This window comes from Arthrobacter sp. T572, from assembly GCF_056780115.1.
In genome coordinates this window covers 1305847-1421189 of record NZ_JBRAZQ010000002.1, presented here as the reverse complement: position 1 = coordinate 1421189, position 115343 = coordinate 1305847, and the positions used below count along the sequence as shown (strand labels likewise).

99 protein-coding genes, 1 tRNA gene and 1 pseudogene (2 of these 101 only partly in view) are annotated in these 115343 nt (G+C 65.2%); 47 read left to right on the top strand and 54 right to left on the bottom strand.

Annotated elements, in window-relative coordinates; translation table 11 throughout:
- The 3 genes in view from nirB to ACUYMZ_RS07745 are tightly spaced (at most 10 nt apart) and all read left to right on the top strand, a layout consistent with a single transcriptional unit that may run on beyond the window.
- Window positions 1-1773, top strand: partial view of a nitrite reductase large subunit NirB gene (nirB, locus tag ACUYMZ_RS07755; RefSeq protein ID WP_481602648.1) — the 3' portion only. The gene continues 855 nt to the left of window position 1, outside the view; 1773 of the gene's 2628 nt are visible here — the last part of the coding sequence; its start codon lies beyond the left edge, outside the window; its stop codon occupies window positions 1771-1773.
- Window positions 1774-1782: 9 nt separating this feature from the next.
- The gene (cobA, locus tag ACUYMZ_RS07750) at window positions 1783-2817 is read left to right on the top strand and encodes a uroporphyrinogen-III C-methyltransferase (protein ID WP_481602647.1); all 1035 of its coding nucleotides are present in this window, start codon (window positions 1783-1785) and stop codon (window positions 2815-2817) included.
- Between the two features lie 10 nt (window positions 2818-2827).
- Entirely contained in the window at window positions 2828-3985 is a 1158-nt protein-coding gene (locus tag ACUYMZ_RS07745) for a uroporphyrinogen-III synthase (RefSeq protein ID WP_481602646.1), read from the top strand.
- Between the two features lie 16 nt (window positions 3986-4001).
- Here ACUYMZ_RS07745 and ACUYMZ_RS07740 read toward each other — a convergent pair whose 3' ends face one another.
- The 5 genes from ACUYMZ_RS07740 to ACUYMZ_RS07720 all read right to left on the bottom strand — a co-directional run bounded on the left by ACUYMZ_RS07740 (window position 4002) and on the right by ACUYMZ_RS07720 (window position 7953).
- Entirely contained in the window at window positions 4002-5282 is a 1281-nt protein-coding gene (locus tag ACUYMZ_RS07740) for a Y-family DNA polymerase (RefSeq protein ID WP_481605836.1), read from the bottom strand.
- Between the two features lie 173 nt (window positions 5283-5455).
- Window positions 5456-6079 (bottom strand): DUF305 domain-containing protein, encoded by a 624-nt coding sequence (locus ACUYMZ_RS07735; protein ID WP_481602645.1) that lies wholly within the window; start codon window positions 6077-6079, stop codon window positions 5456-5458.
- Window positions 6080-6235: 156 nt separating this feature from the next.
- Complete coding sequence (locus ACUYMZ_RS07730) at window positions 6236-6703, bottom strand: hypothetical protein (protein WP_481602644.1); 468 nt, start codon at window positions 6701-6703, stop codon at window positions 6236-6238.
- A gap of 76 nt (window positions 6704-6779) precedes the next feature.
- Complete coding sequence (locus tag ACUYMZ_RS07725; protein ID WP_481602643.1) at window positions 6780-7130, bottom strand: ArsR/SmtB family transcription factor; 351 nt, start codon at window positions 7128-7130, stop codon at window positions 6780-6782.
- Window positions 7131-7212: 82 nt separating this feature from the next.
- The gene (locus ACUYMZ_RS07720) at window positions 7213-7953 is read right to left on the bottom strand and encodes an aquaporin (protein WP_481602642.1); all 741 of its coding nucleotides are present in this window, start codon (window positions 7951-7953) and stop codon (window positions 7213-7215) included.
- Window positions 7954-7999: 46 nt separating this feature from the next.
- On the opposite strand from ACUYMZ_RS07720, the gene ACUYMZ_RS07715 reads away from it, so the two are divergent.
- From ACUYMZ_RS07715 to ACUYMZ_RS07705, 3 genes are all read left to right on the top strand, one after another.
- A complete protein-coding gene (locus ACUYMZ_RS07715; RefSeq protein ID WP_481602641.1) occupies window positions 8000-8674 on the top strand; it encodes a metalloregulator ArsR/SmtB family transcription factor in 675 nt (224 codons plus the stop codon).
- 158 nt (window positions 8675-8832) lie between these two features.
- Window positions 8833-9255, top strand: coding sequence for an arsenate reductase ArsC (locus ACUYMZ_RS07710; RefSeq protein ID WP_442423462.1), 423 nt, complete (start codon window positions 8833-8835; stop codon window positions 9253-9255).
- A 44-nt stretch (window positions 9256-9299) separates the two neighbouring features.
- Window positions 9300-10697 (top strand): FAD-dependent oxidoreductase, encoded by a 1398-nt coding sequence (locus ACUYMZ_RS07705; RefSeq protein WP_481602640.1) that lies wholly within the window; start codon window positions 9300-9302, stop codon window positions 10695-10697.
- Between the two features lie 65 nt (window positions 10698-10762).
- Here ACUYMZ_RS07705 and ACUYMZ_RS07700 read toward each other — a convergent pair whose 3' ends face one another.
- A complete protein-coding gene (locus ACUYMZ_RS07700) occupies window positions 10763-12226 on the bottom strand; it encodes a sugar porter family MFS transporter (protein WP_481602639.1) in 1464 nt (487 codons plus the stop codon).
- A gap of 135 nt (window positions 12227-12361) precedes the next feature.
- Between ACUYMZ_RS07700 and ACUYMZ_RS07695 the strand changes: the two genes are divergently transcribed.
- A complete protein-coding gene (locus ACUYMZ_RS07695; RefSeq protein ID WP_481602638.1) occupies window positions 12362-13372 on the top strand; it encodes a LacI family DNA-binding transcriptional regulator in 1011 nt (336 codons plus the stop codon).
- Here the strand turns inward: ACUYMZ_RS07695 and ACUYMZ_RS07690 are convergent.
- Window positions 13369-13800: a LexA family protein gene (locus ACUYMZ_RS07690; protein ID WP_426006608.1), complete on the bottom strand. Its 432-nt coding sequence runs from the start codon at window positions 13798-13800 to the stop codon at window positions 13369-13371. The genes ACUYMZ_RS07695 and ACUYMZ_RS07690 overlap by 4 nt on opposite strands.
- A 71-nt stretch (window positions 13801-13871) precedes the next feature.
- Window positions 13872-14465 (bottom strand): dihydrofolate reductase family protein, encoded by a 594-nt coding sequence (locus ACUYMZ_RS07685; protein ID WP_481602637.1) that lies wholly within the window; start codon window positions 14463-14465, stop codon window positions 13872-13874.
- Window positions 14466-14588: 123 nt separating this feature from the next.
- Here ACUYMZ_RS07685 and ACUYMZ_RS07680 point away from each other — a divergent pair, with 123 nt between their 5' ends.
- The 11 genes from ACUYMZ_RS07680 (at window position 14589) to ACUYMZ_RS07630 (ending at window position 26312) form a co-directional block, all read left to right on the top strand.
- Window positions 14589-15056 carry a hypothetical protein gene (locus ACUYMZ_RS07680; protein ID WP_481602636.1) on the top strand — a complete coding sequence of 156 codons (468 nt, stop codon included), beginning with the start codon at window positions 14589-14591 and terminating at the stop codon, window positions 15054-15056.
- Between the two features lie 78 nt (window positions 15057-15134).
- Entirely contained in the window at window positions 15135-17894 is a 2760-nt protein-coding gene (locus ACUYMZ_RS07675) for a GMC oxidoreductase (RefSeq protein WP_481602635.1), read from the top strand.
- 6 nt (window positions 17895-17900) lie between these two features.
- Window positions 17901-19922, top strand: coding sequence for a hypothetical protein (locus tag ACUYMZ_RS07670; RefSeq protein WP_481602634.1), 2022 nt, complete (start codon window positions 17901-17903; stop codon window positions 19920-19922).
- On the top strand, window positions 19919-20956 hold the full coding sequence (locus ACUYMZ_RS07665; RefSeq protein WP_426006603.1) for an alpha/beta hydrolase: 1038 nt from the start codon (window positions 19919-19921) through the stop codon (window positions 20954-20956). Before ACUYMZ_RS07670 ends, ACUYMZ_RS07665 begins: the two co-directional genes overlap by 4 nt.
- On the top strand, window positions 20953-21924 hold the full coding sequence (locus tag ACUYMZ_RS07660) for an acetoacetate decarboxylase family protein (protein ID WP_481602633.1): 972 nt from the start codon (window positions 20953-20955) through the stop codon (window positions 21922-21924). Before ACUYMZ_RS07665 ends, ACUYMZ_RS07660 begins: the two co-directional genes overlap by 4 nt.
- A complete protein-coding gene (locus ACUYMZ_RS07655; RefSeq protein ID WP_481602632.1) occupies window positions 21921-22403 on the top strand; it encodes a hypothetical protein in 483 nt (160 codons plus the stop codon). Before ACUYMZ_RS07660 ends, ACUYMZ_RS07655 begins: the two co-directional genes overlap by 4 nt.
- Window positions 22400-22861, top strand: a complete 462-nt coding sequence (locus ACUYMZ_RS07650) for a hypothetical protein (protein WP_481602631.1) — start codon at window positions 22400-22402, stop codon at window positions 22859-22861. The genes ACUYMZ_RS07655 and ACUYMZ_RS07650 overlap by 4 nt, the downstream gene beginning before the upstream one ends.
- Complete coding sequence (locus ACUYMZ_RS07645) at window positions 22858-24204, top strand: patatin-like phospholipase family protein (protein ID WP_481602630.1); 1347 nt, start codon at window positions 22858-22860, stop codon at window positions 24202-24204. Before ACUYMZ_RS07650 ends, ACUYMZ_RS07645 begins: the two co-directional genes overlap by 4 nt.
- 166 nt (window positions 24205-24370) lie before the next feature.
- Window positions 24371-25246: an FAD-dependent oxidoreductase gene (locus ACUYMZ_RS07640; protein WP_426006597.1), complete on the top strand. Its 876-nt coding sequence runs from the start codon at window positions 24371-24373 to the stop codon at window positions 25244-25246.
- Window positions 25247-25350: 104 nt separating this feature from the next.
- Window positions 25351-26031 (top strand): deoxyribose-phosphate aldolase, encoded by a 681-nt coding sequence (gene deoC / locus ACUYMZ_RS07635; RefSeq protein WP_426006596.1) that lies wholly within the window; start codon window positions 25351-25353, stop codon window positions 26029-26031.
- A gap of 53 nt (window positions 26032-26084) precedes the next feature.
- Window positions 26085-26312, top strand: a complete 228-nt coding sequence (locus tag ACUYMZ_RS07630) for a hypothetical protein (protein ID WP_426006595.1) — start codon at window positions 26085-26087, stop codon at window positions 26310-26312.
- Window positions 26313-26611: 299 nt separating this feature from the next.
- Here ACUYMZ_RS07630 and ACUYMZ_RS07625 read toward each other — a convergent pair.
- The 8 genes and pseudogenes from ACUYMZ_RS07625 to mfd all read right to left on the bottom strand — a co-directional run.
- A pseudogene (locus ACUYMZ_RS07625) lies at window positions 26612-27178 on the bottom strand (PIG-L family deacetylase); the annotation flags it as partial.
- A 1-nt stretch (window position 27179) separates the two neighbouring features.
- The gene (locus tag ACUYMZ_RS07620; protein WP_481602629.1) at window positions 27180-28274 is read right to left on the bottom strand and encodes a glycosyltransferase family 4 protein; all 1095 of its coding nucleotides are present in this window, start codon (window positions 28272-28274) and stop codon (window positions 27180-27182) included.
- A gap of 4 nt (window positions 28275-28278) precedes the next feature.
- Window positions 28279-29571, bottom strand: coding sequence for a hypothetical protein (locus ACUYMZ_RS07615; RefSeq protein ID WP_481602628.1), 1293 nt, complete (start codon window positions 29569-29571; stop codon window positions 28279-28281).
- On the bottom strand, window positions 29568-31010 hold the full coding sequence (locus ACUYMZ_RS07610) for a lipopolysaccharide biosynthesis protein (RefSeq protein ID WP_481602627.1): 1443 nt from the start codon (window positions 31008-31010) through the stop codon (window positions 29568-29570). Before ACUYMZ_RS07610 ends, ACUYMZ_RS07615 begins: the two co-directional genes overlap by 4 nt.
- Window positions 31000-32430: a glycosyltransferase family 4 protein gene (locus ACUYMZ_RS07605; RefSeq protein WP_481602626.1), complete on the bottom strand. Its 1431-nt coding sequence runs from the start codon at window positions 32428-32430 to the stop codon at window positions 31000-31002. Before ACUYMZ_RS07605 ends, ACUYMZ_RS07610 begins: the two co-directional genes overlap by 11 nt.
- Window positions 32427-33224 carry a glycosyltransferase gene (locus tag ACUYMZ_RS07600; protein ID WP_481602625.1) on the bottom strand — a complete coding sequence of 266 codons (798 nt, stop codon included), beginning with the start codon at window positions 33222-33224 and terminating at the stop codon, window positions 32427-32429. The genes ACUYMZ_RS07605 and ACUYMZ_RS07600 overlap by 4 nt, the downstream gene beginning before the upstream one ends.
- Before the next feature lie 113 nt (window positions 33225-33337).
- Window positions 33338-34144, bottom strand: coding sequence for a metal-dependent hydrolase (locus ACUYMZ_RS07595; protein WP_481602624.1), 807 nt, complete (start codon window positions 34142-34144; stop codon window positions 33338-33340).
- A 5-nt stretch (window positions 34145-34149) separates the two neighbouring features.
- Window positions 34150-37782: a transcription-repair coupling factor gene (gene mfd, locus ACUYMZ_RS07590; protein ID WP_481602623.1), complete on the bottom strand. Its 3633-nt coding sequence runs from the start codon at window positions 37780-37782 to the stop codon at window positions 34150-34152.
- A 41-nt stretch (window positions 37783-37823) separates the two neighbouring features.
- Between mfd and ACUYMZ_RS07585 the strand changes: the two genes are divergently transcribed.
- The 4 genes from ACUYMZ_RS07585 (at window position 37824) to nhaA (ending at window position 41639) form a co-directional block, all read left to right on the top strand.
- Window positions 37824-39422, top strand: coding sequence for an SDR family oxidoreductase (locus tag ACUYMZ_RS07585; protein WP_481602622.1), 1599 nt, complete (start codon window positions 37824-37826; stop codon window positions 39420-39422).
- 48 nt (window positions 39423-39470) lie between these two features.
- Window positions 39471-39968: a DUF2505 domain-containing protein gene (locus ACUYMZ_RS07580; protein WP_426006586.1), complete on the top strand. Its 498-nt coding sequence runs from the start codon at window positions 39471-39473 to the stop codon at window positions 39966-39968.
- A gap of 1 nt (window position 39969) precedes the next feature.
- On the top strand, window positions 39970-40191 hold the full coding sequence (locus tag ACUYMZ_RS07575; RefSeq protein ID WP_481602621.1) for an SCO4848 family membrane protein: 222 nt from the start codon (window positions 39970-39972) through the stop codon (window positions 40189-40191).
- 149 nt (window positions 40192-40340) lie between these two features.
- Entirely contained in the window at window positions 40341-41639 is a 1299-nt protein-coding gene (gene nhaA / locus ACUYMZ_RS07570) for a Na+/H+ antiporter NhaA (RefSeq protein ID WP_481602620.1), read from the top strand.
- Between the two features lie 20 nt (window positions 41640-41659).
- Here the strand turns inward: nhaA and sufU are convergent, their stop codons facing one another.
- From sufU to ACUYMZ_RS07520, 10 genes are all read right to left on the bottom strand, one after another.
- Complete coding sequence (gene sufU, locus ACUYMZ_RS07565) at window positions 41660-42112, bottom strand: Fe-S cluster assembly sulfur transfer protein SufU (protein WP_481602619.1); 453 nt, start codon at window positions 42110-42112, stop codon at window positions 41660-41662.
- A gap of 13 nt (window positions 42113-42125) precedes the next feature.
- On the bottom strand, window positions 42126-43451 hold the full coding sequence (locus ACUYMZ_RS07560; RefSeq protein WP_426006579.1) for a cysteine desulfurase: 1326 nt from the start codon (window positions 43449-43451) through the stop codon (window positions 42126-42128).
- 79 nt (window positions 43452-43530) lie between these two features.
- The gene (locus ACUYMZ_RS07555) at window positions 43531-46074 is read right to left on the bottom strand and encodes an AAA family ATPase (protein WP_481602618.1); all 2544 of its coding nucleotides are present in this window, start codon (window positions 46072-46074) and stop codon (window positions 43531-43533) included.
- A 451-nt stretch (window positions 46075-46525) separates the two neighbouring features.
- Complete coding sequence (locus ACUYMZ_RS07550) at window positions 46526-49186, bottom strand: helix-turn-helix transcriptional regulator (protein ID WP_481602617.1); 2661 nt, start codon at window positions 49184-49186, stop codon at window positions 46526-46528.
- Window positions 49187-49227: 41 nt separating this feature from the next.
- Window positions 49228-51978 (bottom strand): helix-turn-helix transcriptional regulator, encoded by a 2751-nt coding sequence (locus ACUYMZ_RS07545; RefSeq protein WP_481602616.1) that lies wholly within the window; start codon window positions 51976-51978, stop codon window positions 49228-49230.
- Between the two features lie 156 nt (window positions 51979-52134).
- Window positions 52135-52719: an aminoacyl-tRNA hydrolase gene (pth, locus tag ACUYMZ_RS07540; RefSeq protein WP_426006571.1), complete on the bottom strand. Its 585-nt coding sequence runs from the start codon at window positions 52717-52719 to the stop codon at window positions 52135-52137.
- A 105-nt stretch (window positions 52720-52824) separates the two neighbouring features.
- Window positions 52825-53424, bottom strand: a complete 600-nt coding sequence (locus ACUYMZ_RS07535) for a 50S ribosomal protein L25/general stress protein Ctc (protein WP_426006569.1) — start codon at window positions 53422-53424, stop codon at window positions 52825-52827.
- A 303-nt stretch (window positions 53425-53727) separates the two neighbouring features.
- Window positions 53728-54708 carry a ribose-phosphate diphosphokinase gene (locus ACUYMZ_RS07530; protein ID WP_426006567.1) on the bottom strand — a complete coding sequence of 327 codons (981 nt, stop codon included), beginning with the start codon at window positions 54706-54708 and terminating at the stop codon, window positions 53728-53730.
- Window positions 54705-56210: a bifunctional UDP-N-acetylglucosamine diphosphorylase/glucosamine-1-phosphate N-acetyltransferase GlmU gene (glmU, locus tag ACUYMZ_RS07525; RefSeq protein WP_481602615.1), complete on the bottom strand. Its 1506-nt coding sequence runs from the start codon at window positions 56208-56210 to the stop codon at window positions 54705-54707. Before glmU ends, ACUYMZ_RS07530 begins: the two co-directional genes overlap by 4 nt.
- 123 nt (window positions 56211-56333) lie before the next feature.
- Window positions 56334-56405 (bottom strand) — tRNA-Gln (locus ACUYMZ_RS07520).
- Window positions 56406-56595: 190 nt separating this feature from the next.
- On the opposite strand from ACUYMZ_RS07520, the gene ACUYMZ_RS07515 reads away from it, so the two are divergent.
- Both ACUYMZ_RS07515 and ACUYMZ_RS07510 read left to right on the top strand, forming a co-directional pair.
- Window positions 56596-57282 (top strand): TetR/AcrR family transcriptional regulator, encoded by a 687-nt coding sequence (locus tag ACUYMZ_RS07515; RefSeq protein ID WP_481602614.1) that lies wholly within the window; start codon window positions 56596-56598, stop codon window positions 57280-57282.
- Between the two features lie 114 nt (window positions 57283-57396).
- Complete coding sequence (locus ACUYMZ_RS07510) at window positions 57397-57792, top strand: VOC family protein (protein WP_481602613.1); 396 nt, start codon at window positions 57397-57399, stop codon at window positions 57790-57792.
- A 178-nt stretch (window positions 57793-57970) separates the two neighbouring features.
- Here ACUYMZ_RS07510 and ACUYMZ_RS07505 read toward each other — a convergent pair whose 3' ends face one another.
- The 5 genes from ACUYMZ_RS07505 to ACUYMZ_RS07485 form a co-directional block, all read right to left on the bottom strand.
- Window positions 57971-59797 carry an ABC-F family ATP-binding cassette domain-containing protein gene (locus ACUYMZ_RS07505; protein ID WP_481602612.1) on the bottom strand — a complete coding sequence of 609 codons (1827 nt, stop codon included), beginning with the start codon at window positions 59795-59797 and terminating at the stop codon, window positions 57971-57973.
- A gap of 31 nt (window positions 59798-59828) precedes the next feature.
- A complete protein-coding gene (locus ACUYMZ_RS07500) occupies window positions 59829-60821 on the bottom strand; it encodes a 4-(cytidine 5'-diphospho)-2-C-methyl-D-erythritol kinase (protein WP_426006558.1) in 993 nt (330 codons plus the stop codon).
- Window positions 60818-61699, bottom strand: coding sequence for a 16S rRNA (adenine(1518)-N(6)/adenine(1519)-N(6))-dimethyltransferase RsmA (gene rsmA, locus ACUYMZ_RS07495; RefSeq protein ID WP_481602611.1), 882 nt, complete (start codon window positions 61697-61699; stop codon window positions 60818-60820). The genes ACUYMZ_RS07500 and rsmA overlap by 4 nt, the downstream gene beginning before the upstream one ends.
- 26 nt (window positions 61700-61725) lie before the next feature.
- Window positions 61726-62871 carry a transglycosylase family protein gene (locus tag ACUYMZ_RS07490; protein WP_442423478.1) on the bottom strand — a complete coding sequence of 382 codons (1146 nt, stop codon included), beginning with the start codon at window positions 62869-62871 and terminating at the stop codon, window positions 61726-61728.
- Window positions 62872-63153: 282 nt separating this feature from the next.
- Window positions 63154-64050, bottom strand: a complete 897-nt coding sequence (locus ACUYMZ_RS07485; protein WP_426006552.1) for a TatD family hydrolase — start codon at window positions 64048-64050, stop codon at window positions 63154-63156.
- Between the two features lie 170 nt (window positions 64051-64220).
- Here ACUYMZ_RS07485 and ACUYMZ_RS07480 point away from each other — a divergent pair, with 170 nt between their 5' ends.
- From ACUYMZ_RS07480 to ACUYMZ_RS07470, 3 genes are read left to right on the top strand one after another with little or no spacing between them, the layout of a single operon-like run.
- On the top strand, window positions 64221-65309 hold the full coding sequence (locus ACUYMZ_RS07480) for an AAA family ATPase (protein WP_426006550.1): 1089 nt from the start codon (window positions 64221-64223) through the stop codon (window positions 65307-65309).
- Between the two features lie 12 nt (window positions 65310-65321).
- Complete coding sequence (locus ACUYMZ_RS07475) at window positions 65322-66749, top strand: DUF58 domain-containing protein (protein ID WP_426006548.1); 1428 nt, start codon at window positions 65322-65324, stop codon at window positions 66747-66749.
- Window positions 66746-69241, top strand: a complete 2496-nt coding sequence (locus tag ACUYMZ_RS07470) for a transglutaminase TgpA family protein (protein WP_481602610.1) — start codon at window positions 66746-66748, stop codon at window positions 69239-69241. The genes ACUYMZ_RS07475 and ACUYMZ_RS07470 overlap by 4 nt, the downstream gene beginning before the upstream one ends.
- Window positions 69242-69361: 120 nt before the next feature.
- On the opposite strand, the gene ACUYMZ_RS07465 is transcribed toward ACUYMZ_RS07470, so the two are convergent.
- Window positions 69362-70843, bottom strand: coding sequence for an NAD-dependent succinate-semialdehyde dehydrogenase (locus ACUYMZ_RS07465; RefSeq protein WP_426006544.1), 1482 nt, complete (start codon window positions 70841-70843; stop codon window positions 69362-69364).
- 160 nt (window positions 70844-71003) lie between these two features.
- Window positions 71004-71867, bottom strand: a complete 864-nt coding sequence (gene rsmI, locus ACUYMZ_RS07460; protein ID WP_426007505.1) for a 16S rRNA (cytidine(1402)-2'-O)-methyltransferase — start codon at window positions 71865-71867, stop codon at window positions 71004-71006.
- Between the two features lie 255 nt (window positions 71868-72122).
- Here rsmI and ACUYMZ_RS07455 point away from each other — a divergent pair, with 255 nt between their 5' ends.
- Window positions 72123-73805: a dolichyl-phosphate-mannose--protein mannosyltransferase gene (locus ACUYMZ_RS07455; RefSeq protein ID WP_481602609.1), complete on the top strand. Its 1683-nt coding sequence runs from the start codon at window positions 72123-72125 to the stop codon at window positions 73803-73805.
- Window positions 73806-73875: 70 nt separating this feature from the next.
- Window positions 73876-75708, top strand: a complete 1833-nt coding sequence (locus tag ACUYMZ_RS07450) for an AMP-dependent synthetase/ligase (protein ID WP_481602608.1) — start codon at window positions 73876-73878, stop codon at window positions 75706-75708.
- 204 nt (window positions 75709-75912) lie between these two features.
- Here ACUYMZ_RS07450 and ACUYMZ_RS07445 read toward each other — a convergent pair whose 3' ends face one another.
- Entirely contained in the window at window positions 75913-77055 is a 1143-nt protein-coding gene (locus ACUYMZ_RS07445; protein WP_481602607.1) for a TIGR01906 family membrane protein, read from the bottom strand.
- Between the two features lie 140 nt (window positions 77056-77195).
- Window positions 77196-78188, bottom strand: a complete 993-nt coding sequence (locus tag ACUYMZ_RS07440; protein ID WP_426006536.1) for a stage II sporulation protein M — start codon at window positions 78186-78188, stop codon at window positions 77196-77198.
- Window positions 78189-78303: 115 nt separating this feature from the next.
- Between ACUYMZ_RS07440 and ACUYMZ_RS07435 the strand changes: the two genes are divergently transcribed.
- Entirely contained in the window at window positions 78304-79107 is an 804-nt protein-coding gene (locus ACUYMZ_RS07435) for an RDD family protein (RefSeq protein WP_426006534.1), read from the top strand.
- Window positions 79108-79115: 8 nt separating this feature from the next.
- Here the strand turns inward: ACUYMZ_RS07435 and ACUYMZ_RS07430 are convergent, their stop codons facing one another.
- The 4 genes from ACUYMZ_RS07430 to ACUYMZ_RS07415 form a co-directional block, all read right to left on the bottom strand.
- Entirely contained in the window at window positions 79116-80336 is a 1221-nt protein-coding gene (locus ACUYMZ_RS07430) for a L,D-transpeptidase (RefSeq protein ID WP_481602606.1), read from the bottom strand.
- 107 nt (window positions 80337-80443) lie between these two features.
- Window positions 80444-81922, bottom strand: coding sequence for an adenosylhomocysteinase (gene ahcY, locus ACUYMZ_RS07425; RefSeq protein WP_481602605.1), 1479 nt, complete (start codon window positions 81920-81922; stop codon window positions 80444-80446).
- A 42-nt stretch (window positions 81923-81964) separates the two neighbouring features.
- Window positions 81965-82171 (bottom strand): Trm112 family protein, encoded by a 207-nt coding sequence (locus ACUYMZ_RS07420; protein ID WP_426006529.1) that lies wholly within the window; start codon window positions 82169-82171, stop codon window positions 81965-81967.
- A 112-nt stretch (window positions 82172-82283) separates the two neighbouring features.
- On the bottom strand, window positions 82284-82679 hold the full coding sequence (locus ACUYMZ_RS07415; protein ID WP_481602604.1) for a DUF3499 domain-containing protein: 396 nt from the start codon (window positions 82677-82679) through the stop codon (window positions 82284-82286).
- Between the two features lie 121 nt (window positions 82680-82800).
- Here ACUYMZ_RS07415 and ACUYMZ_RS07410 point away from each other — a divergent pair, with 121 nt between their 5' ends.
- On the top strand, window positions 82801-83319 hold the full coding sequence (locus tag ACUYMZ_RS07410) for a metallopeptidase family protein (protein WP_481602603.1): 519 nt from the start codon (window positions 82801-82803) through the stop codon (window positions 83317-83319).
- A gap of 27 nt (window positions 83320-83346) precedes the next feature.
- Here the strand turns inward: ACUYMZ_RS07410 and ACUYMZ_RS07405 are convergent, their stop codons facing one another.
- Genes ACUYMZ_RS07405 through ACUYMZ_RS07395 form a run of 3 tightly spaced genes read right to left on the bottom strand, consistent with a single transcriptional unit; the run spans window position 83347 to window position 88998 of the window.
- Window positions 83347-85104 (bottom strand): DUF5719 family protein, encoded by a 1758-nt coding sequence (locus ACUYMZ_RS07405; protein ID WP_481602602.1) that lies wholly within the window; start codon window positions 85102-85104, stop codon window positions 83347-83349.
- Window positions 85067-88423, bottom strand: coding sequence for a glycosyltransferase family 2 protein (locus ACUYMZ_RS07400; protein WP_481602601.1), 3357 nt, complete (start codon window positions 88421-88423; stop codon window positions 85067-85069). Before ACUYMZ_RS07400 ends, ACUYMZ_RS07405 begins: the two co-directional genes overlap by 38 nt.
- A gap of 29 nt (window positions 88424-88452) precedes the next feature.
- Window positions 88453-88998, bottom strand: coding sequence for a WhiB family transcriptional regulator (locus ACUYMZ_RS07395; protein ID WP_426006520.1), 546 nt, complete (start codon window positions 88996-88998; stop codon window positions 88453-88455).
- A gap of 368 nt (window positions 88999-89366) precedes the next feature.
- Between ACUYMZ_RS07395 and ACUYMZ_RS07390 the strand changes: the two genes are divergently transcribed.
- The gene (locus tag ACUYMZ_RS07390) at window positions 89367-90062 is read left to right on the top strand and encodes a TIGR03089 family protein (RefSeq protein ID WP_481602600.1); all 696 of its coding nucleotides are present in this window, start codon (window positions 89367-89369) and stop codon (window positions 90060-90062) included.
- On the opposite strand, the gene ACUYMZ_RS07385 is transcribed toward ACUYMZ_RS07390, so the two are convergent.
- A complete protein-coding gene (locus ACUYMZ_RS07385) occupies window positions 90049-90621 on the bottom strand; it encodes a GtrA family protein (RefSeq protein WP_442423489.1) in 573 nt (190 codons plus the stop codon). The two genes, ACUYMZ_RS07390 and ACUYMZ_RS07385, sit on opposite strands and share 14 nt — an antisense overlap.
- 240 nt (window positions 90622-90861) lie before the next feature.
- Between ACUYMZ_RS07385 and ACUYMZ_RS07380 the strand changes: the two genes are divergently transcribed.
- The 5 genes from ACUYMZ_RS07380 to ACUYMZ_RS07360 are packed head-to-tail and all read left to right on the top strand — an operon-like array spanning window position 90862 to window position 96442.
- Window positions 90862-92001, top strand: coding sequence for a 5-(carboxyamino)imidazole ribonucleotide synthase (locus ACUYMZ_RS07380; protein WP_426007504.1), 1140 nt, complete (start codon window positions 90862-90864; stop codon window positions 91999-92001).
- Entirely contained in the window at window positions 91998-92561 is a 564-nt protein-coding gene (gene purE, locus ACUYMZ_RS07375) for a 5-(carboxyamino)imidazole ribonucleotide mutase (protein ID WP_426006514.1), read from the top strand. Before ACUYMZ_RS07380 ends, purE begins: the two co-directional genes overlap by 4 nt.
- 11 nt (window positions 92562-92572) lie before the next feature.
- A complete protein-coding gene (locus ACUYMZ_RS07370) occupies window positions 92573-94201 on the top strand; it encodes an LCP family protein (RefSeq protein ID WP_481602599.1) in 1629 nt (542 codons plus the stop codon).
- Window positions 94202-94253: 52 nt separating this feature from the next.
- Window positions 94254-95504 (top strand): mannose-6-phosphate isomerase, class I, encoded by a 1251-nt coding sequence (manA, locus tag ACUYMZ_RS07365; RefSeq protein WP_481602598.1) that lies wholly within the window; start codon window positions 94254-94256, stop codon window positions 95502-95504.
- Between the two features lie 2 nt (window positions 95505-95506).
- On the top strand, window positions 95507-96442 hold the full coding sequence (locus ACUYMZ_RS07360) for a lipid II:glycine glycyltransferase FemX (RefSeq protein ID WP_481602597.1): 936 nt from the start codon (window positions 95507-95509) through the stop codon (window positions 96440-96442).
- 53 nt (window positions 96443-96495) lie between these two features.
- On the opposite strand, the gene glpX is transcribed toward ACUYMZ_RS07360, so the two are convergent.
- The gene (gene glpX, locus ACUYMZ_RS07355; RefSeq protein WP_426006508.1) at window positions 96496-97515 is read right to left on the bottom strand and encodes a class II fructose-bisphosphatase; all 1020 of its coding nucleotides are present in this window, start codon (window positions 97513-97515) and stop codon (window positions 96496-96498) included.
- Between the two features lie 200 nt (window positions 97516-97715).
- On the opposite strand from glpX, the gene ACUYMZ_RS07350 reads away from it, so the two are divergent.
- From ACUYMZ_RS07350 to ACUYMZ_RS07330, 5 genes are all read left to right on the top strand, one after another.
- Window positions 97716-98393: a DUF4245 domain-containing protein gene (locus ACUYMZ_RS07350; protein ID WP_442423493.1), complete on the top strand. Its 678-nt coding sequence runs from the start codon at window positions 97716-97718 to the stop codon at window positions 98391-98393.
- 53 nt (window positions 98394-98446) lie between these two features.
- Window positions 98447-99061: a carbonic anhydrase gene (locus ACUYMZ_RS07345; protein WP_426006506.1), complete on the top strand. Its 615-nt coding sequence runs from the start codon at window positions 98447-98449 to the stop codon at window positions 99059-99061.
- Between the two features lie 87 nt (window positions 99062-99148).
- The gene (locus ACUYMZ_RS07340; protein ID WP_426006505.1) at window positions 99149-100576 is read left to right on the top strand and encodes a class II fumarate hydratase; all 1428 of its coding nucleotides are present in this window, start codon (window positions 99149-99151) and stop codon (window positions 100574-100576) included.
- 143 nt (window positions 100577-100719) lie between these two features.
- A complete protein-coding gene (locus tag ACUYMZ_RS07335; protein ID WP_481602596.1) occupies window positions 100720-101385 on the top strand; it encodes a TetR/AcrR family transcriptional regulator in 666 nt (221 codons plus the stop codon).
- Window positions 101382-103055, top strand: coding sequence for an MDR family MFS transporter (locus ACUYMZ_RS07330; protein WP_481602595.1), 1674 nt, complete (start codon window positions 101382-101384; stop codon window positions 103053-103055). The genes ACUYMZ_RS07335 and ACUYMZ_RS07330 overlap by 4 nt, the downstream gene beginning before the upstream one ends.
- Before the next feature lie 3 nt (window positions 103056-103058).
- Here the strand turns inward: ACUYMZ_RS07330 and ACUYMZ_RS07325 are convergent, their stop codons facing one another.
- Both ACUYMZ_RS07325 and ACUYMZ_RS07320 read right to left on the bottom strand, forming a co-directional pair.
- Window positions 103059-103535: an NUDIX hydrolase gene (locus ACUYMZ_RS07325; protein ID WP_426006500.1), complete on the bottom strand. Its 477-nt coding sequence runs from the start codon at window positions 103533-103535 to the stop codon at window positions 103059-103061.
- Window positions 103536-103552: 17 nt separating this feature from the next.
- Window positions 103553-104101: a prepilin peptidase gene (locus ACUYMZ_RS07320; RefSeq protein WP_426006498.1), complete on the bottom strand. Its 549-nt coding sequence runs from the start codon at window positions 104099-104101 to the stop codon at window positions 103553-103555.
- 61 nt (window positions 104102-104162) lie between these two features.
- Between ACUYMZ_RS07320 and ACUYMZ_RS07315 the strand changes: the two genes are divergently transcribed.
- Window positions 104163-104957 carry a hypothetical protein gene (locus ACUYMZ_RS07315; RefSeq protein WP_481602594.1) on the top strand — a complete coding sequence of 265 codons (795 nt, stop codon included), beginning with the start codon at window positions 104163-104165 and terminating at the stop codon, window positions 104955-104957.
- A gap of 53 nt (window positions 104958-105010) precedes the next feature.
- A complete protein-coding gene (locus ACUYMZ_RS07310; protein ID WP_442423498.1) occupies window positions 105011-105655 on the top strand; it encodes a GNAT family N-acetyltransferase in 645 nt (214 codons plus the stop codon).
- A 62-nt stretch (window positions 105656-105717) separates the two neighbouring features.
- On the opposite strand, the gene ACUYMZ_RS07305 is transcribed toward ACUYMZ_RS07310, so the two are convergent.
- Together ACUYMZ_RS07305 and ACUYMZ_RS07300 are read right to left on the bottom strand one after the other, a co-directional pair.
- Window positions 105718-107109: a PhoH family protein gene (locus ACUYMZ_RS07305; RefSeq protein WP_426006493.1), complete on the bottom strand. Its 1392-nt coding sequence runs from the start codon at window positions 107107-107109 to the stop codon at window positions 105718-105720.
- 255 nt (window positions 107110-107364) lie between these two features.
- Window positions 107365-108126 carry an isoprenyl transferase gene (locus ACUYMZ_RS07300; RefSeq protein ID WP_481602593.1) on the bottom strand — a complete coding sequence of 254 codons (762 nt, stop codon included), beginning with the start codon at window positions 108124-108126 and terminating at the stop codon, window positions 107365-107367.
- Between the two features lie 153 nt (window positions 108127-108279).
- On the opposite strand from ACUYMZ_RS07300, the gene trhA reads away from it, so the two are divergent.
- Window positions 108280-108933, top strand: coding sequence for a PAQR family membrane homeostasis protein TrhA (trhA, locus tag ACUYMZ_RS07295; protein ID WP_481602592.1), 654 nt, complete (start codon window positions 108280-108282; stop codon window positions 108931-108933).
- Between the two features lie 156 nt (window positions 108934-109089).
- Here the strand turns inward: trhA and ACUYMZ_RS07290 are convergent, their stop codons facing one another.
- Window positions 109090-109368 (bottom strand): hypothetical protein, encoded by a 279-nt coding sequence (locus tag ACUYMZ_RS07290; protein ID WP_442423500.1) that lies wholly within the window; start codon window positions 109366-109368, stop codon window positions 109090-109092.
- A 104-nt stretch (window positions 109369-109472) separates the two neighbouring features.
- Window positions 109473-110378 (bottom strand): mycothiol conjugate amidase Mca, encoded by a 906-nt coding sequence (gene mca, locus ACUYMZ_RS07285; RefSeq protein WP_442423501.1) that lies wholly within the window; start codon window positions 110376-110378, stop codon window positions 109473-109475.
- A gap of 75 nt (window positions 110379-110453) precedes the next feature.
- Between mca and ACUYMZ_RS07280 the strand changes: the two genes are divergently transcribed.
- Entirely contained in the window at window positions 110454-110912 is a 459-nt protein-coding gene (locus ACUYMZ_RS07280; RefSeq protein WP_481602591.1) for a DUF4307 domain-containing protein, read from the top strand.
- Between the two features lie 151 nt (window positions 110913-111063).
- Window positions 111064-111558: a transcription elongation factor GreA gene (gene greA / locus ACUYMZ_RS07275; RefSeq protein WP_426006482.1), complete on the top strand. Its 495-nt coding sequence runs from the start codon at window positions 111064-111066 to the stop codon at window positions 111556-111558.
- 120 nt (window positions 111559-111678) lie between these two features.
- On the opposite strand, the gene ACUYMZ_RS07270 is transcribed toward greA, so the two are convergent.
- From ACUYMZ_RS07270 to ACUYMZ_RS07255, 4 genes are all read right to left on the bottom strand, one after another.
- On the bottom strand, window positions 111679-112317 hold the full coding sequence (locus tag ACUYMZ_RS07270; RefSeq protein WP_442423503.1) for a rhomboid family intramembrane serine protease: 639 nt from the start codon (window positions 112315-112317) through the stop codon (window positions 111679-111681).
- 51 nt (window positions 112318-112368) lie between these two features.
- Entirely contained in the window at window positions 112369-113607 is a 1239-nt protein-coding gene (gene ilvA, locus ACUYMZ_RS07265; protein ID WP_481602590.1) for a threonine ammonia-lyase, read from the bottom strand.
- Between the two features lie 3 nt (window positions 113608-113610).
- A complete protein-coding gene (locus ACUYMZ_RS07260) occupies window positions 113611-114891 on the bottom strand; it encodes an AI-2E family transporter (RefSeq protein ID WP_426006478.1) in 1281 nt (426 codons plus the stop codon).
- 64 nt (window positions 114892-114955) lie between these two features.
- Window positions 114956-115343: the 3' portion of an aldose 1-epimerase family protein gene (locus ACUYMZ_RS07255; protein ID WP_481602589.1), read on the bottom strand. It continues 563 nt past the right edge of the window; only the last 388 of its 951 coding nucleotides appear in the window; its start codon lies off the right edge, out of view; the stop codon is at window positions 114956-114958.

Below are 115343 nucleotides of genomic sequence, written 5' to 3'. Positions count from 1 at the left end.
GCCACCGAAGTGGAGAGCATCTGGGCGATCGGCGAGGTAGCGAACTTCGGGGGCATGTGCCTGGGCCTCGTGGCCCCGGCCAACACGATGGCAGAGATCGTGGCTGACCGGCTGCACGGCGGCCAGGCAACGTTCCCTGGTTTCGATACCGCCACCAAACTGAAGCTCTCGGGTGTGGACGTTGCCAGCTTCGGCGACGCTTTCGCCCGCACGGAACATTCCCTGGAAATCGTCTACGCCGACCCTGCCCGCGGTGTCTACCAGAAGATTGTCACCACCGATGATGCCAAGACGCTTCTGGGTGGCATCTTCGTGGGCGACGCTTCCCCTTACATGAGCCTCCGCCCGTTGCTGGGCCGTGAACTTCCGGCTGAACCGGGTGCCTTCCTGAGCGCTGCCGGTGGTGGCGAGGCTCCGGAAACCGAACTTCCGGACGACGCGATCCTCTGCTCGTGCAACAACGTGGCGGCCGGTTCGATCCGCGACGCCATCAACGGCTGCGGCACCTGCGAAGGAAACGCTCCGGTGCAGGAACTCGGTGGCCTCAAGGGCTGCACCCGGGCCGGCACCCAGTGTGGATCGTGTGTTCCCATGCTCAAGAAGCTCCTTGAAGGCGAACTCAAGAAGTCCGGGATCGAGGTTTCCAAGGCTCTCTGTGAGCACATCAGCCTCTCCCGCCAGGAACTCTTCGACGCCATCCGGGTCCTGGAGCTCACGTCCTTCGAAGACATCATGGCCAAGTACGGTACCGGCGCCGGCTGCGACATCTGCAAGCCGACCATCGCCTCCATCCTCGCCAGCCAGCACTCCGCCTACGTCCTTGATGCCGGCCGTGGCACCCTGCAGGACACCAACGACCGGGCTTTGGCGAACATGCAGAAGGACGGCACCTACTCGGTTGTCCCCCGGATTGCCGGCGGTGAGATCACGCCCAAGGGCCTCGGTGTCATTGCCGCCGTGGCCGAAAAGTACGGCCTCTACACAAAGATCACAGGTGGGCAGCGCATTGACATGTTCGGGGCACGCCTTGAGCAATTGCCCGAGATCTGGAAGGAACTGGTGGACGCGGGCTTCGAGTCGGGCCAGGCCTACGGCAAGAGCCTGCGCACCGTGAAGTCCTGTGTCGGTTCCACCTGGTGCCGCTTCGGTGTCCAGGATTCCGTACAGATGGCCATCGCCCTCGAACTGCGCTACCGCGGCCTGCGCAGCCCGCACAAGCTGAAGATGGGTGTTTCCGGTTGCGCCCGGGAATGCGCAGAGGCCCGCGGCAAGGACGTGGGAGTCATCGCCACGGCCGACGGCTGGAACCTCTATGTGGGTGGTAATGGCGGCGCCACTCCGGCCCACGCCCAGTTGCTTGCCAAGGACCTGGATGACGAAACCCTCATCAAGTACATCGACCGTTACCTCATGTACTACATCCGCACGGCAGACCGCCTGCAGCGCACCGCCCGGTGGCAGGAAGAACTCGACGGCGGGCTGAAGCACGTTGAGGACGTGGTGGTGAACGACTCCCTGGGTATTGCCGAGGAACTGGAAACCGCCATGGCCAAGCACATCGACACCTACGAGGACGAGTGGGCCGAGACCCTGAAGGACCCGGAACGCCTCCGCCGTTTCCGTTCGTTCGTCAACGCTCCCAACCAGAAGGACGACTCCATCGCGTTCGTTCCCGAGCGTGGCCAGATCCGACCCGCCACCAACGAGGAAAAGGGCAGCGTGCTCATCGCTTCCAGCATCCCCGTCCGCAGCACCGCCGGCGCAGAAAATTAGGGGTAACCAATGCAGCTCACCATCGACCTGACCGACCGGGACGTCCTTGTTGCCGGTTCCGACACCATGGCCCGCCAGGCCGTCCGCCGCTACCGGAACGCCGGCGCCGTGGTGCACAGGATCAGTGTCCCCTCCGCCGCCGCCTGTGACGGTCTGCTCGCCCGCCGTCCGTTCCTGGTTGCCGTGGTGGACGACGGCGATGCCGGCTGGCTGCCGCTGGTGGAAGGCTGCAAGGAAGCCGGCATTCCCGTGGCCTTTGAACCGGCAGCCGGCGAAGAAGGGCACGTGACCCTGGTGGGCGGAGGCCCCGGCGCACTGGACCTCCTGACGGTGGGGGCGCTGGATGCCCTGCGGGATGCCGACGTGGTGTTCTATGACCGGCTGGCGCCCTATCAGGAACTGGCCGGCCTCACCTCCGCAGATCTGGTAGACGTCGGCAAGCAGCCAGGCCACCACAAGGTGACTCAGCGTGACATCGAAAAGCTGATGGTCGAGGCCGCGCTTCTGGGCAAGAACGTGGTGCGACTCAAGGGCGGCGATCCCTACGTCTTCGGGCGCGGCGGCGAGGAAGTGGCAGCCTGCGTTGCCGCCGGCGTCCCCGTGCGGGTGGTCTCCGGCGTTACCAGTGCGATCTCCGTTCCGGCGGCGGCCGGGATCCCCGTGACGCACCGCGAGGTCAGCCACATGTTCACCGTGGTCTCCGGCCACGCACCACTCACTGACAAGGAGCACCTCCACTTGGCAGGCCTTGGCGGGACCATCGTGGTCCTGATGGGCATCGGAACCCTCCCCCAACTGGCCGCCGGGCTCCGCCGGGCCGGTATGAATGCCGATATGCCCATGGCTGTGGTGGAGCGCGGATACCGCCCCGGCCAGCGCACCACAATCGCGGACCTGGGTACCATCGAGACGGCTGCAACCGGCTGCAGCAACCCGGCCGTGCTGGTTATTGGCGAGGTGGTCAGGGTGGCTGAAGCCAACCGCAATCATGCCCAAGCCTCTGCCGAACTGAGCCGACTCGCCGCTTCCCTCCTTGAAGCCTGAAGGTAAACCCATGACTGTTACCCGTGCCCCTGAAGCCCAGGATGCCGTAGCTTCACCTGATGCTGCCGAATCAGCCGAAGCTCCCTTGGACGGTTTCCGCATCGGCGTCACCTCGCACCGCCGTTCCCGGGACCTTATCGAGGCCCTCGAACGCCGCGGTGCGAGCGTGCTGCATGCCCCGGCCCTGAAGATCGCTCCAGTCCAGGAGGACCTGGTGTTGATCGAGGACACCCGGACCATCATTGAGGCCAGACCGGACATCTGCATCGCCACCACCGCCTACGGCATGCGCCGCTGGTGTGAAGCCGCCGACTCGTTCGGCATCGGCGAACAACTGCTGGAGGCACTTTCCGCCTGCCGCATGTTTGTCCGGGGACCCAAAGCCCGCGGTGCCGTGCGCGCGGCCGGGCTTGCCGACGTCGGAATCAGCAGCGACGAAACCACGGCTACCCTGGTGGATATGCTGCTTGCTGAAGGCGTCCGCGGCAAGACTGTTGCGGTGCAGCTGCACGGCTACACCGACGTCCGGCAGCTGGAACGACTGCGCATGTCCGGAGCCAACGTCCTGACCGTGACGCCGTACCGCTGGGTCAAACCGGACGGGGAAGACAAACTCCCGCGCTTGATCGAGGCCGTGGTCAGCGGAAACCTGGATGTGCTGACCTTCACCAGCGCACCGGCTGTGGATGCCCTGTGGAGCACCGCCCATGAGATGGGCCTGTACAGGCAGGTCATCGAGGCCCTGAAAGGACCGGTGACCGTAGCCGCCGTCGGGCCTGTGACCGCGCAGCCGCTGGTCGATGCGGGCCTGACGCCCCTGATCCCGGACCGGTTCCGCATGGGAGCCTTGATCCGGCTGGTCACCGAGCACTTGTCCCTGAACCATGTGCGCCGCGTGGAAACGCCCTCGGCCACCATCGAGCTGCGCGGACGGTGCCTGCGGATCAACGGCGATGTGGTGGACCTGGCTCCTGCTCCCCTGCTTCTCCTGCGGGCTTTGCTGGGGGCCGGCGGCGCTGTGCTCTCCCGTGAGGCGTTGTCCGACCTTCTTGATCTTCGCGGTTCCGTCCACGCTTTGGACATGACGGTCAGCCGGCTGCGGTCCTCGCTGCCGGACGGGAAGCTGGTGGAAACCGTGGTGAAGCGCGGGTACCGGCTCCGCATCTAACTGGTGGTGCACCCCGCTACGCCGCCTTCACCAGGGGAAGCTCATCCCAGTTGGTGGTGTAGCGGGGGCTCAGCATGCCCCGTTTCATGGACCAGTCCGGCCCGCCCCTGATGCCGGCATGGCCCAGGCCAATGGAGCCGCGCCCGTAGCGCTTGCTGACAGTTTCCAGCAGCGTTCCGATTCCACGTTCCTCGTGGCGGTTCTCGAAGACCTCCAGCGGCTTTTGGTTGCCGCTGGGACGGAGGTCCGTGACCATGATGCCCGCCTTCGCGTAGCGGACGCCGTCCTGGATCCTGGGCAGCAAGGCGTGCGCGGCCTTGGTCAGGAGTACCGGGTCCGCGGTGGGCATGGGCAGCCGCACATTGACGCTGGGGAACGATGTGTCCCGGGGGTTGTACACGGATGTGGCAGCAAAAGCGGTGAGGAGTTTGGCTTGCAGATCGTGTTTGGCAAGCCGGGCACTGGCCATTTGGCCATAAACGCTCAGCACCTGCCGCAACTCCGCCGCACTGGTGATGGGCGTTGAAAACGAGCGAGAGAAAATCAGTTGGTCGCGTCCTATCCGTTCCTCCTCCATGGGGATGCACGGGGTGCCCTGCAGTTCCAGGACGGTCCGCATCATGACGATCGAGAACTTGTCCCTGAGGGCAACCGGATCCGCCCTGACCAAATCCAGGATCGAGAAGATGCCCATCGCATTCAACCGCTTGGTCAGCCGGGTAGCCACACCCCAGATTTCAATCACGGACAGCCGCGCCATCAGGGCTTCCCGCTGCTCTGCGGGTACCGATTCCCAACGGCACACGCCGTCGAACGCCGGGTTGTGCTTGGCCCACTTGTTGGCGAGCTTGGCGAGCGTCTTAGTGGGAGCAATCCCCACGCACACAGGGACTCCCACGTGCCTGCGGCAGGCGTCCTTGATGGTCCGGCCGAGTTCCAGGAGTTGGTTTGGGCCACCCTTGACCCCGAGGAAGGCCTCGTCAATGGAATAGATCTCCTGCCATGCCGAGTACCGGGCCAGCAACTCCATCACCCGCGAGCTGATGTCCCCATACAGCTCGTAATTGCTGGACAGTGCAACGAGTCCCCACTCCCTGGCCCTGGGTGCCAGCTTGAACCACGGGTCCCCGAGCCCGATCCCCAGCTTCTTGGCTTCCGGGGACCGGGTGACGGCGCATCCGTCGTTATTGGAGAGCACAATGACGGGTTTGCCTTCCAGCGCCGGGTTGAACGCGCGTTCGGCAGAGGCATAAAAGCAGTTGATATCCACATGGGCGATCTCCTGCATCCGGTGCATGATGGTTGGCTTGGACACTTTCCCTCCCGGCTCTACCAGATGAACGTTCGCGCGGTGAAGCGCGACACGGCTCAATTCGAACAAATATTCGAATACTTCCACTGTAGATCGGGGCACCGACAAAAAGGGAGCACCCGGCTGCCGGCGATGGTCGGACGGCAGCCGGGTACGGCCTAGAGGTTGGCCAGCAGCTGCTGCATTTCCTTGATTTCAGCTTCCTGGGCGGCCACGATGTCCCTGGCCAGTTGCACCGCCTCGGCGTTCTTGCCATCGGCGGTTTCGGCCTTGGCCATCGTCACGGCCCCCTCATGGTGGGCGACCATCTGGCTCAGGAACAGCTTCGCGGCCTCCACACCCTGGGCCGCTTTGAGCCTGGACAGGTCTTCTTCACTCATCATGCCGTCCATGCCGTGGTCGCCGGTCATCATGGTGGGCTCGTTCCAGCTCTTCAACCAGCCGGTCATTCTCTCGATTTCAGGTCCCTGGGCGTCCTTGATCCGGGTCGCCAAGGCGCTGACGTCGGCAGGGATTCCCTGCTTGGCGAGGATCATCCCGCTCATCTCCACCGCCTGGGCATGGTGCGGGATCATCATCCGGGCGAACATCGCATCAGCGGCGTTATGGTCACCCGCCGCCGTGGCGGAGGACGAGGGCATCATGGATGAGCCCATGCTGCCATGGTCCATGCCCGGCATGGAGGTTCCGGACGATCCCGGGGTATTGGTGGAACATCCAGCCAGCGTTATGGCTGCGGCGACGGCAGCGGCAGAGAGGGACAAGAACTTCTTAGTGTTCATCAAAAGATCCTTCACGAACGGTCACGGCGGCACGGCCCCCATGACAGGTATCAGCGGAGCTCTGCCCGAGGGGTAAACCCGTCCAGGGCAGACAGGAGTGACTGCCAAAGGCAGCAGACAAAAGACGAGCACCGGGCATGGGCCGGCCCGGGGTGTCTATGTTCTGCTGATCGACAAATCACCCGGTGAAGGACTACCGGGCTGGTACGACCACATCGATCCCGCATGGCTGGACACGGCACGGTGCGCCGGGGAAAGGAACGATGCGCGTTCGGGTAACGGAGCTGCGAGACTGGCTGTTTTGGGGGACGGGATGCAGGAGCTCCCCATGGCGTGCTCTGTAGAGCAGTTTCCCTGGCACATGCACTGTGCCGGGGCGGCCGTGCCGGCCCCGGTATCAGCGGAGGTGGCGTGGCCGGCATGCCCGGCTGCTGCGTGCCCTGCCGCGGTGGCATGGTTCACGACGGCGGTGCTGGCCGCCGTGCCGACGGTCGCGGCTTGATGGGTGGAGTGGGCTCCGCCGATGAGGATGTGCATGCCGAGTATTCCGGCGATCAACGCCAGCACGGCCGTCAGGAGCCCGCCGCCCAGGAGGTACTTCGTCCATCCCGGCTGTGCTGCCATGACGGTCCCCTTCCCGCTGCGCGGCTGTTTTTTCCCGTTCCAGACTACCGGCCCGCGAACTGGTCCCGGCGGCCGTTCACAGCCGGGCCAGGATCCCGGCGACATCATCCAGCGCACCGGGGACCAGGGAGAAGTACGCCCAGGTGCCGCGTTTTTCCCGATGCAGCAAGCCGGCATCAACCAGGATCTTCAAGTGGTGCGACACAGTGGGCTGGCCAAGGTCCAACGGTTCGATCAGGTCACACACGCATGTCTCGCCGGTGGAGGAATTCTTGATGATGGACAGCAGGCGGAGCCGGTTGGGATCCGCCAGGGCCTTGAAAACCGCCGCCTTCTGCCTGGCCGCCCCCTCGCCCAGCACCGTCTCCCCTGCAGGGCCGCAGCAGGGATCGGAGGTGGCCGGTTGGAGGACAGGCAGCGTGGTCATCCATCCATTATGCCCGAACATTGACTGCTATCAATATAGTCGGCGCCCCCCTCCTGGCCTGGAGCCACGTCATCACCCGCGGTCAGGAGCCCGGCTTCTCCAGCGGGTGCGGGATGACGACATCGTCCGCGCCCTGTGGCGCAGCAGGGAAAAGGACAGCCAGGACCCCGACGCCGATGGCCGCGCCAGCCAGTTGCGCGACGATGAAGCCGGGCACGGAGCCTGGAGCGATACCGGCAAAAGTGTCACTGAAGATCCGACCGACCGTCACGGCGGGATTGGCGAACGCCGTCGAGGAAGTAAACCAGTAGGCCGCGCCGATGTAGGCGCCCACGGCGGGCGCGGCCAGGTTGCCGCGGTTTGTTGCGGCGAGGGCGAAGATCAGCAGGAGCAGGCCGGCGGTGGCCACCACCTCGCCGAGTACATGCCCGCCGGTCAACCGCTCCTTGGTGGAGATGGCCGTTCCAACGTCGAACATGGCGTTGGCCAGGACGCTGCCGCCGATTGCCCCGGCGGTCTGCACCACCACATAAACACCAAGTTCGGGCAGTGAAAGGCCGGCGTGGAGCCTGCGCCCAAGGAACCAATCGGCAAGCGAGACGACGGGGTTGAAGTGCGCGCCGCTGACAGGCCCGAACACCAGGATCAGGACGGTGAGACCAAGCACGGTCGCTGTGCTGTTCTGCAGCAACTGCAGCCCCACGTCGTTCGGAGACAGTTGCGCGGCGGCGATCCCGGAACCCACGACGACGCAAACAAGCAGGGCGGTACCGAGGAATTCGGCGACGGCGCGGCGCCACAACGGCGGCTGGGGAGAAGTCATGCCACCTAGCTTGATCCAGTAATTTATCTCAGTCAAAATTGAATCAATGGATACTGAGCGAATGAACGAGTTTGAGGCGCGGCTCGCCAAGCATGCGGCCCTCGCGGACCCTGCACGCCTGAGGATCATCGACCTGCTCACCCTGGGCGATTATTCGCCCACGGAACTACAGGCCGAACTCGGCATTCCCTCCAACCTGCTCTCCCACCACCTCCGGACCCTGGAAGGTGCCGGTCTGGTCACCCGCCACCGCTCGGAAGCCGATAAGCGGCGCAGCTACGTCCGGCTCGCCGCTGCAGCGTTGGACGGCTTGGCGCCCGGGCGTGAACACGGCGCGACGCGTGTGTTGTTTGTCTGCACGCGCAACAGTGCCCGCTCCCAGCTCGCGACCGCGCTCTGGCAGCGCGCCAGCGACATCCCCTCCGTCTCAGCCGGCACGCACCCCGCCGACCGCGTCGCCCAGGGCGCGATCGACGTCGCGCACCGCCATGGCATCAACCTCGGCACCCCCACTCCGCGGCAGCTCGGCGACGTCGCCGAGGACGCGGACTTCATCATCACCGTCTGCGACCACGCCCACGAAGAACTCCCCGGCCTGGGCGGAATCCACTGGTCCGTCCCCGACCCCATCCGCGCCAATACGACCGAGGCCTTCGACTCCGCCTTCGAAGACATCAACCGCCGCATCAACGACCTCGCACCCCGCCTCCAGGCCGCCTGACCACCGTGCAGCACCAGCCCCGCCACTTACGACTCCCGGTTAGATATTGACAATCATCAATGCATTATTCGATACTCCTTACATCGACGAACATCAATATCTATCCGGTGCCAGCCCAACCAAACCCAAGCTTCAAACCGATTCCAGGAGAAACCACCATGAGCACCGAAACCAGCAAAAAGCCTTCCGTTCTGTTCGTCTGCGTCCACAACGCCGGCCGGTCACAGATGGCAGCAGCGTTCCTGACCACCCTCGGCAAGGGGGAAATCGAGGTCCGCTCCGCCGGGTCGCAGCCTGCGGACAAGGTCAACCCTGCCGCCGTGGAGGCCATGGCCGAGTTGGGCATCGACATGTCCGCCGAGATCCCCAAGGTCCTCACCACCGAGGCTGTCCAGGACTCTGACGTGGTCATCACCATGGGCTGCGGCGATGAATGCCCGTATTTCCCCGGCAAGCGCTACGAGGACTGGGTCCTGGAAGACCCTGCCGGGCAGGGCGTCGACGCCGTCCGCCCCATCCGCGATGAGATCAAGACCCGTATTGAGGGCCTGATCGCGTCGTTGATCCCGGCCGCAACGTAGTCATACACCCGGTAACGTCGCAGGAGAGAACAGCAGAGGACAGCATGGATTCAACGAAGAACCTTCCCGTCGCCGTGATCGGGGCAGGGCCCATCGGTCTTGCCACGGCCGCCCACCTCCTGGAACGCGGGCTGGAACCGGTCATCTTCGAAGCAGGCCCGACCGCCGGTGCGGCCATCGAACAATGGCGGCACATCCGGCTGTTCTCTCCGTGGCGCTTCAACCTCGACGCCGCTGCCGTCCGCCTGCTCCAGACGACGGGTTGGGAGCAACTCCGTCCCATGGCCCTGCCTTATGGCGGCGAACTCATCGACAACTACCTCACCCCCTTGGCCGCCACCACGCCGATCGCCACCCGCCTCCAAACCAGCGCGAAAGTCGTCGCTGTGACCCGCCAGGGCCTGGACAAAACCCACGGACGCAACCGGGACACCACCCCGTTCGTCGTCCGCGTTGAACACGATGGCGGCGTGATCCGCGACCACGTGGCCGCTGCCGTGATCGACGCCTCGGGCACCTGGTCCACCCGCAACCCCCTCGGCACCTCCGGACTGCCCGCAATTGGCGAAGAAGAAGCCACCGGGCGGATCTCCTTGCCCCTGCCTGACGTTGCAGGCCGGGACCGTGCCACGTTCGCCGGTCGCCGTGTCCTCGTCGTCGGCGCCGGCCACTCAGCAGCGAACACCCTGATCAACCTCGCAGACCTCGCCAAGGACGCACCGGACACCACTATCCTGTGGGCCGTCCGTGGCGCGTCGGCTGAGAAGGTTTACGGTGGTGGTGACGCCGACGGGCTGCCCGCCCGCGGCCAACTCGGGTCCCGGCTCCGCCGCCTGGTGGAGACCGGAACCATCGAACTCCACACCGGGTTCGGCATCGCCGCCTTGAAATCCCTCGGCACGCGCGTCACGGTTGAAGCGGTCGACGGACGCACTATCGACGCCGACGTCATTGTGCCCTGCACCGGGTTCCGGCCGGACCTGGACATCCTGCGCGAACTGCGTCTGAACCTGGACCCGGCAGTGGAAGCACCCACCGGGCTGGGGCCGCTGATCGATCCTGAGTTCCATTCGTGCGGCACCGTTCCACCCCATGGAGCGGCATTGCTCGCCCACCCGGAAAAGGACTTCTACATCGCCGGCATGAAGTCCTACGGTCGCGCCCCGACGTTCCTGCTCGCCACTGGCTACGAGCAAGTCCGTTCTGTTGCCGCAGCCCTCGCGGGTGACCACGCAGCAGCCAGCACCGTTCACCTGGAACTGCCCGAAACCGGGGTCTGCTCCACTGACGCCGGCACCAGCTGTGACGTCCCCGCAGCGGGCGCCACCACGGCATCCCAAAACGCCGGATCCCAGGGCGGATGCTGTGTGACTCCGGAACCCGCATTTGCCGGCTTCCCGACCGGGCTCGCCCACGGCCGTTCCGGCGGGCAGACACTCTAGACCAGCACAGAGCAGCGCAGCACGTCCGGACGTGCTGCGCTGCTCTGTTCCCGGGCCTTCAGGGGTCAGGAGTTCACGGATTCTTTCCGGTGCACCAGGTAGATGGCGCCGGTGGTCACGTCTTCCTCAAGCGCCTCCAGGGTACGGCCGCGGGTTTCCGGAACCTGCGTGTAGATGAAGACCAGGGCAAGGATGCCTACCACCCCAAACAGGAAGAACGTTCCGGTGATACCGACGCCCGCTACCAGGGTCGGGAAGAAGAGGCCCAGGAGCGCATTGGCGATCCACAGGCAGAAGACCGACAACCCGATAGCGAAGCCACGCACGTGCAGCGGGAAGATTTCGGACAGCATGACCCATACGGCGATGTTCAGGAAAGTCTGCATGGATCCAACGAAGGCCACCACCAGGAAGAGGATCACGAACGGACGCGCCCCGTTGCCCTCGGGGAGCAGGATGGAGGCGATACCGATCAGGAAGTGGCAGACCGTGGTCAAGGTGAACCCAAGGAGCAGGGTGGTGCGGCGGTTCATGCGCTGCATCAGGGCCAGGGCTATCACGCCGCCCACCACCGCGATAACGCCGGGGGCAATGTTGGCGATGAGGGCCGCACTGGAGTCGAATCCCGCTTCAACGAGCACGGACTGGCCGTAGTACATGATCGAGTTGATGCCTGTCAGCTGCTGGGCAACACCCAAGCCGATGCCCACCAGGATGATGCGCAGGATCCACTTGTCCTTCAGCGCACCCCAGGAGGTCGCCTTCGAAGCCCTCTCCTCGTCGGCCAGATGCTTGACATCCGCCATTTCCGCTTCTGCGCGTTCCTCGGAGCGGATGGTCTTGAGGACGGCAAGCGCCTCCTGGCTGCGGCCCTTGGAGATGAGCCAGCGCGGTGATTCCGGCATCCGGAGCATCCCGAAGAACAGAGCGACGGCCGGCACCGCGGCCACGGCGAGCATGATGCGCCAGACTCCGCCGAATTCGCCCCAGAGGTTGCCGATGATGGCATTAACCACGAATGCGGCCAACTGACCGATAACGATCATGAGTTCGTTGCGCCCTGCCAGGGAGCCACGGATTTCATAGGGTGCCAGCTCCGCCAGGAAAACAGGAACCACGGTGGATGCACCGCCCACTGCGAGGCCGAGGATGATCCGCCCCAGAACCATGACTTCAAAACCCGGAGCGAAGACGCAGGCCAGGGTTCCGGCGAAGAACAAGGTGGCAAGCAGGATGATGGTCTTCCGCCGCCCCCATCCGTCGGAGAGCCTGCCGCCGGCGACTGCCCCGGCGGCCGCCCCGAACAGCAGCGAGCTGGTGACAATCCCTTCCGTGAGCGGGGTGAGGGAAAGTTCGGCCGTCATTGGCCGGAGGGCGCCATTGATCACGCCCGTGTCATAACCGAACAGCAGGCCACCGAAGGTGGCGACCAGGGCGACGAGACCGAGGCGCTTGCGGTGCGGTCCCCCGGTGAGGGGAGGAAGTGATATGCCGGGCGCGCCATCCCGCTGCATTTGCGTAGCAGACATCAGGACTCCTTTGTCAGTGTGGTGCGGGTCATAACCACCCGCTCTGAAACAAGACTAACGCGCGAAAGGTTTAAATGTAAGGTCAAACTAACAAATGACGAACAAGTGACGTCGCGGGCGTGGGAGGATGGGTCCATGGCACCCGACCATCAGCGACGCCCGGCCACGCAGAACGATGTGGCGCGGGAAGTTGGAGTGTCCCGGACCTTGGTTTCCTTCGCCTTCCGGGGAGCCCCGGGGGTCAGCGGCGAAACCCGGCAGGCAATCCTGGACGCCGCAAAGCGTCTGGGTTACCGACCCAACGCGGTAGCCGCCGACCTGGCACGCAAGCATCGCTCCGCCGTCGGGCTTTACCTCATGGATATCCGCAACGATGTCTACGCAGACATCCTCAACGGCGTCCGCAGTGCATTGCCCCATGAGCGCAACCGGCTGATCCTCAGCGTTTCGCGGACCCTCGACGGCGTGGACCAGGGTGCGGTGGATTCGTTGATCGAGGCGCGGATGGGCATCATCATCGCCGCTACCCTGCTGGACACCGACCAGCAAGTGCATGAGCTTGCACAGGTGGTACCCCTGGTCAGCGTGGCGCGCAGGGTGGAGGGCGTGGACAGCATCTACTCCGACGACGACGCCGGCGCCCGCGCGGCCACCGAACACTTGCTTGCACTGGGCCACCGGCGCATCGCCCACGTCGCCGGACCGGAGCACCACGGCCATACCGTCCGCCGCACAAGCTATGAACGGACCATGACCGGCGCCGGGCTGGTACCGCACGTGGTGACCGCAGCGGACTACACCCAGGAAGCCGGCGAACGGGCCGCTTACACCCTTCTCGACACGCCGGATCGACCCACGGCGATCTTCACCCACAACGACCAATTCGCGCTCGGTGTCCGGGAGGCCGCGTTCGCACGCGGCCTGAAGGTTCCCGGCGACCTGTCCCTGGTGGGTTACGACAATTCGCGGACAGCCCGCCTGCACGGCATCGACCTGACGTCCATTGACCTTCACGCCCTGGACTTGGGCCGACTGGCTGGAGAGACCGCACTGGAGCGGCTCAACAACCCCGATGCCCCGGTCACGGACAGGCGCCTGATGCCACAACTAATACTGCGGAACTCCACAGCCGCCCCCGCCCCCTAAACGTGGTGCAGACACGTGGTGGCCACACCCCAAATGGTCAACTCGGACAGTGCGGGCACCCGGATATCCGGATACTTGGGGTTGTCCGCCTGGAGCACCACGCCGGACGGCGTAATGCGAAGCCTTTTGATGGTCAGCTCGCCATCCAGAACGGCCACCACCACGGACCCATCCTTGGGTTCGAGCGCCCGGTTGACGATCAACTCATCTCCGTCACTGATACCGGCGCCCTCCATGGACTGGCCGGTCACCCGCACCACGTAGGTACTGGTGACGTCCTTGATCAAGTGCTCGTTCAGGTCTATGCGCCCGTCAAAGTAGTCCTGGGCCGGCGATGGATAACCGGCCGGAACGGCCACGGGAGCCAACAGCACCGACACAATGGATAAGCCCGCATCTATCACGCGGGGGCCGACTATCACGCCCACAACACACCTTTATTCGAATATATGTTCGATACTTGAGTGTACAGCGGATGCCGGACATTACGGTCAGCTGGTCAGCCCACCTTGTAGCGAAGGTGGGACACCAGGCGTGTCCCACGGACTTCCAGGGGCTCAAGCTTCAGGTCTCCCACACCATCGAGCAGACGCTCGCCACCGCCCAGGATGATCGGTGCGACGTGGAGCCGGAGTTCGTCGATGAACCCGGCAGAAAGGAACTGCCTGGCCGTCGACGCCCCACCCGCAACAGCGACGTCCTTGCCGCCTGCTGCCTCACGGGCCTTGGAAAGAACGGCTTCAATACCCTCCGTGACAAAGTGGAACGTGGTTCCGCCCTGCATCTCCAAGGACTTTCGGGGGTGACGGGTCAGGACGAATACGGGCGCGTGGTACGGCGGTTCCTCACCCCACCAGCCGCGCCAGTCCGCCGACCACGGCCCGTTTCCAGGCCCTGCGAACATGTTCCGCCCCATGATGTACGCCCCGGCGTCGAGAATGCCCGCCACCTCCGCTGCATTGGCCTCGCGTTCCTCGAACTGCCACCGGTGCAACGTTTCGCCGCCCGCACCCAGCGGTTCTTCCAGGCTCTGGCGTGGTCCGGCAACGTAGCCGTCAAGGGACACTGTGAGATCGCAGGTGACTCGGCTCATGCGCATATCCTGCCACCGCTTCCGGGCGTGGTCACGGCCTTGTGGAAACGGAGCAACAAAACCCTATGCAGTGCAGCGCCCGGGTCCTAGCCTGAACCTGTTCGCACGCGAGAGAGGACAGTGATGGCACGGGAAGCACAACCCACACTTGATCAACTGGACATCCTGGTCGGCGAATGGGAAACCACCATTCCCAGCGCCGAAACGAGTGGTCGGACGAGCTTCGAATGGCTGGAGGGCGGGGGCTTTCTGATCCAGCGTTCCACGGTCCAACGGCCCGAATACCCCAACGCGGTCAGCATTATCGGGGCTACCGGCTCCGACGGAGCATTCCAGCAGCATTACTACGACTCGCGGGGCGTCGCCCGGATTTACGACATGACCCTCAAGGACAACGAGTGGATCCTTTTCAGGGACGGCCCGGATTGGCCCCAGCGCTTTATCGGCCGCATCAGCAACGACGGCAACACCATCACCGCCCGCCTGGAACGTGGCACGTACCCGGGCGGGCCACTGGAGCATGACTTCGACATGGTGTACACGCGGATTACTCCACCTCATGGACAGAACCGGGGCCCGGTGGGAACATAAGGGCCAATAGTCCGCGGAGGCATCGCCCGGCCACGCACGGCATGTCTTCAGGTCAGTTCTCCTGCGAGAGGAACGGCCATGGGTCGTCTGGGGACCGGGAACACTGGGGATGCGGGATACCGAACCGCCGATGATGTTCCACGCCGCAGCAACGGAACGCCGGAAAAAGTGGACGCCGTGGTGGTGGGCTCCGGGTTCGGCGGATCCGTGGTTGCCCTTCGACTGGCAGAGGCGGGCCAGTCGGTGGTGCTCATGGAGCGCGGCAAACCGTACCCGCCGGGGAGCTTCGCGCGTTCCCCCTCAGAGATGGGCCGCAACTTCTGGGACCCGGACCGCGGGTTGTACGGGCTGTTCGACGCCTGGACATTCCGGGGCACGGAGGGGCTGGTGTCCAGCGGGCTGGGCGGCGGCTCGCTCATCTACGCCAACGTGTTGCTCCGCAAGGATGAAAAGTGGTTCGTCAAGGAGTCACCGGTCCCGGGCGGTGGCTACGAGAACTGGCCCTTCACGCGAGCCGACCTCGACCCCTACTACCAGGCCGCGGAGGAGATGCTCCGTCCGGTCCCCTATCCTTACCGGGACACGGCCAAAACGCTCGCCATGGAGAAAACAGCCGCCAACCTCGGACTGAACATCTCCCGGCCGCCCATCGCCGTCACCTTCGCCGCCGAACGGGACGGTGAGCCCCGGACCAACCAACCCCTCAGGCTGCCGGACTATGGCAGTATCCACGGTCCCGGCACGGTGCGGACCACCTGCACGCTCAGCGGCGAGTGCGACATCGGCTGCAACGCCGGCGCCAAGAACACCCTGGACCACAACTACCTTTCCGCGGCCGCTGCCCTGGGCGCGGACATCCGCACCTTCCATGATGTCCGCGGCATCAGGCCACTGGACGGCGGCGGCTACGAGGTACGGTTCGTGGTCCACCGGCCGGATAACCGGGGCGGTCTGCTCACCGAACAGATCATCCACTGCAAGCGGCTCTTCCTGGGCGCGGGGACGTTCGGCACCAACTTCCTCCTGCTGCGGAACCGGGGTTCCCTGCCCGCGCTCAGCGACGCCCTGGGGACCCGGTTCAGTGGGAACGGAGACCTCCTGACGTTCGTGATGGGCGCCAGGACACCGGCGCAGAACGGTTCACCGCCCGGTGTGCGGACACTCACCGGCAGCCGCGGCCCGGTGATCACCACAGCCATCAGGGTGCCGGATGTCAATGACGACGACGGCGACGGCCGGGGCTACTACGTGGAGGACGCCGGGTATCCGGCCTTCATCAATTGGCTCATGGAAACGGCCCAGCTGGGAACCACGGTCAAGAGAACGGCAAAGGTGGCAGCCCGTTTGCTCAAGGACAGGCTCTTCGACGCGGGCCGTTCCAACGTTTCGGCGGACCTGGCGGCTGCGCTGGGAGACGGCCGGTTGTCCTCGAGTTCCGTGCCGCTGCTGGGCATGGGCCGGGACATTCCCGACGGCGTCTTGACCCTCCGTGACGGACGGCTCGCGATCTCTTGGACCATGGCTACCTCCAAGGAGTACTTCACCCGGGTCCGGGCAACCATGGAAGCGATCGCACAGGATCTGGACGGCGACTTCATCGACAATCCACTGTGGTGGGCCAAGCGCGTCATCACAGTCCACCCGATCGGCGGAGCACCCTCCGGACGCCACCCAGGCGAGGCCGTCTGCGACTCCTACGGTGAGGTCTTCGGGTACCCGGGCCTGTTCGTGGTGGACGGTGCGGCCATGCCCGGCCCTGTAGGCGCCAACCCTTCCCTGACCATCTCGGCGTTCGCGGAACGCACCTGTGCCCACGTCCTCGACGTCCCGGACACCCCGCGGCACCGCGGCATCACTCCGGCAGACGCCGTCGGACCGGACGCTAACGGCTGGACAAGCGGCGCAGGCGACCCCGGCGGAAGGGTGACCGTTCAGCGGGAAGCTGCGGGCGCCGTCGTCTACGCCGGTGCGCTGGCTCCGCGGGCCTTGGCACCGGACGCTACCAAAGGGAAAGCGGCCCCCGAGGAAAAGCCGGCAGCCCGGACGGAACCCGAACCCCGTGTCCGGAGCCGGAGCCTCGGCCCCGCAATGGCCGGAAATCCGCAGGAAGCGACATCGGTACGCTTCACAGAACAGATGCACGGATGGTTCAGCCCCGGCGTGACCGACCCCGAACGGGGCCGCAGCCTGGGACGGGACCGCAGCCGCAAAATCATGTTCGAGCTGACGATTACGGCCCGGGACATCGACGCCTTCGTGGCCGATCCGCGCCATCCCGCCCACGCCGAAGGCTACGTGTTGGCCGACTACTTCGGCGGCCGCATGCCGGTGGAACGCGGCTGGTTCAACCTGTTCGTCGAGGACGCCTCGCCCGACGGCCGCCCCGCCCGACGCATGCTGTACCGGCTGTGGCTTCGGGACCCCGGCGGCACACCCTTCACGTTCACCGGTCACAAACTCATCCACAACGAGGCCGGATTCGACCTGTGGCCGGACACCACGGTCCTGTACGCCACCATCCTCCGCGGCCACGTCCCGGAAGAGGCTGCCAGCGAACCAGCCGCGTCCACCGCCACGGAACGGGAGGGCGTGGTGGGAGCCGGCATCCTCTACATCCGGCCGCTGGACTTCGCGAGGCAACTGACCACATTCCGGGCCGAAGGGCCCGCACCGGCAGCGGGCCTGGCGGCGTTCATGAAGCTGTTCGGCGGGGAACTCCTGCAGGTGTACGGCAACAGCGTCCCACGTGTTCCCTTCCCGCTCCGGGGCGGTCCCCGCGGGACAGCCGGGACATCCGGTAGAGCCGGGACGCAGCCCCGGCCCCGGCGAGGACGCTGACCACGAATGAAAAGCCGGGAGCTCACCCACCACCGTGCCGCACTCGGATTCACCCCGCAGCCGGCGGTCCGCTGGCTCTCACCCGCATCGCTGGCAAGGACAGCCCTCAAAGTGGCGGCAGCTACGGTTTTCGCCGACTTCGGTGACAAACGCGAGCTCGAAGGAAGCTTTCCCGCCGACCACCTCAGCCTGCACACGCTCCCGACACCGGGCCAGCCCGCGCAGCCACCCGTCGGAAGCCGCGGCCTGCCCAACCCCCGCGAACTTCAAAGTCGCGGCAACAACCCGGACACCGGACCTGAAGAGCTCTGGCTAGACTTTACGGCGGACCTGGGCGACGGCTTCGACGCCACCTACACCGTTGCGTGGCTCCTGGCCCAGGAAGCGCTCGCAGTCAACGGACGTGAACTGTCCAAGGGCCAGGTCCTGGTACTCGGCGGCGACGAGGTCTACCCGGTCGCTTCCCCCGCCGCCTACGAGAACCGGATGGCCGGGCCGTACAGGACGGCCTTCCCTGCCCGACCGTTGCCGGGCCCGCAGAACGGCACAAACCCGCCGGAAAACGCGCAGAGCGGACCCAACAACAAGCCACCCATCATGCTGGCCCTGCCGGGGAACCATGACTGGTACGACGGCCTGACGTCCTTCATCCGCGTGTTTACCCGCCAGCGGGCCATTGGCGGCTGGCGGACGATCCAAACCCGAAGCTACTTCGCCGTGCGCCTCACGGGCCGGCCCCCAACACCCGATCTCCCCGGCACCCCGGGCTGGTGGCTCCTTGGCCTGGACAGCCAACTGGGCCAATACATCGACGAACCACAGCTGGACTACTTCTACCAAAACGTCACCCGGCAACTGCAGCCCGGGGACGCCATCATCCTCTGCGTCGCCGCTCCCTTCTGGGTTGACGCACCCGCCACGAGCCCGGACGCCGCCGGAGACCATCACAACGAATTCAGGCAGGTGCACTTCTTCGAACAGGACTACCTTCGGCGACGCTTCAACCCGGAGACCGGCCTGTTCGAACCCACCGGAGCGGAAGTCCGGCTCTGGCTGACCGGCGACCTGCACCACTACTCCCGGTACGCCGAAGACCTGACCGGAGGCCCCCAGCCCACGGCGACGCAGCTGATCACCTGCGGCCTGGGCGGCGCCTACCTCTCCGATGCCCGGGGACTACCAGGCCAGCTGGCCCTGCCGCCCCACGCAGCAACCGCCCACCACTCCGCCGCACCGCAGACCGAAACGGCGCCAGGCAGCCGCCTGTACACCAAGGCCCCCGCCGGCTACCCGCGCCCGGAGGACTCCCACGTACTGGGCGCCCGGCTCGCCAACCCCCTGTCGTCCTCGTGGCTACCCCTCCGCAATCCAGGCTTCGGCGCCTCGCTCGGAGTCCTGCACGTCGTCGCCGCGCTCACCCTCTGGACAGTCCTCAGCGCCTTCCACGGCGCATCCTACGTGGACACGCTCCGGGACATGGCCCGCAGCACCACACTGCCGGGCCTCGCGGTCCTGGTCCTTGCCCTTCCCGTCCTCCTGGCGCTGGTCTCCCTGGCAACCAGGGCCATGGGACAGGCCGCCGCCGGGGTCGTGGTCTTTGCCCGGGGCTCGCTTTACCAGCTCTGCGCGCTCGCGGTGAGTGCCGCCGTCGTGATCATCATCCCCTGGCCCGGCACGTGGCCGGACGTCGTGGTCGTGGTCCTGGCGTTGGCACTGTTCCATGCCGGCGGGTGGACCCTGGGCAGCGAAGCCTTTGCCCTGTTCATCCTGGCAACGCCCAGCGGCGAAGTGGCGTCCTGGAGGATGTCCGGGCAGTCGATCGAGGACCACAAGGGCTTCCTCCGCCTCCACCTCGCCGCGGACGGCACGCTCACGGTCTACCCGCTGGTGGTGGACACCATCTGCCGTGACTGGCGGTTTGCCGACAACGACGACGACGGCGCGCGGCTGGTCCCGGAGGCCGGCCCGCCCGCCGTGGAACTGCTTGAAGAACCCATCACCATCGCACGGAAGGGAACCGCACCATGATCATCACCCGTGCCGAGCACCGGACCGAGGTCATCCCGTTCCGTGCCCGGGACAACACACCGCTGAGCCTGGTCCACGTCACGTCGCCGGCGGAGGCAAGCAAAGGACCGGTCCTCCTTGTCCATGGGTCCGGAGTCAGGGCCGAGCTGTTCAGGCCGCCGGTCCGCACCACCGTGGTGGACGTCCTGCTGGAAGACGGGTGGGATGTCTGGATGCTGAACTGGCGGGCATCCATCGATCTTGAGCCGCTGTCCTGGACCCTCGCCGACGCTGCCGTATACGACCATCCCGCGGCCGTGGACCACGTACTCCAGGCCACCGGAGCCCGCAGCCTGAAAGCTGTCATTCATTGCCAGGGCTCCACGTCCTTCACCATGTCGGCGGTCGCTGGACTGCTGCCGCACGTTGACACCATCGTGTCCAACGCCGTCTCCCTCCACCCCGTGGTGCCGGCGTTCTCCCGGCTGAAGATCGACTACCTCACACCGGTCGTCAAAGCCTTCACTCCATACCTGTCCCCCGCCTGGGGCTACAAATCCCAGGGCTACTTCACCCGGGCGATCCGCGGGATGGTCAAGGCCACGCATCACGAATGCGACAACACGGTCTGCAAGATGGTCAGCTTCACCTACGGCAGCGGGCGTCCGGCCCTGTGGTCCCACGAAAACCTCAGCGACCAAACCCACCAATGGCTCAGCGGTGAATTTGCCGAAGTGCCGGTGACATTCTTCGAGGAAATGGGCCGCAGCATCCGCGCCGGCCACATGGTCGCGGCGGGGAACCACCCCGAACTGCCGGAGGACTTCACCGCGCAGGCGCCCCGCACGGACGCCAGGTTCGCCTTCATCGCGGGCCTGGACAACCGGTGCTTCCTCCCCGAAAGCCAACAACGCACCCATGCGTTCTTCCAGAAGCACCGGCCCGGGAAAGACACACTGCACCTCATTCCCGGCTACGGCCACCTGGACGTCTTCTTCGGCGACCAAGCATGGCAGGACACGTTCCCGGTGATCGTCAAGGAGTTGAACTCATGAAAACACTCACCGAACTGGCCACCCCGCTGCTCAAACTCATGCCCTCCCCGGTCCCCCGGCGCCAGGAACGCCTGCGGGGCCACCATGCACTGGCGGACGGCATCAAATACACCATGCCCGTCAACTCCGACGACTCCCCCGTGCTCATGGCCGCCTTCCCGATCAACAAGAAAGCGGCCGCGGCAGCCCTGCCCGGTTCTGAACTGCGGCCGTTCAGCCTGGGTGGCAAAGGCCTGTTGGTGGTCACCGTGGTCAACTACAAGTCAACGGACATCGGCAAATACATCGAGTATTCGCTGGCCATCGCCATCACGCACGGCCACAGGCCTGCACCACCCATCCTTCCGCTGTTGTTCCAGAAGACCTTCCGCCTGGGACAGTTCGTGGTGGACCTCCCCGTCAGTTCGGAAATCTCCGTCAAGGGAGGAAAAGGAATCTGGGGCATGCCCAAGCACCAGGCCAGCCTGGACTTCGTGGTCACCGACTCCACGGTTTCCGCGCAGTACGACAAGGACGGCCAACTGGGCTGCTACGTCGAAATCGAACGGCCCGCAGCACCGGGCCCAACAGGGCTGCCGCTCAAGCTCGCCGCTTCCAACTACTGCGTCTTCCGGAACATGCTCTGGAAATCGGACATCTACTTCGAAGCCACCGGTGACATCGCCCTGGGGTCCGCGGCCAAGGCCCGGCTCGTCCTCGGTGACGCCCCCGGCGTCGAACCACTCAAGAACCTGCAAGTGGAACCCAAACCGGTCTTCACCGCCTGGCTGCCGCAAGCCCACGGCGTCCTGGACGACCACTACGAGGCCTGGTTCCTCACCGCCCCCACAGAAGCAGGCGCCGCAGGGCTCCGGGGAGGAGAGATGCTGGACAGCGTGGTGAACCTGGGGCAGGGCCAGGAATGGCTGGCCCCACCGGACCGGAGCCGCGTCACCGGCGCTGTCCACCCGGGAGGCGGTGCCCAATGAACTGGCTCCTCCTTGCCAATGCCCTCTACTTCCTGTTCGGCGCCACCATGTACGTGGGCACCATGTGGGTCCTGAAGCTCTTCCTCTACCCCACCTGGCACGGCCTGTCACGCGATAACGTTGACACCTACTTCGGGATTCCCACGCGCGCGGCTACCAGGTTCTTCACGGCGGTGGTCCCCCTCATGTTCATCTCCGGGGGCATCCTGGTCTGGTCCGAGTGGGGCACCCTGAGACTGGTCCCGGCCATCATCTGCCTGGTGGGGATCGTGGTGCTGACGTGGGTGGGCCAAGGCCTCATTATCCCCATCAATGTCCGGATCCGGGGTGGCGACTTTGCCGACGACGCGGAACTGCGGTCCCTCCTCAAACGCTGGATGCTGCTGAACGACATCCGGTTCTACGTTTCCACGCTCACTTGGGCAGCAATCGTGTGGGTCCTGGTGGACCGCGGCAAGCTGTGGGAGACGTTCGCATGACCGCCCACCAGCCCGCCTACCCTGCGCGGCAGGGCAGCGTTCGCGCCTGGACCCGGGCCGACCCCCTGCGGGCCGTCCTTGCTGCGATCGCGGTCATCACCATCCTCACCGGAGCCTCCCAGATCCCCTTTGGTTCCACCATCCTGCGGCTCATCGGAGGCGACCCGACTCCGGGTGCGGTCCAGCTCTTCGGGACGGTGGGCATGTTCATGGTGGTGGTGGGTGGCCTGCTCCTCCACACGCTGCTGGCCGCCCGGCCATCCCCCGAAGTCATCCTGTGGTCGGGCGTCCAGAAAGCAGGCGCCTTTGGCGCCGTCGGCATCGGGGTCCTGAACGGCGTGTTCTCTCCACTGGCCCTCCTGGTCGCGTTCTTCGACCTCGCGACGGCGGCGCTCCTCTTCGCATACTGGCTCCGCATCAAGCCCGGCAGCCAGCGGCCTCAAAGCCTGGCCCCATGAAACGCTCCCTGGTGCTGGCCGGCGGCGGGATGAGGGTGGCCTGGCAAGCCGGGGTCATGAAGGCACTCGATGAGGAAAACCTGGCGTTCCACCATGTTGACGGCACATCCGGCGGCATCCTGACGGCGGGAATGCTGCTCTCAGGTATCGGACCTGCCGACATGTGCAGCCGGTGGTCAGCGGTGGACGTGAAGGATTTCGGCTCCGCCCTCCCACTGGGCAACTACCTCAAAGGGCCGTGGTCCCTCCCTGCCCTGGGAGATGCTGACGGCATCCTGCAGAAGGTCTTCCCTGCCCTGGGGATCAACGACGCAACCATCCGCAGCCGGGCGACGGAACCGGGCGCCGTCGAAGGTTCCTTCAACGTGGTGGAATTCACCGAAAAGCGGTGCCACGCGATCGACGCCACCCGGATCGACGCCGGGTTGATGGCCGCCGGGATGTCGCTGCCCATCTTCCTGGCCCCGCTGGAGCGTGACGGACGCGTGTGGACCGATGCCGTATGGATGCGCGATGCCAACGTCCAGGAGGCGCTGCGGCGGGGCGCCGACGAAGTCTGGCTCATCTGGTGCATCGGAAACTCGCCGTACTGGGGCGACGGTCCGTTGGAGCAGTACGTGCACATGATCGAAATGAGCGCCATGGGTGCCCTGCTGGCGGACTTCGAAGCCGCTGCCGCTGCCGGCCGCGACTTCATCCTGCACGTGATCCGGCCGCAGCACCCGTTGCCGCTGGACCCTGAGTTCTACCTGGGCAGGATCAGTGCCGACACCCTCGTAGCCATGGGTTACCGCGATGCCCGGCAATACCTCGACACCATGGAACCCGATGGCGTTGCCAAGGACCACACCTGCACCGCCATGACCGACCCCGCTCCGGGGGTCCGCTTCACCGACACCCTGCGGGGCAATGTCGGCGGCCAGCCGCTCACTTTCAGCGCCACAATCATCCTGCCCTCGTCACCTGACGGCGGAAACCCGCAGTTCACCGGTTACCTGGACCACCCCCGGTTCAACGGACGGACCTTCCTGGCCGGCGGACATGTGGAAACGGACGGCAATGACATCACCTACCGCGCACGGACCAGGTTCGACGGCGGGTGGCAGGACGTCGCCGTGACGCGCACCCTGCACGACGACCCCGGTCCGGACGCCTGGATGGACTCGCGCCGGGCCCGGCTGAAGGTCGGGGATGCCACTGCTGAACTGACAATGTCCCTGGCGGATGCTGCAGGCCTGTTGGGCTCCGTAGAGCCGGTGGGCGCCCACGGCCTCGCAGACCGGGCAGGCGCCGTCGCGGGGTTCGCCGCGAACGGGCTGCGGGAGCTGCTGCGGAGGTACTGACAAGGGCTGTCCTGCAGCGGATGTGACGCACGTTATTACCGGCCGGTAAACGGCACACTACGGAACAACGAAAGATGGCAACAGCCGGGAAACACCAGCGAAAAAAGGGCACTCTACGCTGAAAACCAACAGCACCAAACAGGTCTTACCAGCGAAAGGACCCACCATGTCCGCCACCTCCTCCGCAGCTTCCCTCCACATCGTCATCGCAGGGGCGGGCCCCGCAGCCCAGGCCCTCGTGCGGCGCCTCGCCGGTCAGTCCATCCCCCGCCAGCAACCTTTCAACGGCACCGTCACTGTCCTCAGCAACCGTGACGACTGCCCGGAGGAGTTATTGGAACTCGCAGAGCTGCCGCAGGTATCCGTCCGGTTCGGCCAGGCTGCCAGCTTCATCGACGCCGACGCCAGGAGGGTCACCACCGTGGACGGCATGGAGTTCGCCTACGACCAGCTGGTCATCGCCACTGGTTCCGCCCCGGCCCTGCCACCGGTCACGGGAGCCTACTGCGGCCTGAACTACTCCACCATCGACGACGCCGGAGCGATCGGCGAGGCGGTCAAGGACGTCACCCGGATCGTCGGTCGCCGTCCCCTCGGCATCCTGGTGGGCACCGGGCCGGCAGCCGGACAGGCCGAAGCCGTGCTTCGCGCCCGCGGTGTCCGTCCCGTACGCACCACGCTGCGCCCGGCCGCCGTCGTTCCCTCCATGGCAGGTTCCCCGCTGCCGGCTACAGGCATACTCTTCGAGGACGGCAGCAGCATGAACGGTGACCTGGTGGTCCTGGCCGAAGAACGCACGGCCCGCAGCGAGTTGGCCGCCAGCGCCGGTCTCCGCACAGCCCCCGACGGCGGCATTGCGGTGGGACGCGACCTCGCCACCTCGGTACCCGGCATCTGGGCGATCGGGGACGCCGCCTCCTGCGACGGCCTTCGGCTCGGGCTCCTCCTCACGGCAGAATCCTCAGCTTCGCTCTGCGCGTCCGGACTCCTGGGTCGCCGGGACTCCCTGGGCAGCAGGGAACCAGCCGGCGCGGCCGCCTGAGCAGGGCCGATGCCGGGTCCGGCCCATATGGCAAGATGGTCCTTTGACGGGCAGTGACAACCCTGCGGCCACCGGGCCGGCCACGCCCGGCACGGAAGGATTCCATGAGCAACCAAGCCGGCATCGCCTCCTACATCGACCACACCCTGCTGAAGCCCGAGGCCAGCGAAGCTGAAATCCTGAAGGTGTGCGCCGAGGCCGTCGAGTACAAATTCAAGTCCGTCTGCGTCAACCCCATCTGGGTCAAGACCGTCGCCAAGGCCCTCAAGGGATCCGGCGTCCTGACCTGCGCGGTGGTGGGTTTCCCGCTCGGCGCGACACCCACGGACGTCAAGGCGTTCGAGGCACGCGGCGCAGTCCTGGACGGCGCCAATGAGATCGACATGGTGGTCAACATGGCTTCCGCCCGCGAAAACGACAAGGGCGCGCTGGTGGAAGACATTGCTGCCGTCGCAGAAACCGTGCACGCCGGCGAGGCCATCCTGAAGGTCATCATCGAGACGTCCATGCTGACGGACGAACAAAAGGTGACCGCCTGCCAGGCCGCCGTCGAGGCCGGGGCAGACTTCGTCAAAACCTCTACGGGATTCAACGGTGGCGGAGCAACGGTGGAAGACGTTGCCCTGATGCGCAGCACTGTTGGCCCCGGGGTTGGCGTGAAGGCCTCGGGCGGCGTACGGTCCCTGGCCGATGCACAGGCTATGATTGCTGCAGGTGCAACACGTATCGGCGCCAGTTCCGGCATTGCCATCGTCAAAGGTGAACAGGGTTCATCCGCGTACTGAGGCCACCGGTGACCGCCACAGATTTTGAGCCCTTCAGGGCTGAGGAGGAACGAATGTCCAAGAACGCTACCAGCGCCCCGATTGAAAAAGAGAACAGCCTCGGCACCAGCCTGGTCCTGTTCGCCGTGATCATCGTCTGCTTCCTTGGCGCCATCTACTCGCTGTCCTTCCTCACCCTGGACAACGTCTGGCCTATGGCTGTCTGCCTCGGCTTGTTCGCTTTGGCGTTCTGGATCCCCCAGACCATCCTCGGCCGTTCGGATTCGGCCGGCGAAAGCTGAGTTTCCTGATACAAGATGCGGTCCGGGCCCAAAGCCCGGGCCGTCTTGTGTTTAAGGCTCCGGCTGAGATGCCCTGACACGTAGTATGTTTCCGGTTTGACCGGGATTACGCCGTCGGGAAAGAGGGCCCCGACCTGGGTGCCGTAGTGCCGGATCCATCCCGGCTTGAACTCGATCCCTTCTTCCCATGTCCACGGCTCCAACCCTCCCAGGAGCGCCGGGTCCGGGTGCGACAGGAGGTCGTAGGGAAAATCGGAATACAAGACCATCTTGTCGCGGTGCCCGGCACCGGCTTCCCGCGTCATCAGGTGGTCCACGTGGTTGCCGACACCGGCCGGACAGAACAGAAGCTCCGCTCCCGACACGGCCATGAGGTCGTCGACGGCGGCCCGGAGGTCCTGCTGCAGCCTCCGGTCCCCTTTGGCGATCCGGCCGAGGGCGATATCGAAACGGTAGGTGGGATAGAGGTGCGTCAGCTCCGGCGCGAAGCGTTCTGCTGCCATGGTGGTGATCGCGGGGAGCAGGCTCCGGCCGGGGGTCCGCCGCCTGAATAGCGCATCCACCGCACCCAAATGGATGGACTGCGCCCCCAGTGCGGATAAAACCGCATGATCCTCGGCCCGGCGGTCCTCGAACAGCCGCCCCGCGTCATGGGCACCGCACTGCCGCATGAAGGACAGCGCGGCCCGGGTGTGGGGCGGAGGCGATGCCTCCGTGAAGACCGTGGCCACAACGATGTCGCGCTTCCCCGCCTGGGCTGCCATGAGCGCCGCACAGGACAGCACGGCGTCGTCCAGGTGGGGTGAGAGGAAAAGCCACGGGGCGCCCTGCTCCTCCCGGCGTTCAACGGGAAAGCCGAATGTCATGTCATGCCGCCGTCGCGCTGCGGTAGGCGCGGGCCTGCAACTCTGCCAGAGAGTCCCAATCGAACCGCCGGGCAAACTCCCGGCATGCCCCGGCCAGGTCCTCCGTTCCCGCCTGCGGATACCTCAGGACCAGTTCGTCGGCGAGCGCTGCGGCGTGGAAAGGCGGAACCAGCCAGCCCGTTCCCTCCGGAACGATCTCCCGGAGGCAAGGAATCCTGAAGGCAACCACGGGCGTTCCCACGGCGAGCGCCTCAAGGGCCACCAGGCCGAAGGTTTCCTGCCTGGACGGAACAACCACCAACCGGGCGTTGGCCATGGCCCGGAACTTCGGTTCGCCGGACAGCCACCCCATCAGCCGCACCCGACCGGATAGTCCGGCCTTCATGATTGCCCCACGCAGCTTCTCCTCATCCGGGCCCGTCCCGGCGATCAGCAGGTTACCGTCCATGCGGTCGATGCACTGCCGCCACGCCTCGATCAGCAGGTCAAGGCCTTTGGCCCCGAATTCCAGGCGGCCGATGTACAGGACATCGCGACCGGGTCGTGGGTCCTGCTTCCAGGCTTCAGGGTCAACGCCGTTGCCGATCACCTCTGTGTGGAGCGCCGGATTCATGGCAGCGAGCCGGTCTGCGATGCCTTGGGACACGGCGATAGCCCTCCGATGCCGGCGTACCCCCATCAGTTCCAACCAGTGGAGGGGCAGTTTGTACTGCCTGGCTTTGTCCCGGGCGTGGAGCCACTGGACCATGGCAAGGGTTGGCCTGCCGGTCCAGGCCGGAGCCGCCATGGTGGAGAACGGTGCGAAGAAGTCCTCCACCACCAGGTCCACGCCGTCCCTGCGTTGACGGGATTCGACGGGGAGGCAAAGGATGTAGGAAAGCAGTCTCGTGAGCCGGTTCCTCCCCTGGCCGAAGCCAATCGGCACATAGTGCACCCCGTCCTGTGTCCGTTCCGCCCACCCCGGGTACCGCGTGGTCAGCACGGTGATGGAGAATCCTTGGGTGGCGAGCCGCCGGTTGATCTCGTGCGTCCTGACCGAACCGCCGCCTGCCCCAGGCATGGCGGGGTCTTCAAAGCCCAGATGCAGTATTCTCATGCTCCTACCGTTCTGTTCCGGAGTCCTTGGACGGGGACCCAACGTTGGTGGCAGCGGCTTCCTTCAAATCCTGCCCGTCCACCCACCACAACGTTGTCCGGCCGTTGGTGGGTCCGGAAGCGCCGAAGACGGCCACAGCATGTTCCTCAAGCCATGCCAGCATGGTGGGGTTGGCATAGCCATATCCCTGCAGTGTGGGTGCTGATTGGGTGAGGATGTAGCTGGCGCCGTGTGCCTGCATCAGGGCCGCGGATGGCCAGACGCCGAACCGTGGATCGTGCTCGAAGATGTGCTTGCCGGTGCTGTTGGTGACGCTGACGCGGGCATCGGCGGGCAGATGGGTCCGGACCCATTCCCTGGCCTGGACAAAGCCGCTGTCCACGGTGGCGACGGTCCTGGTTCCCAGCAGGATGGTCATGGCGACGAAGCAGGCTGCGGTGGCGGCCAAGACCCTTCGTCCCCGAGTGAACCGGTGCCGCAGCTCCGTCACCGCCAATACCGCGCAAATGACGCCGGCAACCATGACACCGTAACCGTACTGCTCTTCGAAGGTGCCGAAGAGGGCACTGTAGGCTCCCGCAGTGCCCAGCCCCAGTCCCACGAGGCCAAGCAGCCGGCACGGCGCGCTGAGGCTGAAACACAGCAGGAGTCCCGCGATCGGACACAGCGCCAGCAGGACATAGCTGGTTCCGAAGGTGGCGCTTTGCTCTACCAGCCTGTCGACGATGCTGGGCGAACCCTCCGCGGTGAAGCCCGTGCTCTTCTCCACCCCACTCACCCTCAACAGTCCTTGGCTCTTGGCCTCCCACCACGAGGGAAGGAATCCGTTGAGGGCCACCACCATCAGGTAGGCCGTGTAGGGCACTGCAGAGGAAGCCAGAACCACCCCGGCGTGACGCCAGGGCAGGGTGCGTTTCCAGACCGCAGCCAGCACCAGAGGGGCGGCAGTACAGATGATGAAGAAGTCCTTGCACAGAATGCCATAGCCCGAGATCACCGCCGCCTCAAGCAGGAAGTACCCCGGCGGATGCAGGAAGAACGGCCCGTCCGGCAGGGTGGGAAAGTGGCCGGCGCTGACTGACTGCCCCAACTGGACGTAGAGGAGCTCATCGACCCACACCTCGAAGGCACGTTCCAACCCCACAGCGTGGACGCACAACGCCCCGGCACCCACTGCGAAAGCACCAAAGATCCGGCTGCCCACCAGGCGCAGAACCATGCTTCCGGGTCGCCGGCCGATGCTTGAGACCCAGGCCAGGGACTGCCGGTGCAGCGACCTCCATCCCGTTGCCGTCATGGCCGTCCTCCGGCATGCCGTTCATGTGCTGCCGCCGACGCGGGTCGCGGTGCCCCCTGCCCGCGCTGCCGGATCAGTGCTGCTGCACCCACGGCGGCAGCCAGAATGAGCCAAACAACCGGATGCAGCCAGGCTGCCGCTGCCAAAGCAGCAACCACTGCGATGGCGAGGCACAGGGGCCTGGCCCGGTTTCTTTTCCCGGATCTGCCGTTCATCACGGGCCGGGCCATTGCGGCGAGCACCAGGGCTGCAGCCACGGAACCCAGAGCCGAACCGATCGTCAGCCCAGCCACTCCCTGCAACTGCCAGCCGCCCCATAGCGCAGCCAGGATCAGCGCCGTGGCAAACACAAGACCCAACTGGCAACGCCGGTAAGCTCCCAGGGCCAGCAGAATCGTGGACAACACCATGATGACGGCGTAGCCAAGACCGGCGGCAGCCAACCACGGCAGCGAAGCGAGCGAGCCATGGTATTTCGCCGGGATGATGATTCCCGCCACGGTGTGAGGTGCCGTGGCAATGATGGAAAAGGCCACGACTGCCAGCTCGCCGAATGACGTAAACGCATCCGTCAGGACCTGCCGGATGTCCGCGCCAGGGGTGCGAAGCAGCGGAAAGGCCACCAGGGCCGTCCCTGCTGCAACGTACACCGGCCCCTTGGCAATGGTGGCCAGGGCCTGGAAACCGGCAGCGGGCACCGAGCCACCGTCAAGGAAACCGACCACCACCACGTCCAGGCCCACCAGCACGGAAACCACGCACAAGACCGACGCGATGTCGCCCGTTTCGGCCCATCTCCCCCTCTCCCGCAACACGCTGGGCCGCCACTGCAGGTCGCGGAAGAAGGACGCTGGAACTACCAGCGGCACCACGGAGCCCACGGCGAATCCAAGCACCGCTCCCCCTGCGCCCCAGGCAAGGGCCACCACCAGGAGGCTGAACAGGAACCGGGCCAGGACTTCTCCGACATTGGTCACGGCGTACCAGGAAAATCGAAGTTCACCCTGCAGCCACCCGGCTGGTGCGGTGACCGCGAAGATCGCCATCGACCCCAGCGCCACCGCCCCTGCCAGAGAAGGAGAACCCAGGGCCAGGGTGATCGTCCCGGTCACCAACGCAGCAGCAACGCCGGCAAGGACGGATACAAAAACCGAGAAAGCCATACCGTCCCTGCGTTCCAGCGAACCTGCGGGGTGGACGGCCACCACGTGCGACAACGGCAACGGCACCAGCGCGGACGCCACAATCCCCACCATGCCCAGCATCATGGCGGCGGCGGCGAACCTGGTGTAGTCGGCCGTACTGAGCATGGTGGCCATCAACAGGGTGCATGCGTAGCTGAGCACGCCGACTACACCTGCCGATACAGCCAGCACTCCGCTGCTGCGGGCAACTTTTGCGGCGGGCGGCGCGCCACCCGTCCTTCCCTCAGTGCCCATCAGCCGAATCTGCCAAGGTGGAAGCGTCCCGCGGCCCCGCCACAAGTACGTTGCGCCCGGCCGCCCTGAGTTCCGGAGCCGTAATACCGATCCGCTGCAGCACAGCAAAGGCTTCGAACTCATCCCTCCCTTTCAACAGGACGGTGACCTCACCCGCTCCGTTGTCCCTGACTTCGTCGGTAGGCCCAAGGATGGTGCGGAGATCCACCCCATCGGGCATCCGGAACCGGGCCAGCGTTGACATGTCGGAGGCGGGTCGGAGGCCGGGCGAGCGTTGGCGGAGTACTTCCTCCGTCACGACACCGGCCAGCAGGGCCGAACTCCGGTCCCAGGTAAAGCACTGCGCCCAGTCGCGGCATTGTGCAGTGATGGTGCGGGCCGCGGATCGGTCTGCCATGGTGTCCAACGCCACCAGCAAGGCGGCACCGAACTCCTTCGGTGTGTCAACGAGCCATCCGGTCCGGCCGTCGACCACCGAGTCCCTGATGCCCGGAACCCTCAGTGCAAGGCAGGGAACCCCCCACGCGGCGGCTTCAATGACAGAGCAGCCCCATCCCTCCGAGGCGGACGTGGAGGCGGTCAGCCATGCCCTGCCAAGCAGGCGGTCCCGTTCCTGGTTGGGCAGATAGCCATGAAAAGTCACCATGTGGTCCAGGCCAAGGTCGGTCGCCAGCTGCTGCAATCGCGGCCGTTCCGGTCCGTCGCCCACAATGTCCAGCTTCAAGGTGGGGATGTCCCGGGCTGCCGCGGCCACCTGCCCCAAAAGCAATTCCAGCCGTTTATGCGGCACCAACCTGCTGACTACGGCAATGGTGGGGTCGGCAGCCTTGTCACCTGCCACCGTGGGCAGGTCGATGCTGCCGTTCGGCACTACGTGGATAGGCCCGGAAAAGCCGAGCTTGCGCAGTTCCATCCTGGTGGACGGGGACACGGCCGCAATGGCCCTCTGGCCGTAGGCAGCCTTCGCTCCCGTGCTTTCCAGGAAGCGTCCCAGGGCGGCCAGCGGCGGGGAGAACCTGGTGCTGAACTGTTCCTGGTGCACATGGTGCACCACCTGGACGATCGGCGGACCGCCTTGGACAAACAGGGGCGAAAAGAAGGGGATTCCATTCTGGCAATCCACGATTGCGTCAAAGTGGCCGCGGGTGCGCAACAGCCGCAACGCGGCGTGGGCGTAGACGGCCAGTGTGCCGCCGGAGCGCAGGATACGGATGCCGTCAATGGTGTCTTCGGCGGATTGGCCGTGGTCGCGTCCGGTGTACCACGTGACCTGTGCACCGGCCTCGACCCATCGGCGCGAGATCTGGTGCATGTACTGTTCTGCGCCACCTGCTTGTGAGTGCCTGATGTCCCGCCAGTTGAGTACCAGCACACTCTTGCCGGCGAGGTCGGCATTGCGTGCCACCGGCATCGGACTCATGGCTTGGGCTTCTGGAGTTGAAGAACGGAAGCGAAGCTCGCAAGTCCGTCCTGGACAGGCCGGAACGTGGATGCTTCCCCGTCCGTCCAAGCCACGGGCAACTCGATGATGCGGGCGCCCTGGTGCTGCAACCGGAGCAGGAGTTCGACGTCGAAGGCAAAGCCCGTGGCACGGCATTGGACCATTGCGGCCGTCAAGGCGTCGCGCTCAAAGAACTTGAACCCGCACTGCGTGTCAAAGATGCCTTTGACCTTTGACCTGGTCAGTACCCGGAATGCTTTGCCACCCAGCCGACGTCCAAACTGCTGGCGCCGGATCAGCCGGGAACCGGGGGCGTGCCGCGAACCGATCACGGCCGGCGCGCCAAGCTCGAGGTGGGACATGACTTCTGTCAGGGTTTCCAGGGGCGTAGCCAGGTCCGCATCGAAGAAACCCGTGTACTTGGACGTGCCGCTCAGCAGGCCGCGGCGGACGGCAGCCCCTTTGCCGCGCCGTGAACATCCGATAACCGAAACCGGGACCTTGTCCCCCGCCTCCCGCGAGAGACGCCGGACCAGCGCGCCGGTCTCATCCACGCTGGCGTTGTCCACCACCACGATGCGTGAAGACCACGGTTGCTGTGCCAGGAAGTCGACGGCACGCTGGAGCGTGAACTGGATCCGCGAAGCCTCGTTGTAGGCGGGAATCACCACCTCGAGGTCCACACGCGAGCGCCGCAGCGACATCGTGGCGTGGCGGGTATGGGGACTTTCCACAAAAGCGGCGTGCGTGCTGCGCGCATGCAGCGGTACCATCTGATCCTCCATCATCCCGAACCCACTTGGCTGTTGGGCTGGTGCCCTCCGCTAGGGAGTGGAGACAGGAGGCATTACATGACGCCATTGATGAAGGCTCAAGCGATTGGTGCTCAGCCGTTGGAGAAGGCCATCAGCGCGGCCAGGACGCCGGGCCAGTGTTGTTCAGCCAAGGCCCACGCGGACGTCGCCATGCCTACCATGGCGTAGCCACTCACGGGAATAAGGACCAGCCACTCCCGCCGGGACCCCGCACGGCCCAGCAGCGGAATCGAGAACGCCCCGTTGGCCCGCCAGATGCCGCTCACCAGGGACTTCCTGAGGAACTTGGGTGGCTTGATGACGATCGGCCACAGCAGGGGCACTCCGCCCACCGTGATCATGTCCCCCACGATGTGGACAACGACGCCGGTCAGCATGGACAGCGGCAGCCACCCCCACTGGCCGGGCGCGAACCAGGTCACCAGACCGGCCATGGCCAGCGCGAACAGCCAGTTGGTGATCCACCCCGATTTGGGAAACAGGTTCAGGGCCTTGGCAGCCAGGTTGATCATGAACATGCACAGCAGTCCGGCGCCCACGGACAGCTTGCCCACGGGGGTAACCACCTGGAACTGGCCCGCCATGGCCGCCAGCACCACGAACGCCGAGGCACCCAGCAGCGAGTGCGTCCCCTGCCGGTGCCCGCCGCTGGCCTTCTCGATACCCACCGCGATGACATTGGACAGTGGCGGCAACGAGTTGGCGATCGTGCTGTGCCGGTGGTCCCAGTCGCACACGAGCGCGGTGCCCGCCGTCGCCATGGCTCCAATCAGGATGCCGGTGGAATCCAGCGGATACCAGCCCAGGGCATAGGGGCCGGTCGAGGCAATGGCGATCCACGCCGCGGCTCCCGACGCGGCGTGGTGTCCTCCCATCATTGAAGCTAGCCAGCCTTTACGGGTACGTCGGTGAAGATGGCCTCGATCACGCTATTGGCCCACTCGAGGATCTGGGCGTCCTGCAGGTCGCGGCCACCGATCCGGGCGGTCTTGGGCTTCGGAATGAGGACAGCGTCAAGCGCGGGCTTGACCTGCGAACCCGGGTACATGCGGTTGAGGCGCATGACTTTGGATTCGGGCAGTTGCGCCGGCGAGAAGCGGATGAAGTTGCCTTGGAGCGCGACGTCGGACAGGCCGGCTTCGCGCGCGCCCACACGGAAGCGGGCCACGGCAATGAGGTTCTGCACAGGCAGCGGCGGCTCACCATAGCGGTCCACGAGCTCGGCCAGGACCTCGTCGATGGCCTCGTTCGTCACCGCAGCGGCCAGCTTCCGGTACGCCTCGAGCCGGAGCCGTTCGCCGGGCACATAGTCATGTGGCAGGTGCGCGTTGACGGGCAGCTCGATCTTCATTTCGGCGGCCTTCTCTTCGGCCTCGCCCCGGTACTCGGCCACAGCCTCGCCCACCAGACGGATGTAAAGGTCGAAACCCACACCCTGGATGTGGCCGGACTGCTCACCGCCGAGCAGGTTGCCTGCACCACGGATCTCCAGGTCCTTCATGGCCAACTGCATGCCGGCGCCCAATTCGTTGTGCGCCGCCACGGCCTTGAGACGCTCCAGTGCCACCTCGCCCAACGGCTTCTCCGAGGGGTAGAGGAAGTAGGCATAGGCCCGCTCGCGGCCACGGCCCACGCGGCCACGGAGCTGGTGGAGCTGGGACAGCCCGTATTTGTCCGCGCCGTCGACGATGAGCGTGTTGGCGTTGGAGATGTCCAGGCCGGTCTCAATGATGGTGGTGCACACCAGGACGTCAAAGCGCTTCTCCCAGAAGTCCACGATGATCTTTTCCAGGCGGCTCTCGGACATCTGGCCGTGGGCCACTTCCACCCGGGCTTCGGGAACCAGTTCACGGATCTGAGCGGCAACGCGCTCGATCGAGGAGACCCGGTTGTGCACGAAGAACACCTGGCCTTCGCGCATGAGTTCACGCCGGATCGCCGCCGAGGTCTGCTTGTCCGTGTAGGGGCCAACGTATGTCAGCACGGGATGGCGTTCTTCCGGCGGCGTGGCCAGGGTGGAGGTCTCGCGGATACCCGTCAGGGACATTTCCAGGGTTCGCGGGATCGGCGTGGCGCTCATGGCCAGCACGTCCACGTTGGTGCGCATCTTCTTGAGCGCTTCCTTGTGCTCCACGCCGAACCGCTGCTCTTCGTCCACGATCACCAGGCCAAGGTCCTTGAACTCGAAATCCTTGGACAGCAGGCGATGGGTTCCGATCACCACATCCACGGAGCCGTTCTTGACGCCCTCCGCCGTCTCCTTTGCTTCCTTGCTGGTCTGGAAGCGGGACAGCGGCTTGACCCGCAGGGGGAAGCCGGAGAACCGCTCAGTGAAGGTTTCGTAGTGCTGCTGGGCCAGGAGGGTGGTGGGCACCAGGACCGCCACCTGCTTGCCGTCCTGGACGGCTTTGAAGGCAGCGCGAACAGCGATCTCGGTCTTGCCGTAGCCCACGTCGCCGGATACCAGCCGGTCCATGGGGATTTCGCGTTCCATGTCCGCCTTGACCTCGTTGATGGTGGTCAACTGGTCCGGGGTCTCCACGTAGGGGAATGCTTCCTCAAGTTCACGCTGCCACGGGGTGTCCGGGGCGAAGGCGTGTCCGCGCGAGGCCATGCGGGCCGAGTACAGGCGGATCAGTTCGCCCGCGATCTCCTTGACGGCCTTGCGGGCCTTGGACTTGGTGCTGGCCCAGTCCGCGCCGCCCATCTTGCTCAGCGCCGGTGTATCGCCGCCGACGTAGCGGGTCACTTGGTCCAGCTGGTCCGTGGGAACGAACAGCCGGTCGCCGGGAGCGCCACGCTTGGAGGGCGCGTACTCCAGGACAAGGTACTCGCGAAGGCCCGCATCCGAGGCCGACGTTCCCGCCACCTTGCGCTGGATGAGTTCCACGAACTTGCCGATGCCGTGCTGCTCGTGGACCACGAAGTCGCCTGCGTGCAGTTGCAGCGGATCCACGGCGTTCCGCCGCTTGGACGGCATCCGGCGCATGTCCTTGGTGGAGCTTGCGGACGCGCGTCCCAGAAGGTCGGCTTCGGTGAGGAGGCCCAGTTTGAGGCCGTCCAGCACAAAGCCACGCCCGACGGCGGCACAGGTCACCTCGATGATTCCGGGCTGGGGTTCTGTGTCCAGGGAATCCACGCGGCTGCACGGAATGTCGGCGTCGTGGAACAACTCGGCCAGGCGCTGCGCGGGGCCCGGGCCATCCGTCACCACCACCACGCGCCATTGGTCACGGACCCGGCCACCGATGAAGTCCAGCATCTCCGCAACATCGCCCTGGTATCCGCGCGGCTCCCGGGCATGCAGGTTGAGGACGTCGATATCGAGGACCAGGTCCTCGTCGGAGGCCAGTGAGGTGATGGACCACCAGGACACATCGTGTGCCAGGGCAGAGGAACGGGTGTCCGTGAGGGAACGGAAACTGGCCGCATGCAGGTCCGTGGAGGCGCGGGACAACAGGGCAGTGTCAAGCGCCAAAGGCGCGGTCCCGCCGTCGGACGCTGTTGACCAGGCCGCCTCAAGGAATTCTTCGTTGGTCGCCGCGAGATCGTGTGCGCGCGTGCGCACCTTCTCCGGTTCGATCACCACGGCCAATGAACCTGCCGGAAGCTGGTCCACGAACGGAACCATGGCGTCCACCAGGACCGGCGCCAAGGACTCCATGCCTTCCACGGCGATCCCACCGGCGATCTTCTCCAACATGTCCGCGGCGGCAGGCATGTCTGCCTTCAGCTTGGCCGCACGGGACATGACCGAGGGCGTGATGAGGATTTCGCGGCACGGCGGTGCATGCAGTTCGGTGGGGTGGTGGATGCCGGGGGCGGACAGCGAACGCTGGTCGGCGACCGCGAACCAACGCATCTGGTCTACCTCGTCGCCGAAGAACTCCACGCGGATCGGGTGGTCCTCGGTGGGCGGGAAGACATCGAGGATGCCGCCGCGGACTGCGAATTCGCCGCGGTGGGTCACCATGTCCACGCGGGCGTAGGCGGCGTCGGACAGTGCCCTGACCACGTCGGTGAAGGATCGCTCCTGGCCCACCTTCAACGTGACGGGGACGAGGTCACCCAGCCCGGCCACAATCGGCTGGACCACGGCGCGGACGGGAGCAACCACCACACGCAACGCCGCCGCCGTCGAGCTTTCCGGATGGGCCAGGCGCCGCAGGACGGAAAGCCGGCGCCCCACGGTGTCCGAACGCGGCGAAAGCCGTTCGTGCGGGAGGGTCTCCCAGCTGGGGAAGGTGGCCACTGACTCTGCCGGAAGGTAGGACGCGAGCGCGGAGGTCAGGTCCTCGGCCTCGCGGCCGGTGGCTGTCACGGCAAGCACCACGGCGTTCTCCGGGCCGCCGGCCAGGGCATCGGCCATTTCAGCGAGCAGGACAGACCGCATGCCCGTCGGCGCGCTGATCTGGTAGTCCGTGCTGCGCGACGCGAAAGGCCGCCCAGCCTCTGTCCGGACGCGCGCAAAAGTCTTGTCCTCCGCCAACGCGCGGCGCAGACCGTTGAGGCTCATGGCTGAAACTCCTAGGGTGGGTCCAAGGGCAGGCAACACAAATGCCCGGAAATTCAAACGAATGGCCGGGTCATTCCAGCCTACCCCTCCCTCCGGCCCCAGGAGTTCCCTTGCAGCCAACCGAAGGAAAGCGGTCCCGCACAGTGCAGCAGCCCAGAACAGTCCTCGTCACCGGAGCCACCGGCTATATCGGAGGCCGGCTGGTGCCCCGGCTCCTGGAGGCCGGCCATCGTGTCAAGGTGGTGGTCAGGACGCCTCAGAAAATTGCCGATGTGCCGTGGCGGCAGGACGTGGAGGTGATCCAGGACTCGTTGTCGGACGGCGCCGCTTTGGAAAAGGCACTGGCGGACGTGGAGGTGCTGTATTACCTGGTGCATTCCATGGCCTCCGGCAGCGGGTTCGAGGCGAAGGAAGAGTCCATGGCCCGGTTGGTCGCCTCCGCGGCTGCGGCGGCGAAGGTGGACAGGATCGTTTATCTGGGCGGGCTGCATCCTGACAATGCCCTGCTGTCAACGCACATGCGCTCCCGGGAAAAGGTGGGCCGGGTGTTCCTCGACTCCGGGGTGGACTCGATCGTGTTCCAGGCCGGCGTGGTGATCGGGTCCGGCTCTGCGTCGTTCGAGATGATCCGCCATCTGGCTGACACCCTGCCCGTGATGCCGGCACCCAGTTGGGTCAACAACCGGATCGAAGCCATAGCCGTCCGGGACGTCCTGCACTACCTCGTTGCGGCTGCCACGCTCCCGGACCGCCTCAACCGGACCTTCGACATCGGTTCCCGTGACGTCCTGAAATACAAGGACATGATGAACGAGTACGCAGTGGAACGCGGTTTGCCCCGCCGGCTGGTCATCGCCTTGCCGGTGCCTGCGCCCAAGCTGGCCGGGCTCTGGGTTGCGTTGGTGACGCCCATCCCGTTGTCCATGTCCTTGCCGCTGGTCCAGTCGTTGCAGCACGACGCTGTGTCGCGGGAGCACGACGTCGACCGTTACATTCCCCGGCCCGACGGCGGCCTGACGCCCTACCGCCGCGCTGTCGCCCTGGCGCTCGGCAAGGAACGCGACGGCCAGGTGGAGACCACCTGGGCCAATGCCGGCATTGACGCCGATCCTCTGCCGAGCGACCCCGACTGGGCCGGCTACAAGGTCTACACGGACACCCGCACGTTCCACAGCACAGCCCGGCCGGAGCACGTATGGACCGTGATCGAGGGCATTGGCGGGAAAAACGGCTGGTACTCGCTGCCGCTGGCGTGGCGGGTGCGGGGGTGGCTGGACAAGCTCCAGGGCGGTGCGGGCCTGCTGCGCGGACGCCGCCACCCCAAGACGCTCGGCACGGGCGAGGTGGTGGACTGGTGGCGCGTGGAGGCCATCGACCGGGGGCACCTGCTGCGGTTGCGGGCGGAGATGCGCGCGCCCGGGCGCGCCTGGCTCGAGTTGGCAGTGGAGCCCGACGGCGGCGGGAGCCTCTACAAGCAACGCGCCATTTTCTTCCCCCGCGGTTTGGGCGGAAGACTGTACTGGCTTGGTGTCTATCCGTTTCACGGCGTCATTTTCCCATCCATGGCACGGAACATTTCCGCCGCTGCCATCACCCTGCAGGAAGCTGCAGGTTCAGAGGTCGCCAAGGACACCCCGTAGGATGTTGGGAGCTAAAAGAGCTCCATAACCCCAATCCACGGAGGACCCATGGCCCTGAGTGCATCCACCACCCTGCCGCACAGCGTTGACCGCGTCACCGCCGTATTCGTCAACGAGGACTTCCTGCGCCACACGAGCGAACTGGTGGGCGGCTCCCTGGAATCGTTCACGATCGACGGCGACACCGCCGGCGCCTTCAGCACCACCACCGTCCGCACGCTTCCCACGACGCGCCTTCCGGATATTGCCCGCAAGTTCGTGGGCGAGAGCCTCACGGTCACCCAGACCGAGCAGTGGGAAGCCCCCGCTGCCGACGGTTCGCGTGCCAGCACGATCGCCCTCAAGGTGGCCGGCGCACCGTTGGACGTCACCGCGGTCCAGCGCCTCGTGGCCGAGGGTGGCAGCACCCGCATCGAACTCGAAGGCAACGTCAAGTCTTCTGTGCCGTTCCTCGGCGGCAAGATCGCCGATGCTGCGGAGCCGATGGTGGGCAAGGCCCTGAACATCCAGTCGCAGCAGGCCCAGGCCTGGCTCGAAAGCCACTAGCGTGGACATTCCCGCGATCCTGGCGGTCATCCTGATCATTGCGGGTGTGTGGTCGCTGGTCGTGTGGCCGCAGTTCCTCAAGCGCGTCATGAAGGACCCCCGCGCCCGCGACGCAGCCGGCAAGGCGACGAAGTTCCTGACCGTGCACGTGGTCCTGGTGACCATCTCCATGGTGCTGGGCCTCGCGACGGCGGTCATCGGCGTCGCAGGCCTCATCGCCTGACCCCTCACCCAACTGGGTCGCAGTAGAGCGCGTTTTGACCGTTCATAACGCGCTCTACTGCTACTTACTTGGGTAGGATGGGTGTTGGTGTGCCGGGAAGTCTGGTCGGCGGAGTCATTGTGATACCCCGAACCAGCCAAGGAGCCCGCATGGCCGAACCCACCACGCCCAGCAAGATTTTCGCCCGTTCCAGCTATCCCGAGTACCGCCGCATCCTTGCGATCCTGCGGACGGAGACAGTAGGCGGGGCCCTCCTCCTTGCAGCAACTGTCGTTGCCCTGGTCTGGGCCAACTCCCCCGCTGCCGGCTCGTACTTCGGGCTGCGCGACCTCAAGGCCGGCTACGAACCCTGGCACCTGGACCTCAGCCTGGGCCACTGGGCCTCCGATGGGCTGCTTGCGGTCTTTTTCTTCCTGGCGGGCCTTGAACTCAAACGTGAATTCGTTGCCGGGGAACTCCGCAAACCCGCACGTGCCGTGGTCCCGGTGGCAGCGGCCGTGGGCGGCGTCATGGTCCCGGCGCTCATCTATGTGCTGTTCAACCTCGGCTCAGGACCGGAGACCCTCAAAGGCTGGGCCATCCCCACGGCAACGGACATCGCCTTCGCCCTGGCCGTCCTCGCTGTCATCAACACGCACCTCCCAGCCGCCCTTCGGACGTTCCTGCTCACCCTCGCCGTGGTCGATGACCTCATCGCGATCGGCATCATCGCCTTCTTCTACTCCTCCGGCCTCCAGCCGCTCATGCTTTTGGCCGCGCTGGTGCCACTGGGGATCTTCACCTTCCTGGTGCAGAAGCGCATCCGCAACTGGTATCTGCTGCTCCCCCTGGCCCTGGCCACCTGGGCACTCGTCCATGCTTCCGGGATCCATGCCACGGTGGCCGGAGTGCTGCTGGGGTTCGCCGTCCCGGTCTTTGCCAGCGGAAGGAAAGGCGAGCCCGCCGAAGGACTCGCCGAGTACTTCGAGCACCGGCTGCGCCCCTTCTCCGCAGGATTCGCTGTTCCCGTCTTTGCCTTCTTCTCGGCCGGCGTTGCCCTGGGCGGTGCGGAGGGCATGGCATCGGCACTCCGCGACCCCGTAGCGTTGGGGGTTGTGGCAGCTCTCGTGGCGGGCAAGGCCGTGGGCGTCTTCGGCACCACGTTCCTGATCACCAAGTCCACCCGCGCCAGCCTGGACTCAAGCATCGCCTGGATAGACCTCTTCGGCCTGGCACTCCTTGCCGGCATCGGTTTCACGGTGTCCCTGCTGATCGGCGAGCTGAGCTTCGGTGCCGGTTCGTCCCACAACGACCACGCCAAGGTGGCCATCCTGGCCGGTTCCCTGCTCTCGGCGCTGCTGGCCGCCGTCGTGCTTAAGGCCCGCAACCGGCACTACCGGCAGGTGGCGGCTGAGGAAGTACGGGATGACGACGGCGACGGCGTACCTGACGTTTTCAGCCGCACCTGAGTCCGGCGTCGGGAGGGCGGCTAGGCTATGGCCTGTTTCAGTGCGTCCTCGGCGGCAACCCAGGAGATCATGGCGCATTTGACCCGGGCGGCGTAGCGGGCCACACCCTCGAACGCGGCCGCGTCGCCCAGGATTTCAGGGTCGGCCGGGACCTTGCCCCGGGATCGCAGGACCTCGCGGAAGTTCTCAATTACGGCCTGCAGTTCATCAACGGCCATGCCCTCGCCCATCTCGCTGAGCACGGACGCCGACGCCATGGAGATCGAGCACCCCGCTCCGTCCCAGCTGATCTGCTGCACGGTCCCGTCTGCTACGGCCAGGCGCAGGGTGACCTCGTCGCCGCAGACCGGGTTCAACTGGTGGGACTGGCCCGTGGCCGCTCCGGACGGTGCCGGGGTGCCTGCCAGGCCGCTGCCGTGGCGTTGCTTGGAGTGGTCCAGGATGATCTGCTGGTACAGCTGGTCAAGACTCATGGGGTTCTGCCTTTCAGGCCTGGAAGTACGCCCGCACGCCGGAGACGGCGTCGAGGAAAACGTCGACGTCGTCCGTGGTGTTGTACAGGTAGGTGCTGGCACGGGTAGTGGCCGTCAGCCCCAGCCGGCGGTGCAGTGGCTGCGCGCAGTGGTGGCCCACACGGACAGCGATGCCGCGGTCGTCCAGGAACTGTCCGACGTCATGGGCATGGACGCCGGCGACGTCGAAGGCGGCCAGGCCAATCCGTTCAGCACCGGAGGCCGGACCCAGGACACGAACGCCGTCGATGCTCTCCAGGCCGGCGACCAGGCGCTGTCCCAACGTTGTCTCCCAGGCGTGGATCCGGTCCACACCGGTTTCCGTCAAATAGTTCACCGCTGCGGCGAGGGCAACAGCCTGGGAAATCCGCTGTGTCCCGGCTTCGAAACGCTGCGGTGCCGGCAGGTATTCGGCACGGTCCATGGTGACCGTGGTGATCATGGAACCGCCGGTCAGGAATGGCGGCAGGACATCCAGGAGGTCCTGCTTCCCGTACAGGACGCCAACGCCCGTGGGAGCCAGCATCTTATGGCCGGAGAACACGGCGAAGTCGACGTCCAGGTCCTTGACGTTGACGGGCAGGTGAGGGGCGGACTGGCAGGCGTCCAGCACTACCAGTGCCCCCACCTTGCGGGCCAGTGCCACAAGCTCCGGCACGGGATTGATGGTGCCCAACACATTTGAGGCATGCGTAAAGGCCAGCAAGCGGGTGCGCTCCCCCACGATCGTGGCTGCCGCATCCAGCTGCAGTGCACCCTGGTCTGTGATGGGGATGTATTTCAGGGTGGCTCCTGTGCGGAAGGCCAGTTCCTGCCACGGAATGAGGTTGGCGTGGTGTTCCATTTCCGTCACCACGATCTCGTCGCCCGGACCGATCGCGAGGTCCTTCAGGGCGGCAGCACCCCGTCCCTGCGCGGCCCATAGCGCCGCGTTGGACAGGGCATAGCTGATCAGGTTGAGGCCCTCCGTGGCATTGGATGTCCACACGGTTTCCTCATACTGCGCACCTATGAAGTCCGCCACCGTCTGACGGGCGTTCTCGAAGGCATCCGTGGCTTCCACGGCAAGGTGGTGGGCTCCACGGTGGACCGCGGCATTGCGCTGTTCGTAGAACTCCTGTTCGGCTTCGATGACGCTCAGCGGGTTCTGCGACGTTGCGCCTGAGTCCAGATACACCAGGGGCTTCCCATGGACCAACTGGTCCAGCACGGGGAAGTCGTTCCGGATCCGCAGGACCTCCGCATTGTCCATGGCATGCACGGACGGTTGCAGTGACGCGGGAGTTGATACGACGGTCAAGGGGCGCTCCTTGGGAATCCTTCAGGGACAATCAATTATCCCACGCCCGGCTGTTCCGCCCGATGTGCCATTGCCCACGTCAGCAGCGTGCAGTGCCCGGCTGCCATCCCAACGGTGGAACGGCTTCACTGCCGAATGCGTTCCGGAGCCGCTCCAGCAAGAGGGTGACCCGGCGGCTTGCAGCGGTGCGGGTCCGGGACTCGTAGCCCGTGGCCGCCCGGGAATAACAAAGGGCCGCTTCCGCGAAAAGCCTGTTGGCTGAGAGGCTGCGCCCTGCAGCCTCAAGAACCTTCGGATCATCGGCCAGCAGCGCCGTGGCGAACAACCGTGTTGCTTCGCCCTGCGGCCCTCCCAGTGCACCGCCCAGTTCCGCCAGCCGCTGCAGGACGGAATTCCCGACGCCGGTACCGCTTGCGTTCAGTGCCAACAGGGACAAAGCCGACGCCTCCATCAACGGGGCCCGTCCCGATTGGAAAATGTGCGCCAGATCCAGGAGGGTGCCCGGATCGCCGGATGATGCAGCCAGGGCCGCAGCCCGGTACAACGCCGTTGCCTGCTGCAGGAGCCCCCCGGCGGGCTCCGCCTGTTCATCGGGCACCTTCCGGATCCGGTCCCCCGCCTGGGCAGCATCACCGGCGCATGCCTCGGAGTAGGCCAGCAGGACCGATGCCAGTGCGTGGACGGGCGGCAGGCCGGCGTCGTGAAGTTCAGCAGCAACCGGCTCCAAAATCTGCCGCGCAGCCCCGGGCAGTCCCTGGCTGATGCGCGCGTACCCCCGGGCAACCTCCAGGCTCCACGCCATGTGCGCCGGTACGGCGTAATCCCAGGGACAAGCGGACGCTTGGTCCAGTTGGTCCCACGCCAGTTCGCTGCGGAGGCACATCATGTGCCGCAGCAAGGCACCGGGCCGGAAAACCTCCAGGTCCTGGTCTCCGTCAATCAACGACATCGCTGCAGTGGACGCGGCCAACGCGGCCGTGGCATTGCCTGACGGAAGCAGGCGCTCGGCACTGTGTATCCTTTCCACGACCATCATGCCGGGGTCATCCCCGCCCAGCCCGGATCCGCCGTCGGATTCCCGCGTTTCCGTACCGGCAGATCCTTGGCCATCCACCGGCCAGCCTGGACGTGCTCCTCCAAGAAGATCCAGCGCCATCAGCCGGTGCCTGGCATCAACCTGGACTGCTGCGGCGGGCCCCGGGACTGCCAGGCGCTGCAATTCGGAAGCTGCTTTTTTCAGCAGGCCTTCGGCCACAAGCGCCCTGGCCTTGATCAGCCGGGCTTCGTCGCGGTGTTCCGGATCGCTGACACCTTCGGCTGCCCGTAACGCCAGCGCAGCCGTGGCCGGCTGGTCGGCGGCGGGGGCCGCGGAAAGGATCAGGTCATCGGACACGCTCAGTCCTGCATCCAGGGTCCAAGTCATCCAGCGGATCATGGAAGGGGCGGACTCCCTGGTCACCGCGGGCTGGGTGATACCGAGCCGGAGGTCCCTGCTCCTGCTGGGGGAAACCGACAACCGCGTGCCCTCGCCACGAAGCCACGAATGCGTCCTGACCTGGAACGGCTTGCCCGGCAGCAAGCGGATGCAGCGCAGGGACAGCAGGTGTTCCACCGGCTTCTGACCGAAGCTGCGTTCCACGATGTCCAACTCCAAGGGCTCGGCGAGAGCGATCAACTCCAGCGCATGGCGTTCGTCTGCCGGCAGGAGCGCATTTTCGCCCTGTACGTAGTGCGTCACCCGTGGCCAGGAACACCGGGCCCCCAGATCCACCGTCCAGTATCCGTCGTGCCGGACCAGCAGGCCGGACCGGCGGGCGTCCTCCACCGCAAGGCACATCAGGCCCACGTTGAAGCCACTGATCGCCGCCAGCAAGGCACTGGTGCGCCGTTGGACCTTCCCGCCAAGAACGTCCCCGCACAGGGTGTGGGCTTCCGCGAACGTAAGCGGCGGCAGGAAGTACTGCTCCAGGAAACCGTCCTCCCATAGCTGGTAGAGGTCCTGGGGCAAGGGCCTGTGGTTGTCCGCTGTTGCCACCAGCGTGGCCCCGAAGCCGGGAAGAAGCTGGAGCAGGACGGCCAGGGAAGACGGATCCACGAACTGGATATCATCCACCAGCAGCACCAACGGCGGGCGGGTCGGCGGCACCGCCGGGCGCCTTCCCCGGCGCCGTCCCGGAGGTGGGGTGTAGAGGTGTTCGGCCGGGCCCAAGGTTCGGGTGAAAGCGCGAAGGATGCCGAGCCCGGGATGCCCCGAAGGATCGTTGTCGGGAGGGGGTCCGGCGTCTGCTTCCATGGCTGCGGCCGCGGCTGCAAGAGTGGCGTAGCTGGTGTTTTCCTGTCCTGCTTTGCCGGCAAAAGTCCGGACGTCAATGGTGTCCGGGAGTCCTGATTTGATGGCCAGCAGCAAATGGCTCTTGCCCGATCCCCTGTCCCCGGTAACTACGATGCCGTTGGTTGAGGGTGACGGGATGGCGGCGAGGATAAGCTCCAGCAGTTGCTGACGGTTGGGAAATGGTGTCGGGCTCAGTCCGGCTGAGACGGTCTCTTCGTCCAGCCAGGGGTCCGGCAGCATGCACACTCCAAAAGCAGCAGTCCCTTGATCCGGGAGGTTGATCGGTTCCACGATTGCGGTTTCCCTGGCCTGGAAGCCGGCGACGGCTGGGGGGAGAGTCTCGGTCTCAGAAGACTCTGTCGCCGCCGGCTTCGTCCAGGGGCCGGACCGCCTTTCAGCGGCCGGAGCATCGGCTCAAAGAGACCACCGATGCGGTGTTGCGTTGGTGGAGATCCGGCGATGCTTGGGGCTGACCGTCCTTCCAAGAAACAGTTAACCGCCCGACGAAAACCGGGGCACCAGTAGTTGGTACTCGATTAGTTCCAGCGCTTTTGGGTGCCGGCACTCGCTGGTACTCAGTCACTCATGGCGGCGCTACTTGGTCCCACGACGGACAGGCGGGGCATTACTCCAGTGTTTGGTGGTATCTCCGATCGCATCGGACACCACGTAGCCGGGGCATGCCTGTCAGCGGTACTTGGCGGGCTACCCACGGGTGTCCGCCAGTTATGTCCGGTGCCCGCTAGTTGCGGACGGCAGCTCCAAGATCTTCCCTGCGCCGGATTCCCAGCTTTGCGTAACTGCGGTAGAGATGGCCCTCCACTGTGCGCACGGACACCATGAGCTTCTCCGCGATTTGCCGGTCGGTCAGTCCCGACACCGCGAGCGCCACGATGTCCTGTTCACGCCGGGTCAGCGGCACGGACCGGTCGACTTCCGTGTGGGGGTCCCGGACCACGGAGTCGCCAAGGCTGGCTTCGCTGACGTCCCGCAGCACAGCCGCCTGGCGGGCTTCCGGGCGTTTCCCTTCGGCATCGAAAGCGAGCGCCGCTTTATCGAAGGCAACCGCCGCCGGACCCGGCATTCCGCCGGCCGCCAGCAGGTTGCCTGCATTCACCAGGTCGTCCCCGGCCCCGTCCGCCTGGGCCGTGGCCAGCGACAGCCAGCCACCCGCCCAAGTCCCTGCCATGTCCGAGGCAGTCTCCCGGATCTCGTCCATTGCCTGCTGGTCGCCGAGTTCGGCCCGGAGGACCAGGTTCTGCAGCAGCACGCCGGAGAGGTGGTGCATGGGGGCGCTTCCAGGCAAGGTCCGGAGTCTTTCCAGGCCGGTGCCCCTTTGCAGGTGCTCGTGGCCGGCCAGCGTGAAAAGCTCGGCCAGGGCTTCAACATAGGCACCGCCGGCGGCGGGGACCTCGGGTTCGCCCGCCAACCGCAGGGCCAGTTCTGTGTTGCCCGAACGGGCGGCAGCGTAATAGGCCAGGGCGTTTCCTAGCCGGCGGAGGCGTTGCGGGTCCTTCACCCGCAACGCCTCCACCGCCGGCGTCAACTGGGCGCTGGCCTGTTCCAAGCGCCCTTGCCGCAGGAACGACAACCCCTTGAGTGCCTGGATGTCGCCGCCGAAGGTGATCAGCCCCATGGCCGAGCTAGCGGCATAACGGTTCAAGGCGCCCTCGGCCGCTGCCCACTCGCCGACTTCCAGGGCGGCCAAGGCATAGCGGACCATGATGAAGTCGCTGAAGTACAGGAGGTCGTCGTGGTGTTCGTCAAGGAGCACCAACGCTTCCCGACCTTTGTCGAGCGCCGCGACGGCCTGGCCCTCAACGGTCAGGAGCTCACACTCCATGGCCAGCAGGAACAGGCGGTTCATGACGAAGTCGGGCTGCCCGGGTTCCAGGCCGGCAGCGAAAGTCTCCAGGCCCCGGCCCAGTTCCTGGTACTGGCCGTCGTTGGCCAGGGCCGCAAGTTCCAGGGCGTCGGTGTGCCGATGGAGTTGCGACAGGACAGGATCGTCATCCGAACGCCCCTCGGCCCTCAGGGCAGCAGCCGACCGGGCATCGGCCACGATGTCCGCGGAGGAGTCGCCCAGGGCCGCCCGGGCCGCCGCCCACAGGAGCCCCGCACCCAGCGGACCGGTGGGATCCACGTCCAGGAACCCCGCTTGTTCCTCAAGCAGCCGCGCAGCAGTGCGGTAGTCGCCGTCGTTGTAGTTGACCATGGCCAGCACAGCACGGGCGCGCGGCCGCAGGGCCTCGGAACGCACCTTGTCCGCCGCGGCGCGGGCCAGCGGGTTCTGGAGCAGCTTGGCCGCAAGGAACGCCGCTTGCAGAAGCTGTTCATCCTCGACGTCGGCACCACAGTCCAGCGCCCAGCTCACCATGCGGAGCAGGCCCTCAGCGGTGGCGGGTTCGGCGCCCAGGTGCTGCACCATCCGCTGGCGGATCTGAAGGCTGCGGGCGGGCGATACGATCTGCCGCAAGGCCTCACCGTACATGGGATGCCACATTTTCAGCGCGCTGCCGGGGCCATTCGTGGACACCACCAAACGGCTGTCCATGAGCGACCTGACGGTGTCCCTCCCCACCAGGGCATCCAGCACCGCGGTAGGAACCGGTTCGGAAAGGGCCACGACATACATGGCTTCCCGCTCAGCGTCGCTGGTGCGGAGCACTTTGTTGCGGACCACCTCCGCGAGCCCTTCGCCGCTGCCGGACAGGGCCCTGGTGAGGAACCAAACGCTGTTGCGGCGCACCAGGTTGCCGTCTGCCTTGGAATCGTCCAGCAGACAACGGAGGAGCAGCGGATTCCCTTCGGAGACGGAGTGGAGGACGTCTACCGTACTGGCCATGACCGTGCCGCCCAGCATCATCTCAGCCAGCTGCGCAGCGGTTTCGCGTTCCAGGGGGTGCAGTTCGATGCGTTCGGCCAAGCCGTCGTACCAGAGCTGAAGCAAGGCGGCGGGCAGTCCCGGCCTGGGCCTGCTGGTGGCCACCAGCCGCGCCCACCCAGCCGATACCAGTTCGGCGAGGATCTGGGTGCTGCCCTCGTCGAGGTCGTGGGCGTCATCAACCACCAGGAGCAGCCTTGCTCCCTCACCGCCGCGTCGCTTCTCGAACTGGGCCCAGAACTCCCTCAGGATCGCCACCGGGGACGTGGCCTGCTCCACCGGAAGGTCCAGCAGGTAGGGTGCCAGCACGCCGTACGGTACCGCCGACAGGGCCGGACTGCCGTGGACGCGCATCACCACCATTTCGTGGGACAAGCGGGCGGCTATTTCCGCAGCCATGGCGGTTTTACCCACGCCGGGGTCGGCGATGAGCAGGACTGCCCCCGCTCCGTCCTGGCGCAATATTCCGGTAGCGAGGTCCAGTTCGGCCTCACGGCCCACAAGGTGGTCAGCTTGCATGGGCACCCCGAACCGCGCCATGGGAGGTCAGGGCCGCCACCTCACAGGAGTCCGTTGAGTTCGCCCCGGGACGATACGCCGAGCTTGGTGAAGACTTGGTAAAGGTGACCTTCCACAGTACGCACAGACACCCCAATATCCATTGCGATTTCACGGTTGCTGATACCCTTTCCGGCAAGTTTGGCGATCTGCCGTTCACGCTCAGTCAGGACCGGGGCGTCGCTCCGTGGTTGGATGGGCAACGCCGACACTGACTGTTCCAGCCGTTCAAGCCGCAACTGGGCCGTCCTGGCTGCCGTTGTTTCCCCGGCGTCCCGGGCAAAATCGAGGGCCATGGCCACACAGCGGGCCTCCACCACCAGCAGTTCCATGGCAGCGGCTGCGTCCGCCGCCGCAAGGAGGGACCGGGAGCTGCGGGTCAGGGATCCGCGGGCCAGGTCGCCTGAGATCCGGGCCAAGGGGCCTTGCCTCTTGCCCGCGATCTCTTCCAAAAGCCGGTACTCGGCATCGGTTCCTTCCACGGTGGCACCAAAGAGGCAGATGCCCGCCGTCGTGTACCGTTGCTTGTCCACATCCTGCAGGGCCTTGGCGGTCAAGCGCTGCTTGACCTCCGGGTCACCCATCCAGCGGCCGGCCATGTCCGCACAGAACTCCGCGACCGATTCCGCGAAGAACGTACCCACACCACGGCAGGTGCGGAACAGGTCGAGATACCTGGCCGCTTCCAGCGGGTTTCCCAGCTGGGCATAGGCAAAGGCGGTGGCGGCGTAGGCCACTTTGACCATATTCATGGCCGGACGGAGTTCGAACTGCGCCACCGCCGAACGCAGCGGTTCGATGGCGGAAGACGGCTTGCCCGCGTAGGCGTAAGCAAGGCCAATCCCCAGTTCGGTGATGGCACCCCGGTACTGCAACCGTGACGGGGTGGACGGCGCCCGGCGCATCAGTTCAATGCATTTGCGCCACTGGCCGGACAACAGCAGCACCAGATACGCGTGCCGGGCAAAAGCTTCTTCGAGTTGGGGGGTTCGGTCGGTCGCGTTCATTTGGCGCGAAACAGACCGTGCCAGGTCCTGGGCGTCCAGCTCCCTGCCGACCATGCAGCGGGCTTCAATGAGGTAGCACGCCGACCTGAGCCAGTGTTCCCTGTCCTCGCCAGGGCCCTTGGCCAGTTCCGCTTCCAATGCATCCAGCATGCCGGCGTACTCACCGAGGTAGGTCTGGTAGTCGTAGTTGCAAAGGTCCAGGCGGTTGCGTGCCCGGGTGATGATGTGAAGTTTGTTGGTGGTCCCGTTCCCAGGGGCTGCGGCCCGTGCGTCCAACGCCTCACGGGCCGCCGCAATGACCCCTGGCACCAAACCGGACCGGCCATCGATCCAGGTCATGGCCTGGCATTTGGCAGCCGTCACCTCGGCGAACTCCAACGGGTCGGCGGCAGCCAGCAAAGCTTCCGGGATCTCGTCCAGCGCTTGGGCTGCGTGCAGGGGCAGGTCCAGCATCAGGTAGGCGGACGCCTTGACCCGCTGCCCGGGAATCCATTGCGGATCCTTCTGGTCCAGGGACAGCGTGCATTGGATCGCGAAGTTGGGATCGTAGTCATCAAGTGCCGCCCTGCCTGCGGCAAGTGCGTGGGCCGGAGAAGGTGCCGGTTCGTCCTCGCACGCGTGCATCCAGGCCGCATAGCTCAGCAGGTCCCGGGGAGCCAAGCCCTGGAGCTCGGGTTCCTTGGGGCCCAGCAGCATCAGGCGGAGTTCACGGCGCCTGCGGGTGCCAAGCCATCCCCGGACGACTTCCCCCACGTACGGATCGCGGAGGGAAACCCAGTGCTCACCCGCCCGGTCCACCGTGACGAGGCCGCCTTCTTCCATCTCCACCAGCACCTCGGCGCCGAAGATCGCTGCCAGGTCCACCAGGGTGGCGCGCTGGGCGCAGGCCAGAATTTCGACGACGGTCCGGCTGGCCTGCGATTCGCGCGCCAGCCGGGAGCGCACAAAATCCTCCACCACCGTGGCGCCTTCGAGCTTGACCCTGTCCCGCAGCGTCCATACGGAATCGTTCAGCACCAGGTTGCCGGAGTGGCGCTGTTCATCAAGCAAAGCGTGCAGCAGCATGGGGTTGCCGCCCACCGCCGCGTGCAACGACCCCACCAGCGTGGATGACACGTAATGCCCCAGAACCGAGCCCAGCACCTGCTTGGTCTGTTCCTCGGTCAGGGTATTGAGGTGGACCTCCCCCAGTTGCTCCTCCAGGACCAGGCGGTGGAAGTCCTCCGGCAGATCGCTGGCCCGTTGCACCGTGGCAATCATCTTGGCCGTTCCGGTGGCCATGAGGTTGAGCAGGACACCGGTGCTCATGGGGTCCATGCCCCCGGCGTTGTCCACGATGAACACCGCTTGGCGGCCACCGGCTTCTGCCCGGATCAGGGACGTCACTGCATGCAGGATGCCCGTGGGTGAACTGACGGCTTCGGACGGCAGCCGGGCCAGGAGGAAGCCGAGGCATCCGTAGGGCGTCTGGCCGTTGGCTACCGTGTTGCGCAGTTGAAGGCTGTGGACTTTGGGGCCAAGGGAAGCGACCACCGACCGGGCCAGCCCCGACTTGCCGATGCCCCGTTCACCGGTGAGCACCACGCCGTAGGAACCGGGTGACTCCAGGAACCTGCTGGCCCGCGAAAGATCGTGGCTTCTTGCCAGGAGGGACCATGTCTGCCTGTCTGAAGCCCCGCCCACAAGCTCCGGGGCCGCGGCCCTTGCCGCGCCTCCCCCGCTCCTGTTTAGCAACTCCGCCGACATCTGCATCCTTAGCTACACATTCGCGACAGTCCCCCACCGCGTGGCCCCCACCGCTTTCCTGCGTACCATGCACACTACAGCCGGTCAGCGACAGTTTGGTAGATGCAGGTGCCCCCTGTGCCGTCAGGCTTTGATCAGGCTTTCCTCAAGATTCCATCAAGACCGCGCGGCGTGGTGTTTTTGCTGGGCAGCAAGCAGTCCTTCAGCCATGAGCAGCTCCACTGCATCAGCGGCTTCATCGATCAGGAACGGCAGGTCTTTCTTCTCCGCGGTGGCAAAATCCCGGAGTACATAATCCGCAGTGTCCATGCGGCCCGGCGGCCGGCCGACCCCCACACGGACCCGGAGGTAGTCCTTTGTGGCAAGCGCCTTGGAAATATCGCGGAGGCCGTTGTGGCCGCCCTCGCCGCCGCCAATTTTCAGCTTTACAGTGTTGAAGGGGATGTCGATCTCATCATGTACGGCAATGACATGGTCCGGTGCGATGTCGAAAAACTTGGCCAGGTTGGCTACCGGACCCCCGGAAACGTTCATGTAGGTCATCGGCTTTGCCAGCACCACGCGGGGTCCGCCGATGCCCAGGCGTCCTTCGACCACCTGCGCCCGCGACTTATGGACTTTGAACTTCCCGCCCACCCTGGCGGCCAGTTCATCCAGCACCATCTGGCCCACGTTGTGCCTGTTGCCGCTGTACTCAGTGCCGGGGTTGCCGAGGCCCACAATCAGCCACGTGTCAGTCATGATCACATCCTAGGGAATCTGGTCAGGTTCAAGGAGCAAAACAAAGTGGCCGGGACCCCGCAGGGACCCGGCCACTGAAAAGGCTAAGCCTCAGGCAGTCGCAGACTACTCGGCGGCTTCTTCAGCTGCAGGAGCTTCTTCGCCTTCGGCTGCTTCTTCAGCCTCGGCAGCAACAGCCTCGGAGACGTTGACCACCAGGGTGTCGGCTTCGGTCAGCAGGCTGACGCCCTTGGGAAGAACGACGTCGGAAGCGTGGACGTGCGCGCCGGCCTCGCGGCCCTCGATGTCAACCTCGAGGGCGGTGGGCAGGTGGGTTGCCTCGGCCTCGACGGAGAGGGTGACGGCTTCCTGGTTGGCGACGGCACCCGGAGCAACTTCACCGGTGACGTGGACGGGAACGTCCACGGTGACCTTCTCGCCCTGGCGGACCGTCAGGAGGTCCATGTGCTCGATGGTCTGCTTGATGGCGTTGCGCTGGATGTCCTTGACGATGGTCAGGTGTGCCTCGCCGTTGATGTCCAGGTTCAGCAGGGCGTTGGCAACGCGGACTGCCAGGGTGGTTTCGCGGCCCGGGAGGGTCACGTGCACGGGCTCTGCACCGTGGCCGTAGATGACGGCGGGGATACGGCCGGCGACGCGTGCGCGGCGGGCGTAGCCCTTGCCGAATTCGGTGCGCAGTTCTGCTGCGAGCTTCTGCTCAGACATGTGTACTCCTTGATTACTGGTGTGCCGTTTAAAACGGCGTGGTGATCAGCAAGGGCGGAGGTCTGGAGTGACCTTCCACGCCCGCGGGCCTTTGGAAAACCGGCCCGCCTTCGTCGAAGGAGGTTACAGACCCAGTCGATAACGGAGACCCGCTCGGAGGCATGAATGCCATCCGGAAGTGCTCTCCCTCGCCAAGGTATCCCCGAAAGTTTACCAGCGGCACCGCCGAAAACTGAAAACGGGCCATCCGCCGCCCTCGGCGGTGAATGGCCCGTCATGCCAGGCAGCCTTGGCCGCGCCTGACTAAGCCTTGCCGTCGAACAGGCTGGTGACCGAACCGTCGTCGAACACTTCACGGATGGCGCGGGCGATCAACGGTGCGATGGACAGCACCGTCAGTTGCGGGAAGCGCTTCTCGGCCGGAATCGGCAGGGTGTTGGTGACCACCACTTCCCGGGCGCCGGACTCGGCAAGGCGCTGTGCGGCGGGGTCTGAGAAGACGGCGTGGGTGCAGGCGATGATGACGTCCTTGGCGCCGGCGTTCTTCAGCACCTGCACGGCACCGGAAATGGTTCCGCCGGTGTCGATCATGTCATCGATCAGCACACAGGTACGGCCCTCGATCTGGCCCACCACGGTCTTGGACACTGCCTGGTTGGGTACGGTCAGGTCGCGGCTCTTGTGCACGAACGCCAGCGGCGCACCGCCAAGGCGCTCAGCCCACTGCTCGGCAACCCGGACGCGGCCGGTATCAGGCGAAACAACCGTGATGTTCTCGGAGTCCACCTTGGTGCGGATGTAATCCGCCAGCAGCGGGATGGCCATCAGGTGGTCCACGGGTCCGTCGAAGAAGCCCTGGATCTGGGAAGTGTGGAGGTCCACGGACATGATGCGGTCAGCACCGGCGGTACGGTACAGGTCAGCGACCAAGCGGGCGGAGATGGGCTCGCGGCCACGGCCCTTCTTGTCCTGGCGGGAGTACGGGTAGAACGGGGAGACCACGGTGATGCGCTTGGCGGAGGCACGCTTGAGCGAGTCGATCATGATCAACTGCTCCATGAGCCAGTTGTTCAGCGGTGCCGGGTGGGCCTGGATCACGAAAGCATCGGTTCCCCGGACGCTCTCAGCCGAGCGGACGTAGATCTCGCCGTTGGCGAAGTCGTAGGCATCGATGGGCAGGAGTTCTGTCTCCAGTTCCTTCGCGATTTCCTGCGCCAGCTCCGGATGCGCCCTTCCGGCGGCGAGAACCAGTTTCTTCTCGCCGTGTGCGGTGATTTCGCTCATGCCTGATTGCCCTCTTCTGTGGTTGCTGGAGATTGTGAGGAAGTGGAAGCAGGGGTCAGCAGGTCATCCTGCGCTGCCTGGGCCAGCTGCGCGGAGGTGGTGCTCGGGCGGTTGGCCAGCACCCATCCCTCTGCGTTGCGCTGTGCGGCCAGGCTGAGGGCAAGGGCCCCCGGCGGGACGTCCTTGCGGATGACGGCGCCGGCCCCGCTGTAGGCGCCATCGCCCACAGTGACAGGTGCCACGAAGACCGTGTTGGACCCGGTGCGGACGCCCGAGCCGATCACCGTGCGGTGCTTCTTCTCGCCGTCGTAGTTGGCCGTGATGTTGCCGCAGCCGATGTTCGTGTCCTCGCCGATCTCGGCGTCGCCCGCGTAGCCCAGGTGGGAGAGCTTGGAACCGCGTCCGATCGTGACGTTCTTGGTTTCGTAGAACGCGCCGATTTTGCCTGTTTCGCCCAGGACCGTGCCGGGACGGAGGTAGGTGAACGGTCCAACGCTCGCCTTGGCGCCGATCGTGGAACCGGATCCGTGGGTGCGGACCACTTTGGCGCCTTCGCCGACGTTGACGTCGGTGAGGGTTGTATCAGGTCCGACGACGGCGTCCCTCGCCACGGTGGTGGCGCCGTGAAGTTGCGTGTTGGGCAGCAGGCGGACGTCCTCGTCGAGGGTGACGGTGGAGTCGATCCAGGTGGTGGAGGGATCCACTACGGTGACGCCTGCGCGCATCCAGGATTCGATAATGCGGCGGTTGTGCTCGGCGCCCAGGGCCGAAAGCTGGATGCGGTCGTTGGCACCCTCGACCTGCCAGCGGTCGTCAGTAACGACCGCGGCAACCCGGCCACCGGCGTCGCGCGCCAGGCCGAGCACGTCGGTCAGGTACATCTCGCCCTGTGCGTTATCCGTGGTGACGCTTTCCAGGGCCTTGCGAAGGACCGCTGCGTCGAAAGCGTAGATCCCGGAGTTGATCTCACGGATGGCGCGCTCTTGGTCCGTGGCGTCCTTGTGCTCGCGGATGCCCAGCACGGTGCCGTCCTCTGCGCGGAGGATGCGGCCGTAGCCTGTGGCGTCGTCCAGGACCGCTGTGAGGACCGTGACGGCGTTGCCTTCTGACTCGTGGGTGGAGACCAGCTCGCCCAGCAGTTCCCCGGTGAGCAAGGGGACGTCGCCGTAGGTGACAACCACCGTGCCATGCAGCTCGGCCTCGGCGTCGAGGGCCTTCACCGCAACCTCCACCGCGCGGCCAGTGCCCGGAATGTCATCCTGGTCCACGATCAAAGCCTGGGGATCCTGCGCGGAGACGTGTTCAGCCACGCGATCGCGTTCATGCCGCACCACGAGGGCCAGCTTTGCGGGGTTGATGGACCGGGCCGCCAAGAGGGCGTGGCCCACCATGGAGCGGCCGCCGATTTCATGGAGAATCTTGGGAGTCCGCGACTTCATGCGTGTTCCGGCACCTGCAGCCAGAACGATGACTGCTGCGGGACCGGTGGATTCGGGGCTCACGTACTGGCTCTCCTTGCTCGGTTTTGTCCCGGGTAACCCGGCTTCGGAATGCTGCCATCCGGACGTGGACCCGGGCATCGTTCGAGCCGTTCCAAGTACACAGTGGAGCGCGTTTTCCGACCGTTCCGCCCATAGGATTCGAACCTATACTCCACGGCTCCAAAGGCCGGGGTGCTGCCGTTACACCAGAGCGGACCGTGCATGCTTCAGGCGTCCGGACGGCAGGGTCCGGGGCCTTCCGGCGATCACCGGGATGCACACACAAGAATCTAGTTTGCCATGACCATTGCGTGCTTCGCGACTTGACCCCGCCCGTGCGGGTTCCGGACGGCGTTCCGGGCACGTCAACGACCCTCCTGCCCGGCGGGTGGGGCATGATGGACAGGTGAGCAAGCGCACTGGACTCCCCCGCCCCACCACTGGACCTGCGGAGCTGGATCACGGCCCCGCGGTACCGGCAGTGCGGGCACGGATGACCGGCCAGCAGCGCAGGTCACAACTCATTGGCATAGGCCGCGCCCTCTTCGCCGCACGCGGACTGGATGGCACCACCATCGAGGAAATCGCTGCCACCGCCGGGGTGTCCAAGCCCGTGATCTATGAGCACTTCGGATCCAAGGAAGGCCTCTACCGCCAAGTGGTGGAGACCGAATTCCGCATCCTCCTCGACTCGATCACTGAGGCCCTCAGCACGGAGGCCAAGCCCCGCGTGCTGGTCGAGAGGGCAGCCCTTGCCCTGCTCGGATACATCGAAGACCGGACCGACGGTTTCCGGATCCTCATGCGGGACGCTCCACCCTCCCAACCGGAAGGTGCCTTTTCCACGGTCCTGTCCCACGTGACGGCCCGGGTGGAACATCTGCTGTCGGACGAGTTCGCCCGCCGGGGTTTCAGCGCAGCCGACGGCGGCATGTATGCCCAAATGCTCGTGGGAATGGTGGCGATGACGGGCCAATGGTGGCTCGACAGCCGCCAGCCGGACAAGCGCGCGGTAGCGGCCCACCTGGTCAACCTGGCCTGGAACGGACTGACCGGCTTGCAGAAAGAGCCCGGCCTCCGTTCCGAAACCTGACCCTCTCTCACCAAACACCCCCATTCGACCGACCCTCTCTCACCAAACACCCCCATTCGACCGACCCTCTCTCACCAAACACTGGAGATCTGGATTCCCCGTTAGGATCGGGCCATGACTGGCTTGCAGATTTATGTCCTCTTCCCTGGAACGGCCAACGAAGCCCTGACCTTTTACGCGGACGTCTTCGGCGGCGAAGTCGCCCTCCATACATACAAAGAATTTGGACGTACCGACGGCCCTGCCGACGCGATTGCCCACGGCGTGCTGAGCGGACCAGTCGCCTTGGCCGGCGCAGATGCCGCAAAGGGCGAGACGAGCCTCAGGACCGAAGGCCTAATGCTCTCGTTGCTGGGCGCATCGGAGCCAGCTACCCTTCACAGTTGGTTCGAGAAGCTCTCAGAAGGAGGCAAGGTCATCGACCCGCTGGCTGCCAAACCTTGGGGTGCCAGCGACGGCCAAGTGCTCGACCGGCACGGCCTCCACTGGCTCATCGGCTACGAACACTGAGAGAGCATCCGCCAAAACCCGGCGAACACTGAGAGAGCATCCGCCAAAACCCGGCGAACACTGAGAGAGCATCCGCCAAAACCCGGCAAACGGTGAGAGAGCATCCGCCAAAACCCGGCAAACGGTGAGAGAGCATCCGCCAAAACCCGGCAAACGGTGACAGAGCATCCGGGGGAGGCTACTCTCCGAGGACCTCGGCCGCCTCGAGCCACTCCAGCTCCAGGCCTTCCTTCTCCTCGAGCAACTCCTGCAGCTTGGCATTGAGCTCGCCCAAGGCATCGAAGTCGCCGGACTCTGACTTCGCCGCCATCTGGGTGTGGAGCTTCTCTTCCTGCTGCGCGAGCTTGCCGAGTTGCCGGTCAATCCGGTTCAGGTCCTTGCGTGCTTCGCGCTTCTCGGCCTCGCTGGGACCGGAGGCAGAGGACGAAGAACCGCCGGAGGAGGCAGCCGTCGGCGCCGTCGATCCCCCGAAAGCGCCGGAGGCCAAGGCGGCGTCACGAAGTTCAAGGTACTGGTCCACGCCGCCTGGCAGCCCGCGGAGTTTGCCGTCGCCGAGCAAGGCCATCTGGTGATCGGTGACGCGTTCCAGGAGGTACCGGTCGTGGCTGACCACGACCAACGTACCCGGCCAGCCGTCCAGGACGTCTTCGACGGCGGCAAGGGTGTCGGTATCGAGGTCGTTGGTGGGCTCGTCGAGCATGAGCACGTTGGGTTCACCCACCAGCAAGCGCAGGAGCTGCAACCGGCGTCGTTCCCCACCGGAAAGGTCCGGCACCGGCGTCCACTGCTTCTCCTTGGTGAAGCCCAGCTGCTCCACGAGTTGCCCGGCAGTGAATTCCTTGCCGCCCACGTTGAAGGAGCGCTTCTCGCGTTCGATCACTTCGATGACGCGCAGGTCGGAAACCTCGTCGAGTTCCTTCACGTCCTGGGTGAGGACGGCCGTCACCACGGTCTTGCCGCGCTTGAGTCGTCCGGACGTGGGCTGGATATCGCCGTTGAGCAGCTTCAGCAAGGTGGACTTGCCGGCACCGTTGACGCCCACCAGGCCGAGCCTTTCACCCGGGGCCAGCCGCAGCGTAATGTTGTCGAACAGCTTCTGTCCGGCCTCGCCGCCTTCAAAATCCAGCGAGACGTTCTCAAGATCCAGCACGTCCTTGCCGAGTCGCGCCGTAGCCATCTTGTTCAGGGCCACCGAGTCACGCGGTTCCGGAACGTCGGAGATAAGTTCGTTGGCGGCCTCGATTCGGAACTTCGGCTTGGAGGTTCGTGCCGGTGCGCCCCGCCGCAGCCAGGCCAGTTCCTTCTTGACCAACTGCTGGCGTTTGTTCTCGACGACGGCGGCCATGCGGTCACGCTCGGCGCGGGCCAAAACGTAGGCGGCGTACCCGCCGTCGAACATGTCCACCATGGCGTCGTGGACTTCCCAGGTGTAGTTGCAGACTTCGTCAAGGAACCAACGGTCGTGGGTAACCACCAGGAACGCACCCTGGTTGGCGCGCCAGCGCGACTTGAGGTGCCGGGCAAGCCAGGCGACGCCCTCGACGTCCAGGTGGTTGGTGGGCTCGTCGAGCATGATGACGTCGTGGTCCTCGATGAGGAGCTTGGCCAGGGCAACGCGCCGCTTCTGCCCACCGGACAGCGAGTGAACGTTGGCGTGCCAGTCCACATCGCCCACCAGGCCACCCATGATTTCGCGGATCTTCGGGTTTGCCGCCCATTCGTGATCCGCGCGGTCGCCGACGATCGCAGCGCCCACTGTCAGGTCGCCGTCGAGCACGTCGCCCTGGTCCAGGTAACCGACGTTGACGTCGCCGCGTTTGGTGACCCGGCCGGAATCAGGCGTGGAGCGCTGCGCCAGCAGCCGCATGAGCGTGGACTTGCCGTCGCCGTTACGGCCCACCATGCCGATCCGGTCGCCATCCTCCAAACCGAGTGTGACGCCGTCGAGGACTGTGCGGGTTGCGAAGGAAACCGTCAGGTTTTCGCCGCCAAGAAGGTGGGCCAAGAGGTACTACTTTCTACAGCTGGAATGCGTACTAAAGGAGGGTATCGGAGATGATCCGGGCACCGGGTACCGGTCCGTGGACCGCAAGGGCAGTGTGGCCTTGGTGGGTGAAGTCCTCCGCGAGGGCTTCGGCTGAACCAGCATCCCGGGCCAGGAGCGCGATGGTGGGCCCCGAACCCGAGACCATTCCCGCGAGGGCACCGCGGGCCTCGCCCAGCCCGATCGTGTCCTTCAACCCCGGCGCCAAAGCGATCGAAGCCCGCTGGAGATCGTTGATCAGCACGCGGCTGAGCGTCTCCGGATCGCCGTTGCGGAGGGCCTGCAGGATGGTGGGATCCACATCCACGGGCTCTGCAATGTCTGCACCTTCGGCGTCACGGAGGCCATCCAGCGTGCGGAAGACTTCCGGAGTGGAGAGCCCGTAGTCGGCGAACACGAGCACCCAGTCCATTTGCGCTTTGGCCAAAGCAGGCGACAGTTTGTCGCCCACACCAAGCCCGACGGCGGTGCCTCCGAGGAGCGAAAACGGCACGTCCGCGCCGAGTTCGGAGGCAACGTGCGCCAATTCTTCCCGGGACAGGCCGCTGTCCCACAGCGCATCGCAGGCGAGCAGCGTTGCGGCGGCATCAGCCGAGCCGCCACCCATGCCTCCGGCCACGGGGACCCGTTTGGTGATTTCCAGATGGACACCAGTGGGTTTCTCGGACATCTCGGCCATCAGCGCGGCAGCCCTGTACGCGAGGTTCCTCTCATCCAACGGAATGTCTACGCCGTCCAGGTCCAAGGTGCTGTGCGGGCTGATACTGACCGTGATACCCGGGGACTCGGTGCTGGTGGCGGTGACTTCCTCGTAGAGCGAGACCGCCAGGTAGACGCTGGCTACAGAGTGGTATCCATCCGGGCGCAAGGGGCCCACGCTCAAGGAGACGTTGATCTTCCCGGGCGCTTTGACGCGCACGGTCCGGGCCTGGAAGCGGTCTGCCGGATAGGGCAGGCCGCCGGTCTTTCTCGTCCCGGGGGTCATGCTGCCACGGTGTGGCGGGCTTCGGCGATCCGGACATAGGCGGAGATGTCCAGCACTTCACCGCGGGCCGTGGGGTCGACGCCGGCCGCCACCAGGCATCGTTCGGCTTCCGCGGCGCTGCCCGCCCAACCTGCCAGCGCGGCCCTGAGGGTTTTCCTCCGCTGGGCGAAGGCTGCATCGATGACAGCGAAGACTTGCTCGCGGGTGGCGTGGGTTGCCGGGGGCTCGTGGCGGGTGAAAGCCACCAGCCCCGAATGGATCTTGGGAGCGGGCCAGAAAACATTCATGCCGATCACCCCTGCCTTCTTCATCTTCCCGTACCACGCGGCTTTGACCGACGGCACACCGTAGATCTTGGAGCCAGGCGTGGCGGCGAGACGGTCGGCTACTTCGTCCTGCACCATGACCAGCCCGTGTTGGAGGCTCGGAAAATGTTCCAGCAAGTGCAGCACCACCGGCACGGCCACGTTGTAGGGCAGGTTGGCCACCAAGGCGGTTGGCTGCACGGGAAGCTCGGTGACCTTCATGGCGTCGGAGAGCACCAGATGGAAGTTGTCCTTGGCCTGGGGCCGCCATTCACTGACGGTGTCCGGGAGCTTTCCGGCCAGGACAGGATCGATCTCGACGGCCACCACGTGGCTTGCCGCGTCCAGGAGGCCGAGTGTCAAGGAACCCAGGCCGGGCCCCACCTCCAGCACTGTCTCGTCGGCCCCGATATTCGCCGAGGACACGATCCTCCGGATGGTGTTGCCGTCGATCACAAAGTTCTGCCCCAGGGTCTTGGTGGGGCGGACACCGATTTCCCCGGCGAGCCGCCGTATGTCTGCGGCCCCCAGCAAAGGGACGACGGCGGCGGGTTCGGAATTCGGTTCAGTCACCTAGGTATCGTATCGCCTGAACAGGATCAGGCCGCGTGCGCGCAACCCCAGTCGCGCAGGCCGTTCTTGGCGTAGAGACGGTTGGCAATGTCAATCTGTTGTGCCTTGGTGGCGAGGTTGGCCGTGGGGGCGTACGCTCCGCCACCGTTGGCAAGCCACGTAGGGCTGGAGAACTGGAGGCCACCGTAGTATCCGTTGCCGGTGTTGATGGACCAGTTGCCGCCGGACTCGCACTGGGCGATCCTGTCCCACATGGCTTCGTTCGGCGCACCGGTGGGGCCGCTGGAGGTTGCTGCCTTGGTGGCGGGAGCGGGGCGGGCCTTGGTGCCCACGGCGATCTTCTCGGTCACAGGCTGGGTGGTGACATTGCTGGAGACCAGGGTGCGGGAGGCTTCACGGCCATCCACGAGGACCAGTTTGAAGGTCTTGACCACTGAGCCGGCCACGCCCTTCTGGGTGACCTTCTCCTCGCCCTTGTACAGCTCGGCGCTCTCGGTCTTGACGCTTTCGAACGGCACTTCCTCAGTGGCCTCGGCGGTCTTGGTGGCGTCCACCCGGGAGACCTTGATCACCATGTCCTGGATGACCGGGGCATTGCTGGGCTGCGAAACCCTGTCCGTGGCTCCGACCGTGATTCCGGCGTCCTTGAGGACCTCGGCGACGTCGGATGCGGTGGTGGTGGTGCTGGTGTCCTTGCCGTCAGCGATCAGGCTGATGGTCTTGGGAGTGGAGATGGAAACGAAGGAGCCCTGCACCTCAAGTGTGGCGTCCTTGGGCTGGGAGATTTCCGACGAACTGGCCACCCCGAGTTCGCTGACCAGCCCGGCGACGTCCGAAGCGTTGGTGTTGACGGTCTTGCGGGCGCCATCGAGCTCGATGGAGACCGCCTTCGCCAGGTTGATGTTCACCACGGAGCCGTTGTCCACGGCGGCGTCCAGGGAAGGAGAAACCCTGTCTCCGTCCTTCAACTCGACTTTGGCCGCCTTGACCACCTGGTCCACCGTGCCGCCGAAAGTCTGGATGGAGCTCACTTTGCCGTCCACATTGAGGGTGACGGTCTTGTTGTTGCCGACAAAAGCGACGACTCCGACCACCAGCGCTGCGACAACCAGCAGCTGGGCACCGACTTTGAGAAAGCTGAACTTGCCATCCGTTGTGAAGAACTTGATCACGTTTGCCCATAACTCCCAGACCATCCGGGCACGGGGAAAAGCGCCAAAAAACAATGCCAGCCGCAAAACGGAGGGGCCAGGCAAAAGCCTGGTCCCACGTCTGCTGCCGGCACCTGCGCCGCCAAAAAGATTCAACTGAGCAGCCCGGAATGAACCGAGCCAGTTGTCCGCAGGCCTTCCCCGACCCCGGCTACTAGTTGTACACAGTAACCGATCCGTTATAAACGGGCCAAGAAAAATGCATACCCGGTATCCACCCAAAGCAATCCCGGGACAACGGAGTCAGTCCCAGGATCCGTATGCTTCCAAGGTGTTGGCGGCCAGTCGGGTACACAGTTCAGCGACGTCATCTTTTGTCACTTCGGCCATGGACCGGACGGTATAGGGCACCATGTAGCTCGCGTTCGGGCGGCCCCGGTACGGGTGCGGGGTAAGGAACGGGGAGTCGGTTTCCACCAGGATCCGGGTGGGTTCGGCGATGGCCAGGGCTGCCCGGAGGTTGGCGGCGTTCTTGAAGGTCATGGTTCCGGCGAAGGACATGTACCAGCCGTTGTCGTTGCAGATCCGGGCCAGCTCTTCATCTCCGGAAAAGCAGTGGAATACCACGCGCTCGGGCGCCCCTTCTTCCATCAGGACCTGCACCACGTCATCGTGGGCATCCCGGTCGTGGATCTGCAGGGTCAGCCCCAGTCGCTTGGCGATATCGATGTGACGCCGGAACGAGTACCGCTGGTGCTTAAGGCCTTCGCCGTGGGTCCGGAAGAAATCCAGGCCGGTCTCCCCAATGGCACGTATGCGTGGATGCCGGGCGAGCTCTTCGATCTCAACCAGGGCGCTTTCCAACTCGCCACGTCCTGCATAGACAGGCGCATCGTTGGGATGGATGGCCACAGCTCCCAGCAGCCGGGGATCCGTATCGACTGCCTGCACCGTAAAACGTGAGGATTCAAGATCGCATCCCACCTGCACGGCACCCTGTACCCCTACGGCAGCGGCGGCATCCATGGCATCGCTGACCGCCACTTCGATCAGGCCGTGGCGGAAGTCCAGGTGGGTGTGGTTGTCCATGACCGGCACCGGCAGTGGTTCCGGGGCCGGGGGATATTCCTTGCGGGAGTCCTGGACCTCCGTGGCACCGGGCGCCGGGCGGTAGGGAGCGGGAGCGAGCGAATTGCACATGGATCCACCATAATCGGACCGCGGTCGCCACCGGCCCCTGCCGGGCTCGGGCATAAATTCCACTTGGCACATAAATTCATCCAGCACTCTGTAAGCGACGGCCATTGACTGGGTAGTCTGGAACGGACAAGCGGCCAACAGCGGCATTGGCCACGGCTGAAGGGCAGTTCATGGAGTCCAAGCGACAAGTCACCGTTGATCCTTCCATGCTCCAGGGCGAGGCTTATGGAACCTTGCCCCGGGACGCGGCTGCGCTCAACGGGCATCGTCACCAGGTCATGGATCCGGAGCGTTTCCATGACGCCAGCCAGCGCATCCTGGACGCCATCAGCAAAGTGATCGACGGTAAAGCCGACGCCACCAAGCTGGCTTTGACCGTCCTTCTGGCCCAGGGGCACCTTTTGTTGGAGGACGTCCCCGGCGTCGGCAAGACGATGCTGGCCAAGACCCTGGCCCGTACCGTGGATTGCACTGTTTCCCGCATCCAGTTCACGCCCGACCTGCTTCCCTCCGACGTCACCGGCGTCTCCATCTACAACCAGTCGTCGCGCCAGTTCGAGTTCCGGCCGGGCGCGGTGTTCGCCAACATCGTCATCGGCGACGAGATCAACCGGGCTTCCGCCAAGACTCAGTCGGCATTGCTGGAATGCATGGAGGAACACCAGGTCACGGTGGACGGACACTCCTACCAGCTGGGACTGCCGTTCATGGTGGTTGCCACGCAGAATCCCATCGAGATGGAAGGCACCTATCCCCTGCCGGAGGCCCAGCGTGACCGCTTCATGGCGAGGATTTCCATGGGGTATCCGGACCAGGAAGCGGAGATCGAGATGCTCGAGACCCACCAGTCCGCTTCGCCGCTGGCCCAGGTGAGTCCCGTGGTCTCGGCCGCCGACGTCGCCGCCATGATCGCCACCGTCCAGCAGGTGCATGTATCCACCGCCATCAAGGAGTACACGGTTGCCATTGGCCGGGCTACCCGGGAAAGTTCCCGGCTGCGCCTGGGCGCCAGCCCCCGCTCCCTGCTTCAGCTGTTGCGTGCGGCAAAGGCAACGGCCGCCCTGGATGGACGCGACTTTGTCCTCCCGGACGACGTCGTTGACGTTGCGGAGTCCGTCCTCGCCCACCGCATCATCCTCGACCGCAAGGCGGCCAGTTCCGGCGATACGCCCCAGACCGTCATCCGGGGCATCCTTTCGTCGCTGCCGGTTGCCCAGGAACCGCCCGGTGCGTGGCGCCGGGACAGGCACTCCGCCTAGGAGGATGACCGTATGGCACTTGTGGACCGGCTTCCGAAACATCTGTTCACCAACCGGGGTTGGGGACTGCTGGCTGCCGGGGCGGTATCACTGGTGTCCGCCCACATCATGGGCCGGCGCGATCTCCTGACGCTGGCGGTGTTCCTGATTCTGCTGCCCCTGGTGGCCTTGGCCGGGGTCCGGGTGTTGAAGCCAAGGTTCCAGGTGTACCGCGAGTTCAACCCTGCGACGGTGGAGACGTCGATGCCCACCACCGTTCGATTGGCCGTTGCCAGGACGGGATTTGCAACCGGCCACGTGATCATGGAGGAACAATTGCCTCCCCGCTTCGGCGATCCACCGGCCTTCCGGTTCCCCGCCCGGTCCGCGTCCGGCGGCACCAGCCGCTACGAATACCATCTGCGGTCGGGCAAGCGCGGCCAGTTCCGTATCGGCCCGGTGACGGCCGAGTTCAGCGACCCGTTCGGTTTGTCGCTGCGGCGCCATGCAATCGACGACGGCGACCTCCTCACCGTGACGCCTGCCGCCGTCGAACTACCCGCGACCGGCCTGGCAGGCGCGCGGGGCAACGACGGCGTCACCGCCACGCGCATCCGGGCAAATCCCAGCGACGACGATGTCATGACCCGCGAATACCGGCACGGCGATTCAATGCGCCGCGTGCATTGGCCGGCAACGGCCCGTCACGGACAGCTGATGGTCCGCCAGGAGGAATCTGTCACCACACCTGAAGCCACCATCATCCTCGACCAGCGTTTCACCGCGTTTTCGCAAGGTGCCGGTTCCATGTTCGGCGGTCACGACGACGATTCGGACCTGGTCACGAGTCCCGGCTTTGAGTGGACCGTGACAGCGGCCATGTCCATCAGCGCCCATCTTGCCGAACGCAACTACTCGGTGCGGACCCTCGATGTCTTCGGCAATCCGGCGTTGGCGCGTTCACGCTCGGCTTCGGACCCTTTGGCTGAGGAATTCAGCGGTGCCGGCGGACTCCATGCCATTGCCGAGGGCCTGGCTGCCATTGAACTGAGCGGGCCGAGGCACCACCGGGCCGAACACCAGGGGTCCGCCACTGAGCAACGGCCGGCCGCTGACGACGCGGTGGACTCGGCCTTCGATGACCGCCTCATGGACAAGCTGGCCGCCCACCGCCTGCGCGGTCCCCTGCTTGCCTTGCTGGGCAATATCCCGCTTGCCGAAGCGAAAGCCCTGGGACCGGCGGCAGGTTATGGCGCGAATGCTTTCGCCCTGCTGGTCACCGACCCTTCACGCAACGTTGACCAAGTGGTGGAGACGCTGCGGCGCGACGGCTGGCGGGTAGTGGCCGTGACCTCCAAAACGCCGCTGGCGGAGGCGTGGGCGGCGTTCGACGAGGGCGGCATCATGAAGGCCGCGAGTGCAGCCATGGACGTACGGCGTGGAGCGGCGGTGCCGCGATGACTGCCACGTCCCACCGGGCGGCATCCGCCACCCAGCCGTCCCGGCAACCCGACGGCGGACCACGAACTACGGAGCAGGGCACACCACGCCGCCAGGGAAATTCCCTGTATGCATGGGCGATGGCGGGCGCCGTGGCTGTGGCCGTGCTGGGTGCTTCACTGTCCCTCAATGGCGTCTTCCGGGGTTGGGCCTGGCTCATGCCATTGATCACCACGGTGGTGGTGGTATCACTGGCGCTTGCCATCCTCCGGACACTTCGCGTGCAGCCGATTCTCGCCACGGTGGGGGCACTGGCTTCCCTGGCGGGAATCCTGGCGTTCACGTTCTGCCGGCAGGAGAGCCTTGCGGGGTTCATCCCCACAGCAGGGACCTTCGAAGCCGTGGGCAGGCACATCAAAAGGGCGGCCGAGACGGTGGTCTCGGAGAGTTCCCCGGTGGCGCCGAACGCGGGCATCGTGTTTGTTGCCTGTGCCTGCCTGGGCCTGTTGGTCATCCTTGTTGACGCGTTGGCGGTACCGCTCGCCATGCCCGCGGCGAGCGGTATCGGGATCCTTGCGATCATGGTGGTCCCGGCCACCATCAAGCCCCAGAGCGTGGGTCTGCCCGGGTTCATCGGAGGTGTGGTCGGCTTCCTGCTGATCGTGGGGTGCAGCCAGTGGTTCGCCCCGGATTCCCGCCTCCAGTCGGGCGCACCCCGCAGTTCGGGACAGTTCCGCCGGGCCGTGGTGACCGGGGCCGTGGCGCTGGGGTTGACCATGGTTGTTCCGGTGGCCATCCCCGGCTTCGAAACCGGTACGTTCCCGCAGGGGTCGCGGTTGAGCCCGTGGGGCACATCCAACGGGCTCAACCCCATGATCACCCTGGGCAACAGCCTCCGCAGCCCTACGGGCGCCGGGCGGATCACCTATGCCACGAGTTCCAGTTCGCCGCTGTATTTGCGGTCGGTCACCATCGACCACTTCGACGGCGAGACCTGGGCCCCGGACGACCGCTCGGCCACGCGCCGGGCCGGGGCGGACAGGATGGAGACGGGCTACTCGGTACAGGGCGAAGTCGTGAACGCGGTGACATCCATCAATGCAGGGCTTTTCACCAGTCCCTACCTGCCGGCACCCTTTGCCCCGGTCTCCGTGAACGGACTCAACGGGCGCTGGACCTGGGATCCGGCAACCTTGAGCATCATGAGCACCGAGACCAGCACGCTGTCACAGCGTTACGTGGTCTTTTCGGCAACTCCCAAGGTGACGGCCCAGTCGCTGTCGCAGGCTACAGCCGCTGCCCAGTCCATCCCGGAGGACTTCCTTCGGGTTCCCGGCAACCTCCCGGGTATCGTCCGTGAAACCGCCGACACCGTGACAGCTTCCGCGGGCAGCAACTACGCCAAGGCCCTGGCGATCCAGAAGTACTTGCGCTCCACAGAGTTCACGTATTCCCTGCAGGCTCCGGTCCAGAACGGTTACGACGGCAACGGCCTGTCCGTCCTGGCCGATTTCCTGTCGGTCAAGAGCGGGTACTGCGTTCACTTCTCCTCAGCCATGGCCGTCATGGCGAGGGTGGAGGGCATCCCCAGCCGCATTGCCGTTGGTTATGCTCCCGGCCGCCTCACCGGGGAGACAGTGTCGCTGGTGGGACAGGGTTCCTTCCCCGAATACGAGGTCGATGCCCGCGACGCCCATGCATGGCCGGAACTGTATTTCGAGGGCCTCGGCTGGGTTCCCTTTGAGCCCACGCCGTCGCGGGGTTTTGTTCCCGATTACGCCACTGAATCGTCCGTGCCCGGCAACCTGAGCACCAACGCGGACGAGAAAGAGGTTCCTTCCACACCGGCCACGCCCGCCCCTTCAGTTGCTCCCTTGCCGCCGACAGGTACTCCGGCCGGCACCGCAGCGGCGCCCGATCCGCTGCCCGGCATTCTGGTTACCGCCGGCGCCGTGGTCCTGGTTCTCGGGTTCCTGGCCTCTCCGTGGCTCAGCAGGACCGTGGTCCGCCGACGGCGGCTCAACCGGCGCGGCCCGCCCGTGGAAAGCCGCCCGCCGGGTTTCCAGGATCCTTCGGCCGCCTTGGCCTGGGCGGAGCTCCAGGATCTTGCCACCGATTTCGGGGTGCCGTCCAGACCGAGTGAAACTCCTCGACATTTCTCGGCGCGCCTGCGCTCCAGCAGGGCTCTGGGAGAGCCGGGAGGACTGGACGACGCCGCACACACAGCGGTTGCCTCCCTCACCTCGGACTTCGAGAGGCAACGCTACGGCCGTTCCGCAGTGGTCCCTTCCGCAGCATCGGCGAGGATCGGAGTCGTCCGTCAATCGTTGCGGAACAACGCCGGCTGGGTGGCCCGCTTCCGCGCCACTTGGCTGCCGCCGTCGTTGATGCGCCGGTGGGTCCACGCCCTGGGGGCGCCGTTCCGCGCTGTGGCTTCCGGGGCCCGGCACGTGGGCCGTGCGGCAGCGCGTTCCGGACGGGCCGCCCGCGGCCTTCTCCCCCAGCGCCGCTAGGCAACACCAGGCCTACGAATGGGCAAGGGCCCGGCACCGGAACTTGTGGTTCCAGTGCCGGGCCCTTACCGGTGCCGGCCGTTCTTGTTGCGAGAGCGGCGGATGCGGATCCTGCGATGCCTAGTCGGCGTACGGGTCCGCGATACCTACGTACTGGGTGTAGAGGTACTCTTCGATGCCTTCGGAACCGCCCTCGCGGCCCAGCCCGGACTGCTTGACGCCACCGAACGGTGCTGCGGCGTTGGAGATGACGCCGGCGTTGAGCCCGAGCATGCCGGTCTCGAGGCGCTCACTGACGCGCAGGCCACGGTTGAGGTCCTTGGTGAAGACATAGGCCACCAGGCCGTATTCGGTGTTGTTGGCCAGGCGGATCGCGTCGTCCTCAGTGGAGAACTTGATGATCGGGGCGACCGGTCCAAAGATCTCTTCCTGCAGGATGCGGGCGTCCTCGGCGACGTTCTTCAGCACGGTGGGCTGGTAGAAGTAACCGGGACCGTCGACGGCGGCACCACCGGTGACTGCCTCGGCGCCACCGGCCACGGCGTCGGCAACCAGGGCGTGGACGCCGTCGCGGGCCTTGCCGTCGATCAGCGGACCGACCTTGGACTCCGGCTCGGTGCCGCGGGCGGTGGTGAGCGAACCGATCCTGGCCGCGAACTTCTCAGCGAAGGCGTCGGCGATGGACTCGTGGACAATGAAGCGGTTGGCTGCAGTGCAGGCCTCGCCCATGTTGCGCATCTTGGCTGCGATGGCGCCTTCGACTGCCTTGTCCAGGTCGGCGTCCTCGAAGACGACGAACGGTGCGTTGCCGCCCAGTTCCATGGAGGTGCGCAGGACCTTGTCCGCGGCTTCGCGGATCAGGGCCTGGCCCACCGGCGTCGAGCCGGTGAAGGAGATCTTGCGGAGGCGGTCATCCTTGATCAACGGACCGGTGACTGCGCCGGCGGTGGAGGTCTGGATGACGTTCAGGACGCCGGCGGGCAGGCCTGCTTCCTGCATGACCTGGGCGAACAGGAGGCTGGTCAGCGGGGTCAGGTTTGCGGGCTTGAGGACCATGGTGCAACCCGCGGCGACGGCCGGGGCCACCTTGCGGGTGGCCATGGCCAGCGGGAAGTTCCAGGGGGTGATCAGCAGGCAGGGGCCAACCGGCTTCTTCTGCACGAGGAGGCGGTTCTTGCCGTCCGGAGCGGCGGAGTAGCGGCCCGATACGCGGACAGCCTCTTCGGAGAACCAGCGCAGGAACTCGGCACCGTAGGCAACCTCGCCGCGGGCTTCGGCCAACGGCTTGCCCATTTCCAGGGTCATCAACAGGGCGAAGTCCTCGGCGCGCTCCGTGACGAGTTCGAAGGCGCGGCGCAGGATTTCCCCGCGTTCGCGCGGAGCGGTGCGTGCCCAGTCAGCCTGTGCGGCGGCAGCCGCGTCCAGAGCTGCGGCACCGTCTTCGGCACCGGCGTCGGAGATGCTGAGCAGGACCTTGCCCGTGGCCGGGTCCTCAACATCAAAAGTCTTTCCGGATCCCGCCGGACGCCACTGACCGTTGATCAGCAGGCCAGTGGGGACGGAAGCCAGCAGTTCGCTTTCGCGCTCAACCGTGACAGTCATGGCGACTCCTTCGTCTTGGGTGCTTTTGGAGTGTTGCACCACTAGGGTTCCTTGCCAGAAGTGGCTTGAATTACTGCCACGGTACTGCCCGGCCGGAAGCAGTGTCTACGCCTTCGCGCACTGCCCCGCGCCTCTCAATTTGTGCAGCTGCACAGGGCTGTCACCGGGCCGCGAGCACCGCCGCGTACAGCTCCCGCTTGCTGATGCGGGCGTCGTCGGCCACCGCTGCCACGGCTTCTTTCAGGCGGATGCCTTGGGAAACGAGCCCGTTGACGGCGGCAACGTGGTCCTCGGGCTTGGCCGGGGCCTGTTCAGGTGCACCACCGACCACCACGGCGATCTCGCCCCGGACCTCGTTGGTCTCCGCCCATTCCAGCAGCTCGCGCAGGCTTCCGCGGATGACTTCCTCATAGGTCTTGGTCAGTTCACGGCAGACCGCTCCGCGGCGATCCGGGCCGAAGCGTTCGTGCAGGGCCCGAAGCATCACTTCCAGGCGGTGCGGCGCTTCAAAGAACACCATCGTGCGGCGTTCATCGGCCAGGTCGGCCAGGCGGGAGCTGCGTTCACCGGCCTTGCGCGGCAGGAAACCTTCGAAGCAGAAACGGTCCGTGGGCAGGCCGGACAACGCCAGGGCCGTCAGCACAGCCGATGGGCCAGGGACTGCGGTCACCGTGAGCCCGGCAGCGACAGCGCCTTCCACCAAGCGGAACCCAGGGTCGGATACTGCGGGCATTCCAGCGTCGCTGACCATGAGGATGCTTTTGCCTGCGCGCACCTGTTCCAGGAGTTCGCCGGTCTTGGTGGCCTCATTGTGTTCGTGGTAACTGATCACCCGACCGGAGACCTCGACCCCCAGGGCATGGACCAGCCGGTGCAGCCTGCGGGTGTCTTCGGCAGCAATGATGTCGGAGCTGCCCAGCAGCTCAATCAGGCGGGACGAAGCGTCGCCCACGTTCCCGATCGGGGTCGCCGCCAGGACGATCCTGCCGGTCCCGGTGCCGTCAGCCTGTGCGGGCGCTTCCAGCCCGTCCTCAGGAAACTCGTTGTCCAAGGACGCCTCAGCAGGCTCACTACGTTCTTTTTCCACAGGCCAAGCCTAGTGCCCGCGCGGGCCGACCGGCATTTCAGCTTTGCACCAAGAATCGACAGGTAGCATGGGCGGGTGAACCAGTCGTCCGTTCCTGATACAGATTCCGGGACTCCCGTGACGCCGTCCCCGCCCAAAGGGCCCGAGGCGACGGCACAAGGATTTGTAGCCCATCAACCGGTAAGGAAACTGATGGCCTGGCAGCCATCGGGGTCAGCCTTGGGCGGCGGGCCTGGCTACGGACGCGGGCTTGAAGGTCATCGGTGGGTGCAGCGGCCAAGCGAAGCCTTCACCGCGGAAGCATTGCGGACCAGGCTCATCGGCGGGATCCAAAGCTGGCGGGACTACCCGCCGTCGTTGCGTTTATGGTTTTGGCTCATCCCGGCCATCACCGCCGCCATCGGGGGAATCCTCCGCTTCTTCCGCCTTGAAACGCCGCACAGCCTGGTCTTTGACGAGACCTACTACGTCAAGGACGCCTACTCCTATCTGGTCAGCGGCTACGAGCGCAGTTGGCCGGCCAAAGCCAACGACTCCTTCAACGCCGGCAACCCCGATGTCCTCCTGAGCACCCCTGAATACGTAGTCCACCCGCCCGTCGGCAAATGGATGATCGCATTCGGTATGTGGCTGTTTGGGCCGGACAACCCTTTCGGATGGCGGTTCGGCGCGGCTTTGACGGGCACGCTGACAGTATTCCTCGTGTCCCTGATCGCGCTGAAACTCTTCCATTCGCACACCCTTGGCGCTGTCGCCGGGCTGCTGCTGGCGATCGACGGCCACCACCTCGTGTTGTCCAGGACGTCGCTGCTGGACATCTTCCTCGCCTGTTGGATCCTTGCCGCCTTCGGTGCGCTCCTGCTGGACCGCGACGACGGCCGCCGTCGTCTGGCAGCCCGGCTCGCCGCGCAAGCGGCTGCTTCGCCCGGCAAGCGGCCCATGGCGGTCCAGCTCCTGTCCGGTCCCTGGCTGGGCATGCGTTGGTGGCGTCTCGTGGCCGGTATATGCCTGGGGCTGGCCGTGGGCACCAAATGGTCAGCCCTCTTTTTCGTGGCGGCGTTCGGCCTGATGACGGTGTTCTGGGATATGAGCGCACGCCGGATTGCCGGCATCCGGAGTTGGCCGAGTGCCGCGATCATCAAAGACGGCATTCCGGCATTCCTGACCATCATCCCTGCGATGGCCGTCACCTATACGGCCACATGGACCGGGTGGTTCCTGTCCAAGGATGCGTATTACCGGCAGTGGGCGGTCACCAATCCGGCGCCGGGCTGGGACTGGCTGCCCAACCCGGTACGATCGCTTGCGCATTACCACCTGGAAGCCTACAAGTTCCATCAGGGCCTCAGCTCCGACCACCCGTATGAATCCAGCCCCTGGACGTGGCTGGCCATGGGGCGGCCCACCTCGTTCTACTACCAGTCCCCCAAGCAGGGGACAGCGGGCTGTGTGGTGGAAACGTGCTCGGCTGCAATCTCTCCCCTGGGCAACCCCATTGTCTGGTGGGGTGGCGCCATCGCCCTGGTAATCCTTCTGTTTTGGTGGGCAGGCCGCCGGGACTGGCGGGCCGGGGCCATCCTGGCAGGCGTCGCTGCGGGATATCTCCCGTGGTTCATGTACCCCGAACGCACCATGTTCATCTTCTATGCAGTCTCGTTCGAGCCGTTCCTGGTGCTGGCAGTGACCTATGTCCTGGGGCTGGTGCTCGGCCGCAGCAGCGATCCACCCTGGCGCAGGCGCTCCGGCCTCTACATGCTCGCCATCGTTGTGGTGCTGGCCGTGATGGCTACGGCCTTCTTCTACCCTGTGCTGACGGCCGAAGTAGTCAGCTACCAGGAGTGGCGGATGCGTATGTGGATGCCATCGTGGATTTAGGCTGGACACGCGGGGAACCTCGAAGGAGCCGGGTACAAGACACCCATCCAGGCAGAAAGTGATCAGGGTAGTGAGGGAAGCAAGCACGGAACTCTTGGTGGAGGCCGGCGAGGACACCAACGTGACGGACCTCCTTCTGGAACGCTGCCACAAGGACCCCTACGGGATCCTGTACGCCCACAAGACTCCCAACGGCTGGCTCAACGTACCCGCGGCAAAATTCCTGGCCGATGTGCAGGCACTGGCCAAAGGGCTGATCGCCGGTGGTGTTGCTCCAGGAGATCCTGTGGCTGTCCTGTCCCACTCAAGTTTTGAGTGGACACTGGTGGACTTTGCCATCTGGATGGCGGGCGGCGTCACCGTCCCCATCTACGAGACGTCCTCGGCCAGCCAAATCGAGTGGATCCTCGTGGATTCCGGCGCGCGCCGCATCTTCGTCGAAGACGCCGGGAAGGGCGCGATGGTTCACGCGCTGGTGGAAAGGTCGGCTGCCCTCGGTGACGATCCCGTGACGATCATCCGGATGGAGCACGAAGGCGAGGCCCATAACCTGACCAGCCTGGCCGCCGTCGGGAGCGGTATCACCGATGCCGAGCTGGAACGGCAACGCAGCAAAGCCAACCTGGCAGATGTCGCCTCCATCGTCTACACCTCCGGGACCACCGGCAACCCCAAGGGCTGCGAAATAACCCACGGCAACTTCGTGCTCGTGGCCAGGAACGTCATTCCGTTCCTCCCCGAACTCCTGATGCAGGAGGGCGCCAGGACCTTGATGTTCCTCCCCCTGGCACACGTGCTGGCACGGGCTGTGCAGGTCGTGTGCCTGACAGCCGGAGTCACGTTGGGACACAGCGCCGGAGCCAATGGCCTCATGGCCGACCTCGGAGCCTTCAAACCCACATTCCTGCTGGCCGTGCCCAGAATCTTTGAGAAGGTCTACGCCGGCGCAGCCCACAAGGCCGCCATGTCCGGAAAAGCGGCGCTCTTTGCCGCAGCTTCGGCGACCGCCGTGGAATATTCGACGGCGGCAGACCTCGCCTCACGCGGGGAGGGCAGCGGCCCCGGTTGGTTGCTCAGCTTGAAGCACAAGGCGTTCAACAAGCTCCTCTACCCCCGGGTCAGGGACGCTTTTGGCGGTGCCGTGGGGTACACGGTCTCCGGCGCCAGCCCGCTCAGCCTTCGGGAGAACCACTTCTTCCACGGCGCGGGTGTACCCGTCCTGGAGGGCTACGGGCTTACGGAAACCACCGCCCCCTGCACCGTCAACACGCCTACCATGTCCCGCATCGGGACGGTCGGCATTCCACTTCCCGGTACCACCATCCGGGTTGCCTCCGACGGTGAAATCCTGGTTAGGGGAATCGGCGTCTTCAAGGGTTATCACGGCAATGAGCAGGCCACCGCGGAGGCTTTCGTGGACGGATTCTTCCGCACCGGCGACGTCGGCCAGTTGGACAAGGACGGGTTCCTGACCATCACGGGCCGGAAGAAGGACCTGCTGGTCACGGCCGGCGGCAAGAACGTGGCACCCGGACCTCTGGAGGAAAAACTGCGGGAGCACCCGCTGGTGGGCCAGGCGGTGGTGGTAGGCGACGGGCGTCCTTTCGTAGCTGCCCTGGTGGCCCTTGACGCCGAAGGGCTGGCCGACTGGTGCGAGGAGAACAAAGTGCCGCTTCTCTCCCCTGCCGACGCTGCCCGGGATCCACGCGTCCGTGCAGCCGTGCAATCGTCGGTGGATGGGGCCAACACGCTGGTATCCGCAGCGGAGTCCATCAAGAAGTTCGGCTTCATCAATGCCGAGCTAACTGTGGAATCGGGGCACCTCACACCGTCGCTGAAACTCAAGCGCGCCGCCGTGGTCAAGGACTTCTCCGGGGCGGTGGAAAAGCTTTACGCGAAGTGAACCACCACGTGCGCGTATCTGAACCGTCCGCGCGTGGCTGATTCTCCGGTTGGACGCGGCAGTGATGCTCGCCGTTGTCTTCAGCTCCGTAGCTCCGAACGGCGAACTACGGGCGCTATTCCTGAACCGGGTGCGCGGGCTCGTCAAGCAACTCTGAACGAAACGGAAGGGGCTGGACCCGGGATATTCGTAAGCTGTGAATGGCTAGCGGACGCCGGCCACCTCAGGGCCCTCCTCCGGAGCATCGTTTTCGTCTTTGCCTTCTTGCTTCGCGCCTAACCCACGGCGCTTCCGCGTGGGCCAGGTCAGGATGAACGTCAGCGTCGCTGCCAGGAAGACCAGTGCAGCGATCACGATCCCCGCGTCCACCCAGAACTGTCCCGGGAACAAGCGGATGAGGGTGTCCTCCAAGGCGAAGGTCCATGTGCCGCTGGCAAAGAAGATGCGGTGGAACTCGGTGAAGAAGGTCTGCCAGCTCAGCGTGGCAAGGACGGCCAAGCCGATGATGATGGCCAGCGTGACGATTGATCCTGCGAACAGGCCACGCCGTACGCCGCCTTGGCTCCGCTTCCGCAAGTACAGGATGGCGATGATGCTGAGGATGATGAGGAGCAGTCCCGCGCCGAAGGACGACAGTATGACCAGCTTGACGTCGGCCATGTGGGCAACTTCGCTGTCCTTGAACAGCTTTCCGCCGTCCTGGTTGACCAGCCCGCCCAAGTATCGCGGGCCGGCCCAGTTACTGAGGTAGTCCACGGCGTAGGATCCGTAGGTCATGCGGTCGTCCGTGCTGAAGCCGTAGCCGTCGCCAGGGAATCCCGGCCGGTTGTACTCCACCCAAAGGAAGAGCGGACTGGTGACGGCCCGGACTGCGAGAACGAGCAGGATGATGGGGTAGAAAACGGCGAGGAGGACCTGGAAGATGCGCGGACCCAGGGGTTTGACCTTGGCTGCCTGCTCCCGTTCAGCGTTGCGGCGGGCGACTTCGTCCTCCGGTGGCCGCACCTGGAGCGCCGACGTCGGCAGTGACTCAGAGTAGTGCCGCGGTTGTTCTCCGGTGGCCGCTACGGTGTCGGCAAAGAGCGGCGGTTCGGGTTCAGCATCCGCGGCTTCGGCAGCTTTGCGGTCGGCACGGCTTTCGGGCTGTCCGGTCACAGCTTGCCCTGGCGCCTGCCCCGAATCGGGCACAGTGGACGAGGCAGCCGCTGCGGGCCCGGCGGAGGCCGGAGAAGCTGCCGCGGAAGAACCACTGGAAGATTGCGGCTTCATCCAGTCAAAGGCCGGTTCCTCGGTGTCGTCATGGACGTCCGTATCCGGTTCCTGTGGTTTCGGGGTCTTCTCGCTCACAGCGTTTCCACTTCCGTAGGCATCGACCGGCATTCGAACATTGCCGGCTCTCTTGTCTGCATTCGAGCCTACAGTCAGGGCTTGCTCTGACACGCTCTGCCACCCCGCAGGCCGGCACATTGAAACGCAACTGTAAGGTGCTAGGCAGCGATGCCGCGGTACCCGGCGTCGTGGGCGTCCAGGTCGCCTGTGGCGCCGGAGCGGAAAGCCCTGCGTCCCAAAACCAGGGTATAGACCCAGTACGCGGCGAGCACCAGCGCGCCGATCGCGATCTTCGCCCAGACAGGCAGCGGGCTTGGCGTGACGAAGCCTTCCACCACGCCGGACACCAGCAGGACCAGCACGAGCCCCAAAGCCACGGTGATCAGCGAGCGCCCTTCGTCGGCCACCGCTTGCATCCGCGTCCGCGGCCCCGGCCGGACCATGGCCCAGAAAATCCTCAGGCCGGCTGCGCAGGCAATGAACACGGCCGTAAGTTCCATGAGCCCGTGGGGAAGGATGTAGCTGAAGAAGATCTCCAGTTTCCCGGTGGCCACGAACAGGCCCGCGGCGACTCCGACGCCCTGGGCGTTGAGGAACAGGATCATGGGGACCCAGAAGCCGGTGATGCCAAAGGCAACGGCTTGCGCGGAAATCCAGGCATTGTTCGTCCAGACCGCGCCGGCGAAGGAGGCAGCAGGGTTCTCGGAGTAGTAATCGATAAAGTCTTCCTCCACATAGCGGCGGACTTCTTCCTCGCTCGCCACCGCGCGCAGCGCCTCTGTGGACGTTCCGATCCAGAAGGCGTAGGCACTTCCGACCACAACGAAGAACACCCCGCACCACACCGTCAGCCAGCGGATGCGGTAGAAAGCCGCCGGGAGGGAGATCACGAAGAACCGGGCCAGGTCCTCCATGAAGTTGGAACGGGCACCGGTGAAGCGGGTGCGGGCCTGCGCCAGCGCTGCGGACAACGACGACGACACGGCCGATTCCGGTGCCACCGACCGTATGAGTGAAAGGTGCGCAGAAACTGTCTGATACAGGCGCAGCAGTTCGTCGGCTTCAGCCCCGGTCAGCCTGCGCTTATGGGCCAGCAGCGTGAGCCGCGACCATTTTTCCCCATGCACCGCCGAGAAGGCATCGATGTCCACGCCACCACACTAATCCCTGCCGGCCCCGGGGGCGTCCATCCGGAGGCAGAGATAGACTCGTGCTGCAGGGGTCGGTATCAGCCGGACCCGGACAAAGCAGAACCGGGGGGCGGTCTTGAGTTCGATCATCACTGGCGAGGCAGTTGTCCTGGAACTCCGCCCGGCCTCATTCGCCGCGAGGGCCCTTGGCCTCATCCTGGATGTCATCGTCCACGTGATTCTGCTGGTCGTGCTCATCATCCTCATCGCCATGGCCTCGGAAGACTGGGACGAGGCCGCCATGCGGGCTGCGATCATCTTCAGCGTGGTCTTTTCCTTCGTGATCGTGCCGGTCACGGTGGAGACGCTCACCCGCGGGCGGTCGTTGGGCAAGCTGGCTGCCGGACTCAGGATCGTGCGCGACGACGGCGGCGCCATCCGCTTCCGGCATGCCGTCATCCGGGGGCTCCTTGGATTCCTGGAGGTCTACCTGACGTTCGGAGGCCTGGCCATCGCTGTGGCGCTGTTCAACGAGCGGTCCAAGCGCCTTGGCGACGTTGTTGCCGGTACCTACTCCCTCCGGCAGCGCGTCCCCTCGGTGCCGCGGATCCTGCCGGCGGCCCCGCCCTACCTGCAGGCATGGGTATCCATGGCCGATATCGGGAGGGTGCCGGACGCCACCGCGCGGCGTGCGGGTACTTTTGTGCAGCAGGCTTATTTGATGGCACCAACCTCGCGCAGCAGGATGGCCGGATCGCTGGCCACTGAACTGGCAGGTTTCGTGGCTCCTCCCCCGCCCGCCGGCACACTTCCCGAGGACTACATCGGGGCAGTGCTCGGGGAGCGCCGCAACCGTGAACTCAACCGCCTGCGCCAGGCCGAGCAACGCAATTCATCCGTTGGCGCCCGGCTGAGCCGCCTTCCGTTCACTGACGGTTAGGCAGCGGCTTACCTCTGGGCGTAGGAGGCCCAAGGAATGTTCCAGTCCCCGAAGCCCTCCAGCGGCTCAACCGCGGGGGCTCCCGTATTGAGGATCTGCACCACATCGCCGGTCTTCATATTGTTGAAGAACCACGCGGCGTCCTTGGGCAGCAGGCCCACACAGCCGTGCGAGACGTTGGCCACGCCGATGGAACTCCATGCAGCTTCGAGTGCCTGGTGGACGTAGACCCCGGACCAGGTGAGGCGGTTGGCGTACTCCACCACCAACGGCGGGTAGTACCCTTTGTCTCCGGGCTTCAGGCCGATGGTCCCGGCATTGAAGTTGGAATGCCGCTCCTGTTCCATGATGACGGCGTACCCGGTAGGCGACAACCAGTCCTCGCCGCCCAGGGAAACCGGAGCCGTATGCGCCAACTGCCCGTCGATGTAGACGTTCATGGTCTTGGTCTTGTCGTCCACTACGGCAATGCGCTGCGGCCCGGTGGTGAAGGTGGAGGTGACGTCTCCGTTTCCGATCATGCCGTTGCCGAAGTCCACGCCCAGCAGTTTCATGTCCACAGTGACCGTGGTTCCCGCCGCCCAGAAGGCCTCAGGACGGATCCGCACCTTCTTGTCCGAGTACCAGTGCCACGCCACCGGCTGGCCGGAGGAAACGGTGATGCCTACCCGCTTCTCCATGGCCGCCTTGTCCAGCACAGGTTCACTGAAGTTGATTTCAATGGGCTGCCCGGTCCCGGCCACGGCACCATTGCGCGGGTAGATCGAAGCATCTGCCTCGTACGCGGCAGATACCGTGGTGAAGGTCTGGGTCTTCCTGGTTTCCTTGCCTGCGGTATCCACCACAGTAAAGGAGTAGCTGTATTGGGTTTTGAACTGCAAAACCTCCTGGGTGGTCCAGGTGGTGCCGTCAGGACCCGTGGTGCCCTTGACCGGTTCCCCGCCGCCCACAGGGGCCAGGACGACATCCTTGATCTTGCCGTTGACGGCCTTGATCTGCGGGCCGACCACTGGATTCCATTCGACGGCTCCGTCCAAGGGCGTAACACCCAGTTCAACGGGCTTGGCCTCCGGCGTGGGGGTCGGCGGCGCGGTGGTGGCGCTGTTGGTTCCGGACCCCGGCAGCAGACCCGGGATGGTGGCAACGCCGACACCGCCTGCGGCTATGGCAGCGCAGATCCCCACGATCGCGAGGATCCTGCCCGTTTTGCGCTTGGCGACTTCCGTCATGGTTTCCGTCTTCCTGTCCCCCGGCAAGCAATACTGAACATCCAATTCTAGCCGAAAGGCCGGCAACGCCTGGTCAGCGTGTCCGGCCCTTCGGGTGTTTCAGGCTATTAGTAGCGGTAGTGCTCCGGCTTGTACGGGCCTGCAACGTCCAGGTCCAGGTACTCAGCCTGTTCCTTGCTCAGCTCGGTCAACTCGACGCCCAGCGCGGCAAGGTGGAGGCGTGCGACCTTCTCGTCCAGGATCTTGGGGAGGACGTACACCTGCTTTTCGTACTCACGTTCGCCGGCCGGCTGGTCCTTCTTGGTCCAGAGTTCGATCTGCGCGATGGTCTGGTTTGCAAACGAGTTGCTCATCACGAAGGACGGGTGGCCCGTGGCGTTGCCCAGGTTCAGCAGTCGACCTTCGGACAGGACGATGATCGAGCGTTCGTTGTCAGACCCGGAGTCGAAGACCCATTCGTGGACCTGCGGCTTGATCTCGACCTTCTTCACGCCGGGAACCTTCGCCAGGCCGGCAATGTCGATCTCGTTGTCGAAGTGGCCGATGTTGCCCACGATCGCCTTGTTCTTCATGCCCACCATGTGCTCGGCCAGGATGACGTCCTTGTTGCCGGTGGTGGTGATGAAGATGTCGCCCTGGGCCAGGACGGATTCAAGCCTGGCAACCTGGTAGCCGTCCATCGCGGCCTGCAATGCGCAGATGGGGTCGATCTCAGTGACCACCACGCGGGAACCCTGGCCCCGCAGCGCTTCCGCGGCGCCCTTGCCGACGTCGCCATAGCCACACACGACGGCGACCTTGCCGCCCATGAGGACATCGGTGGCACGGTTGATGCCGTCCGGCAAAGAGTGGCGGATTCCATACTTGTTGTCGAACTTGCTCTTGGTCACGGAGTCGTTGACATTGATGGCCGGGAACAGCAGCCTGCCCTGCTCAGCCAACTGGTAAAGCCGGTGGACACCCGTGGTGGTTTCCTCGGTGACGCCCTGGATTTTTGCCGCCGTCCGGGTCCACTTCTGCGGATCTTCGGCGAGGGTCCGGCGCAGAACGTCCAGGATGATGGCGTATTCCTCGGGGTCATCCTCCGTGGCGGCTGGAACGGCACCGGCAGCCTCGAACTCCACGCCCTTGTGCAGCAGGAGCGTCGCGTCTCCACCGTCGTCGAGGATCATGTTGGGACCCAGTTCCGGGTTGCTGTCCGCGCCCGGCCACGTGAGGATCTGCTCGGCCGTCCACCAGTATTCCTCCAGGGTTTCGCCCTTCCAGGCGAACACGGGAACACCCTGCGGGTCCGCGGGGGTGCCCTTCCCAACAACGACGGCGGCAGCGGCCTCGTCCTGCGTGGAGAAGATGTTGCAGGAAGCCCAGCGGACCTCGGCACCCAAAGCCGTGAGGGTCTCAATCAGCACCGCGGTCTGCACGGTCATGTGCAGTGAACCGGCGATGCGTGCCCCCGCGAGCGGCTGCGAAGGGCCGAATTCCTCCCGCAGGGACATCAAGCCGGGCATCTCATGCTCCGCGAGGCGGATCTGGTGGCGGCCTGCCTCGGCAAGGTTGATGTCGGCCACTTTGTAGTCGAAAGTCATGGAAGTCCTTAGGGGGTACCGTGTGGTTTTGGTGGAGGAAAGTCAGGCGTGCGGGCCGGATGCAGCGTCAGCCGCGGCGCGCAGTTCCGGCGGCAGGAGCAGGGGAATTCCGTCTTCGATTCCGTAGCGGACCGGCTTGCCATCCTTGGCGGCGGTGGTGGACACGAGTTCCTCGCCCTCCTGGACCAGCGGCGAACCCGTCACGGGGCAGCGCAGGATGGACAAGAGTTCAGGACTGACCTTAGGCATGGATGATGCTCCCTGGGTGGCGCCGCTGTGCGCCGCTGGCGGATATATCTGCAGATTCCAGCCTACCGCGCACCATCACGCCGCACGGAGCCGGCGATGTAATACATGCAGGTCAGGACGGCTCGCGCAGGATGCGGAGGTGGCCCCGGCGGGTTCCTTCAGCCACTGGCGCTTCAACAGGCGGTTGGCTGGTGCGGATGGGCGTTTCGGGCGCCGACGATGCGGCTTCCCGGACGGCGTTGGCCAAGGCCAGCAAGTCGTCGGGTCCTGGTTGGGGTGGCGTCCCGGGCATGGCAAGCCGGAGGACTTCCCAGCCCCTGGGTACGGTCAGTGTTTCTGCGTGCTGGGCGCACAGGTCATAGGCATGGGGCTCGGCGTAGGTGGCCAGGGGTCCCAGAACGGCCGTGGAATCGGCATACACGTACGTCAGAGTTGCCACCGCGGACTGGCGGCAGGCTGACCTTGAACACTGGCGAATAGCACCCACAACATCCCAGATTAGCGCCATCGGGCACCGGAACCGTGCATTGGCCCCCTGCGACGCGGTGTCATGACGCAGGCGTTGGCCGCTACGGCGCGGCAGTACCCATGGTGTCGCGTTGGGCGATTCGCCGGACTAAAGTCGATATATGCAGTCACAGCCACATGTTCCCGGCTTCCAGGTCCGGTGGGCTAACGCCAATGGCGATCAGGCAGAGGGACTCGTTCGCTCCGAGGCCCGGGGTTTCCGCCGGCGCCGGCGGAACCGTCACGGCCGGGGATTGCGGGGAGAACTGATGCTTCCGAGCCTTCCGGGTTTCCGGACACGGGCCGAGCGCTTTGATGACATGGTCCTGGACTCCGCCGAGCGCCTCCAGGACATGTGGGGCAAGCAGTTGGACGGCGTATTGTTCGCCGTTGATGAGATTCCGCCCAACCTCGAGCAGCTCGTTTCAGCAGGAACTGCGGCCCCGATGGGCGCCTACACGCCGGGAGGCCGCGGAGAGCCCCCCATGATCACGGTGTACCGCCGCGTGGTTGAGCAAACGGCCGGAACCCGCGACGAGCTGCAGGACCTGGTCCACGACGTCGTGGTGGAGTACACAGCCGAGATGCTCGGGGTACCGCCGGAAACGCTGGACCCTGTGTACCGCCGTCGTTATCAATAACAACGGCGGAACAGCCGGCCCGCAGGCTCAGTAGCCCACCGACACCGGGACCTTCTCCAGTCCTGCGGCGGCATCCTGGATAGCCACCACCGAAACGTCGTTGCGTCCTTGCTTGCCCAGGAAAAGCGCCCCGTACACAGGGTCGCCCGAGGCGGAGACCACATACCCGGCGACAACAGCTTCACCGGATTTCGCCGGCAACTCGATCATGGACGTCGTACCGCCCGAGATGTCCACATCGACTGCCTTGCCTACTGCACCGTCGTCCGTCACGGGTGCGTAGCTCACGGTTGCGCGGCCTTCGGGCACTCCGAAAGCCAGGAAGCGCTGGCCGTCCCGGGGCACGGCCACCAGGTGCTGGCTGCCGAGCCGCGAGGACGACGGCGACCATGCGAAGTCCGTAGCCTCCTCAGCGTTGGAGCCGCGGGCGACCCTGGTGGAGGCCACGAAGGAAACATCCGAACTCGCCGCCACCGTGTAGCTTCCGGCCGGGACGCCATCGAGGTTGAGGGTAGCCACCGTTCCGCCCTTCACCGTCACAACTCCCCCACTGGGGAGCTTGCGTTCGCCGTTGGCTCCATACAACCGGACCTGCACTACAGCGTCAGCCGTTCCCGGCACGGCAATCTGGAGCGCGGGCACGGCGTCCGGGAATCCGGCCTTCCCGCTGAGCGCCTTCAGCGCTGCCGGGTCCTGGATGTCGACGCCGGCCATCACCTGGAGATTGGCGGGCCCGTTTCCCGGTGCCAGAAATTCAACCCCGCCCGGAACCAGGCCCCGCAGGACGCTCTGCTGGACCGTGGCAGCTACCGGTCCACCGGTGCTGCGCACGCGAACGGCCAGTTGGGCCTCGCCCGGGGCGAGTCCGGCGAGGTTCACCGAGCGCGTGGTGCCCGGGGCTACGAGGAGGCCCCTCGCCCCGGGCGCCTGGATCTGTCCCTGGTACCCGAAGAGGTCCAGGCTGACTGTGGCCGGGGTTTCGGACGCGTTGCTGACGTTCAGGACGGCCGTGCGGCCCAGGGAAGTGTTCGCTCCGAGCAGCCACGAGTCATTCCCGGGCTGCTGGCACGGGGCAACTGCCGACCCGCGCAAGTCACCGTCTGTAGCGGAGTAGCTGAGATTGGCCGCGAGGGACGCCTGCTCGTTGCCGATGGGGTCCGCACCCACCACGGCCGGGGCCGTGACAGGGCTGATGGACGCCGTACCGGCAGCAAGGACCGGAGGGCCGGCCGTAGGCGAAGGAGTGCTGGTGGGTGCCTTGGCGATCTCGGCAACCTGGTCTCCGGCAAGCGACGTCACCTTGGTACCCGGGACTGTACCGACGGGGTTGCTGAGCACTACGGCATTGAGTGCACTGGTTGCCGTGGTGGAGACAGGGCTGAAATCGGCGTCCGTGCCCACCACGGTTCCGCTGACCAGGCGTGCCGGTTCCGGGCAGACCCCCAGCGAGCGGCCAGCCGGGACATCGGCTTGCCTGATGTCCGTGGCGGTGCCACCGGAAGGCTGGGGAATCATGGTGGCGGCGGCCACCGCACCACCCCCGGCAGCAAGGATCACTACTGCGGACAACACGCCTGTCACCACTCCCGTTCGGGAGCCGCGGCCGCTTCTGCTGCCGTTCCGGGACTCCGGCCGGGTTTCGCTGGAACCGCGGGCGCGCTTTTGCCGGGCGTCTTCGGGCCGGGCGGCCTTTACGGGCCGCCCGTCATCCGGCGTGGGGGTTTGGCCGACCGTCTTCCGGGGGGCGTCAGACACTGCTGTACTCCTTACGGAGGGACACTTCATCCCTCGACATGCCCGTTCGGGAACGGCGCGCCGGCATGGGTACGGCCAGCAACGCGGTGAGTCCGAAGACGGCGGCCTGCAGGATTTCCAGCCACGGCGCCCAGGGACTCGTGTACCGGATTTCCAACTCTCCGCCTCCTGCGGGAAGTTCAAAAGCCTGCGACCAGCCCACTGTTGCCGGCTTCAGCCCGCGGCCATCCAGGGTCGCGGTCCAGCCCGGGTCTGCCCGCTCAGCCAAGACCACCCGCCGGCCTTCCGCGCCGGGAGCAAGGTCGGCTTCCACCGTAATCTCCTCCGAGGGGAGCGTTCCGATGACAGCACCCTCCGCATCCACGATCCTGGCGCGGTACGCGGTGTCCGCGGCTGCACCTGATGACTCCCCGCGCGGTGTGACCCGCCACAGCCAGCCCGCATTCGTCTGGCCGACGGCCACCAGGCCAGGGACGGCGTCGATCCTGCTCGCGGTGAGCTGTGCTGCGTTGTCGGCTGCCTTGAGCACCACGAAGCCGACGCCCAGCTGTTCCAGGTCGGCACGGGGATCGACGTCGCTGCTCGCCACGATCGTGGCAACGGCGCGTCGCATGGAGGAGGTCGCGGCGTCGTCGGTGGTGATTTCCTCACGGCCCGGAGCGCCCATGATCGTCCGGGCAGATGCAATGGTGGACAAGGTGTCCAGTGTGGTTCCCGCGTCCCGCATCAGCGAGGAGGTGTATGCTCCCTGCTCACCACTGGTGATCACCAGGGTCCGCGTCCGCTCCGGCCCCGTCCCGCGGTCGACGGCGGTGGCAGGCAGGGTGCTGCTCTCCACCGGCCACACCAAGCGGGCCGCGCCGAGGGATCCCGGCGGCGCATCCGGGTTATCGGAAGCTCCCCCTTGCGCGGCTGGCTGGGAGCCGGTGACCGGGCGCTCGGCAATGTTATTGCCCGCCCATGCGGTCATCGCCGCGAGCGGTCCCGCTATAAGGACCATGACCACCGCTCCGGAGGCCGTACGCCGCAGAGGCAAGCGCCAACGAGCGCCGTCAGTGTTCCTTCCCGCAGCACCGGCAAAGATCTTCTCTGCCCCGAGGAGGGCGGCCCCCAGGAACATCATCATGGCCACAGAGACTGCCGGGCCCGTAAAGGGTCCCACAATGACATCGTTGTTGACCCCGGTGGCAACGTGGCCGACCAGCCAGTTGCTGGCCAGGGTGCCCAGGGCCACGAGCCAGAACACCCTGACCAGCGGGGCCCGCTTGCCCGGAACGAACAATGCAGCCACAGCGAGCAGGACCACCGGCGCACCAACCAGGATCGCAAGGATCAGCGCCCATGGCACAGCGCCGGGTCCCAAGGCACCCAAGCCGGTCAGGCCGCCGTCGGACTCAAATGCCAGAGGCTGGCCCAAGACCTGCTGCCACAGCGGAGCGGCCTCGAAGGTGAGCGGAAGACCTGGATCTGCAAGCAGGGACCGCGGTCGGTCCAGCACGGACACAACATAAGGAACAAACAACGCGAGGCTGGGAAGGAGGGACCACCACAGTGTCCTGCCGCGGTGGCCGAGGACCACGGCTGCCAGCACAATCGCTACCGTGATCGGGCCCAGCAAGGACGGAGCGGATGCCGTGATGGCGGCCATGGCCAGGCCAGCAGCAGCGGCAGCAGTCCATGACGGTGTTCCATTCACTCCCGGCTTGCCCCGGAGCGGCTGGGGCCGGCGAGCGTCCGTGACGCCGGACGTCGCTGCCGACCTCGGCTGCACTATCCCCGAGCCGGAGGCACGCATCAGCGCCAGCAGCAGCAGCGGCATGAGAAGGTGGGCGATCAGCGCACCAAGGCGGCCTTCATTGAGGGCCGCCAGCAGGGCAGGTGCGCCCGCCCAGACAAGTGCAGCGACAGTCCGGTAGCGGCGTTTGGTGGTCAGGGCCCCGGCGGCAAACCACGCCGCCACGGCTGAGAGCGGCATGGCCAGGACAAGGAGCCAGATGATGGCGGCGTTGCCGTCTCCAGCACCAAGAATCGACAGGACCCACAGGACGTAGCCGAAGGGATCACCGTGACCGGGAAGTCCTGCACCCAGGGGGATCCACCAGGTAGACGCGTTGGCCCAGATGTCACCCGGAGCAGCTGACACGGGAAGGAGGGCACCGCCGGCAGCGGCCTGGGAGCGCAGGAGGCCCAGGAATCCCACCAAGGCTGCGGCGAGGGCGATCACGGCCGCCGTTACCGCGCCGGTTCCCACCCATCCGCGTTCGTTGGTTGCCAGCGCCGCGAAATCGTCTGCGGCGTCGCCACTGGGTTCCGGCGCCAAGAGGTCCGTGACGGCCGGGCTGTCCTCGCCGGGACGGATGGCTTCCAACAAGGACCGGCGGTTCGCCCGAACCTCCCGGGACGGCTTCTGCAGCCCACGGACCTGGGAACGCGGAACCGCACGGGTACGTGCGGCCGTACGCCGGCCACGGGCGATGGCCGCGGGACGCGACAAAGCTGCGATGGTGGCTGTGAATTGCGAGAAACCGTAACCGGGTTCCTTGACGAGGATGCTGAGCAGCAACCGGATCAAAGCACCGAGCGCGGCTCCGACACCTTGGAACGGGACCTTCCACCACTGCGTGTGCTTGAGCCGCATATGGATCTGGGCTTTACGGGCGGCCGATGGGGTGCCCAGCCCGTGCGGCCGGTTCTCCACATGGAACATCCGTGCGTTGGGAACCACCACAACACGGTTGCCGGCAAGCCAGTTGCGCCAGCAGAAATCGACGTCGTCACCGCTGCCGGGCAAGGCCGGGTCGAACCCCTGCAGGTGCTCCCAGACATCGCGGCGCACCAGCATACCGGCCGAGTTCACGGCGAAGGTGTCCGTACGGGCGTCATACTGCCCTTGGTCGACCTCGTCGGCATCAATCAGGGTGAGCCGTTCAGCCCATCGGCTGGTGGACAAGCCAACGTCCACCAGGTGGCGCTCGTTGTCCCAGCCAAGCTGCTTGCAACCGGCCACAGTGACGGATGTGGTGCGCTCCACGGCGTGCAGCAGTTCGGCCAAAGCGTCGGGCGCCGGTGCGGCGTCGTCGTGAAGCAGCCAGATCCATTCCACGGTCTCCGGGCGCGGACCGCCTGCGGGCGCCAACTCCCGCAGCCCGGCCTGGACTGCGGCGCCGAACCCGGTTTTGGGATGCGCGAAGACAGTGACGCTGCCGGCGCCCAGCGCTTCACGGAGCAGTTCCGGGGAGTTGTCGGAGGATCCTGTATCAACGCCAATGGCGGCATCTGCCGAACGCGTCTGGTTCGACAGAGCCGCCAAGGTCCTGGGGAGATAGTCGCCGCCGTTGTGCGCAACCACAACGGCGGTGACGTGTACTTCCTTAAGAATCAGACCGCTCGCTTCCTCAGCCGGCGGCGCTCACGCTCAGAGAGGCCGCCCCAAATACCGAACCGCTCATCGTTCGCGAGAGCATACTCAAGGCACTGCGACCGGACGTTGCATGCCCCGCAGACCTTCTTGGCGTCCCTCGTGGAACCGCCCTTCTCCGGGAAGAAAGCCTCCGGATCAGTCTGGGCACACAGTGCGTCGGTCTGCCATCCCAGCTCGCCTTCGTCATCGAAGCCGTCCTGCGTGGGGAGGCCGATCCAAACCGGCTGCCCCGGGTTTTCGAGCGGCCGGTGCAGCTCCATGGGAGGATCGTCGAGATCCTCGTCACCGCCATCGGGCAAATCCCCGATCAAAGCCTCATGTGCGGCCAGAAGGGCAGTTGCCTGGTCCTCCAGCGACTGCTGCACGTTCTGGTTGTATTTTTCTGCCGCTTCCGGATCCGCCGGGTCCACATACCAATCCCCCGGCACCTCCCGCGATCGGTACTTGACCGACGCGTGTTCTGCGACGACTGCATCTTCCTGGATACGCAACGCTTGCCCCATGGCGTCCCTCCTGAGTTTGCAGCTGCTGCCTGAATGTCTTTCAGATTCCCGGCGGTGTTCCGGTCCTCTATGCAGCGGCGTTGATTACTAATTACACGTGTGTAACTACCCGCCAGTCAAGCCGCGCCGGGATAATAATCAAGGTTTTGTAGAAACGTGGGATGCGCCACGCCCAACAATTTTCGGCGTGCCGCCGGGCGCGTCGCTGCGAAAAACGGAAGCCTTACGCCACTTGGCTGAACATTCGCTGAATTTCCGGCGCTGTGGACGTTCACTACCCTGTCCGCAGGCCTTCACGTCGGAACCTTATGTGCGGCATCTCACAGGAGCGCGGGTCCCGGCCAGCCGCTCCGTGCCAAGATGGACCCATGAGCATCCCGGCAGCAGACCTGATGACCGCCCTTCGTTCCGGACATTCAACGTCACCACGGCTGACCTGGTACGGACCGGATTCCGAGCGCGTGGAGCTATCCGGACGTGTCCTGGACAACTGGGTGGCAAAAACCAGCAACCTGCTGCAGGACGAACTCGATGCCGAACCAGGAACATCCGTGAGGCTGGACCTGCCCGCGCATTGGAAATCGTTCGTCTGGGCGCTGGCTGCCTGGCAGTTGGGCATGGAGGTGGTTTTCGACGATACCGCTGCGGACCTATTGGTCACGGACACTCCCGACGGCGGTGCCGGAGGCGGCTACGACGCGGTGGTCGCCGTTCCACTGGCGGCACTGGCCATGCGCTGGCCCGGCGAGCTGCCGGCCGGCGTCGTGGACTACGCAGCGGAAGTACGCTCCCACGGTGACGTGTTCATGGCCCATAACGAGCCGGAAACCGGGCGCGGAGCCGTCCGAAGCGGCGCGGCGCACCGTCACGAGGAACTGCTCGACGGCTTCGCCACCGCCCAGGACACCGGCGTACGACTGCTGGTGAAGGCCTCTGAAGGACTGGAAGCAGGATTGGCCGCCGCTTTGGGCGCATGGAAACAGGACGGGTCAGTGGTGCTGGTCCATCCGGACGTTCCGGTGACTGAACACCTTCTGGAGAACGAGCGCGTCAGCCGTTCTTGACCGAAGGCAGTTCCCCGGTGTGCGGTGCGGCAGCGACGGTATCGACAGCGCCCGTCCGGGGCTTGTGGTGCAGGTCGATGATCTCGTGGTCGTGCGAGTACGCGGGCTCTGCATCCAGTTCTTCGTTGAAGACCCAGAAACGGTAGGCGAAGAAACGGAAGATGGTGCCGAGGATCAGGCCGACCACGCTGCCTGCGATGAACAGCGAGAATTTGTCGTTGAGTTCAAGGATGTACTTGGCCACCCAGACGCAACCTGAGGCAATGAGCAGGCCCACGAAGTTCATGATGGCGAACAGCACGGCTTCGCGGACCACATTGGCCTGCTTGCGGTGGCGGAACGTCCAGAACCGGTTGGCCACCCACGAGAAAATACTGGCCACGATGGTGGCAATGGCCTTGGCCCACACTTCGCTGCCGTGCATCGGCCCGGAAAAAAGCCAGATGAAGACAGCGGAGTCGATGACAAAGGCAACACCGCCCACGGCGCCGAACTTGGCTACCTCACGCCAAAAAAGCGAGGCAAGTCCGCGGATGCGATCTGCAAGTGTGGTGATCATGACCCTCCAGGCCGTTGTAAAGATGGGCCAGTGGGCCACCTCCATTTTAGCGCCCATTTCCAAACGTTGCCCGGGACAAGGCTGGGAGAACGCCCGGAAAGCAGGCCCGGCGGCATTTAATACAGCCTAGAAAATTGCCCGGGAGGGCGGCAGAATAAGTGATCCAGCCGCCGGTTCGGTAGGCTGAACCTTGTGACTTTTCCAGTAATCGGCGTTGTTGGCGGCGGCCAGCTCGCCCGCATGATGGCCCCGCCCGCTACCGCTTTGGGCTTCGAACTGCGTGTACTTGCCGAGGGTGAGGACGTATCAGCCGTCCCCGCCGTGGCAACCGCGCCCGTCGGAGATTACAAGGACCTGGATACCCTGTTGGAGTTCGCCAAAGGCGTGGACGTCCTGACTTTCGACCACGAGCACGTCCCCACGGACCACTTGCGTGCCCTCCTGGACGCCGGCGTCAACGTGCAGCCCGGTCCTGATGCCCTGGTGAACGCCCAGGACAAGCTGGTCATGCGGGCAGCGATTGACCGTTTGGGCCTGCCCAACCCCGAATGGTCTGCGGTCGGCACCGTGGAAGACCTTGTGGAGTTCGGCGACAAGATCGGCTGGCCCGTTGTCCTGAAGACCCCTCGCGGCGGATACGACGGCAAGGGCGTCAGGATTGTAGATTCCGCCGATGAGGCGGCCGGCACTGCGGACTGGTTCCAGTCCATGAGCCCCCTGCTCGCAGAAGCCAAGGTGGACTTCAGCCGTGAACTCTCGGCCCTGGTTGCACGCACGCCAGGTGGCGAGTCCCGCGCCTGGCCGGTGGTGCACACCATCCAGGTGGACGGTGTCTGCGATGAGGTCATCGCTCCGGCCCAGAACATCCCGGTGGAGGTCGCCGCGGCTGCAGAGGAAGCCGCGTTGAGGATCGCCAACGAGCTCGGCGTCACCGGTGTCATGGCAGCAGAGCTGTTCGAAACACCCGGGGTCGGCGCAGGCTTCCTGATCAACGAACTCGCCATGCGCCCGCACAACACCGGCCACTGGACCCAGGACGGTGCCATCACCAGCCAGTTCGAACAGCACCTGCGCGCGGTCCTGGACCTGCCCCTGGGAGCCACGGACGCGTTGGCGCCCGTGACGGTCATGAAGAACTTCCTTGGCGGCGACAACCAGGATCTTTTCAGCGCTTTCCCCCTGGCCCTGGCGTACGAACCTGCAGCCAAGGTCCACTGCTACGGGAAATCCGTGCGCCCGGGACGCAAGATCGGGCACGTCAACCTTGTTGGCTCCGCAGCATCGGATGCGGACTCCGTCCGCCAACGCGCAACCGCCGTGGCAAACATCATCCGCGACGGCCGCGGACCGGCATCGACAACCCTCGAGGAGACCGAATGACGTCAGCAGCTCCAGCCCCCCTCGTAGGGCTCGTCATGGGCTCGGACTCCGACTGGCCCGTCATGGAAGCCGCGGCCGACGCCCTGGCCGAGTTCGGCATTCCGTTCGAAGCAGATGTTGTCTCCGCGCACCGCATGCCCACGGAGATGATCCGGTATGGGCAGACAGCGCATGAGCGCGGCCTGCGCGTGATCATCGCCGGTGCCGGCGGAGCCGCGCATTTGCCCGGCATGCTGGCATCGGTCACTCCTCTTCCCGTGATCGGCGTCCCCGTTCCGCTGAAGACCCTCGATGGCATGGACTCGCTGTTGTCGATCGTCCAGATGCCCGCCGGCGTACCGGTGGCCACGGTGTCGATTGCCGGAGCACGCAACGCCGGCCTGCTGGCTGTCCGCATGCTTGCTTCCGGAACCGATGAGCTCGCCACCCGCCTCCGGGAAGACCTGCAGCGCTTCGCCCAGGAGCTGAACGACGTTGCCACGAAGAAGGGCGAGAACCTGCGCAACAAGGTGGAAGAGGTCTTCTCCCCTGCCAACGCCTCGGGCCGGAGCAGCCGCTAGGAAGGCAGCGGATGACCACCATGCACAAGAATCCGAGTCAGTCCGGCGGTGCCCTGACTGATCCTGTCCGCTATCCGTCCGGGGCCAGCGCTCCGGTACGGACCAAGCGCGCCTTCGTGCTGGTCCTCCTGACCCTCTTCATTCCCGGCAGCGCCCAGATTGTGGCCGGCGACCGGAAGCTCGGGCGCACGGCCCTGCGCGTCACCCTGACCGTGTGGGCACTGGGCATCCTGACCCTGGTCATCGCCGCGGTAAACCGGACCATGCTGTTGAGCATCGTGACCCATCCGGTGGGGTCGCTGGTGATCATTGTTGTCCTGGTGGCTTTGGCGCTGGGCTGGGCGTTCCTGTTCCTGAATACCTTGCGCATCATCCGGCCCGCCCTCCTGGCCCCCGGTATGCGGCCCATCATCGCCGTGGTCCTCGCGGTGGCCACCCTTGCCGCCAGTGGTTCACTGGGTTATCTGGCCTATGTGCTGAACGTCAGTCGCAATGCAATCGGCAGCATCTTCAATGCCGGCCCCGCCATCGATCCCGTGGACGGCCGTTACAACTTCCTCATGATGGGCGGCGACGCCGGAGACGACAGGACCGGCCGCCGTCCGGACAGCCTGTCCGTCATCAGCGTTGACGCCAAAACCGGCGAGAGCGCCATCATCTCGGTGCCCCGCAACCTGCAGAACGCGCAGTTCAGCGAGGACTCGCCGATGCGCCAGGTCTACCCGGATGGCTACAACTGCGGCAACGAATGCCTGATCAACGCCGTCAATACAGAGGTCACCAACAACTACCAGGACCTCTACCCGGGCGTGGCCGACCCCGGCGCGCAAGCAACACTGGAAGCCGTCTCCGGGACCCTCGGCATCACTGTCCAGGCCTACGTCCTGGTGGACATGGATGGTTTCGCCAAGCTGATCGACGCCATGGGCGGCATCCGCATCAAGGCCGGCGGCTGGGTTCCCATCAGTGGTCCCGTGACCGACGAGGCCAACGGCATCCACGGCATGCCCGACGGCTGGATCCCCGCCGGTGACGTCCACCTCAACGGTTTCCAGGCGCTCTGGTACGGGCGGTCCCGTGAATTCGTGGATGACTACGCCCGCATCGCCCGCCAACAGTGCGTGCAGCAAGCCATGCTCAGGCAGTTGGATCCGGCCACGTTGCTGACCAAGTTCGAGGACATTGCCAATGCAGGCACCAAGGTGGTGGACTCCAACATCTCCTCCGGCCAGCTGGGCAGTTTCGTGGACCTCGCCCTGAAGTCCAAGAACCAGCCCGTCAAGCGCCTCACTATCGGGCCGCCGGACTTCGATGCGTCGTTCTCCACCGTGCCGGACTTCGACCTCATCCACGCGCGGGTGCAGGAACTGCTCACCCCCTCAGCCACGCCGAAGGCGAATGACTCCCTGGTGACGGACGGCTCCCCGGGAGCATCCGCTGTCATGGCCGGTGGCGACCTCGCTGCAGGCCTGCCTGCCGGACAGCTGCCGTCGCCGGGTTCGACTGACTTCACCCCGGTCACCACCACGCCCGATGGAACCCCCATCACGGAAGAGCTGCTCAATGGCCTCAAGGCCCAGGGTGATGAGCAGGGCATCCGCGACCTCGTGGCAACCAACGGGCAGTGCGCCCCGCTGTAGGCCCCGCAGCCGCTCCATCCCACGTTCAGCGCGACGATAAGGACTTTCCTTCGTGTACCAGATTGAGAATGTTTTGCGACCCTACGCCTGGGGTTCGACGACGGCGATCGCCGGCTTGCTGGGGCGGCCGGCATCAGGTGGGCCGGAGGCTGAACTGTGGATCGGGGCCCACCCTGACTCGCCGTCCACGGCCATCCATCCCAATGGCGTCACCCAGCCGCTGGATGCACTGATCGCCAAGGACCCCGCGCATTTCCTGGGCGGGGAGAGCGTGGCCGCCTTTGGGCCGAGGCTGCCGTTCTTGACCAAGATCCTGGCCGCTGACCAACCTTTGTCCCTGCAGGTCCATCCCAGCCTGGAGCAGGCGCGGGAAGGCTTCGCCCGGGAGAACGCAGCGGGCATCGCGGCAGACGCGGCCCACCGCAACTACCGGGACGACAACCACAAGCCCGAGATGATTTTTGCCCTGACCCCGTTCCGGGCGCTGTGCGGGTTCAGGTCCCCCGCTGCCTCCAGGGCGATCTTTGAACATCTGGCTTCGGTGCTGGAATCGGCGGCCCTGGATGTTCCGGAGATCATCAAGGGTGTCATCTCCGACCTTGGCCTGCCCGTGGAAGAGGAAGCGCTCCGGGCAGCGTTTACCCGACTCATTCAGGGCGGCACGGAAGCCACCGAGGCCATTCAGGAAATCGAGGCCGTGCTCCGGGCAGGCGCCCCGCAGGAACCGCATGAGGACGCCCTGACCGCCATGGTCGGCATCAATGAGGCCTTCCCCGGTGATCCCGGCGTCCTCATCTCGCTCCTGTTGAACCACCTGTCGCTGCAGCCTGGCCAGGCCGTCTATCTCCCGGCCGGCAACGTCCATGCCTACCTCCAGGGTATGGGCGTGGAAGTCATGGCCTCGTCCGACAACGTGCTGCGCGGAGGTCTGACGCCCAAGCACGTGGACGTCCCTGAGCTTCTCAGGACTGTCCGTTTCGAATCGCTGGGTGTTCCCCGTGTGGAAGCGGTCCGTACCCCGTTCGGACAGGAGTTGTACCAGCCCCCGTTCGAGGAGTTCCAGCTGCAGCGCATCGAATTGGAACCCGGCGCCGAACCGGTGCCTTTGGCACAGTCCGGGCCGGCCGTCGTCGTGGTTGTTGCCGGCACCGTGGTGCTGGACTCCCCGAAGAGCGACCTCCGGCTCCAGCGCGGTGATGCCGCCTTCATCCCCGACGTGGAGAACCCCGTGAACGTGCACTCCGTTCAAGGCGCCACAGAGACCAGCATCGCCTTTGCCGTAACCACGGGGCTGGTGAAGTAGGCGTGGAGTTTTTCCTGCAGACACCTGCGTGGGCAGAGGTGCAGCGTTCGCTGGGCCGACGCGTCCACCAGCGCTCGGGCACGGGGTGGAGCTTCCTCGCCATCGAGGAGAAGAATCCTGCGGGCAAGGTGATCTACGCACCTTACGGCCCGGTGGCCACCTCGGTGACGGCCTTTGATGCCGCCACGGCCGCCTTGGTGGAGCTCGCCCGCAAGGAACATGCCGTGTTTGTCCGCATGGAACCCGTGGACGCGGGTTTCGCAGCGTCCGACGCCGGCCCCCTCCTTCGCGCCCGGGGGCTGCGTCCGGCGCCGGTCAACCAGCAGCCCGAGTTGAGCTGGGTGGTTGACCTTGGCGGCGACTTCAAGGATGTCCTTGCCGGCATGAAGCCGACCAACCGGAACCTCTACCGGAACATCCACAAAAAGGGTGTGACGTTCCGTTCCTCACAGGACCCCGCAGACATTTCCATCCTGCTCCACTTCCTGCACCTGACAGCGGCACGTAACGGCTTCAAACCGCAAAGCGACGAGTACCTGGCCACCGTGGCACAGTCCTTGCTGCCCGCAGGCGCCGGAACCCTCTTCATTGCCGAACTGGACGGCGAACCGATCGCCGCGGCCTTCGCCTACGATTCCGCCGATACCCGCGTCTACGCCCATGCAGCACTTGACGACACCCACCGGAAACTCAGCGCAGGCATCCCCTTGCTGGTGACGCTCATGGCCGATGCCAAGGAGAAGGGCCTCAAGCATGTGGACCTCTGGGGCGTGGCGCCAGAGGACGAACCCGACCACAAATGGGCAGGTTTCACGGCGTTCAAGAAGTCCTTCGGCGGCCGTGAGGTCTCCTACCCCGGCACGTGGGACCTTCCGGTCAACAAACTCCGCTATGGCGCCTACCAACTGGCCAGGGGCCTCCGCGACAAACTCCGCTAGAACAACAGAAGGACGGCAGGATGCTCCTGCCGTCCTTCTGTTGTTTTATGGGCTTACTTGCGCGCGTACGTCTCCCACTTGGAGGCGTGGTGCTCTGCGTCCACGAAACGCACCGTGCCGGACTTGGAGCGCATCACGATCGACTGGGTAACCACACGGTCCTTCTGGTAGCGCACGCCACGCAGGAGGTCGCCGTCGGTAATGCCGGTTGCCGCGAAGTAGCAGTTGTCCGAGGTGACGAGGTCGTTGGTGGACAGGACCCGGTCAAGGTCGTGTCCGGCGTCGATGGCCTTCTGCTTTTCCTCATCCGAGGTGGGCCACAAACGGCCCTGGATGACGCCGCCGAGGGACTTGATGGCACAGGCGGCCACGATGCCCTCGGGAGTTCCGCCGATGCCCATGAGGGCGTCCACGCCGGTACCGGAACGTGCGGCGGCAATGGCGCCGGCCACGTCACCGTCCATGATGAACTTGGTGCGGGCCCCGGCCTCGCGGATTTCCTCCACCAGCGGGCGGTGGCGGTCGCGGTCAAGGATCATGACATTGAGTTGGTTGACCTTCACGCCCTTGGCCTTGGCGATCAGGTGCAGGTTCTGCTTGACCGGAAGGCGGAGGTCCACCATGTCGGCGGCTTCAGGGCCGGTGACGAGCTTCTCCATGTAGAAGACAGCCGAAGGATCGAACATGGAGCCGCGTTCGGCTACCGCCAGGACGGCGAGGGCGTTGTTGATGCCCAGGGCGGTGAGGCGCGTTCCATCGATGGGGTCGACGGCGACGTCGCACTCAGGGCCGGTGCCATCGCCAACCTGTTCACCATTGAACAGCATGGGGGCTTCGTCCTTTTCACCCTCACCGATCACCACGACGCCGTTGAAGTGGACAGTGTGGAGGAATGAGCGCATGGCGTCGACGGCGGCACCGTCGGCCTTGTTCTTGTCGCCGAAACCTACCCAGTGGCCACCGGCAATGGCCGCGGCCTCAGTGACACGGACGAGTTCCAGCGCAAGGTTGCGGTCTGGCTCGTCAGTGCCGACGGCGAGCGACGGCGAAATCGTGGAATACTGCTGGGTCATTGGTGCAGGAGACACTTGAACCTCTTCTTCGAGTGACGATTCACGGGACCGGACACGGTTGCACGAGGCGACCTGGGGTCCCTCTACCAACGATCATAGTCGGCGCACCGCCGCGGAGTCGCTGGATGACCACGCCCCGGACAACAGACGGTGAGGTTGCCGGTTGTGTGTTCGGAGCCGCCATAAGGGACTATGGAAGGGTGAGTGAAACGCAGGACAAGCCAGCCGCCGGCAACAACCCCGCCGGTGCACAGGCACACCGGAACAGCGCCCCGGATGCCACCGATGCCCCGTTCAAACCCGTCATTCCGGCAAAAGCCGCCAAGCGGGCCAACGCTTCGGTGATCGGCATGGTCATTGCACTGGTGCTCTGTGTCCTCGCTTTCCTTCCCGTGGTGCTGATGAATCCGGCGCCCAAGGGCGAAGGCTTCCGCCCGGAGGTGGACGTTGCTTCTGCCGCGCGGAATGCCGGCGATGTGGCCGGATTCACACCCGTCACACCCGATACGGGCGACACATTCACCCCCAACTACGCGCGGTGGGAATCGGGAACCTCCACCGGCGTGCCCACTTGGGAGGTCGGTTACCTGACGCCCAAGGAGGCGTTTATCGGCCTCACCCAGACCAGTCAGGCCAATCCCACCTGGGTCCTCCAGCAGACCGGCAACCTGCCCTTGACCGGAACCAGGAATGCGGGCGGACAGGAGTGGGAACTGCGGGATTCGGGCAAGGACAAGCGCAGCATGGTGCTCGAATACCGCGGCACCACCATCATCCTGAGCGGCACTGCCAGCCTGGACGAGTTCGCGGAGCTGGCGGCCGCCGTCGTGAAATCCGCGGACCAGGCACCTGCCGCAAGCAGCGCACCCGCGGCCTGACATCGTTTCGCAACACTTCCCGCTCCCCGGCACCGGCCCCGTAAAGTAATAAGGTGCCTACTAATCTGACTCCGGCCCTGGCCTGGCAACGCCTGCGCGAGGGCAATGAACGTTTTGTTTCCGGCGAATCCCAGCACCCCAACCAGGATGCTTCCCGCCGCTCCTCCCTCCTTGAGGGACAGAATCCCTTTGCCGTTATCTTTGGCTGCGCCGACTCGCGCCTGGCGGCCGAAATCATCTTCGACCTCGGTCTTGGCGATGCCTTCGTGGTGCGCACGGCAGGCCAAGTGATCGATGACGCGGTCCTTGGCTCCCTGGAGTACAGCATCAGTCAACTCAAGGTTCCGCTGATCGCCATCCTGGGCCACGACAGCTGCGGCGCCGTGTCGGCCACCAAGGGAGCCGTGGAAACCGGAGAGATGCCGCCGGGCTTCATCCGCGACCTCGTTGAACGCATCACCCCCTCGGTGTTGACCGCCAAGCGCAACGGCCAGGAAGACGTCAACGAGATGGTGGTGGAACACGTCAAGCAGACCGCCGATCGGCTCGCAGACAGCTCACGTGTGATTTCCGACGCCATCGAAGAGGGCCGTGTTGCTGTGATCGGCCTCTCCTACAAGCTCGATGAGGGCCAGGCGGCCCTTGTTTCCGCGATCGGACAGGTCTAGGACCACGTGCCCCGGCCCCGTGGCCGGGGCACGTAGCACTGCCTTCCGGGTTTTCGGTGGAGCCCGCAATCGCCATAAGCTAGCCCCATGACTTCCACCACTGAGTTCCGTATTGAACATGACACGATGGGCGAAGTTCGCGTCCCCGTGAACGCCCTGTACCGCGCACAGACGCAGCGTGCTGTGGAGAACTTTCCGATCTCCGGCAAGACGCTGGAACGCGCCCACATTGAGGCACTTGCCCGCGTCAAGAAGGCCGCTGCACTCGCGAACGCCGAACTGGGGGTGCTCGATGGCGAGCTCGCCGAGGCAATCGCTGCAGCTGCCGATGAGGTTGCGACCGGCAAGTACGACGGCGACTTCCCGATCGACGTCTTCCAGACCGGCTCCGGCACGTCCTCCAACATGAACACCAACGAGGTCATCGCCGAGCTCGCTACCCGTGCCCTCGCCGCCGGCGGAAGCGACAAGGTGGTCCACCCCAACGACCACGTGAACGCTTCCCAGTCGTCCAACGACGTCTTCCCTACATCCGTCCACGTTGCGGCAACCTCGGCCCTGATCAATGACCTGATCCCGGCCCTGGAGTACCTGGCAGCATCCCTCGAACGCAAGGCTGCGGAGTTCAAGGACGTCGTCAAGTCCGGCCGCACGCACCTCATGGACGCAACCCCGGTCACGCTGGGCCAGGAGTTCGGCGGATACGCAGCCCAGGTGCGCTACGGCATCGAGCGCATCAACGCAGCACTCCCCCGTGTCGCAGAGGTTCCCCTGGGCGGCACCGCCGTGGGCACGGGCATCAACACTCCCGCCGGCTTCCCGGAGCGCGTGATCGAACTCCTCGCCGCCGACACCGGCCTTCCCCTGACGGAAGCCCGCGACCACTTTGAAGCCCAGGCCAACCGCGACGGCCTGATCGAAGGCTCCAGCCAGCTGCGCAACATCGCGATCTCCTTCATGAAGATCAACAACGACCTCCGCTGGATGGGTTCCGGTCCCAACACCGGCCTCGGCGAGATCGCCATCCCGGACCTGCAGCCCGGCTCCTCGATCATGCCCGGCAAGGTCAACCCCGTCATCTGCGAGGCCTCCATCATGGTGTGCGCCCAGGTCATCGGCAACGACACCGCCATCGCCTGGTCCGGCACCAACGGCGCTTTCGAGCTCAATGTCGGCATCCCCGTCATGGCGGCCAACCTGCTTGAATCCATCCGCCTGCTGGCCAACACCAGCCGCGTCATGGCCGACAAGATGATCGACGGCATTACCGCCAACGTGGAGCGCGCCCGCTTCCTGGCCGAGGCTTCCCCGTCCATCGTGACGCCGCTGAACAAGTACATCGGCTACGAAAACGCCGCCAAGATCGCCAAGCTCGCTGTCAACGAAGGCCTGACGGTTCGCCAGGCTACCGAGAAGCTCGGCTTCGTCGGCGAAGGCGAGGGCAAAGTTTCCGAGGCTGACCTGGACAAGGCCCTGGACGTCACCACCATGACGTCGCCGGCGCACAAGGCATAACTGCCGGAGCAAGACCCAAAGTACGACGACGGCCGGTACCTTCCGCACGGAAGGTACCGGCCGTCGTCGTACTTGCTGGATGTGAGGAGTGACACCCCGCCATCTTTTTGCACTATTAATTAAGAAGTGCAAAACTTTACTTTGTGGAAAATAGTGCAAATACTGACGGCGGACTGCGTGAACGCAAGCGCGCTGCCACCCGGCAGGCGATCACCGCCGTCGCGCGTTCCCTGACCGCTGACCACGGCCTCAACGGCTACACCGTCGAGGAAGTCTGCCAGGAAGCGGGCATTTCCCGGCGCACTTTCTTCAACTACTTCCATTCCAAGGAAGACGCCGTGATCGGCGCTTTCTCCGACGATTTGCCGCCCGACGCGCTGGAGTCGTTCAACCGGGATCCGCGCCGACGGAAAGACAGCATCTCCGGCACGCTGCTGGCGGCCCTCTACCGCCTGACGCTGGACATCGTGGAACGCTCCACCATCAGCCGCGCCGAAGTCCACCAGCTCATCGCTGCCATCAAGGCGGAGCCCCAACTCCTGGGCAGGATGACGTTGGAGGGCGAGGCGAAGGAACAGCAATTCACCGAACTGATCGCCGCGCGGGAGGGATTGTCCCCTGACCACCCGGAGATCGTCATGGCGGCGGCAGTCTTCGGTGCCGTCAGCAAGAAGACAGCCCAGCAGTTCTTCTCGCAGGACAACATCAGGCCCTACCGCGAGCTGCTGGACCAGAACCTCGCGGCCGCCCGGAAACTCTTTTCACAACCGCTGGACACATCCGCAGAACCTTCGAAGGACCTCCCATGAGTACTGTCTCCAAAGCGGCCGAACCGTTGCTGCTGACCCAGAAGAGAATCTGGATCATCTTCTCCGCGCTGATTGCAGGCATGCTCCTGTCCAGCCTGGACCAAACCATCGTGTCCACTGCCATGCCCACCATCGTGGGAAAGCTCGGCGGCGTGGAACACCAAGCCTGGATCACCACCGCGTACCTCCTGGCCACCACGATCGTCATGCCCATCTACGGCAAATTCGGCGATATCCTCGGCCGCCGCAACCTCTTCCTGGTAGCCATCGCCCTGTTCACCCTGGCATCGGTCGGCTGTGCTTTCGCTACCGACTTCTGGGGCTTCGTGATTTTCCGTGCCATCCAAGGCCTGGGCGGTGGTGGCCTGATGATCCTGTCGCAGGCCATCATTGCGGACATCGTGCCCGCCAACGAGCGTGGCAAATACATGGGTCCGCTGGGTGCGATCTTCGGCCTGTCAGCGGTGGCCGGCCCCTTGCTGGGCGGCTTCTTTGTCGACCACCTGACGTGGGAGTGGGCCTTCTACATCAACATCCCGATCGGCATCGCAGCCTTCATCACGGCCTGGTTCACGCTGACCCTGCCCAACAAGAAGGCAGAGAAGAAGATCGACATCCTCGGTGTCCTCTTCCTGTCCGCCGCCACCACCTGCCTGATCTTCTTCACCGACTTCGGCGGCAAGAAGGAGGAAGGCTGGGACTCGCCGCTCACCTGGGCCTTCGGTGCGGGCATGGTGGTGGCCGCTGCCGCCTTTGTCATGGCCGAGCGCCGGGCAGAGGACCCCATCATTCCGCTGAGCCTGTTCCGCAACCCGATCTTCATCAACGCCACAGCCATCGGATTCACCCTGGGCCTGGGCATGTTTGCCGCGATCGCTTTTGTGCCCACGTTCCTGCAGATGTCCTCAGGTACATCGGCTGCCGAGTCCGGCCTGCTCATGCTCCCGATGATGGTGGGCCTCATGGGAACCTCCATCTTCTCCGGAATCCGGATTTCCAAAACGGGAAAGTACAAGCTCTATCCGATCCTGGGAGCCGCACTGACCATTGCCGCCATGCTGTGGCTGACCACCCTGGCCGCGGACACGCCCATCTTCGTCATCTGCGTGCAGCTCTTCATCTTCGGAGCGGGTCTTGGCCTGATCATGCAGGTGATCGTGCTCGTGGTGCAGAACTCAGTGCCCGCGGACCAGATCGGTACCGCTACCAGCACCAACAACTACTTCCGCGAGGTTGGCGCCTCGCTGGGCGTAGCTGTGTTCGGGTCAATCTTCACCAACCGCTTGGCCGAGTCCCTGACGGAAGCCTTCACCGGTGCAGGCGCGTCGGCGGAGCAGGCATCCCGGTCCACCAGCACCCTCGACCCGCAGGCGCTGTCCCAATTGCCGGACCAGCTCCGGGACGCGATCGTCAACGCGTACGCAAACTCGCTGGCACCGGTGTTCTGGTACCTGGTTCCCTTCATCGGAATCGCCCTGCTGCTGGCCATCACGCTCAAGCAGATTCCCCTCTCCGACACGGCAGGGATGGTGGCCCGTGGCGAGGCAGTAGGTGGCGCCGAAGCAGAACGCCTGGAGGCCAAGCGCCTGGACTCAGCCAACCCCGGATCCGGGCCGGCCGTTGATGACGCTGACAAGGACCGTCCAACCGCCGGGGCGGCACACCGGTAGCAGTTAGTCCTCTGTTTGGTAGGCCACGGGACCTTCGGGTTCCGTGGCCAGCCGTATGGCCTCGAGGTTTCCCGCACTCATATCCGGCAGTTCATCCAGTCCGAACCATCCGACATCCACTGATTCGTCGTCGTTGACCGTGGCTTCGCCGGAGATGTAGCGGCAGCGGAAAGTGATGTCCAGGAAGTCGCACTCGTCGCCGTTGGGGAAGGTCACCGGCCCCACCACCCCAACCCCAAGGATCCGCTCCGTCTCGGCCACCACGGCTGTTTCCTCGAAGATCTCCCGGACGAGTCCCGGCGCCGGGTGCTCGCCCGGCTCCAGGATGCCGGTGATGAGGGTCCAATGCCCGTTGTCGGCACGTTGGCAGAGGAGCACCCTGCCGTCGTCGTCGAAGACCACGCCGCGGACGGCAGGCAGCCAGAGGGGGTCGTGGCCGATTTTTTCCCGCAGTTTGAGCACGAATTCAGGGGCACCCATGGGGCCAGCTTACGGCGTCATGCAGGCAGCAGCACCATGGCCGCAGCCGCACCGGCGAGCATGAAGGGGCCGAACGGAATCGCGGAGCGGAGCGTTCCCCGCCGGGCGAGGAGCAGGGCCAGGCTCCAGAGCCCGCCCAGCAGGAATGCCGCAAACGTCCCGGCAAAGAGGTGTTGCCATCCCAGGTACCCCAGATACAGGCCCAGCACGCCTGCAAGCTTCACGTCCCCGAACCCCATACCGGGCGGATGGATGAGCCTCAGCACGAAGTAGAAAACCCACAGCACGGCTGCCCCTGCGATGACACCGAGCCCGGGAATTCCGAACAGGGACGCGTCGGCAGCCCTCCCGGTACCAGGCACCGCGAAAGCGGCCACAGCAGCGGCGAGCAGGAGCACGCCGGCGATCCCATACGACGGAAAGACGATGCGGTTGGGAAGCAGATGGCTGCGAACATCGATGACCGTGAGCCGTACCGCCATGACGAGGTAGTAGGCGCACGCCAGCAGCACCAGCCAGAAGCCCACGGGGCAGGCATTCCACAGTTCTGCGAGTCGTCGGATCACCCTCGGATGCTATCCCGATTCCGGCCCCCGGCACTGGTGGACGCGTAGGTAAACTGTGGATATGGGGCGTTTCGGTGGTACTGGTTCGGAATTCAACCCTGCAAACGCACAGGGCAGTCCCATCAATGACTCGTCCTCCACATTCCGCAACCTGTGCAGGTCCTCACCGTGGAAATGGAACAGCCTCCGCTTCGAATACCTCGAACGGCCGGGCACCGGGGCAGCGCTCGTGCGGGCGTGGCTGAGGCGTCCTGGAGCCCTTCGGCTCGAAACGCCGGACGGTCAGCTGCTCCATAGCACCACGGGCATCAACGATTCGCGGGATGACCTGTATGTCAGTGCGACGCGGCGCTCGTGGTTGCTGCCGCCGCACCTTGTCACTCCGGTCCATGACGACGCCGGACTCGTCCGCCGTCGTCCCGAGGCCGCGTACGGAGAGCCGTCCTTCGGCAACGGGAGGCTGGCGGCCGCACTGGATCCCGTGGAACTCGCCGGCAACGCCCCGGCTCCCTTGGAGTTCCCGGATGCGAATCCCGTGTCCATGGACGAGCCCCGGATGGTGGACCACGAGGGCCGTCCCGCCCTCGAAACCGTGGTGATCCGGGGACGCACCTACAACCCCTCGGATCCTGCCGAGCCGCTGGCCCATCCAGGGAGGACACTGATCAGGATTGATGCCGCGACGGGTGTCTGCGTTGCCAGCCAGTCCCTTGACGGGGAAACCAGCGGCAAGGGGCACTGGCTCAGAATCCTGGCTGTTGACGAATACATGCTCGATGACCTGTTCCTGGCCGAATCCATGAACCTGACCGACGTGCGCCAGCATATTTCCTGGGACATCGGGCCTGCAGCCTGACGGGCAGGGTGGACCCGCCACGGGCCTCGCCCAACTGCGGCTAGACTACGGCGATGACATCACTGGCAGACATCTGGCCCCCCTTCGGACTTACCCTCGCTACCCCGCGGTTGGTTCTTCGCCCGATTCTCGACGCCGACATCCCGGCTGCGGTTGCTGCGGCAAGGTCAGGCATCCACGAACCAGGCAGGAACCCGTTCAGCACCCCATGGTCCGAGCTACCCAACGACGAACTGGCCCCAAACATGGCCCAGTGGTATTGGCGCTGCCGGGCGGGATTCACGCCCGACGACTGGACGCTCCTCCTCGGCGTTTGGCAGGACGATGAATTCCTGGGCGTGCAGGACATCGCAGCCAGGAACTTCGGTGTCCTCAAGACGGTCCGCACGGGCTCCTGGTTGAAGCAAGCGGCACAAGGCCGCGGCGTCGGCACGGAGATGCGTGCCGCCGTCGTCGGCTACGCGTTCGATTACCTGCAAGCGGAAGTGGCCGAGTCGGAAGCCGCAGTGTGGAACAAGCAATCCCTCGGCGTCTCCACCACCCTGGGCTACGAACCCAACGGGACCGTCCGCCACACTTGGGGCGCCACAGTGGAAGAAGTCCAAAAGGTCCGCCTCATACCCACCACCTTCAAACGCCCCGACTGGACCCTCACAGTCCAAGGCCACGAAGGGCTGAAATCGTATCTGGGACTCTGACCTGCGACACGACGGACCCGGCCGCGGCTTGCTCTGGTGAACAAGCCGCGGCAGTACCCCTCTTAGATTTCTGCCCCTTCAAGCAACTCCGTCACCAGGGCCGCAATCGGAGACCTCTCGGAACGCGTCAGCGTGATGTGGCCGAACAGCGGATGTCCCTTCAGCGTCTCGACGACGGCCGCCACACCGTCGTGCCTGCCGACCCTGAGGTTGTCACGCTGGGCGACGTCGTGGGTGAGGACGATCTTGGAGTTCTGTCCGATCCGGCTCATGACAGTCAGGAGGACGTTCTTTTCCAGGGACTGTGCCTCGTCCACGATCACGAAGGCGTCGTGGAGCGAGCGCCCGCGGATATGGGTGAGCGGCAGGACTTCCAGCATGCCGCGGTCCATGACTTCCTCAACAACCTCCTGGCTGACCAATGCACCCAGGGTGTCGAAGACCGCCTGGGCCCAGGGGTTCATCTTTTCGGCTTCGGATCCCGGCAGGTAGCCGAGTTCCTGGCCGCCCACGGCGTAGAGGGGCCGGAAGACCACTACCTTGCGGTGTTCGCGGCGTTCCAGGACGGCCTCGAGGCCGGCGCAGAGTGCGAGCGCCGACTTGCCCGTTCCCGCGCGACCGCCGATCGAGACGATGCCTACGGAAGGGTCCATGAGGAGGTCAATGGCCAGGCGCTGTTCGGCTGAGCGACCGTGGAGACCGAAGACATCCCGGTCGCCTTTGACGAGCCGCACCTGCTTGTCGGAGCCAACCCGGCCAAGGGCCGATCCGCGGTTGGAGAGCAGCACGAGCCCTGTATTGACGGGCAGTTCTGCTGCAGCGGGGATGAAGACGGGTTCGTGGCCGTAGAGGGTGGTGATCTCGCCTTCTGTGGCCTCCACTTCGGCCATGCCGGTCCAGCCGGAGTCTTTGACGAGTTCGTTGCGGTATTCATCGGCATGCAGGCCCATGGCTGAGGCTTTGACGCGCATGGGAAGGTCTTTGGAAACAACAGTGACGTTGTGGCCTTCATTGGCCAGGTTCTTCGCGACGGCCAGGATACGGCTGTCGTTGTCACCGCCACGGAACCCTGCCGGCAGGACGTCCGGCGAGATATGGTTCAGCTCCACCCTGAGCAGACCACCCTCGGTTCCTATGGGTATGGCGTGGTTCAGACCGCCGTGTTCCGTACGGAGATCGTCCAGGAGTCGCAGGGCCTTCCGGGCAAAGTAGCCAAGTTCGGGGTCGTGCCGTTTGCCTTCCAGTTCGCTGATGACCACGATCGGCACGATCACCTCGTGTTCGGCGAAACGCAGCAAGGCGTTTGGATCCGAGAGGAGGACGGACGTGTCGATCACGTAACTGCGGCCAGCAGCGGACGCGCCGGTCCGCTTCGCTTGTGTGGCCCGCTTGCGAGAGGTAGCTGCACTTTCCCCGTCGGAAACCATTGCGGGCAGTTGCTCAGAAATAGCCACATCGACTCCAGCCCCGGGCGGTTGCCCGGCTTTATGGTGAAGCGGCTCGGCCGGAAGGCCGGGCGTGGCCTCCCCTGTAACTGGTGCGCTGATCCGCTCCATCTACTGGCCTCCCCGATCAGCGGGCGGTTTTGCCTGCTGATGGGATTAACGTAATCCTGACCACATGCATTTCCGCAATCATCGGGCGGCAAGTCGCGTGACGGGTGTGTGAATTCCACGTAAACCACGCCGCCGGTGGGCGGTGGCGGTGGTTCAGGATCCGAAGCGCCGTTGGCGGCCCGCGTAGTCCCGCAAGGCGCGGAGGAAGTCCACCTTGCGGAATGCCGGCCACAGGGCTTCGCAGAAGTAGAACTCGCTGTACGCGCTTTGCCACATGAGGAAGCCGGAAAGCCGTTGCTCGCCCGATGTGCGGATCACGAGGTCGGGATCGGGCTGGCCGCGGGTGTAGAGGAAGCGGGAGATGTCGTCCACTGAGAGCTCGTCGGCGACCTCGGTGATGCTTCTGCCCTTTGCTGCCGCATCGTGGAGCAGCTCGCGCACGGCATCAACGATTTCGCGACGGCCACCATAACCGACGGCCACGTTGACGTGGATTTTCTCGTGGACCGGAGTGCGCGCAGTGAGTTTGTTGAGCCGCTCGGCGAGGTAGTCGGGCAGGAGTTCGGGGACGCCCATGGCGTGGACGGAAATGTCTTCGTTCTCGTCCAGGCGGTCCATGGTGTTGGCGATGATCCCCATCAGCAGGTCCAGTTCTTCGCCGGACCTGTTCATGTTGTCGGTAGACAGCATGTAGAGGGTGACCACTTTGACGCCCAGTTCCTGGCACCAGCCAAGGAATTCGTGGATCTTGTCCGCCCCCGCCTGGTGGCCCTGGCTGGTGGGAGCGTTGAACTGGCGGGCCCAGCGGCGGTTGCCGTCCACCATGACGCCTATGTGCCTGGGGATCTTGTCCTGCTTGAGGGACTGCAGGAGCTGGCGTTCGTAGAAGCCATAGAGGAAACCGGGCAGTTCCACCGGACTCTCACCTGACTTCCTTCTGTGTACGACGACGGCGCACATCCAAGGCTACCTTCCCCAACCGTCCGGCTGCTGCAGCCGAACCCTGATGAGCAGGGAAATTTGAGCTACCAGTCAGTAACTTACCGAACCGTAGGTTACTCTTTAACAATGGCCGAACTGCTCGTCACCAAGCCCCTTTGGCGTGGATGGATCCATGCCGTGGCCACACCTTTCGCGTTGGCTGCAGGCATTGTCCTGGTTGCCCTCGCTCCTACGGCGGACCGGAAAATCACCTCCGCCGTCTATGCCCTGACGGGGATCCTCCTCTTCGGCGTCAGCGCGGTCTACCACCGCGGCAACTGGAGCCCCAAGGTCCGTATGGTGCTCAAGAGGCTGGACCACACCAACATCATGCTGGTCATCGCAGGAAGCTACACTCCCCTGGCGTGGCCGCTCCTGGAACGCTCCCAGGCTGTGACGCTGCTGTGGCTCATCTGGTCCGGGGCGATCGTCGGCGTCCTCTTCCGCATCATCTGGACCCACGCGCCCCGGTGGTTGTACGTGCCTGTCTACGTGGCCCTTGGCTGCGGCGCCCTGTTTTACCTTCCGCAGTTTTTCGCCGCCAACGCTCCCGCAGCGGTCCTCATCTGCGTGGGCGGTGCCCTCTACATCGCCGGTGCGGTGTTCTATGGCATCAAGCGGCCGAATTTCAGCATGAAACACTTCGGCTTCCACGAACTCTTCCACGCCTTCACCGTGCTGGCCTTCACGGCACACTTCATAGCGATCATGATGGCCGTACTCAGTCCAGGCCCGATTTAGGACTCCAACGCCGGTATCCGCGCAAGCCCGGCCTCAAGCTCCGCAACGGTACCGGGCTCGCTCCAGCCGGCCACCCGCCGTCGTCATCAGCCTGGACGGCAACCACCGGGCCGGCCCAGGACGTTTTCAGCCCCGGGCCAGCGGTTTCCGTTCCCCTCAGCGGGTCCCGGTTCCGGCATCGCCGTTCTCATCCGCAGCGTCCCCGGCATCAGCCTGGGCGGCAAGGCGGGCCTCTTCCACTTGGGCGCGGTACCGCACCCGGCGGATACGGCGCACCATGTCCACGATCAGGAACGTCGTGAGGATCACGATGAAGGCCGTCAGCACGAAGCCCCAGGTACCGGGCGTCACCTGGTCCTCGGACAGGCCGGGCCGCAGCGAAGGTGTCGGCGCCGGCGACGGGCTGACAGACAGGGCGAGGAGCAAGTGGTGCACGTTGAAACCTTCTATGGGAGCTGATGCAAGCCGGCTGGCCTCATCCGGAGCCCGCAGCAGCAGCCGGCAGGCAACTTCTACGAACGATAGAAACTAGCTGGTACCTATCTTATCCCCGCAAAGAGATCCTTTTCAGGCAACTCCGACTCCACTGTGGACTTGACCAGCGTGTAGTCCTCCCACGGCCATGCCGTTCGCTGCAGGTCCGGAGAAACAGCAAAGAAGAAACCGACAGGATCGATCTGGGTCCGGTGGGCGCGCAGGGCGTCGTCGCGCACTTCGAAGAAATCGCCGCAGTCCACCTGCGTGGTGGTCTGGTGTCCGGGGGGCGGCGCTGTGTGGCCTTCGGCATCGGCCTCGAGCCAGGCGGCCAGGCGCTCCGCGTAGGGCGACTGCAGGCCTGCTTCCTCCAAGGCGAAGTGGAGTGCACGGAACCGTTCCGGACTGAAGGCACGGTCGTAGTAGAGCTTGCTGGGCGCCCAGGGCTCTCCTGTACCTGGATACCGGTCCCGGTCACCAGCGGCTTCGAAGGCCTCGACGGCTACTTTATGGGCCATGATGTGATCCGGGTGCGGATACCCGCCGTTTTCGTCGTAGCTGATGATCACGTGCGGTTTGAAGTCACGAACCAGGCGGACCAGGGGTGCCGCGGCGCGTTCCAACGGCTGCAGCGCGAAGCAGCCGGCAGGCAGCGGCGGAAGCGGATCGCCCTCCGGCAGCCCCGAATCCACAAAACCGAGCCAGCGCTGGCGGATACCCAGTACCGCGGCCGCATTGGCCATCTCCAGGCGGCGGGCGCCGGCCATGTCCCGTTTGGGATGCGGGGCATCCTCCATGGCAGGGTTCTGGATGTCACCGCGGGAGCCGTCCGTGCACGTTGCCACCATGACGTCCACACCGTTGGCGGCGTACATCGCCATGGTGGCTGCACCCTTGCTGGACTCGTCGTCCGGATGGGCGTGGACGGCGAGCAGGCGCAACTGCTGATCGGAACTGCTGGACGCTGTCACGTGACGGCTCCTCTTTCATGAACGGTGCTGAAAAGGCTGTGCGGGAGATACCGGGATCCGCACTAAACTGGATGGGTGACTTCAGAGGACCTATCGGCCACCGAACTTCCGGCAAGCAACAGCCTAGCCAATCGCTACGGCGGCCAAAAGCGCGGCATGGCACGGAAGACCAAGCGGAACATCGTCATTGCCGCCTTGGTCTTGGGCATCGGCTTCGCGGCCTATGTGGCCACGGGTTCGGCGCAGGCTCCGGTCACGTTCAAGGACATCGGCTACAGCACCATCGACGGCACCCAGGCCGAGGTGGACTACCAGGTCACCAAGTACCCGGGCGCCACTGCCAAGTGCGCCGTGAAAGCCATGGATTCCAAGTTCGCCGTGGTGGGATGGAAGGTCGTGGAGGTCGGCCCGAACCAGCCGGAGGAAAACGCCGACGGCGGCCGGACCACCGCCCAGCGCACGGTCCTGAGGACCGAATCACCTGCTGTTTCCGGTGTGGTGGACAGCTGCTGGATCGTGGACAGCGGCAAATAGCGCCCCATGTGATGTGCAACTCAACCGGTTTGGGTTCATCCAAAGGATTTACTACAATGGATGAAACCTTCACCCCGTTAAGTTGGTTACTGAGTTTCAGAGTGGCCACCTCGGCGGGGTCTTTTGCTTGTCAGATCAAGAGGAGAAATCCGTGTCTACCACCAACGGCGCCACTGCAGCTTGGCTTACCCAGGAAGCTTTCGACCGCTTGAAGGCTGAGCTGGACCACCTTTCCGGCGCTGGCCGGGCGGAAATTGTCCAGAAGATCGATGCCGCACGCCAGGAAGGCGACCTCAAGGAAAACGGCGGCTACCACGCAGCCAAGGAAGAGCAGGGCAAGATCGAAGCCCGCATCCGCCAGCTCACCGTGCTGCTCCGCGATGCCCAGGTGGGAGAATCCCCCGCAGACGACGGAATCGTTGAGCCCGGCATGCTGGTGGTTGCCCGCATCGCTGGAGACGAAGAGAAGTTCCTTCTGGGTTCCCGCGAAATTGCCGGCGATTCAGACATCGACGTCTTCAGCGAGAAGTCGCCGCTGGGCGCTGCCATCATGGGCCACAAGGAGGGCGACAAGCTGAGCTACACCGCCCCCAACGGCAAGGAAATCCCGGTGGAGATCGTCTCCGCCAAGCCGTACGTCGGCTAAGACGCCCCACAAAAACGCCGGCCATCCGTTCACGGATGGCCGGCGTTTTGCGTACCCGGCTCCCCCAACTGGGTAGCATTTGTGCGCGTTTTGAGCTCCCAAAACGCGCACAAATGCGACCTAGTTGGGTGAGCGTGGGATGGAGGAGTTGTTCGTTGGGTTCTTCGGGCGCAGGAGTATCGCTGCCACGATGCCGCCGATCGCCCCACCCAGATGGGCCTGCCAGGACACGAATCCCATGACGGTGGGAAGCACCCCGAAAAGGATGCTGCCGTAGGCCATGAAGAGCACCACGGAGAGCAGGATCTGCCACCAGTTGCGGTTGAAGAAGCCGCGGACCAGCAGGAAGGCGAACAGTCCGAACACCAGCCCGGACGCTCCCACGGTGACTCCTCCCCCGCCGATCAGCCAGACGGTCAGTCCGGAGCCAAGCCAGCTGAAGGCCAGCGCCGTCAGGAACACCCGCGCGCCTGCGAGGAATACCAGGAATCCGAAGATGATGAGCGGGAGCGTGTTGGAGAGCAGGTGGTTAAGGTTGGCATGCAGGAGGGGGAACGTCAGGATGTCCAGCACACCGTCCACGTTGCGCGGCCTCAAACCGAAGGTGCGGTTGAGGCCGTGCATCATGAGGGTGTTCAGGAACTCGATGACGTACAGGAGGATGACGAATCCACCCATGAACAGCAGCCCGCCCTTGGCCCGCGCAGCGAGCGTCTCCTTGGACGCGGCTTTGGAGCCGTCAGGTGTTTCGAGGACCATGCCTTCCCCCTTGCATCAGTGGCATCAACGGACCGGATGTTCTCCTGGCTTTCAGTGAACAACGATTGGCTGGAAGCCTTCTGCACGCAGGGCGCCGAGAACCTGCTCACCGTGTTCATGGCCTTTGGTTTCCAGGTTGATGGTGATCGAGACATCGCCCATGCTGATCGACCCGCCCAGGCGGGTGTGGTCCAGCCCCGTGACGTTCGCGTCGTTTTCAGCGATGATGCGGGCGATCGTCGCCAGCGACCCGGGGCGGTCGTCCAGCATCATGCGCACGGTCATGAACCGGCCTGCGGCCGACAGACCGCGCTGGATGACTTTCAGCATGAGCATGGGATCGATGTTGCCGCCGGAGAGCACGACGGCGGTGTTCCCCGGGTTTTCGATCTTGCCGTCCATGAGTGCGGCTACTCCAACGGCACCAGCGGGCTCGACCACCATCTTGGCGCGCTCGAGCAGGAAGATCAGCGCCCGCGCCAGTGAATCTTCGCTCACGGTCACGACATCGTCCACTAGTTCACGGATGATGCTGAACGGGAGCTGTCCCGGACGGCCGACCGCGATGCCGTCGGCCATGGTCGAGACTTTCTTCAGCGGCACCAAGGCGTCGGCGGCCAGCGACGGCGGGTACGCGGCAGCATTCTCCGCCTGCACGCCGATCACCCGGATCTCGCGGCCCAACTCCTTGGCCTTCTCTTTGATGGCCACCGCAACACCGGCCAGCAGCCCGCCGCCGCCCACTCCCATCAGGATCGTGTCCACGTTGGGGACCTGCTCCAGGATTTCCAGGCCTATGGTGCCCTGCCCTGCCACGACGTCCACGTTGTCGAAGGGATGGACGAACACGGCACCGGTTTCATCCGCATACCGCTGGGCCTCGGCCAGGGCTTCGTCCACGTTGTGGCCGTGGAGGACAACCTCGGCGCCGTGGCTGCGGGTTGCTGCCAGCTTGGGGAGGGCAACACCAAGCGGCATGTAGATGCGTGCGTTGATGCCCAGGCTCTTGGCCGCCACCGCGACGCCCTGGGCGTGGTTGCCGGCGGAGGCGGCAACCACTCCACGCTTCTTTTCTGCGTCAGACAACCGGGCCATCCGCACATAGGCGCCGCGGACCTTGAAGGAACCGGCCCGCTGCAGGTTCTCGCACTTGAAAAAGACATTGCCGCCCACGAGGCTGCCCAAGGCTCGGGACGACTCCACCGGAGTCTTGGTAATAATGCCCTCGAGCAGCTCCTGCGCCTTGAGGACATCGTCCAGCGTGACGGGCAGGGTTTCGAGGGTATTCACGGACTATTCTCCTTTGTTGGTGTCGGCCGCCGGCTGCCCCGTAGTGGAGCTGCCGGATGCCTTGGTGTTACGGGCGGCGCTCTTGGCGCCGGCGGATTCGGCCCCGGGGAGCCTGGCTTCCTTGAAGTTGGAATCTCCGTCGGGTCCGGGCGAACCGGCGGCAGTTGGGGATTCCGCCGCGCCCAATCCTTCATCATGTTCCCACGTCCGGCCCGCAATGTACCGAACGGCCGTGTTTGCTACGGCGAGCAGCGGCACCGCAAAGAGGGCGCCGGGGATCCCCGCGAGGTAAGATCCGGCCGCCACCGTCAGGATGACCGCCACAGGGTGCAGCGCCACAGCCTTGCCCATGACCAGGGGTTGGAGGATGTGGCTTTCGAGCTGCTGGACCAGCAGGACGATGGCGAGCATGATCAGCGCGTTGATGGGTCCATTGGCCACGAGTGCGAGCAGAACGGCGATGGCTCCCGTGACCAGCGCACCCACCACGGGGATGAAGGAGCCGATGAAAACGAGCACTGCAAGGGGCAGCGCCAGGGGCACCTGGATGATGGCTGCTCCCACGCCGATGCCAACTGCGTCCACGAAGGCCACGAACATCTGGATGCGGACGTAATTGACCATGGAGGTCCAGCCGCGCCGGCCTGCTCCGTCTGCCGCCCGGCGTGCTGCCTTGGGCAGAAGCCTCACAATGAACGCCCAGATGCGGCTGCCTTCGAGCAGGAAGAAGATCAGGATGAACAGCGCCAGGACCAGGCCGGCGGCGAAGTGGCCGGCCGTGCTCCCAAAGGACAACGCGCCGCTGAGGATGCTGCTGCTGTTGTCCTGGAGGGCTGCCGCGGCATCGGAGATGTATTGGTCGATCTGGTCCGCGGTCAGGTGCAGGGGGCCGTCCGCGAGCCAGGCCTGGATCTGTTGGATTCCGGCAAGGGCCTCATGCCACAGCTCTCCGAAGCCCGAGATCAGCTGCCTGCCCACCAGGGCCAGGGCACCGGAGATGACGCCGATGAAGGCCAACACCGTTATGGCCACAGCCAGTCCATTCGGGACCCCGCGGTTCCGCAGCCAGGCCACCACCGGATACAGGAGGCCGGCCAGCAGTGCGGCGACCATGACGGGGATGATGAGGAAGCTGACCTTGCCGAGGAGCCACACCAGGGCCCCGATCATGAGCAGGATCAGGCCTGCGCGCCAGGACCACGCCGCCGCGATCCGGACCCCGTAAGGGATGTCCTCTGCTATTTGGCGGTCAGAGCGCGGTTTGGCGTCAGGCATTGGCGTCATAAACCCATAATTCCGCAGGGCGCGCTGTATGGGAAACCGGAGCGCGCGCTACGGCCTCCGGGACCTAGACCGACGCCGTGATGCCCCACGCCATGGTGAAGGATTCTCCCGCCCCAAGCCACCGCAGCCCGTCCCCGCTGTTGAAGGCGTTGGCCGGTCCGGTCATGGGCTCGATGGCAACGGCCCGGGAGCGTCCAGGGAAGATATGGGAGACATACACGTGCACATAAGCGCAGTTCACATCCTGCTCCAGGCTGACGCTGCGGCCATCAGGTGCGGCCAGCGTATGGCGGGCGATACCGGCGTCGTACTCCAGGTCCGTCAGGGCGACGTCTACGTCAAGGTCGCCCACGCGGCTTCCCTTGGACAGATCGAAGAACCCGTCGGCTGGGGCGGTGCTGCGCGGGATGAGGCGGTCGTCTGCCACCAACCGCGTGGCGGCCTTGACCGTC

Bases quoted from the DNA above. Each gene is read 5' to 3' on its own strand.
- ACUYMZ_RS07640 (WP_426006597.1), top strand. From the start codon at position 24,371: ATGTCCGCCACCTCCTCCGCAGCTTCCCTCCACATCGTCATCGCAGGG.
- ACUYMZ_RS07310 (WP_442423498.1), top strand. From the start codon at position 105,011: ATGACATCACTGGCAGACATCTGGCCCCCCTTCGGACTTACCCTCGCT.
- ACUYMZ_RS07405 (WP_481602602.1), bottom strand. From the start codon at position 85,104: ATGAAGTGTCCCTCCGTAAGGAGTACAGCAGTGTCTGACGCCCCCCGG.
- ACUYMZ_RS07720 (WP_481602642.1), bottom strand. From the start codon at position 7,953: ATGACTTCTCCCCAGCCGCCGTTGTGGCGCCGCGCCGTCGCCGAATTC.
- ACUYMZ_RS07615 (WP_481602628.1), bottom strand. From the start codon at position 29,571: ATGACGGCAACGGGATGGAGGTCGCTGCACCGGCAGTCCCTGGCCTGG.
- ACUYMZ_RS07380 (WP_426007504.1), top strand. From the start codon at position 90,862: ATGATGGCCCCGCCCGCTACCGCTTTGGGCTTCGAACTGCGTGTACTT.
- ACUYMZ_RS07370 (WP_481602599.1), top strand. From the start codon at position 92,573: ATGACCACCATGCACAAGAATCCGAGTCAGTCCGGCGGTGCCCTGACT.
- ACUYMZ_RS07500 (WP_426006558.1), bottom strand. From the start codon at position 60,821: ATGACCCCCGGGACGAGAAAGACCGGCGGCCTGCCCTATCCGGCAGAC.
- ACUYMZ_RS07735 (WP_481602645.1), bottom strand. From the start codon at position 6,079: ATGAACACTAAGAAGTTCTTGTCCCTCTCTGCCGCTGCCGTCGCCGCA.
- mfd (WP_481602623.1), bottom strand. From the start codon at position 37,782: ATGAGCCTCAACGGTCTGCGCCGCGCGTTGGCGGAGGACAAGACTTTT.
- ACUYMZ_RS07605 (WP_481602626.1), bottom strand. From the start codon at position 32,430: ATGAGTCCGATGCCGGTGGCACGCAATGCCGACCTCGCCGGCAAGAGT.
- ACUYMZ_RS07595 (WP_481602624.1), bottom strand. From the start codon at position 34,144: ATGATGGGAGGACACCACGCCGCGTCGGGAGCCGCGGCGTGGATCGCC.
- ACUYMZ_RS07260 (WP_426006478.1), bottom strand. From the start codon at position 114,891: ATGACGCCAATGCCTGACGCCAAACCGCGCTCTGACCGCCAAATAGCA.
- ACUYMZ_RS07670 (WP_481602634.1), top strand. From the start codon at position 17,901: ATGAAAAGCCGGGAGCTCACCCACCACCGTGCCGCACTCGGATTCACC.
- ACUYMZ_RS07705 (WP_481602640.1), top strand. From the start codon at position 9,300: ATGGATTCAACGAAGAACCTTCCCGTCGCCGTGATCGGGGCAGGGCCC.
- ACUYMZ_RS07530 (WP_426006567.1), bottom strand. From the start codon at position 54,708: ATGAGCGAAATCACCGCACACGGCGAGAAGAAACTGGTTCTCGCCGCC.
- ACUYMZ_RS07330 (WP_481602595.1), top strand. From the start codon at position 101,382: ATGAGTACTGTCTCCAAAGCGGCCGAACCGTTGCTGCTGACCCAGAAG.
- ACUYMZ_RS07455 (WP_481602609.1), top strand. From the start codon at position 72,123: ATGGCCTGGCAGCCATCGGGGTCAGCCTTGGGCGGCGGGCCTGGCTAC.
- ACUYMZ_RS07340 (WP_426006505.1), top strand. From the start codon at position 99,149: ATGACTTCCACCACTGAGTTCCGTATTGAACATGACACGATGGGCGAA.
- ACUYMZ_RS07695 (WP_481602638.1), top strand. From the start codon at position 12,362: ATGGCACCCGACCATCAGCGACGCCCGGCCACGCAGAACGATGTGGCG.
- ACUYMZ_RS07715 (WP_481602641.1), top strand. From the start codon at position 8,000: ATGGATACTGAGCGAATGAACGAGTTTGAGGCGCGGCTCGCCAAGCAT.
- ACUYMZ_RS07480 (WP_426006550.1), top strand. From the start codon at position 64,221: ATGGAGTCCAAGCGACAAGTCACCGTTGATCCTTCCATGCTCCAGGGC.
- ACUYMZ_RS07630 (WP_426006595.1), top strand. From the start codon at position 26,085: ATGTCCAAGAACGCTACCAGCGCCCCGATTGAAAAAGAGAACAGCCTC.
- ACUYMZ_RS07465 (WP_426006544.1), bottom strand. From the start codon at position 70,843: ATGACTGTCACGGTTGAGCGCGAAAGCGAACTGCTGGCTTCCGTCCCC.
- ACUYMZ_RS07430 (WP_481602606.1), bottom strand. From the start codon at position 80,336: ATGACGGAAGTCGCCAAGCGCAAAACGGGCAGGATCCTCGCGATCGTG.
- ACUYMZ_RS07390 (WP_481602600.1), top strand. From the start codon at position 89,367: ATGAGCATCCCGGCAGCAGACCTGATGACCGCCCTTCGTTCCGGACAT.
- ACUYMZ_RS07545 (WP_481602616.1), bottom strand. From the start codon at position 51,978: ATGTCGGCGGAGTTGCTAAACAGGAGCGGGGGAGGCGCGGCAAGGGCC.
- ACUYMZ_RS07740 (WP_481605836.1), bottom strand. From the start codon at position 5,282: ATGCACCGGATGCAGGAGATCGCCCATGTGGATATCAACTGCTTTTAT.
- ACUYMZ_RS07410 (WP_481602603.1), top strand. From the start codon at position 82,801: ATGCAGTCACAGCCACATGTTCCCGGCTTCCAGGTCCGGTGGGCTAAC.
- ACUYMZ_RS07475 (WP_426006548.1), top strand. From the start codon at position 65,322: ATGGCACTTGTGGACCGGCTTCCGAAACATCTGTTCACCAACCGGGGT.
- ACUYMZ_RS07600 (WP_481602625.1), bottom strand. From the start codon at position 33,224: ATGGTACCGCTGCATGCGCGCAGCACGCACGCCGCTTTTGTGGAAAGT.
- trhA (WP_481602592.1), top strand. From the start codon at position 108,280: ATGGCCGAACTGCTCGTCACCAAGCCCCTTTGGCGTGGATGGATCCAT.
- purE (WP_426006514.1), top strand. From the start codon at position 91,998: ATGACGTCAGCAGCTCCAGCCCCCCTCGTAGGGCTCGTCATGGGCTCG.
- nhaA (WP_481602620.1), top strand. From the start codon at position 40,341: ATGGCCGAACCCACCACGCCCAGCAAGATTTTCGCCCGTTCCAGCTAT.
- ACUYMZ_RS07580 (WP_426006586.1), top strand. From the start codon at position 39,471: ATGGCCCTGAGTGCATCCACCACCCTGCCGCACAGCGTTGACCGCGTC.
- glpX (WP_426006508.1), bottom strand. From the start codon at position 97,515: ATGACCCAGCAGTATTCCACGATTTCGCCGTCGCTCGCCGTCGGCACT.
- ACUYMZ_RS07610 (WP_481602627.1), bottom strand. From the start codon at position 31,010: ATGGGCACTGAGGGAAGGACGGGTGGCGCGCCGCCCGCCGCAAAAGTT.
- pth (WP_426006571.1), bottom strand. From the start codon at position 52,719: ATGACTGACACGTGGCTGATTGTGGGCCTCGGCAACCCCGGCACTGAG.
- ACUYMZ_RS07650 (WP_481602631.1), top strand. From the start codon at position 22,400: ATGACCGCCCACCAGCCCGCCTACCCTGCGCGGCAGGGCAGCGTTCGC.
- ACUYMZ_RS07270 (WP_442423503.1), bottom strand. From the start codon at position 112,317: ATGGTCCTCGAAACACCTGACGGCTCCAAAGCCGCGTCCAAGGAGACG.
- ACUYMZ_RS07655 (WP_481602632.1), top strand. From the start codon at position 21,921: ATGAACTGGCTCCTCCTTGCCAATGCCCTCTACTTCCTGTTCGGCGCC.
- ACUYMZ_RS07510 (WP_481602613.1), top strand. From the start codon at position 57,397: ATGACTGGCTTGCAGATTTATGTCCTCTTCCCTGGAACGGCCAACGAA.
- ACUYMZ_RS07665 (WP_426006603.1), top strand. From the start codon at position 19,919: ATGATCATCACCCGTGCCGAGCACCGGACCGAGGTCATCCCGTTCCGT.
- ACUYMZ_RS07315 (WP_481602594.1), top strand. From the start codon at position 104,163: ATGGGGCGTTTCGGTGGTACTGGTTCGGAATTCAACCCTGCAAACGCA.
- ACUYMZ_RS07420 (WP_426006529.1), bottom strand. From the start codon at position 82,171: ATGCCTAAGGTCAGTCCTGAACTCTTGTCCATCCTGCGCTGCCCCGTG.
- ACUYMZ_RS07550 (WP_481602617.1), bottom strand. From the start codon at position 49,186: ATGCAAGCTGACCACCTTGTGGGCCGTGAGGCCGAACTGGACCTCGCT.
- ahcY (WP_481602605.1), bottom strand. From the start codon at position 81,922: ATGACTTTCGACTACAAAGTGGCCGACATCAACCTTGCCGAGGCAGGC.
- ACUYMZ_RS07660 (WP_481602633.1), top strand. From the start codon at position 20,953: ATGAAAACACTCACCGAACTGGCCACCCCGCTGCTCAAACTCATGCCC.
- ACUYMZ_RS07385 (WP_442423489.1), bottom strand. From the start codon at position 90,621: ATGATCACCACACTTGCAGATCGCATCCGCGGACTTGCCTCGCTTTTT.
- ACUYMZ_RS07725 (WP_481602643.1), bottom strand. From the start codon at position 7,130: ATGACCACGCTGCCTGTCCTCCAACCGGCCACCTCCGATCCCTGCTGC.
- ACUYMZ_RS07395 (WP_426006520.1), bottom strand. From the start codon at position 88,998: ATGGGGCAAGCGTTGCGTATCCAGGAAGATGCAGTCGTCGCAGAACAC.
- deoC (WP_426006596.1), top strand. From the start codon at position 25,351: ATGAGCAACCAAGCCGGCATCGCCTCCTACATCGACCACACCCTGCTG.
- ACUYMZ_RS07585 (WP_481602622.1), top strand. From the start codon at position 37,824: ATGCCCGGAAATTCAAACGAATGGCCGGGTCATTCCAGCCTACCCCTC.
- ACUYMZ_RS07675 (WP_481602635.1), top strand. From the start codon at position 15,135: ATGGGTCGTCTGGGGACCGGGAACACTGGGGATGCGGGATACCGAACC.
- ACUYMZ_RS07680 (WP_481602636.1), top strand. From the start codon at position 14,589: ATGGCACGGGAAGCACAACCCACACTTGATCAACTGGACATCCTGGTC.
- ACUYMZ_RS07710 (WP_442423462.1), top strand. From the start codon at position 8,833: ATGAGCACCGAAACCAGCAAAAAGCCTTCCGTTCTGTTCGTCTGCGTC.
- ACUYMZ_RS07535 (WP_426006569.1), bottom strand. From the start codon at position 53,424: ATGTCTGAGCAGAAGCTCGCAGCAGAACTGCGCACCGAATTCGGCAAG.
- ACUYMZ_RS07470 (WP_481602610.1), top strand. From the start codon at position 66,746: ATGACTGCCACGTCCCACCGGGCGGCATCCGCCACCCAGCCGTCCCGG.
- ACUYMZ_RS07700 (WP_481602639.1), bottom strand. From the start codon at position 12,226: ATGTCTGCTACGCAAATGCAGCGGGATGGCGCGCCCGGCATATCACTT.
- ACUYMZ_RS07730 (WP_481602644.1), bottom strand. From the start codon at position 6,703: ATGGCAGCACAGCCGGGATGGACGAAGTACCTCCTGGGCGGCGGGCTC.
- ACUYMZ_RS07745 (WP_481602646.1), top strand. From the start codon at position 2,828: ATGACTGTTACCCGTGCCCCTGAAGCCCAGGATGCCGTAGCTTCACCT.
- cobA (WP_481602647.1), top strand. From the start codon at position 1,783: ATGCAGCTCACCATCGACCTGACCGACCGGGACGTCCTTGTTGCCGGT.
- ACUYMZ_RS07685 (WP_481602637.1), bottom strand. From the start codon at position 14,465: ATGAGCCGAGTCACCTGCGATCTCACAGTGTCCCTTGACGGCTACGTT.
- ACUYMZ_RS07325 (WP_426006500.1), bottom strand. From the start codon at position 103,535: ATGGGTGCCCCTGAATTCGTGCTCAAACTGCGGGAAAAAATCGGCCAC.
- ACUYMZ_RS07485 (WP_426006552.1), bottom strand. From the start codon at position 64,050: ATGTGCAATTCGCTCGCTCCCGCTCCCTACCGCCCGGCGCCCGGTGCC.
- sufU (WP_481602619.1), bottom strand. From the start codon at position 42,112: ATGAGTCTTGACCAGCTGTACCAGCAGATCATCCTGGACCACTCCAAG.
- ACUYMZ_RS07415 (WP_481602604.1), bottom strand. From the start codon at position 82,679: ATGGCGCTAATCTGGGATGTTGTGGGTGCTATTCGCCAGTGTTCAAGG.
- ACUYMZ_RS07645 (WP_481602630.1), top strand. From the start codon at position 22,858: ATGAAACGCTCCCTGGTGCTGGCCGGCGGCGGGATGAGGGTGGCCTGG.
- ACUYMZ_RS07620 (WP_481602629.1), bottom strand. From the start codon at position 28,274: ATGAGAATACTGCATCTGGGCTTTGAAGACCCCGCCATGCCTGGGGCA.